Origin of the sequence: Congregibacter sp., assembly GCF_965662665.1 — a bacterium.
Lineage (GTDB): Bacteria > Pseudomonadota > Gammaproteobacteria > Pseudomonadales > Halieaceae > Congregibacter.
Genome location: NZ_CBFIIF010000001.1, coordinates 1 through 114,452 on the forward strand (window position 1 = coordinate 1; position 114,452 = coordinate 114,452).

At 55.8% G+C, this 114,452-nt stretch carries 107 protein-coding genes and 1 pseudogene (1 of these 108 running past the window's edge); 60 read left to right on the forward strand and 48 right to left on the reverse strand.

What is annotated here, in order from left to right; all coding sequences use genetic code 11:
• Positions 1-224: 224 nt before the first annotated feature.
• Entirely contained in the window at positions 225-2,351 is a 2,127-nt protein-coding gene (dinG, locus tag ACTG39_RS00005; protein WP_439105459.1) for an ATP-dependent DNA helicase DinG, read from the reverse strand.
• A complete protein-coding gene (locus tag ACTG39_RS00010; RefSeq protein ID WP_439105460.1) occupies positions 2,348-3,493 on the reverse strand; it encodes a 1-acyl-sn-glycerol-3-phosphate acyltransferase in 1,146 nt (381 codons plus the stop codon). The genes dinG and ACTG39_RS00010 overlap by 4 nt, the downstream gene beginning before the upstream one ends.
• A 135-nt stretch (positions 3,494-3,628) precedes the next feature.
• On the opposite strand from ACTG39_RS00010, the gene ACTG39_RS00015 reads away from it, so the two are divergent.
• Positions 3,629-3,853: a hypothetical protein gene (locus ACTG39_RS00015; protein WP_439105461.1), complete on the forward strand. Its 225-nt coding sequence runs from the start codon at positions 3,629-3,631 to the stop codon at positions 3,851-3,853.
• 29 nt (positions 3,854-3,882) lie between these two features.
• On the opposite strand, the gene ACTG39_RS00020 is transcribed toward ACTG39_RS00015, so the two are convergent.
• The gene (locus ACTG39_RS00020; protein ID WP_439105462.1) at positions 3,883-4,683 is read right to left on the reverse strand and encodes a tyrosine-protein phosphatase; all 801 of its coding nucleotides are present in this window, start codon (positions 4,681-4,683) and stop codon (positions 3,883-3,885) included.
• 152 nt (positions 4,684-4,835) lie between these two features.
• On the opposite strand from ACTG39_RS00020, the gene rpsT reads away from it, so the two are divergent.
• On the forward strand, positions 4,836-5,102 hold the full coding sequence (gene rpsT, locus ACTG39_RS00025; protein WP_439105463.1) for a 30S ribosomal protein S20: 267 nt from the start codon (positions 4,836-4,838) through the stop codon (positions 5,100-5,102).
• Positions 5,103-5,223: 121 nt separating this feature from the next.
• On the opposite strand, the gene ACTG39_RS00030 is transcribed toward rpsT, so the two are convergent.
• Together ACTG39_RS00030 and ACTG39_RS00035 are read right to left on the reverse strand one after the other, a co-directional pair.
• Entirely contained in the window at positions 5,224-5,763 is a 540-nt protein-coding gene (locus tag ACTG39_RS00030; protein ID WP_439105464.1) for a YSC84-related protein, read from the reverse strand.
• A gap of 134 nt (positions 5,764-5,897) precedes the next feature.
• A complete protein-coding gene (locus tag ACTG39_RS00035; RefSeq protein WP_439105465.1) occupies positions 5,898-7,124 on the reverse strand; it encodes a ferritin-like domain-containing protein in 1,227 nt (408 codons plus the stop codon).
• 111 nt (positions 7,125-7,235) lie between these two features.
• Between ACTG39_RS00035 and ACTG39_RS00040 the strand changes: the two genes are divergently transcribed.
• The 6 genes from ACTG39_RS00040 (at position 7,236) to ACTG39_RS00065 (ending at position 13,064) form a co-directional block, all read left to right on the forward strand.
• Positions 7,236-8,246, forward strand: coding sequence for an AraC family transcriptional regulator (locus ACTG39_RS00040; protein WP_439105466.1), 1,011 nt, complete (start codon positions 7,236-7,238; stop codon positions 8,244-8,246).
• Positions 8,243-9,307: a patatin-like phospholipase family protein gene (locus ACTG39_RS00045; protein WP_439105467.1), complete on the forward strand. Its 1,065-nt coding sequence runs from the start codon at positions 8,243-8,245 to the stop codon at positions 9,305-9,307. Before ACTG39_RS00040 ends, ACTG39_RS00045 begins: the two co-directional genes overlap by 4 nt.
• Before the next feature lie 204 nt (positions 9,308-9,511).
• The gene (locus ACTG39_RS00050; RefSeq protein ID WP_439105468.1) at positions 9,512-9,856 is read left to right on the forward strand and encodes a hypothetical protein; all 345 of its coding nucleotides are present in this window, start codon (positions 9,512-9,514) and stop codon (positions 9,854-9,856) included.
• 75 nt (positions 9,857-9,931) lie between these two features.
• Positions 9,932-10,918: an MFS transporter gene (locus ACTG39_RS00055; protein WP_439105469.1), complete on the forward strand. Its 987-nt coding sequence runs from the start codon at positions 9,932-9,934 to the stop codon at positions 10,916-10,918.
• A gap of 623 nt (positions 10,919-11,541) precedes the next feature.
• Positions 11,542-12,021 carry a hypothetical protein gene (locus ACTG39_RS00060; protein ID WP_439105470.1) on the forward strand — a complete coding sequence of 160 codons (480 nt, stop codon included), beginning with the start codon at positions 11,542-11,544 and terminating at the stop codon, positions 12,019-12,021.
• Positions 12,022-12,026: 5 nt separating this feature from the next.
• On the forward strand, positions 12,027-13,064 hold the full coding sequence (locus tag ACTG39_RS00065) for an NAD(P)H-dependent flavin oxidoreductase (protein WP_439105471.1): 1,038 nt from the start codon (positions 12,027-12,029) through the stop codon (positions 13,062-13,064).
• A gap of 2 nt (positions 13,065-13,066) precedes the next feature.
• On the opposite strand, the gene ACTG39_RS00070 is transcribed toward ACTG39_RS00065, so the two are convergent.
• Together ACTG39_RS00070 and ACTG39_RS00075 are read right to left on the reverse strand one after the other, a co-directional pair.
• Positions 13,067-13,342, reverse strand: coding sequence for a polyhydroxyalkanoic acid system family protein (locus ACTG39_RS00070; RefSeq protein ID WP_439105472.1), 276 nt, complete (start codon positions 13,340-13,342; stop codon positions 13,067-13,069).
• A 37-nt stretch (positions 13,343-13,379) separates the two neighbouring features.
• Positions 13,380-14,294, reverse strand: coding sequence for a DMT family transporter (locus ACTG39_RS00075; protein WP_439105473.1), 915 nt, complete (start codon positions 14,292-14,294; stop codon positions 13,380-13,382).
• Positions 14,295-14,344: 50 nt separating this feature from the next.
• Here ACTG39_RS00075 and hslO point away from each other — a divergent pair, with 50 nt between their 5' ends.
• The 7 genes from hslO to ACTG39_RS00110 all read left to right on the forward strand — a co-directional run bounded on the left by hslO (position 14,345) and on the right by ACTG39_RS00110 (position 21,007).
• Positions 14,345-15,244 carry an Hsp33 family molecular chaperone HslO gene (hslO, locus tag ACTG39_RS00080; protein ID WP_439105474.1) on the forward strand — a complete coding sequence of 300 codons (900 nt, stop codon included), beginning with the start codon at positions 14,345-14,347 and terminating at the stop codon, positions 15,242-15,244.
• A gap of 211 nt (positions 15,245-15,455) precedes the next feature.
• The gene (locus ACTG39_RS00085) at positions 15,456-17,018 is read left to right on the forward strand and encodes a phosphoenolpyruvate carboxykinase (protein WP_439105475.1); all 1,563 of its coding nucleotides are present in this window, start codon (positions 15,456-15,458) and stop codon (positions 17,016-17,018) included.
• A gap of 431 nt (positions 17,019-17,449) precedes the next feature.
• A complete protein-coding gene (locus ACTG39_RS00090; protein ID WP_439105476.1) occupies positions 17,450-17,902 on the forward strand; it encodes a hypothetical protein in 453 nt (150 codons plus the stop codon).
• 258 nt (positions 17,903-18,160) lie between these two features.
• Entirely contained in the window at positions 18,161-18,688 is a 528-nt protein-coding gene (locus ACTG39_RS00095; RefSeq protein ID WP_439105477.1) for a phasin family protein, read from the forward strand.
• Positions 18,689-18,734: 46 nt separating this feature from the next.
• On the forward strand, positions 18,735-19,367 hold the full coding sequence (locus tag ACTG39_RS00100; RefSeq protein ID WP_439105478.1) for a TetR/AcrR family transcriptional regulator: 633 nt from the start codon (positions 18,735-18,737) through the stop codon (positions 19,365-19,367).
• Positions 19,368-19,429: 62 nt separating this feature from the next.
• Positions 19,430-19,909, forward strand: a complete 480-nt coding sequence (locus tag ACTG39_RS00105) for a peroxiredoxin (protein ID WP_439105479.1) — start codon at positions 19,430-19,432, stop codon at positions 19,907-19,909.
• 6 nt (positions 19,910-19,915) lie between these two features.
• Entirely contained in the window at positions 19,916-21,007 is a 1,092-nt protein-coding gene (locus ACTG39_RS00110) for a DUF2855 family protein (RefSeq protein ID WP_439105480.1), read from the forward strand.
• Here the strand turns inward: ACTG39_RS00110 and ACTG39_RS00115 are convergent.
• Together ACTG39_RS00115 and ACTG39_RS00120 are read right to left on the reverse strand one after the other, a co-directional pair.
• Positions 21,004-21,669, reverse strand: a complete 666-nt coding sequence (locus tag ACTG39_RS00115) for a paraquat-inducible protein A (protein WP_439105481.1) — start codon at positions 21,667-21,669, stop codon at positions 21,004-21,006. The genes ACTG39_RS00110 and ACTG39_RS00115 overlap by 4 nt on opposite strands.
• Positions 21,666-23,093: an SLC13 family permease gene (locus ACTG39_RS00120; protein ID WP_439105482.1), complete on the reverse strand. Its 1,428-nt coding sequence runs from the start codon at positions 23,091-23,093 to the stop codon at positions 21,666-21,668. The genes ACTG39_RS00115 and ACTG39_RS00120 overlap by 4 nt, the downstream gene beginning before the upstream one ends.
• Positions 23,094-23,208: 115 nt before the next feature.
• On the opposite strand from ACTG39_RS00120, the gene moaA reads away from it, so the two are divergent.
• Genes moaA through ACTG39_RS00145 form a run of 5 tightly spaced genes read left to right on the forward strand, consistent with a single transcriptional unit; the run spans position 23,209 to position 29,351 of the window.
• Positions 23,209-24,219: a GTP 3',8-cyclase MoaA gene (gene moaA, locus ACTG39_RS00125; protein WP_439105483.1), complete on the forward strand. Its 1,011-nt coding sequence runs from the start codon at positions 23,209-23,211 to the stop codon at positions 24,217-24,219.
• Between the two features lie 38 nt (positions 24,220-24,257).
• On the forward strand, positions 24,258-25,205 hold the full coding sequence (locus tag ACTG39_RS00130) for an AAA family ATPase (RefSeq protein ID WP_439105484.1): 948 nt from the start codon (positions 24,258-24,260) through the stop codon (positions 25,203-25,205).
• Positions 25,206-26,666, forward strand: coding sequence for a VWA domain-containing protein (locus tag ACTG39_RS00135; protein ID WP_439105485.1), 1,461 nt, complete (start codon positions 25,206-25,208; stop codon positions 26,664-26,666). It abuts the gene before it with no gap.
• 25 nt (positions 26,667-26,691) lie between these two features.
• A complete protein-coding gene (locus ACTG39_RS00140; protein ID WP_439105486.1) occupies positions 26,692-28,974 on the forward strand; it encodes a DUF1631 family protein in 2,283 nt (760 codons plus the stop codon).
• Positions 28,974-29,351 carry a PilZ domain-containing protein gene (locus ACTG39_RS00145; protein ID WP_439105487.1) on the forward strand — a complete coding sequence of 126 codons (378 nt, stop codon included), beginning with the start codon at positions 28,974-28,976 and terminating at the stop codon, positions 29,349-29,351. The genes ACTG39_RS00140 and ACTG39_RS00145 overlap by 1 nt, the downstream gene beginning before the upstream one ends.
• Before the next feature lie 26 nt (positions 29,352-29,377).
• Here the strand turns inward: ACTG39_RS00145 and ACTG39_RS00150 are convergent, their stop codons facing one another.
• Together ACTG39_RS00150 and ACTG39_RS00155 are read right to left on the reverse strand one after the other, a co-directional pair.
• Positions 29,378-32,527: an efflux RND transporter permease subunit gene (locus ACTG39_RS00150; protein WP_439105488.1), complete on the reverse strand. Its 3,150-nt coding sequence runs from the start codon at positions 32,525-32,527 to the stop codon at positions 29,378-29,380.
• Positions 32,527-33,564: an efflux RND transporter periplasmic adaptor subunit gene (locus tag ACTG39_RS00155; protein ID WP_439105489.1), complete on the reverse strand. Its 1,038-nt coding sequence runs from the start codon at positions 33,562-33,564 to the stop codon at positions 32,527-32,529. Before ACTG39_RS00155 ends, ACTG39_RS00150 begins: the two co-directional genes overlap by 1 nt.
• A 256-nt stretch (positions 33,565-33,820) precedes the next feature.
• On the opposite strand from ACTG39_RS00155, the gene gshA reads away from it, so the two are divergent.
• Positions 33,821-35,416 carry a glutamate--cysteine ligase gene (gene gshA / locus ACTG39_RS00160; RefSeq protein ID WP_439105490.1) on the forward strand — a complete coding sequence of 532 codons (1,596 nt, stop codon included), beginning with the start codon at positions 33,821-33,823 and terminating at the stop codon, positions 35,414-35,416.
• A complete protein-coding gene (locus ACTG39_RS00165; protein ID WP_439105491.1) occupies positions 35,417-35,914 on the forward strand; it encodes a disulfide bond formation protein B in 498 nt (165 codons plus the stop codon).
• A gap of 329 nt (positions 35,915-36,243) precedes the next feature.
• Here the strand turns inward: ACTG39_RS00165 and ACTG39_RS00170 are convergent, their stop codons facing one another.
• Entirely contained in the window at positions 36,244-36,981 is a 738-nt protein-coding gene (locus tag ACTG39_RS00170) for an FKBP-type peptidyl-prolyl cis-trans isomerase (RefSeq protein WP_439105492.1), read from the reverse strand.
• A gap of 236 nt (positions 36,982-37,217) precedes the next feature.
• Between ACTG39_RS00170 and ACTG39_RS00175 the strand changes: the two genes are divergently transcribed.
• Entirely contained in the window at positions 37,218-39,050 is a 1,833-nt protein-coding gene (locus tag ACTG39_RS00175) for an ABC transporter ATP-binding protein (protein WP_439105493.1), read from the forward strand.
• Here ACTG39_RS00175 and ACTG39_RS00180 read toward each other — a convergent pair.
• On the reverse strand, positions 39,047-39,562 hold the full coding sequence (locus ACTG39_RS00180) for a TIGR02444 family protein (protein WP_439105494.1): 516 nt from the start codon (positions 39,560-39,562) through the stop codon (positions 39,047-39,049). The two genes, ACTG39_RS00175 and ACTG39_RS00180, sit on opposite strands and share 4 nt — an antisense overlap.
• A gap of 20 nt (positions 39,563-39,582) precedes the next feature.
• On the opposite strand from ACTG39_RS00180, the gene ACTG39_RS00185 reads away from it, so the two are divergent.
• Positions 39,583-41,496 carry an ABC-F family ATP-binding cassette domain-containing protein gene (locus tag ACTG39_RS00185; protein ID WP_439105495.1) on the forward strand — a complete coding sequence of 638 codons (1,914 nt, stop codon included), beginning with the start codon at positions 39,583-39,585 and terminating at the stop codon, positions 41,494-41,496.
• Here the strand turns inward: ACTG39_RS00185 and ACTG39_RS00190 are convergent.
• Positions 41,453-41,737, reverse strand: coding sequence for a GIY-YIG nuclease family protein (locus ACTG39_RS00190; RefSeq protein WP_439105496.1), 285 nt, complete (start codon positions 41,735-41,737; stop codon positions 41,453-41,455). The genes ACTG39_RS00185 and ACTG39_RS00190 overlap by 44 nt on opposite strands.
• 29 nt (positions 41,738-41,766) lie before the next feature.
• Complete coding sequence (locus ACTG39_RS00195) at positions 41,767-43,911, reverse strand: FAD-dependent oxidoreductase (protein ID WP_439105497.1); 2,145 nt, start codon at positions 43,909-43,911, stop codon at positions 41,767-41,769.
• A gap of 156 nt (positions 43,912-44,067) precedes the next feature.
• Between ACTG39_RS00195 and trxA the strand changes: the two genes are divergently transcribed.
• From trxA to ubiD, 3 genes are all read left to right on the forward strand, one after another.
• On the forward strand, positions 44,068-44,397 hold the full coding sequence (trxA, locus tag ACTG39_RS00200) for a thioredoxin TrxA (RefSeq protein WP_008293848.1): 330 nt from the start codon (positions 44,068-44,070) through the stop codon (positions 44,395-44,397).
• A 529-nt stretch (positions 44,398-44,926) separates the two neighbouring features.
• Positions 44,927-46,195, forward strand: a complete 1,269-nt coding sequence (rho, locus tag ACTG39_RS00205; RefSeq protein WP_405273305.1) for a transcription termination factor Rho — start codon at positions 44,927-44,929, stop codon at positions 46,193-46,195.
• Positions 46,196-46,239: 44 nt separating this feature from the next.
• Positions 46,240-47,751, forward strand: a complete 1,512-nt coding sequence (gene ubiD, locus ACTG39_RS00210) for a 4-hydroxy-3-polyprenylbenzoate decarboxylase (RefSeq protein ID WP_439105498.1) — start codon at positions 46,240-46,242, stop codon at positions 47,749-47,751.
• Positions 47,752-47,768: 17 nt separating this feature from the next.
• Here ubiD and ACTG39_RS00215 read toward each other — a convergent pair whose 3' ends face one another.
• Genes ACTG39_RS00215 through ACTG39_RS00240 form a run of 6 tightly spaced genes read right to left on the reverse strand, consistent with a single transcriptional unit; the run spans position 47,769 to position 53,901 of the window.
• Positions 47,769-49,028, reverse strand: coding sequence for a heme biosynthesis HemY N-terminal domain-containing protein (locus ACTG39_RS00215; RefSeq protein WP_439105499.1), 1,260 nt, complete (start codon positions 49,026-49,028; stop codon positions 47,769-47,771).
• A 2-nt stretch (positions 49,029-49,030) separates the two neighbouring features.
• Positions 49,031-50,365 carry a uroporphyrinogen-III C-methyltransferase gene (locus ACTG39_RS00220; RefSeq protein WP_439105500.1) on the reverse strand — a complete coding sequence of 445 codons (1,335 nt, stop codon included), beginning with the start codon at positions 50,363-50,365 and terminating at the stop codon, positions 49,031-49,033.
• Complete coding sequence (locus ACTG39_RS00225) at positions 50,362-51,147, reverse strand: uroporphyrinogen-III synthase (protein ID WP_439105501.1); 786 nt, start codon at positions 51,145-51,147, stop codon at positions 50,362-50,364. The genes ACTG39_RS00220 and ACTG39_RS00225 overlap by 4 nt, the downstream gene beginning before the upstream one ends.
• Positions 51,137-52,063 (reverse strand): hydroxymethylbilane synthase, encoded by a 927-nt coding sequence (hemC, locus tag ACTG39_RS00230; protein ID WP_439105502.1) that lies wholly within the window; start codon positions 52,061-52,063, stop codon positions 51,137-51,139. The genes ACTG39_RS00225 and hemC overlap by 11 nt, the downstream gene beginning before the upstream one ends.
• 24 nt (positions 52,064-52,087) lie before the next feature.
• Positions 52,088-52,834 (reverse strand): LytR/AlgR family response regulator transcription factor, encoded by a 747-nt coding sequence (locus ACTG39_RS00235; protein ID WP_439105503.1) that lies wholly within the window; start codon positions 52,832-52,834, stop codon positions 52,088-52,090.
• Positions 52,831-53,901, reverse strand: a complete 1,071-nt coding sequence (locus tag ACTG39_RS00240; protein ID WP_439105504.1) for a sensor histidine kinase — start codon at positions 53,899-53,901, stop codon at positions 52,831-52,833. Before ACTG39_RS00240 ends, ACTG39_RS00235 begins: the two co-directional genes overlap by 4 nt.
• Before the next feature lie 192 nt (positions 53,902-54,093).
• Between ACTG39_RS00240 and argH the strand changes: the two genes are divergently transcribed.
• The 7 genes from argH (at position 54,094) to ACTG39_RS00275 (ending at position 60,268) form a co-directional block, all read left to right on the forward strand.
• Complete coding sequence (gene argH, locus ACTG39_RS00245) at positions 54,094-55,491, forward strand: argininosuccinate lyase (RefSeq protein WP_439105505.1); 1,398 nt, start codon at positions 54,094-54,096, stop codon at positions 55,489-55,491.
• A 47-nt stretch (positions 55,492-55,538) separates the two neighbouring features.
• Positions 55,539-55,745, forward strand: a complete 207-nt coding sequence (gene lptM, locus ACTG39_RS00250; RefSeq protein WP_439105506.1) for an LPS translocon maturation chaperone LptM — start codon at positions 55,539-55,541, stop codon at positions 55,743-55,745.
• A 6-nt stretch (positions 55,746-55,751) separates the two neighbouring features.
• Complete coding sequence (lysA, locus tag ACTG39_RS00255; RefSeq protein ID WP_439105507.1) at positions 55,752-56,996, forward strand: diaminopimelate decarboxylase; 1,245 nt, start codon at positions 55,752-55,754, stop codon at positions 56,994-56,996.
• A 27-nt stretch (positions 56,997-57,023) separates the two neighbouring features.
• Positions 57,024-57,854: a diaminopimelate epimerase gene (gene dapF, locus ACTG39_RS00260; protein WP_439105508.1), complete on the forward strand. Its 831-nt coding sequence runs from the start codon at positions 57,024-57,026 to the stop codon at positions 57,852-57,854.
• 99 nt (positions 57,855-57,953) lie between these two features.
• Entirely contained in the window at positions 57,954-58,610 is a 657-nt protein-coding gene (locus ACTG39_RS00265; protein ID WP_439105509.1) for a DUF484 family protein, read from the forward strand.
• 3 nt (positions 58,611-58,613) lie between these two features.
• The gene (gene xerC / locus ACTG39_RS00270) at positions 58,614-59,540 is read left to right on the forward strand and encodes a tyrosine recombinase XerC (RefSeq protein ID WP_439105510.1); all 927 of its coding nucleotides are present in this window, start codon (positions 58,614-58,616) and stop codon (positions 59,538-59,540) included.
• On the forward strand, positions 59,537-60,268 hold the full coding sequence (locus ACTG39_RS00275; protein ID WP_439105511.1) for an HAD family hydrolase: 732 nt from the start codon (positions 59,537-59,539) through the stop codon (positions 60,266-60,268). The genes xerC and ACTG39_RS00275 overlap by 4 nt, the downstream gene beginning before the upstream one ends.
• A gap of 66 nt (positions 60,269-60,334) precedes the next feature.
• On the opposite strand, the gene ACTG39_RS00280 is transcribed toward ACTG39_RS00275, so the two are convergent.
• Positions 60,335-60,673, reverse strand: coding sequence for a P-II family nitrogen regulator (locus tag ACTG39_RS00280; protein WP_439105512.1), 339 nt, complete (start codon positions 60,671-60,673; stop codon positions 60,335-60,337).
• 253 nt (positions 60,674-60,926) lie between these two features.
• On the opposite strand from ACTG39_RS00280, the gene ACTG39_RS00285 reads away from it, so the two are divergent.
• On the forward strand, positions 60,927-63,089 hold the full coding sequence (locus ACTG39_RS00285; RefSeq protein ID WP_439105513.1) for a TonB-dependent receptor family protein: 2,163 nt from the start codon (positions 60,927-60,929) through the stop codon (positions 63,087-63,089).
• Positions 63,090-63,613: 524 nt separating this feature from the next.
• Here ACTG39_RS00285 and ACTG39_RS00290 read toward each other — a convergent pair.
• Entirely contained in the window at positions 63,614-64,855 is a 1,242-nt protein-coding gene (locus tag ACTG39_RS00290; RefSeq protein WP_439105514.1) for an ammonium transporter, read from the reverse strand.
• Between the two features lie 56 nt (positions 64,856-64,911).
• Positions 64,912-65,250, reverse strand: a complete 339-nt coding sequence (gene glnK, locus ACTG39_RS00295) for a P-II family nitrogen regulator (RefSeq protein WP_040809830.1) — start codon at positions 65,248-65,250, stop codon at positions 64,912-64,914.
• A gap of 309 nt (positions 65,251-65,559) precedes the next feature.
• Between glnK and ACTG39_RS00300 the strand changes: the two genes are divergently transcribed.
• Together ACTG39_RS00300 and ACTG39_RS00305 are read left to right on the forward strand one after the other, a co-directional pair.
• Positions 65,560-65,826 (forward strand): accessory factor UbiK family protein, encoded by a 267-nt coding sequence (locus ACTG39_RS00300; RefSeq protein WP_439105515.1) that lies wholly within the window; start codon positions 65,560-65,562, stop codon positions 65,824-65,826.
• Positions 65,827-65,983: 157 nt separating this feature from the next.
• The gene (locus ACTG39_RS00305) at positions 65,984-67,474 is read left to right on the forward strand and encodes a YifB family Mg chelatase-like AAA ATPase (protein ID WP_439105516.1); all 1,491 of its coding nucleotides are present in this window, start codon (positions 65,984-65,986) and stop codon (positions 67,472-67,474) included.
• A 107-nt stretch (positions 67,475-67,581) separates the two neighbouring features.
• On the opposite strand, the gene ACTG39_RS00310 is transcribed toward ACTG39_RS00305, so the two are convergent.
• Positions 67,582-68,025, reverse strand: coding sequence for a c-type cytochrome (locus tag ACTG39_RS00310; protein WP_439105517.1), 444 nt, complete (start codon positions 68,023-68,025; stop codon positions 67,582-67,584).
• A gap of 153 nt (positions 68,026-68,178) precedes the next feature.
• Between ACTG39_RS00310 and ACTG39_RS00315 the strand changes: the two genes are divergently transcribed.
• The 3 genes from ACTG39_RS00315 to ACTG39_RS00325 all read left to right on the forward strand — a co-directional run bounded on the left by ACTG39_RS00315 (position 68,179) and on the right by ACTG39_RS00325 (position 71,252).
• On the forward strand, positions 68,179-68,799 hold the full coding sequence (locus ACTG39_RS00315) for a glutathione S-transferase family protein (protein WP_439105518.1): 621 nt from the start codon (positions 68,179-68,181) through the stop codon (positions 68,797-68,799).
• A 37-nt stretch (positions 68,800-68,836) separates the two neighbouring features.
• Positions 68,837-69,877, forward strand: coding sequence for a DUF3080 family protein (locus ACTG39_RS00320; RefSeq protein ID WP_439105519.1), 1,041 nt, complete (start codon positions 68,837-68,839; stop codon positions 69,875-69,877).
• A 67-nt stretch (positions 69,878-69,944) separates the two neighbouring features.
• Positions 69,945-71,252 carry a DUF3422 family protein gene (locus ACTG39_RS00325; protein WP_439105520.1) on the forward strand — a complete coding sequence of 436 codons (1,308 nt, stop codon included), beginning with the start codon at positions 69,945-69,947 and terminating at the stop codon, positions 71,250-71,252.
• 26 nt (positions 71,253-71,278) lie between these two features.
• Here the strand turns inward: ACTG39_RS00325 and ACTG39_RS00330 are convergent, their stop codons facing one another.
• Positions 71,279-72,757, reverse strand: a complete 1,479-nt coding sequence (locus ACTG39_RS00330) for an SLC13 family permease (protein WP_439105521.1) — start codon at positions 72,755-72,757, stop codon at positions 71,279-71,281.
• A 153-nt stretch (positions 72,758-72,910) separates the two neighbouring features.
• Between ACTG39_RS00330 and ACTG39_RS00335 the strand changes: the two genes are divergently transcribed.
• Positions 72,911-73,723, forward strand: a complete 813-nt coding sequence (locus ACTG39_RS00335) for a VOC family protein (RefSeq protein ID WP_439105522.1) — start codon at positions 72,911-72,913, stop codon at positions 73,721-73,723.
• A 56-nt stretch (positions 73,724-73,779) separates the two neighbouring features.
• Here ACTG39_RS00335 and fusA read toward each other — a convergent pair whose 3' ends face one another.
• Positions 73,780-75,864, reverse strand: coding sequence for an elongation factor G (gene fusA / locus ACTG39_RS00340; protein WP_439105523.1), 2,085 nt, complete (start codon positions 75,862-75,864; stop codon positions 73,780-73,782).
• Between the two features lie 191 nt (positions 75,865-76,055).
• Here fusA and ACTG39_RS00345 point away from each other — a divergent pair, with 191 nt between their 5' ends.
• The 3 genes from ACTG39_RS00345 (at position 76,056) to ACTG39_RS00355 (ending at position 79,249) form a co-directional block, all read left to right on the forward strand.
• Complete coding sequence (locus tag ACTG39_RS00345) at positions 76,056-77,093, forward strand: cupin-like domain-containing protein (RefSeq protein WP_439105524.1); 1,038 nt, start codon at positions 76,056-76,058, stop codon at positions 77,091-77,093.
• A gap of 25 nt (positions 77,094-77,118) precedes the next feature.
• Positions 77,119-78,198, forward strand: coding sequence for an HDOD domain-containing protein (locus ACTG39_RS00350; RefSeq protein ID WP_439105525.1), 1,080 nt, complete (start codon positions 77,119-77,121; stop codon positions 78,196-78,198).
• Between the two features lie 169 nt (positions 78,199-78,367).
• A complete protein-coding gene (locus tag ACTG39_RS00355; RefSeq protein WP_439105526.1) occupies positions 78,368-79,249 on the forward strand; it encodes a hypothetical protein in 882 nt (293 codons plus the stop codon).
• 39 nt (positions 79,250-79,288) lie between these two features.
• On the opposite strand, the pseudogene ACTG39_RS00360 reads toward ACTG39_RS00355, so the two are convergent.
• Positions 79,289-80,965: pseudogene (locus tag ACTG39_RS00360) on the reverse strand (putative bifunctional diguanylate cyclase/phosphodiesterase).
• 421 nt (positions 80,966-81,386) lie between these two features.
• Between ACTG39_RS00360 and ACTG39_RS00365 the strand changes: the two are divergent.
• The gene (locus ACTG39_RS00365) at positions 81,387-81,779 is read left to right on the forward strand and encodes a nuclear transport factor 2 family protein (RefSeq protein WP_439105527.1); all 393 of its coding nucleotides are present in this window, start codon (positions 81,387-81,389) and stop codon (positions 81,777-81,779) included.
• A 35-nt stretch (positions 81,780-81,814) separates the two neighbouring features.
• On the opposite strand, the gene ACTG39_RS00370 is transcribed toward ACTG39_RS00365, so the two are convergent.
• Positions 81,815-82,336, reverse strand: a complete 522-nt coding sequence (locus ACTG39_RS00370) for a GNAT family N-acetyltransferase (protein ID WP_439105528.1) — start codon at positions 82,334-82,336, stop codon at positions 81,815-81,817.
• Between the two features lie 108 nt (positions 82,337-82,444).
• Here ACTG39_RS00370 and ACTG39_RS00375 point away from each other — a divergent pair, with 108 nt between their 5' ends.
• Positions 82,445-83,590 carry a diguanylate cyclase gene (locus tag ACTG39_RS00375; RefSeq protein ID WP_439105529.1) on the forward strand — a complete coding sequence of 382 codons (1,146 nt, stop codon included), beginning with the start codon at positions 82,445-82,447 and terminating at the stop codon, positions 83,588-83,590.
• On the opposite strand, the gene ACTG39_RS00380 is transcribed toward ACTG39_RS00375, so the two are convergent.
• The 4 genes from ACTG39_RS00380 to ACTG39_RS00395 form a co-directional block, all read right to left on the reverse strand.
• Positions 83,574-84,824, reverse strand: coding sequence for a TAXI family TRAP transporter solute-binding subunit (locus ACTG39_RS00380; protein WP_439105530.1), 1,251 nt, complete (start codon positions 84,822-84,824; stop codon positions 83,574-83,576). The genes ACTG39_RS00375 and ACTG39_RS00380 overlap by 17 nt on opposite strands.
• Entirely contained in the window at positions 84,821-85,312 is a 492-nt protein-coding gene (locus ACTG39_RS00385) for a hypothetical protein (protein WP_439105531.1), read from the reverse strand. The genes ACTG39_RS00380 and ACTG39_RS00385 overlap by 4 nt, the downstream gene beginning before the upstream one ends.
• 106 nt (positions 85,313-85,418) lie before the next feature.
• Positions 85,419-86,033: a DNA-3-methyladenine glycosylase family protein gene (locus ACTG39_RS00390; protein ID WP_439105532.1), complete on the reverse strand. Its 615-nt coding sequence runs from the start codon at positions 86,031-86,033 to the stop codon at positions 85,419-85,421.
• Positions 86,034-86,092: 59 nt separating this feature from the next.
• Positions 86,093-87,640 (reverse strand): long-chain-fatty-acid--CoA ligase, encoded by a 1,548-nt coding sequence (locus ACTG39_RS00395; RefSeq protein ID WP_439105533.1) that lies wholly within the window; start codon positions 87,638-87,640, stop codon positions 86,093-86,095.
• Between the two features lie 163 nt (positions 87,641-87,803).
• On the opposite strand from ACTG39_RS00395, the gene ACTG39_RS00400 reads away from it, so the two are divergent.
• Positions 87,804-88,388, forward strand: coding sequence for a DUF4136 domain-containing protein (locus tag ACTG39_RS00400; protein WP_439105534.1), 585 nt, complete (start codon positions 87,804-87,806; stop codon positions 88,386-88,388).
• A 22-nt stretch (positions 88,389-88,410) separates the two neighbouring features.
• On the opposite strand, the gene ACTG39_RS00405 is transcribed toward ACTG39_RS00400, so the two are convergent.
• From ACTG39_RS00405 to ACTG39_RS00420, 4 genes are read right to left on the reverse strand one after another with little or no spacing between them, the layout of a single operon-like run.
• Positions 88,411-88,869 carry a periplasmic heavy metal sensor gene (locus tag ACTG39_RS00405; protein ID WP_439105535.1) on the reverse strand — a complete coding sequence of 153 codons (459 nt, stop codon included), beginning with the start codon at positions 88,867-88,869 and terminating at the stop codon, positions 88,411-88,413.
• On the reverse strand, positions 88,862-89,281 hold the full coding sequence (locus tag ACTG39_RS00410; RefSeq protein ID WP_439105536.1) for a hypothetical protein: 420 nt from the start codon (positions 89,279-89,281) through the stop codon (positions 88,862-88,864). The genes ACTG39_RS00405 and ACTG39_RS00410 overlap by 8 nt, the downstream gene beginning before the upstream one ends.
• A complete protein-coding gene (locus ACTG39_RS00415) occupies positions 89,268-89,816 on the reverse strand; it encodes a sigma-70 family RNA polymerase sigma factor (protein WP_439105537.1) in 549 nt (182 codons plus the stop codon). Before ACTG39_RS00415 ends, ACTG39_RS00410 begins: the two co-directional genes overlap by 14 nt.
• A gap of 19 nt (positions 89,817-89,835) precedes the next feature.
• Positions 89,836-90,303: an EF-hand domain-containing protein gene (locus ACTG39_RS00420; protein WP_439105538.1), complete on the reverse strand. Its 468-nt coding sequence runs from the start codon at positions 90,301-90,303 to the stop codon at positions 89,836-89,838.
• A gap of 208 nt (positions 90,304-90,511) precedes the next feature.
• Here ACTG39_RS00420 and ACTG39_RS00425 point away from each other — a divergent pair, with 208 nt between their 5' ends.
• The 9 genes from ACTG39_RS00425 (at position 90,512) to ACTG39_RS00465 (ending at position 99,864) form a co-directional block, all read left to right on the forward strand.
• Positions 90,512-91,141, forward strand: coding sequence for a class D sortase (locus ACTG39_RS00425; RefSeq protein WP_439105539.1), 630 nt, complete (start codon positions 90,512-90,514; stop codon positions 91,139-91,141).
• A gap of 13 nt (positions 91,142-91,154) precedes the next feature.
• Complete coding sequence (locus ACTG39_RS00430) at positions 91,155-91,712, forward strand: hypothetical protein (protein ID WP_439105540.1); 558 nt, start codon at positions 91,155-91,157, stop codon at positions 91,710-91,712.
• Between the two features lie 99 nt (positions 91,713-91,811).
• Positions 91,812-92,315 carry a bactofilin family protein gene (locus ACTG39_RS00435; protein WP_439105541.1) on the forward strand — a complete coding sequence of 168 codons (504 nt, stop codon included), beginning with the start codon at positions 91,812-91,814 and terminating at the stop codon, positions 92,313-92,315.
• Positions 92,316-92,324: 9 nt separating this feature from the next.
• Positions 92,325-92,966, forward strand: coding sequence for a hypothetical protein (locus ACTG39_RS00440; RefSeq protein WP_439105542.1), 642 nt, complete (start codon positions 92,325-92,327; stop codon positions 92,964-92,966).
• 220 nt (positions 92,967-93,186) lie between these two features.
• Positions 93,187-94,794 carry a peptide ABC transporter substrate-binding protein gene (locus ACTG39_RS00445; protein ID WP_439105543.1) on the forward strand — a complete coding sequence of 536 codons (1,608 nt, stop codon included), beginning with the start codon at positions 93,187-93,189 and terminating at the stop codon, positions 94,792-94,794.
• Positions 94,794-96,452 carry a peptide ABC transporter substrate-binding protein gene (locus tag ACTG39_RS00450; RefSeq protein ID WP_439105544.1) on the forward strand — a complete coding sequence of 553 codons (1,659 nt, stop codon included), beginning with the start codon at positions 94,794-94,796 and terminating at the stop codon, positions 96,450-96,452. Before ACTG39_RS00445 ends, ACTG39_RS00450 begins: the two co-directional genes overlap by 1 nt.
• A 3-nt stretch (positions 96,453-96,455) precedes the next feature.
• Positions 96,456-97,391, forward strand: coding sequence for an ABC transporter permease (locus tag ACTG39_RS00455; protein WP_439105545.1), 936 nt, complete (start codon positions 96,456-96,458; stop codon positions 97,389-97,391).
• Positions 97,388-98,275 (forward strand): ABC transporter permease, encoded by an 888-nt coding sequence (locus ACTG39_RS00460; RefSeq protein WP_439105546.1) that lies wholly within the window; start codon positions 97,388-97,390, stop codon positions 98,273-98,275. The genes ACTG39_RS00455 and ACTG39_RS00460 overlap by 4 nt, the downstream gene beginning before the upstream one ends.
• A gap of 5 nt (positions 98,276-98,280) precedes the next feature.
• Positions 98,281-99,864, forward strand: a complete 1,584-nt coding sequence (locus ACTG39_RS00465) for an ABC transporter ATP-binding protein (protein WP_439105547.1) — start codon at positions 98,281-98,283, stop codon at positions 99,862-99,864.
• Positions 99,865-99,866: 2 nt separating this feature from the next.
• Here the strand turns inward: ACTG39_RS00465 and ACTG39_RS00470 are convergent, their stop codons facing one another.
• Positions 99,867-101,633, reverse strand: a complete 1,767-nt coding sequence (locus ACTG39_RS00470) for a DUF885 domain-containing protein (RefSeq protein ID WP_439105548.1) — start codon at positions 101,631-101,633, stop codon at positions 99,867-99,869.
• Positions 101,634-101,745: 112 nt separating this feature from the next.
• On the opposite strand from ACTG39_RS00470, the gene ACTG39_RS00475 reads away from it, so the two are divergent.
• The 3 genes from ACTG39_RS00475 (at position 101,746) to ACTG39_RS00485 (ending at position 104,376) form a co-directional block, all read left to right on the forward strand.
• On the forward strand, positions 101,746-102,597 hold the full coding sequence (locus ACTG39_RS00475; protein ID WP_439105549.1) for a class I SAM-dependent methyltransferase: 852 nt from the start codon (positions 101,746-101,748) through the stop codon (positions 102,595-102,597).
• A 26-nt stretch (positions 102,598-102,623) separates the two neighbouring features.
• A complete protein-coding gene (purT, locus tag ACTG39_RS00480) occupies positions 102,624-103,814 on the forward strand; it encodes a formate-dependent phosphoribosylglycinamide formyltransferase (RefSeq protein ID WP_439105550.1) in 1,191 nt (396 codons plus the stop codon).
• 106 nt (positions 103,815-103,920) lie between these two features.
• A complete protein-coding gene (locus ACTG39_RS00485; RefSeq protein ID WP_439105672.1) occupies positions 103,921-104,376 on the forward strand; it encodes an Hsp20 family protein in 456 nt (151 codons plus the stop codon).
• A 321-nt stretch (positions 104,377-104,697) separates the two neighbouring features.
• Here the strand turns inward: ACTG39_RS00485 and ACTG39_RS00490 are convergent, their stop codons facing one another.
• The 8 genes from ACTG39_RS00490 to iscR are packed head-to-tail and all read right to left on the reverse strand — an operon-like array spanning position 104,698 to position 111,368.
• The gene (locus tag ACTG39_RS00490) at positions 104,698-105,132 is read right to left on the reverse strand and encodes a SufE family protein (protein WP_439105551.1); all 435 of its coding nucleotides are present in this window, start codon (positions 105,130-105,132) and stop codon (positions 104,698-104,700) included.
• A gap of 7 nt (positions 105,133-105,139) precedes the next feature.
• The gene (gene sufT, locus ACTG39_RS00495; RefSeq protein WP_439105552.1) at positions 105,140-105,676 is read right to left on the reverse strand and encodes a putative Fe-S cluster assembly protein SufT; all 537 of its coding nucleotides are present in this window, start codon (positions 105,674-105,676) and stop codon (positions 105,140-105,142) included.
• Positions 105,677-105,678: 2 nt separating this feature from the next.
• Positions 105,679-106,032, reverse strand: coding sequence for a HesB/IscA family protein (locus ACTG39_RS00500; RefSeq protein WP_439105553.1), 354 nt, complete (start codon positions 106,030-106,032; stop codon positions 105,679-105,681).
• Between the two features lie 42 nt (positions 106,033-106,074).
• Positions 106,075-107,328: a cysteine desulfurase gene (locus ACTG39_RS00505; RefSeq protein ID WP_439105554.1), complete on the reverse strand. Its 1,254-nt coding sequence runs from the start codon at positions 107,326-107,328 to the stop codon at positions 106,075-106,077.
• A complete protein-coding gene (gene sufD, locus ACTG39_RS00510; RefSeq protein ID WP_439105555.1) occupies positions 107,325-108,629 on the reverse strand; it encodes a Fe-S cluster assembly protein SufD in 1,305 nt (434 codons plus the stop codon). The genes ACTG39_RS00505 and sufD overlap by 4 nt, the downstream gene beginning before the upstream one ends.
• Positions 108,629-109,378 carry a Fe-S cluster assembly ATPase SufC gene (gene sufC / locus ACTG39_RS00515; protein WP_439105556.1) on the reverse strand — a complete coding sequence of 250 codons (750 nt, stop codon included), beginning with the start codon at positions 109,376-109,378 and terminating at the stop codon, positions 108,629-108,631. The genes sufD and sufC overlap by 1 nt, the downstream gene beginning before the upstream one ends.
• A 39-nt stretch (positions 109,379-109,417) precedes the next feature.
• Positions 109,418-110,857 (reverse strand): Fe-S cluster assembly protein SufB, encoded by a 1,440-nt coding sequence (gene sufB / locus ACTG39_RS00520; RefSeq protein WP_405271141.1) that lies wholly within the window; start codon positions 110,855-110,857, stop codon positions 109,418-109,420.
• A 28-nt stretch (positions 110,858-110,885) separates the two neighbouring features.
• Positions 110,886-111,368: a Fe-S cluster assembly transcriptional regulator IscR gene (gene iscR, locus ACTG39_RS00525; protein ID WP_439105557.1), complete on the reverse strand. Its 483-nt coding sequence runs from the start codon at positions 111,366-111,368 to the stop codon at positions 110,886-110,888.
• A gap of 146 nt (positions 111,369-111,514) precedes the next feature.
• Between iscR and ACTG39_RS00530 the strand changes: the two genes are divergently transcribed.
• Positions 111,515-112,048 (forward strand): homospermidine synthase, encoded by a 534-nt coding sequence (locus ACTG39_RS00530; protein ID WP_439105558.1) that lies wholly within the window; start codon positions 111,515-111,517, stop codon positions 112,046-112,048.
• Between the two features lie 38 nt (positions 112,049-112,086).
• On the opposite strand, the gene ACTG39_RS00535 is transcribed toward ACTG39_RS00530, so the two are convergent.
• Entirely contained in the window at positions 112,087-114,090 is a 2,004-nt protein-coding gene (locus tag ACTG39_RS00535) for an acetyl/propionyl/methylcrotonyl-CoA carboxylase subunit alpha (protein ID WP_439105559.1), read from the reverse strand.
• On the reverse strand, positions 114,087-114,452 hold the 3' end of the coding sequence (locus tag ACTG39_RS00540; RefSeq protein ID WP_439105560.1) for an enoyl-CoA hydratase/isomerase family protein. The gene runs 471 nt beyond the window's last position; 366 of the gene's 837 nt are visible here — the last part of the coding sequence; its start codon lies beyond the right edge, outside the window; its stop codon occupies positions 114,087-114,089. The genes ACTG39_RS00535 and ACTG39_RS00540 overlap by 4 nt, the downstream gene beginning before the upstream one ends.

A 114,452-nucleotide genomic window follows, 5' to 3' on the forward strand; every position in this document is an offset into this window, starting at 1 on the left:
CCGCGCTGATAGATGCGGCTAGCAAAGTTTTTTGAAACACGGGCGAGATGCGCGTCATGGGGTGCCTCTTTTTAAATTTATGGGTTATTTTTTTGTGTGCACACCGGAGACCAAGGGCGTGCACTCGGGGTATTTTAATGAAAACACGAGCCTTTTTGTCAGTGATTTATTTACTACTTACGGGGCACTGAACGCGGTAGGCAATCTGCGGGTTTTTGTCTATCTCAGGTACTCAGCTCGCGCCGAAACGGTGGTAGCGATTCCAAGATAGCCCGCCCATAGCGACGCGTGAGCACCCGCCGATCCAGAAGCGTGACGCGTCCGGTATCAGTTTCCGTGCGCAGCAAACGACCACTCGCCTGGACCAGCTTTAAAGCAGCGTCAGGTACGCTGATTTCCATAAAGGCATTGCGCCCCTGGGCCTCCAGCCATTCGGCCAACGCTGCGTCTACAGGATTGTCGGGAACCGCAAAAGGGAGTTTGGCTATCACCACATGCTGACAGTAATTACCGGGCAGATCGACGCCTTCGGCAAAGCTGGCCAGCCCAAAAATGACCGCTCCTTCGCCCCCGTCAATCGTTTCGCGATGCCTGCGAAGTATTTCCTGCTTGCTGTAATCATCCTGCCTTAGAATCCGATCCCGCCACTCCCGCGGGAGGCCGTCGTACACATCGTTCATTTGCCTGCGCGACGAAAACAGCACAAGTGAGCCCTCCTTCGCGTTTAGCAGCTCGGGGAGTAAGTCAATTAGCTCCTCGGTATGGGCCGGCGCATCACTGGGTTCACTGCTCATGGCCGGCACATGCAGGGTAGCTTTTGCGTAATCGAAGGGACTGGTGACAATTTTGTAGCGACCATCCTCGGGAACGCCCGAGCGCGCCCGGAAGCGATCAAAACTCCCCAGTGCTGTCATGGTGGCGGAGGTCAGGATCACGCCCGCCGCCCTCTCCCACAATTGCTCATTGAGAATATCTGCCGCCAGAATATGGCTACAGTGAAAATCAATGGCTAGTTCTTCGTCATCAGCGCGACGCCGTAACCACCGCGCCCGGGGCGGGGATTCTTCAGCGCCATCTGCAGAAAAGTCTTTCCAAAGAGACAGGACACCCTCTGCCCGCACCAGCATGCCGCCAACCAGCATCTGCCAGGCTTCCAGCTCATCCCGCACCGAAGCAAAGGACTCATCCTCCAGAGCATCGTCAATACCTGCCTCGAGAGTAACAAGACGCCCACTAAGTCGCGCCCATTGACCCGCCAGAGAGGACGCCGCCTGCTGCAGCTCTGATGGAACAACGCCTCCTTCAAAACGCAATTGCTCTTCAAAGTCTCCAGCCGCCGCCATTAACAGGGCTGCCTGTTCCGCTATCTGCTGCACACGTAAATGCAGATCATCGAACAGCGCTGGCAGGGGCTCGAGTACCGCGCTTAATCCCGGGAGCGTTGAAAGCAGCGGTGAGCCCTTTGCCAAAGCTTTACGGCTCTCACCCAGCCAGGACAGCGTCGAGGGCAAGCGGCAAAAAGAGGCGAAGTGATTGAGCGCCTTATCGGGGAGGTGATGCCCCTCATCAAAAATATAGATACTGTCTTCAGGCGCGGGGAGAATCGCACCACCACCCAGCGCCAGATCAGATAGCACGAGATCATGATTAGTGACGACCACGTCGGCTTCCTGCAAGCCGTCCCGAGCGCGGTAGAAACTGCAGTTTCGTATGTTGGGACAGCGTCTGCCAGTGCACTGCCCCTGGTCAGCGGTCACGGGGAACCAATCGGCATCGTTAATCGGGGCTGACCAGTTGTCGCGGTCGCCATCCCAGTCTCCGCGTCCGAGAGCGTCCAGCATCAGACCGTAGCTTTCCAGTGCATCCCGGGCGAGCGCAGGTGTCACCTCATCCGGATAGAGACCCATGGTCTGGCCGCCTCCGGACTCCCGGGCCATTATTCGGTCAAGCTGACTAAGACAAAGGTATCGTCGGCGCCCCTTAGCGAGGACGAAGTTAAAATCGAGGCCACTTCCCGCTTTGATGTCGGGGAGATCCTTGTGCACCAGCTGTTCCTGTAAAGCGACGGTAGCCGTGGCGATGACCAATCGCTTGTTCAGCACGCGCGCCATCACCAGTGCGGGTATCACATAAGCAATGGTCTTGCCGGTGCCAGTACCCGCCTCGATGACTGCGATAGGAGATCCAAGGGCGTCCGGAGTGTCGATAGATGGCGATAGCAGCGCGAGCGTATTGGCCACTTCGGCAATCATCTGACGCTGTCCCCAGCGGGGTATCAGCCCTCGAGCGTCCGTAATGGCGGAATAAGCCTCACGGATTGCGTCCTTATCCGTCGGAGAAAGAACACTCACGAGGAGCTTTTGAGCTCCATTACACTGCGCAGCGCATTGGCGTAACTGGCCAGTGCAAAGGGCCTCTCCTCTGCACCCATTGCCTGTATACGCTGCTCAAACTCCTCATCTGAGCAGCTGCCCTCGGCAATATCGATGCCCTCGAGATCAGCAGCGCTCTCTAAGGCCTCGTAAGCCCAAAGATTTGCCGGACGGAGACGATAGCCGGTGACGATCTGAGCATCGATGGCCGCGGCAACGTCGGCAGGAGACTCAAAGTTGCTTCCCAGGGGCGTCCCGAAGTGCACGTGCACGCGACCCTTATTTCCAGCGATGCCCTGCCCGATAGAGGCAACATCTTCTTGATCTGACTTTTCATAGCTGCCGGTGCTCTCTCGCTCGCTTAGCTCCCTTGCTTTCATGGCATCACAGGGGTCAAGCTCGTAACTGATGGCGACCGGCACAATGCGCAAAGAGGCAATGTGATCACCGAAGCTTTCGCTGCGCTTATCCCGGCTCAGGGACAGCATTTTAATGACCGCGGCTTCGGTGCGATCCACACCGTCTTTGGCGCGACCCTCGCGCTGGGCGATCCATACGGGGGCATTGTCGTCCTGCACCGAGGTGCGAATGTACTGCGCGAGCAGCTTGGAGTTGGCGAGCAGCTCCCTTGGCCCACTGACCGAGCGGAGCACAACAAAGCTTTTATTTAGACGCATGAGATCCGCCACCCACTGCTCGGTGAGCAGGTTATCCCCAATCGCGATACGCAAGGTCTCGAAGCCTGCTCGGTTCAGCGCGTAGTTTGTGAGCGCGGGATCCATCGCAATGTCTCGATGGTTGCTGATAAACAAGTGGGCCCGCTTTGCATCGAGGTGCTCCAGGCCAGAAACCGTAAGACCTGCCGTGGTGTCATCGATCATGCGCTCCACATAAACTTTTATGCGCACCTGTAAGTCGTATACGTTGTTAACGTCAGACAATTGACGACGCAGATAGAACCGCGCCACAGGCCTTAAGAGCCAGGAAATAGGGAGAATCGAGCCACCGAAACGTAGCCGTAGCATCGCATTCAGGAAGTCCTTGGACCCTAACAAACGATCTATAGTTGGCCGCACCTCCTCATCGTTATAGGGCCTGATTGCAGCAAATGGGTCTGACACGGATAACTCCCGAAAAAACGCGACACACCTTAACCAAAAAGCCTCTGGGCGTCATCCAGCGAATGCATGCAAACGCTGACGAACGCGGTTGCTTCTGCTACTCTTGCGCGCGATTTAAATCGGGGGTGAACCACCATGGAAGCAACAAGCGCAACACTCATGACCTTTGGCCTTGCAACTTTGCTGGTCAGCTGGATTTTAATGCTCATCGCAGCGTGGAAGGACGACTATGCCTGGGGTATTTTTGCCGTATTACTGCCACCCCTCGCTTACATCTACGGCCTGTTCCGACTGGAAAAAGCCGGTCAAAGCCTGCTTGTGGCCTTCGCTGGCTTACTCATGATTTGGGCGGCGTTTTAGGGAGAAGCAACCCTCCCCCCGCTAGCTCACTACCCCAGAACAAAGCGGCGGCGCAATTCGCGCCGTTCCTGCTCCCCCAGTCCCAGACCGTCCCTCAAATAGTCCTCATGATCGCCATAGGATCGGGTCATCGCCTCAAGGGCGCTGTGCAAATAGGCCAACTCTGTCTGCATCATGGGCCGCAAATCTGCGTCCTTTAGATGATCAACCGGGTACTTTTGGCGCACTCGGGCGGTTTGCTGCTCCGGAAGATAATAGTGACGTGACAACAAATAGTCCGCCTCAATATCCTCAAGAGACACTCCAAGGGCCATTTGCAGCACCGCAACGGCAAAGCCCGTGCGATCCTTACCGGCCGAGCAATGAAACAGCACACGCTCAGCATCACTTGATAAAAGCTCGGCAAAAACATCCCGGTAGCTAGCCGTTTGCGAGTCCACGAATTCGCGATTGATATCACACATGAACTCGAACATGGCTTGAGCGCCACCTAACTGCGTGGAGTCCGCATAGATGGCACTCCCCTGACTCCCGGGGGTGATGTCAGCGCCGACAAGCGCAACGCCGTCGGGTAGCCAAGAGGGCTCCATTTGGCGCTCATCGGCCCGACGCAGGTCTATGACCATTTGTAGGTCAAGCGCGGACAATCGCGCCCGATCTTCCTCTGACAGGCTGGCCAGATGGCCGGAACGAAACACCTGCCTCCAGGCCATCGCGCCACCGTCGCAACTATAGCCGCCCGCATCACGAAAATTTGGTGAGCCTGCGAGGCCCAAGTGCCGTCTTGAGTCCCCAACCGCTGCGTCTGAAGTACTGTGATTACCTTCCATTACTGCCCGTCACCTCCTGATTTTGAGATTCAAACGACCCACTCGCGGATTTACGCCAGGCCCTGCGCCTATTGACAGCAGCCATGCCAATCGGCAGAATCCGCCCTCCAAAAATTTCTTTCCACCATTTTGATTATTTAGAGGAGTCCTAAGTGGCTAACTCCCCCCAAGCACGTAAGCGCGCTCGTCAATCTGAGAAGCGTCGCTCGCACAACGCAAGCCTGCGCTCACTCGTTCGCACCAACATCAAGAATGTATTGGCAGCGGTAAAGACAGGCGATGCTGAACAGGCTCGAGAAGCCTACACTAAAGCTGTGCCTGTTATTGATCGCATGGCCGACAAAGGCATCATCCACAAAAATAAGGCTGCACGACACAAGAGCCGTTTGAACGCCCAGGTCAAGGCACTCGCTGCCTAACACTGCATCTACCAACTTGCATTAAAGCAAGACAGTAGAACGAAAAAAGCCGGCTCTGGAGCCGGCTTTTTTTTGGGCGTTTGGAGGACTCTCGCCCTCCGTCACGTCATTGCGCTGAGGCTTACTCTGGCGTATCCACAGAGAACTTCTGGCCACCCACAGACGCTTCGTACATCAAACCACCTTTGGCGCGCGTAAAGATCGCTACACCTTTAGAGTAGTTCGCATCGGCAGATGCACCGACAGTTACGGCAACTGCCGAAGCCTGGGCGCCTAGTTCATAGTTGCCGCGCTTGAAGTCCTCTAAAGCACCCTCATCCTCGAAAAACAGGAACTCACTGTAGGCCTGGCCACCCCACTGGAAACCAATCGTCAATTGAGTCAGAGTAACGATTGCTGTCGGCTCGCCACCTTCATAGAGCAAACCCTTACCACGGGCACCGCCAATACCAAAACCGGCCTTACCTACTGTGGGAATAACCACATAAGCAGCGGCCGTATCGAAGAAAACCTGCATGCTGGGGTCATCGGCCAGAAGTTCGCCTTTGGCTTCCGCGGATTTTCCCTCTAGTTTGCTCACTTCCCGAGGATCCCAGGCCATGGCAGACACACTGATCACAAAAGCAGCCAAGGCTGCAGAAATCTTCATCGTTAATTTCATGGTGAATATCCTTTTAATGGATTTAGTTTTGCGGGCAAAAGAATGCAGCGGCAATATAAGCTGCATTGCATACTCAGGAAATAAAAAAGCCGACTTGCGCCGGCTTTTCAAGGAGCTTAGTTAGCTGGAGAGTCTCAGCAGCAACCTCCGGCTTGGGGGTTACTTCCGGCCTCAGCCACCTGCTGAGCCGGCTGCTCTGCCTCGGCTTCGAGCTTCTCGTGAAATGCAGCGAGCATGCTCTGCTCATGAGACTGCGCTTCTTCCGTATCCAGCGGCCGCTCCAGCGCACTCCAGTTGATGTCGCCGTCCGTAGCCAGATTCTCAAACTCTAAAATGCCCAATGCTTCGAACTTGGGGCGAATCTTATCGGTAAGTAAGCCGATGCGATTGAGGTTAGGAATAACGCGCTGAAACAACAGGTTACGGAAGGTAGACATAATAAAGCCATCGAGTACTTTCTTGCGTGCCTCCTCTACGTCCCAACCAAAGTGTCTGAATACGTCGGTAGCCACCAATCTCTCGCGGCTTACCACACAGGCCTCGTAAGCAAATTGTGCCCGCTCCTCGATTTCTTCCTGAGTTAAGGTCTTTATATGCTCTTCAAGATAGTTAACGCCAAAGGTCACATGTCGAGCCTCATCACGCGTTACCAGGTACACAACATCTTTAAGCACCGGGTCAGGCGTCGTCTCTCGCGTTGTATTAAATGCTGAGAGAGCCAGGCCTTCGATAACGATCTGCATGCCAATAAATTTAAGATCCCAGCGCGGATCCACGAGGATCTTGTCGATGATGCTCTTGAGATGCGTATTAATCGGATACATCACGCCGATGCGCTTCTGCAGGTATTTGTTAAACACTTCGACGTGACGGGCCTCGTCGAAGGTCTGTGACCCCGCGTACAACTTGGCACTGAGTGTCGGGGCACAGGAGCACAGCTGTGAGGCCACGAGTAAGGCACCCTGCTCCCCATGGAGAAACTGCGACAAACTCCAGGCATTCATGTGCAACCAAAACTCTTCCCGAGTTTTCTCGTCCATGGCCAGATAGGGCTCATAGTCGTGGAGGTTCATGAGCTCCGGCGACTGCACCTCCTCGGGCCAGGGGCGATCCCAGTCGATATCCATCTCCGGATCCCAGTTAAGCTGCTTACCCAGGTCGTAGAGCTTTTTGATGCGATCATCCTGCACTGTGTAGTCCCAGTTGTAGGAACCCGTCAGCGGCGTCTGAAAAATCTCCGCGATGTGATCGACCTGCTCGTTAGTTAACAAATCTTCCAGATCGGGGTTCTCCCGGGGATAATCCGCGCCGGGATAATGCTGGATCTTACGTGGAGCTTGCTCTTCCCACTTTATCTTCATGCCTGTCTTCTCTTAGGGTTGGACGATCGAGAACTTCAATATCCGCCAATGCACGAACGGCGACAAGGTAGCTTCTTGTCAAATTAGGGTCATTTGTGGCCAAATTGAGCCATGACTAGCAGTACACCCGCACCCTACGTCCTAATCCTCATCGATCTCGCTATGGAAGCTGGCGTATCGAGGGATGCGCTGCTGCGCGGCAGCTCTCTAGAAACGATAGATTTGAGCGCTATAGGTGCTCGCGTAAGCGATGACGACTTTCGTATTTTGGTTGAGAACACCCTGCAGCTCACCCAAGATACGACGCTGGGTCTGCGCTTGGGACGGCGACTCAACCTCAGTGCCCATGCGGTGCTTGGACAGGCATTTATGACCTGCCGCAATCTCGCAGAGGTGATTCAACTCTTTGAGCGCTACTATCATTTATTGGCGCCAGAGCTGGTACTCGAATTTCACTACGGGGCGGCGCGGACAGTGATTAGCTCCCCAAGTACCGAAGACTATCTTCCTCTGACGTTTGGCCTGGAGTGTATCGCCGCCGCCATGCGCAACACCCTGAATGGCCTGCTCGGTGGCAGCCATTTCCCTCTTCGCTTTGAATTTCCTTATGGCGAACCGGATTACGTCTCGGAATATCGTGAGATTCTGGGTGAAGACCTGCATTTTGACTGCGACCGGGCGGCGTGGAGCTTTCCTACGGAGTTGTTGCACGTTCCGCTGCCAAGCTCCAATCCAGCGCTGCGACAACTTTACGAAGCCGAGTGCGCCCGGCTCCTTGCGGACCTCAGCGACAACGCCAGTATTGGAGACCAAACCCGCAACTTGCTGCGTAAGCTCGAAGGTCAGTACCCCAAAATGCCGCAGGTCGCGACGATGCTCAACATGAGCCCTCGAACCTATCGCCGGCGCCTGACCGAAGAGGGCATAGGTTTTCAGGACCTGCTCGACAACGTCCGCGCGGAGCATGCCACCCGGCATCTCAAAGAGAATCGCTTGCCCATTGCCAGTATCGCCTACCAACTGGGGTTTAACGACCCATCGAATTTTCGACGTGCCTACCGACGCTGGACCGGCACTACACCTGGCGATGTGCGAAAAAACGTCAGCGCTTCAAATTTATGAGCAATCGCCCTCTGAGCATTTATCTGGGCCGCGGCGCGGCCAGGCGAATCGCCAAGGACGGCTGGTCCGGCAGAGACATCTCGCTCCTGCTGGGGGCCTCCGGTGGCCCCAAATGGTTGATCCTCGCTGCACTCGATCGTCTCCTGTTTGGGCAGTTCCTAATGGAAGACAGAGAAACCCCTCTTCAAGCTGTGGGCTCCTCTATCGGTTCCTGGCGCCATGCCTGCCTAGCGCAAACGGATCCCGTCGAGGCGCTGGATCGTTTTGAAGAGATCTACGTGAACTGGGACTACAGCGAGCGACCGGACCCGCAGGAGATAAGTGCCGCCAGTATCACCATGCTGGACCACATCTTTGGCGATATGGGTGCAGACGCACTCATTGACCACCCCCTGCTGCACAGCTACATCGTTACCGCTCGAGGTCGAGGCCTGAACTCCGCCAGCCACTCTCTCGGGCTCGCTGTGGGAATGGGTAGCGCCGCCATCGCAAACACCCTGCATCGTCAGCTTCTGGCATCCCAATTTCAGCGGGTGGTGTTTACCAGTACGGGGGCACCTAAGCTACCCTTTGACGATTTCGGCACCACGCAGGTTGCACTGCGGCCGGATACGGTCTGTCGCGCGCTCCATGCGAGCGGATCAATACCCTTCTTACTGGCTGGCGAGCGCAACATCACGGCGGCCCCTCCCGGGCACTATTGGGATGGCGGCATCATCGATTACCACTTTGATGTGGAAGCGGTCTCCGAACAACCGCTGATCCTTTACCCCCACTTTCGTTCGGACCTCACCACCGGTTGGTTCGACAAGTTCCTGCCCTGGCGCCGCCAGCGCTCACCGAGCGCCGACAACCTCATACTCCTCTGTCCCAGCGAAGCATTCATTGCCAGTCTCCCAGACCAGAAGATTCCTGATCGCAGCGACTTTACCCGTATGCCGCCCGCGGAGCGCATGCGCTACTGGCAAATCTGTATCGAACGTAGCAGGGAGTTGGCCGAAGATTTTCAGCGCCAGCTCGATAACCCAGACCCACTGGCAGGTACTGAGCTCCTCGGCTAAGACGAAATTCCGACACGACAAGCCTCTCGGAAGCGGCTACCCTTAAAAGGAGGCCGTGTAAATAGTTCGCATGGAAAATTTCTCAATGAAAGCTATATTTCACTTTAAGTAAAAGTTCGAACCTACTGCAAACGTTTGCAAAATGGTTTTGGTTGACCTTCGGAGCTCCTCAGTTTCCGGTGTCTACCGGCTGGGACGGAAACTATGCTCGACTATCTACAAAAACGAAATCAGCTCAACCGGAGCTCCTCTGGAGACCGGAGAACTGCCGAGCGGCGAACCGCCGAGCGCAGGGGTGAGGATCGTCGGCAGCAAGCGAATCGCAACTCGGACAACGATAGTGCCTATGAAGGTGAAGAGCGGCGTCAGCAAGATAGACGCCTCGTGTGCCGGCGATCCAATGAACGCCGCTCCCACGAACGCAGAGCCGAAGAGCGCCGCCCTGATCCATCCAGAGTAGAGAGCTTTCCTTCAGCCGATGGCGGCTTTCTCACCCGCGAGGAACGGGAGTTCCTGCACTCCATGGCGCGCCTGGCAGATGACGACTGATGCCCAGAGCGCAAACGTCTAACACCCGGAAATCAAACCCTAGCTGACTCCCAGCTACTGAGATAGAACCAAATCATGACGGCACTACTTACGCTGACATCGCTGATGCTGTCGGTTGTGTTTCTTTTGGTGGGCCATGGCATGCAACTCACCTTGCTGCCCCTCAGAGCGGCGCTTCTGGGCCACAGTGACCTACAGATTGCTCTGAGCGGGTCAGCTTACTTTTCGGGGTTTATTGTCGGCTGCCTTCTGGTACCTCGACTCATAGCGCGAGCGGGGCATATCAGAAGCTTCGCGGTACTTGCCAGCGCTTTGACCAGCGTTCTCCTTGTTCTTGGACTCTCGGAATCATGGATCGTATGGACTGTCCTGCGACTTGCTATCGGATTTTTTATCTGTGGGCTATACAGCGTCATTGAAAGCTGGCTCAACGATCAGACGACCGAAGAGAATCGCGGGCAAGTGCTGGGGGTGTACACCTTATTAGTTCTTATCTCCATGGCCGCCGGGCAGCAGCTGGTGAACGCCTCCCCGATCGCGAGCTCTACCCCATTTATGGTCCTTGCTGCGGTGATCGCCATATCGACCATTCCCGTGGGTATGACGCGCAGTCTTGCTCCAGCAGCGATAGAGTCCACGCGCACGCGAATTAGGCTGCTCGTCTCCCGGTCGCCCCTCGCGGTCACAGGGGCGCTCTTGTCAGGTGCAGTAACGGGAGCGTTTTGGACGCTAGGGGCGGTCTTCGCACGCCGAAGTTTCGATGATTTGTCAGACGTTACTTTGTTCATGTCGGCGGCTATCGTGGGCGGAGCGGTGTTTCAGTATCCTTTCGGCTTACTCTCGGATCGGATAGGGCGTTTGTGGCGTACGTCCCACATGAATTTAAGGGAGGCACTAATTGCTAGCGTGTACGCACCGATTATCAGTGCAGCCATGTCCCCGCGAGACTGTAAATCCCCCACCGCGCCGGAACTCATCGCATACGCCATGTCTTCAAAGGCAGCCGCACGACTGCTGATAACAACGAGTGACCACAGAGTGGAAATAGACATGAACAGGTAAAGAAAATTGACGATCGCGACTTGGCTACGAGTCATTTCCCGCCCAACCGCATAGGCAATAACCAGATAACCGCTAATCATGGTTATCAAGAGGGTGAGAGTCATGAGTGAAATCTCCCACGTTGTAAAAGCCACCGCTAAAAGGCCGTCGACAGTTTCCATGACTTGATAATCTCATTGACTAGAAGCGCAATGATAAGCCCAAGCAGCACATGTAGTGAGAACGGTCTTGCGCCGTCACGGCTTAAACGTGCGAGACAACTTTGCAGTAGGACCTGTTTGTCACCGATAGCGTACCTCCAACTCTGAATTCACGGATCAACGCTTCCAAGCAAAAGCGTACTTCAGCAATCCACTAAATTAGAGGAACCCCGTCCGCTTTATACAAAATGCGGTGCCAGCCCAATATCTGTGTATGCTCGCTAAATCGATAGCCTTTGATCGTGAGCAAGCAGAATGAAGACAGTTAGCGCATGGATGGATGTCGTTGCAAACATTGGAGTATTGGCCGGCATCATATTTTTGATCATTGAGATCTCGCAGCTTACGATCGCAACACAACGCAAAAGGAGGCTGTCTCTTGAAGATTACACTGCATGAGAACCACAAGGAGATAAAGGCTTCATGACTAAACTTGCCATACAAACGGTACTGGTCCTTTTAGCCGCTTGCGCCGGCCCCACACTGGCCGAACATCCCCCGGAATTCGATCCGGTGGTGAAGATTTTTTCGGGCCTTTCTTACTCAGATAAAGCACTGATCAAATCGGTTACGACGACTGACTTTCTGCTGTTGGAGATGGGCGAAGTTTGGGATCGCGATTTCCTGTTGCCATTGGTCAAAGCAGATGGCAGTGAGCGAAACAACTACTTCAGCGTAATCTCGGTGAGCAAGTTTGATGGCGTAGCGTTAATCAACTATTGGAACAAGGCTACGATCATCAAAGACGATACAGAATCTTACCGAGCATGGTTAGAAAGCGTTGTCGCTGTAGAGACGGAGGCAGGCTGGAAGTTAAAGCAAATGCATTCAACACGGATTGATCCAGAGCAGATTCCAGAAGACGTCGAGTTGGAATTAATGATGGTCGAAAGGGACAAGTAGCGCTGATGTCGGACATGGCGCTTCCTGGCCACCTGCCCATTATCCAAGCGCCCATGGCCGGAGTGCAGAACAGTGCGCTAACCATCGCGGTTTCGACCGCGGGCGGGGTCGGTTCCTTACCCTGCGCCATGTTGTCCAGTGAAATGCTGGCGCAGGAACTGGAGACCATCAAGGCTTCAGGGATCGCCGCCTACAACCTCAATTTTTTCAGCCATCAGTCGCCGCAACGCGATAAACGTCAGGACGCGCGCTGGCGGAATGCGCTAGCACGCTACTTCATGGAGTATGAACTCGATCCCACGAATATCCCACGTGGACCAACTCGTTCACCGTTCTCCGATGAAGCTCTCGAGCTGATTTCCGCTTACCAACCACCCATCGTGAGTTTTCACTTTGGCCTGCCAGCACGGGAGCATGTTGAGGCCATCAAGTCCTGGAATGGGCAGATTTGGTCTTCGGCAACTACCGTGGACGAGGCGCTGTGGTTAGTTGACCACGGTGTCGATGCAGTGATCGCCCAAGGAATAGAGGCCGGAGGCCATCGCGGCATGTTTCTCAGTAGAGACTTGTCGACGCAAAAAGAAACACTGGATCTTGTCGCTGCTGTACGAAACGCCGTGTCCGTCCCAGTCATCGCGTCGGGGGGTATCTCTACACCAGAGCAAGTTCGAACTGCTATGGACGCGGGAGCCCAGGCTGTTCAACTCGGCACCACCTACCTACTCTGTAAGGAAACCAAGGCAACTAGCATTCATCGCCGTATGCTGAAAAACCCCAAGGCCAGCAACACACAGCTCACAAACCTTTTCTCTGGAGGTATAGCGAGAGGGATTCCTAATCGTCTAATGGAGGAAATGGGTTGCATTAGCGATGTTGCTCCTGAGTTTCCTTTAGCAGCGAGCGCCCTTGCCCCGCTGAGAGCTGTCGCCGAAGCGCATGGCAAAGAAGATTTCTCACCGCTGTGGTGTGGGTCCGATGCTACGGGTTGTCGAGAGGTCAGTGCTGGTGAGCAGACATTGTGGCTCGCACAACAGCTGGAGTGAGCTTAGGACACATACTCATCAAGAAAGCGCTGCACTTCATTGCGCAGAGGCCCTTTGAACGCAGAGGCCATAAGACCCAGTTCAACACTGACCAGAACATCCGCATCCGAAAGCGTCAGCTTGCCGTCGACGCCAGCACCTTTAATCCGCACAGAGTCACCCTCCCAACGGGCGCGTACACCGTGAGTTCCCTCTAACTGCTTAGCCAAAGTTTCCGCAGCTTCCCGAAGCTCAGCTTTTTCCATGCTATGCGGTTTTCGAATCTGAAATCCTGCCACGCGCACCTACCTCGTTGTAGTTTTGAAGCAGTATAGGTCAGCTGCGCACACCGCGCATGGCCAGCCAATTCCCTGCCAACACCAAAGAGAGCCCGATCGCGGACCATAGCGTCCAGGCATAGCTTTCCAGAACACTGGACACTAAAAGCGCCACAATGGGAAACAGCAGCGTTGTGTATGCGGCGCGATCAGGCCCAATTCTGCCAATGAGTGAAACATAGGCCCAAAAGGCGAGCACCGTTGCAAAGAATGCCAGATACGCCAGCGAAGTCAGATACTCGCGACTCAGATCAACCCTAATCGGAATGTCTAAAACAAGCGCCGCGATATACAAAGTGCAGCTGCCATAAAACATGCCCCAGGTATTGCAGGTCAGCACCGGTAATCCCAGACGAATACTACCCGCGGCCACCAGGTTACCCGCAGAGGCGCAAACTGTGCCGAGAAAGCACAACAACAGCGCCTGCAATCGCGGATCGGACCAGCTCAGGGTTTCTAGTTCTGGATAAAACAAGGCAGCCATACCCAGCAACCCCAACAGACCGCCAACAACCACCGGGGCACGCAACGGCATATTTAGGAAAGTCGCCGCGCCGATGGCGTTAAGCGCCACCATCGTGGAAAAAACTACTGCTATGAGACCCGAGGACAGATCGCGGGTCGCGGCATAGATAAACAGGTAGTTGCAAGAAAAGAGGCATAGCCCCTGAAAGAAGATCCGCAAATGATTGCGCGCGCTTAGTCGCACAAACCCCGTAGTCATCAATGTGAGCAGCGCACAAAGGGCAGCGGCGAGCGCCATTCGATGGGCAATGGACACTAGCGGATCAACCGAGCCCAGCTGGAATTTGATCGCAAACCAGCTGGTACCCCAGATCACAACGGTTACGGCGTATAAAAGTAGGGTTTGCATTCGCAAAAGCAGAAAACAGCTGTAAGAACGGCGCAGCATGCTAGCACGGGATTTCTGTAGCACCCCACTATGCTTTTATACTGTGCCCTATGATTATTCCTACTGAAGTTTCGATCCTCCGCCACGCTGATGGCAAACGCCGCTTTCTCTTTGAGCAAATGGATTTGCGCGGCGAAATCGTGCATCTGGATCAGGTGATCACAGATGTCAGCGAAGTTCACAGCTATCCCCGGGGAGTCAGTCGACTTCTGGGCGAATTCATAGCGGCCGCCGTCCTTCTGGCCAGCACCCTTAAGTTCAAGGGCAGTCTCACAGTGCAGGCTCGCAGCGACCGCGAGATCCCGCTCATCATGGCCGAGTGCAGTAGCGAACTGACCGTACGTGCCATCGCCAGAGGTGCAGAAGCGGCGACCTCTGATAGCTTCGATGCTCTGCTGGGTGGCGGGCAGTTAGTACTCACCATTACGCCCGATCGGGGTAAGCGTTACCAGGGCATCGTGCCTCTTACGGGGGGCTCTCTCGCAGCCAGCCTTGACAGTTACTTCAGCCAGTCGGAGCAGCTCCAAACCCGACTGCAGTTAAGCAGTGACGGGACTCGAGCGGCCGGGCTGCTCCTTCAGCAACTGCCGCCGCAACTCGAGAGTAACGCCGCAAACCGAGAAGAGCAGTGGGATCGCGCCTGCATGCTCGCGGCAACCCTCAGCCCAGAGGAACTCATTCAGTTAGGTGACGCCACCCTTTTGCATCGCCTTTATCACGAAGAAGTCCTTCGCTTGTTTGATCTGGAACCGGTGCGCTTTCGCTGCAGCTGTAGCCAGGATCGCACCTTCGCAGCACTCGCCAGCATCGACGAAAAAGAGATCCGCGAGATACTCAAAGAGCAGGGAGCGGTCACTATGGACTGCGAGTTCTGTAACCAGCGTTATACGTTTCGCGAAGGCGATCTAAGGGGACTTCTTGGCTCCACCGACAGCGCGCCAATCCATTGAATGATAGTGAGAATTGACGCACGTTCATCCGGTTCACAATCACCCCGCTATTCGCCATAATACCGCCCCCCAATCTGAGCGGACCGGAATCCGCCCTGCGTGACATTTACTCTGCTTGCCGATCATCTTCATAAGGAGCTTGGATGAGAAGCCTTAAAAATCAGAGGTCCGTAGCGCAACGCTCCGACAAGACAACACAGGACTTCAGTGCATGAGCGCCAGCAACACCACCCCGCAGGAATACATAGACCTGCAACCTGCAGACTTTATCGAAGAGGCGCTGCGTCGAGGCGAAGGCACCCTCACCGATACTGGCGCCCTTCTCGTCACTACCGGCGCGCGCACAGGCCGCTCTCCCGGGGATCGTTTTATTGTCCGCGAACCCAGCTGTGAAGACGCCGTGGACTGGGGCAGCGTCAACCGCCCTTTTGATGAGGACAAGTTCGACGCCCTCTGGGAACGTGTAGAAAGCTATCTCAGTGAGCGCGACCGCTTTGTATCACACCTTCATGTAGGTGCCCACAGCGATCACTACCTGCCTCTGCAAGTCACCACGCAATGGGCGTGGCACGGACTCTTTGGCCGCAACATGTTTATCAAGCCCGACGAGTACAACCCCGGTCGAAAGCCCGAGTGGTCAGTCATGAATGCGCCGGAGTTCGCCTGTGAGCCCGAGCGTGACGGCACCAACTCTGAGGCTACAGTCATTGTGAATTTTGCCCAGCGGCGCATTCTTATTGCTGGCATGCGTTATGGCGGAGAGATGAAAAAGTCTGTCTTCTCCGTACAAAACTTTCTCTTGCCGGAGAAAGATGTCATGAGCATGCACTGCTCTGCCAATGTCGGTGACGATGGGGATACCACGCTATTTTTTGGCCTGTCAGGCACGGGTAAGACCACGCTGTCGGCGGATCCCGCCCGCTACCTTATCGGCGATGATGAGCATGGCTGGACACGCGGTGCCGTCTTTAACCTTGAAGGTGGCTGTTACGCCAAAACCATTAATCTAAGCCAGAAGAACGAGCCCATCATTTGGGACGCCATCAAGTTCGGCGCGATCGTCGAAAACGTCGTCGTGGACGAGCATCGACACGCCGACTATGACGACACGAGCCTCACAGAGAACGGGCGTTGCTGCTACCCACTGGTCCATGTGCCCAAGCGGGTTGTGGAGAACGCCGCGGGCGAGCCAAAGTGTGTGATCTTTCTTACCTGTGACGTTTCTGGCGTTTTGCCACCGATATCTATTTTGTCCAAAGAAGCCGCGGCCTTTCACTTCCTCAGCGGCTACACCGCACGCGTGGGCTCCACGGAAGTCGGTGCGGAAGCGGGTATCCACCCTACTTTCTCCACCTGTTTTGGCGCGCCTTTCATGCCCCGGCCTGCGAGTGATTATGCAGAACTGCTAATGAAGCGCATCGAAGAGTTCGATAGCCAGGTCTATCTGGTCAATACCGGTTGGACCGGTGGCTCGGGCGCGGCCGGAGGTTCAGGGTCTCGATTCCCTATACCCGTCACCCGCGCCGTGATCAGTGCTGCAGAAAGCGGCGCACTGTTGGACGCTCCCCGGGGACACCTCGACATCCTCAACCTGGATTTCCCAACGGAAATACCGGGCGTTGACGCACAGTTTGTGAATCCCCGCGATAATTGGGGCGACACAGCCGCCTACGACGAGCAGGCCAATAAGCTTGCGACGCTTTTTCAGAACAACATTGTCAAGTTTGAAGCTGGCACTTCTATCGTGGACGCAGGACCTAAGCCCCAGGGCTAATGTCCGCTATCTATCGCGTTTCCTCAAACGGGTGCTTCGGCACCCGTTTTGCTATCTACACCTTCTCTCCCCTACGCAGCTGCAGATAAATGTGACACAGGAGCAATTGTGCAGAAAGTCACAATTCGGTGGCTGAGATTAGTATGTTTGTTCTAATTTTTTCTCCTAAAGTGGCCCTCACTGGAGATGTGAGCAGTCAGCGCCACGCCAGATAGCAAGTCCAATAAGGCCGACACCGTCCAGCAGAGCAATGTCGCAATGCTGGCCAAACAGGAGAGAAATCATGATTCCAGTCATTCTCCCTGCTTCTGCCCCCGGATGGCGATGCAGGCGTAACAAGAAGTAGTTCGACGCACTAATGCGACGTCTACATCAGCAAAACTGATTGCACCATTTTGACAACAAATTTTTGAATACTAGGAGTGAATACCATGGCTGAAGCCAAGAAAGCAGCACCCAAGCGCAAGACTACTGCCAAAACCACTGCCAAGCGTAAGCCTGTTGCTCGTAAGGCAACTGCAGCTCGCAAGACTGCCGCAAAGAAGACCGTTAGCCTGCAGGGTCGTGTGACCGAAGCAAGCCGCAGCGCATTCCTTGCAAGCCTCGGTTTTTACGGCATGGCTTTTGACCAGGTTCAAGGCCAGATCAAAACTGTTGAGACTGAGCTGAACGCTCGTCGCAAGAAGGCTGACAAGCTGTACGCCGACATGGTCAAGCGTGGCCAAAAAGTTGAGAAGCAAGCTAAGACTGCTATCGATGATATCGATCTGCCCAAGCTTGAAGTTGCTGCTCTGGACCTTGCCAAGCTTGAAGCACAGCTGGAAAAAGCTCGCGCACGTTTCGCTGAGCTCAAAGGATCTGTTGGCTTTAAAGCCGCTGCGTAATTGCCCTAACGGGTTCACTGTCCCCGACCTGGGGATTATTTGGGGGTCACATTGTGGCCCCCTTTTTTTTGCCTTTTTTTGCTTGTTTTTTCGCCGCTCTGCCCCGCCCCCAAATATCTGTCTGCTAGACTAAAAGATCAGTTCCAGATAATGCCCATCACCAGCAATTGAGCCAGGACAAGTCTTTTGCTTCGAGGTAGCTTCGCGCTGATCGCGAGCATTGCTGGACCTAAGAGGCCATCACGCAGAGGAAACACGATGACAGACGATAAGAACAAAGTTACCGACAAAGCCGGCGAAATCGCAAAAAATATCTGGTTAGCGGGCGTCGGCGCTTACGGTCGAGCGGTAGATGAAGCTCAGGGACGTCTGGAAAAAGCGGGTGTCGAACCCCCGAAGCTGTTTCGCGAACTGGTCAAAGCAGGTGCCGCCCTTGAAGACGAAGCACGCGATGCGATCGAAGCAGGAACTTCAGCACGCCATTCGGTAGAAGATCGTATTAATCGAGTCCGGGAGAACTTTAACCTACAGCGCCCGGCGCGTGGAGAAGACTTACTCGCTCTTCACGAGAAGATCGATCGACTGGCCAACCGGGTAGACGCGCTCACCGACGCGCTGAATGCCAGTGGCTCCGTGAAGCCCCCTCGCAAAACGCCTGCGAAAAAGAAGAGAACGCCAACGCGCAGCAAAACGGCTGCAAAGGCACGCCCCTCGGCCAACAAAAAACCAGCGGCCAAAAAGCCTCAGGCCGCAAAAAAGATAGCCGTGCGCCGAAAGAGTCGTTAAGCGCATCCAGTAAGCACTGGTGAAAACCCGGGACCGCATTCTCGACATGAGCCTTCGTCTGTTTAACGACGAGGGCGAAGCACACGTGACAACTATTGATATCGCAGCAGAACTCGATATCAGCCCGGGCAATCTCTACTACCACTTTAAAGGTAAAGACCAGATTATCGCGGAACTGTTCGAGCAGTTTCAGCTGGCTCTGGGGCAGACGCTGGCAGCACCCGTGGAGCAACCCCTCCACGAACATAAGGGGCTTCTTGAGGATAACTGGTACTACTTATATGTAGTGCTCGAAGAGCTGTATCAGTACCGATTTTTCTACCACAATCTGGACGACCTCATGCGGCGCTATCCAAAGCTTGTCCGCGGTTTCCGCCGTATCATTGCGCAGAAGCGTGCAGCGCTCAACGCCATCATCGCCAGCCTTTTCGAGGATGCCGAAACCGCCCCGGGGCATGTGCAGCTGGATGCACTGGTAGAGAACATGACACTGCAGCTTACCTATTGGCTGAACTACGACCGACTCCTCCACGACCAAAGCGATGCCCAGCGCTGTATTCATCAGGGTGTGCTACAACTCCTAACAATGATTGCGCCCTACCTGGGTGAAGATCAGATGGATTTCTATCGCGAGTGTGAAGTGATCTTTGACGGCATGCTCACGGCAACGCAGCAGTAGACAGTAAGACAACTTCATAGGCAGAATCGGCCTCCACTTTATTGATATCAAGGACAGAAGCGATGAGTATTTCCGTTGGTGAAAAAATCCCCGCAGGCAAGCTACAGGTGATGGGTGAGAATGGTCCTACACCGGTAAGCACTGATGAGTTGTTTGCAGGTAAGAAAGTTGTGCTCTTCGCAGTGCCGGGCGCTTTTACCCCCGGTTGCTCCATGACTCATCTCCCGGGCTATGTCGTCAACGCCGATAAGATTCTGGCGGCCGGCGTGGACACCATCGCCTGTCTTTCGGTAAATGATGCCTTTGTGATGGATGCTTGGGGTAAAGCACAGAATGCAGAGCACATCATGATGCTCGCTGACGGCAATGGCGACTTTACCAAAGCACTGGATCTTGAATTGGATGGTCGCGGTTTTGGCATGGGGCTACGCAGCCAACGTTACGCCATGGTGGTCGAAGATGGCACAGTCACTGTGCTCAATGTCGAGCCCGGTGCTGGCGTCGATGTAAGCGCCGCCGAAACCATCATGGCGGCACTCTGATCAGCTATGGCTGCGCAACTGACACTGGAAACCCGCCGCGACGCCTTTGATCAACTGCGCGTTGTCGAGGATAGCTTGCCCGAAAGCCTGGACGAAGGTCAGGTTCTGTTGGAAGTCGATCGCTTTGCGCTAACAGCCAACAACATCAGCTATTGCTACGTGGGCGACTTGTTAGGCTACTGGCGCTTCTTCCCCACGAGTGATGAGGCCTGGGGCCGCGTACCCGCCATGGGGTATGCCACGGTGATCGGTAGTGCACACCCCGACGTTGAGATTGGCGAGCGCGTCTGGGGATTTTTCCCCATGTCGACGCACCTGCTCATCAACGCCGGCCAGGCCAATGACTATAACTTTTGCGATGTATCGGAACATCGAGAGGGACTCGCGCCCATCTATGCACAGTTCCAGCGCGCCTCCCACAACCCGATCTATGAGACGTCACGCGAAGAGCAGGATAGCCTCCTGCGGGGGCTATACCTCACGTCCTGGCTGTGCGAAGACGCATTGTTTGACAATGATTTTTACGGAGCAAAAGACTGCCTGATCACCAGCGCTTCAAGCAAAACATCGATCGCCCTTGCGCATGCTGTGCAGGCTCGAGGGGCTTTGCGCAGCGTGGGATTCACATCGGCACGCAACAAGGCTTTTTGTGAGCAACTGGGCTGTTATGACAGCGTAATCACCTATGACGACATCGGCAGTCTGCCAGTAGCACCCGCGGTGAGTGTGGATATGGCTGGCGACAAAACGGTCAATATGGCGCTGCATAGCCACTATGGCGATCAACTGCGCTACGCCTGCCTCATAGGAGCGACGCATCAGGATGGCCCCATGGGTGGCGGCGAAAAACTGCCGGGGCCAAAGCCGGAGCTCTTTTTTGCGCCCGCGCAGGCCGCCAAGCGGAGCAAGGAATGGGGCCCCAGCGAAATGGAGAAACGCATTGCAAAAAGCTTTGTTGGCTTTCGACACTTTGCCGACAGCTGGTTAGATATTCGTCACTTTGATGGCGATCCAGCCGCTCAAGAGGCGTTCCTCAAAGTGCTTCGGGGTGAGGCTTCTCCCGCTGAGGGATATACGGTATCGCTGCGATCAGGCTAGTCCGCCGGACTAGCCCGCACTGAATCAAGCGGTGACTGTCCCACAGCGTGGCGCCCCGCAACCAGGTTGAGCAGTCCGCCGGCGGCGATGGCAAAGAGGCAGTAGCCAAGAAAAAACCAAAAACCCTGCTCCAGCTGTGCATCCATAATCAATAACTCACCGACATGATTGGAGGCCCTGCCTGCCATAAAGGCAATGAGCATGGCCATCACAAACACATCCGCCATGGACCACTTCCCCAGCGCCCCATTGAGCTTTAGGAGTCGCAAGCCAAAGCTACCAGGCAACAACAGCGCGCAAGCCTGAAGCACCAACTTAAGCACCGGGATCACCACGCTAAAACTGACTATCATTACGGCAACCAGTAGATTTCCGTTCTCAGCCAGCTCTCGAGACATACCCAAAATAGAGCGTGTGCTGCGATAAGCTTCGACACGACCCTCTATTTCGTCCAGGCCCATCATGCGCGCCATGGCATTGAGCATGTCCCGAGTCTGGCTATTACCACCCTCACCCGCAATGAGATCAATACCAAAGTCAGCGAGTTCGGACTTTTCCAGCTCGCCACTCAACGTCAGCACCGGCTGCGTGATACCCGGATAAAGCAGCCCCATGGAAATCAGGATGAGACAAAGGCCCAGAATCCGCACACCTCTGGTCATCGCACCATTACTCCGTAACACACCAGCGTAATCACCCCCGCCGCAATAAAATTGAGTACAAGACCTTCGCGAGCCATTCGCGTCGTCGTAATCAGTCCCGATCCAAACACCACGGTGTTAGGCGCCGTCGCGACAGGCAGCATAAAGGCGCAGCTCGCACTCATGGCCGCAGGGACCATCATGAGCTCCGGGGGTAAAGCTGCTGCAAGTGCGGCAGCAGCCAGCACCGGCATCAGGAGAGTCGTGCTCGCCGTATTGCTCGTCGCCTCGGTCATAAAAGTCACAACCAGACAGACAACCAGAATTAACAGAATAGTCGGCATATTGGTTAAGGAAGCCAATGCCTGACCCAGTACATCGCTCAAACCCGAGGCAACAAAGCCCTTGGCCAGGCAAATGCCGCCGGCAAACAGTAAGAGTACGCCCCAGGGGATACGACTCGCTTGCTCCCAATCGAGCAAGCGTCCACCCCGGCCGTTGGGTACGATGCACATAAGTACCACTGCCAGTAAGGCGACAGATGCATCGTTTGCCTGCGGCAAGTCCAGCAGCGCCCTCCAGCCGCCAAAAGGCTCACTGCGCGTAACCCACGCCAGCGCCGTTAAACCAAACACGGCAAGCACCCGCCTCTCTTCCGAGCGCCAGGGGCCAACGACGGGCAGCTCCAGACTTGCGCTGCGCTCAATGCCCCGGGTAAGCGACCATGCCATAGCGGGCACGAGTAGGAGCACGACGGGCACACCCCAACTCATCCAGCGAGTGAAGGACATCTCATTGCCCGTGTACTCTTGGTAGATCTGCATGAAAATTAAATTTGGCGGTGTTCCGATAGGCGTTCCCACGCCACCAACACTGGCTGCATAAGCAAGCCCCAGCAGCAGGGGCACAGCTAGGCGCTCTCGATCGCTGGACCCCTCCAGCATTGCCAGAGCGACGGGCAAGAGCATCAAAGTCGTCGCGGTATTAGAAATCCACATGCTCAGTACAGCGGCGGCGGCCATGAATCCAAGCACCAAGCGCTGAGGACTCCGAGCGCCAAACAGATGAATCATTCCCAAGGCAATCCGCCGATGCGCGCCACTACTCTCCATAGCCTGAGAAAGGAGAAATCCTCCGAGAAGCAGCAAAATAAGCGGCGACCCATAGGCCTCCCCCACTTCCGCAGGGGTGAGAACGCCCATTAAGGGCAACACGGCCAAGGGGATTAAGGACGTGACAGGAATCGCAATGGGCTCAAAAATCCACCATACGATGCAAATAATCGCCACTCCCAGCACCACCGCCACGTCCTGCGATTGTCCAGCGTTCATAGCCAGCGCTGCCGCAAGAAGGGCCAAAACCGGTCCCGCGTATAGAGCGATAGTGCGCACTAGCGGATACGACGCTGCAAACAGCAGATAACGGGCGCCCAGGAAGGGGCGCATAAGGGACTGCGAGGGTTAGATAAACTCATAGACGCCCATCGTGTCCCAGGGAGTGCTAGCTGTAAAGCATCAGAGGTGCTTGGTCGCGAAGCCGCAGAGAAGTACACTGCGCGCCATGCACGAAAACACGCCACAAACGCTCATCGATCGCTTCGGTCGGCGCGTCGACTATCTGCGCTTATCAGTGACTGATCGCTGTGACTTTCGCTGTGTCTACTGCATGGCCGAAGACATGAAGTTTGTCCCCAAGAAAGAAGTACTCAGCCTTGAGGAGCTCGCTCTGGTTTCTCAGGCCTTCGTTAATCTTGGCGTCCGCAAAATCCGCCTCACGGGCGGCGAGCCTCTGGTTCGGCACAACGTCATGCAGCTGGTAGAGCAACTCGGAGCAATGCAGGGACTGGACGAACTGGTGATGACGACCAACGGTTCACAGCTGCAACGCCTGGCAAAACCCTTGAGCGATGCAGGTGTGAAGCGCCTCAACATCAGTCTGGACAGTTTGCAGCCCCGACGTTTTCGGCAGATAACCCGAGTGGGCCATCTCGAACAAGTAATTGCCGGTATCGACGCAGCCTGCGCTGCGGGTTTTGAGCGCCTCCGTATTAACGCGGTCATCATGCGCGGTGACAACGATGACGAGATTCTCGACCTGGTGGATTTTGTTCGCGAAAGGGACATCGATCTCGCGTTCATTGAAGAAATGCCCCTGGGCAGCATCGATAGTCATGATCGCTCTCTGACGCTCGCAGACAGCGATTGGCTGCGCGCTCAGATCGAAGAGCAACACAATCTCGTGGCCCTGGGAGACCCCAGTGGCAGTGAGGGTCCCGCTCGCATGTATTCCCTCGAAGGAAGTCGCAGTCAAATTGGCTTTATCTCGCCGCACAGCAACAACTTTTGCCACCTGTGCAATCGTGTCCGGGTGACTGTAGAAGGGCAACTTCTTCTTTGCCTGGGTAACGAGCACTCGGTAGACCTTCGGGAACTCCTGCGCAGCCCAGGCACCTCAATCCATGAACTACAGGAAACACTGCAGCGCGCCATGGATATCAAGCCAGAGCGCCACTATTTTGATAACAGCGAAGAGCCGCAGATTCTGCGCTTCATGAACGCGACGGGCGGCTAAGCCAGTCATCGCATCAGGTTACGGAGAGCCCCAGGGCCGTGGAAAAAAGAACAGAACTTGCTTCGATGGAGGCTATCGAAAAGGGCTTTGCGGAGCTTGGCTACATTTGCAGCCCAAGAATCGCGACCGCGGTGTTTCTCGCCGCGCAACTGCGCAAGCCGGTATTAGTCGAGGGCCCTCCCGGCGTCGGTAAAACCGAACTGGCAAAAACTGCGGCGACACTCCTGGGACTGCCATTGGTTCGTCTACAGTGCTACGAAGGATTGGACGAAGCCAAAGCGCTGTACGAATGGAAATACGGCAAGCAGCTGCTTTACACCCAGGTTCTCAAAGAGAAGCTGGGGGATTTGCTCAATGGTGCCGAAGGCCTCGCCGAGTCTGTGGAGCGCCTACACCAGTTTGGCGACGTGTTTTATTCCGAGGAGTTTCTCGAGCCGCGGCCCTTGTTACAGGCCATGGAACATCCCGAGGGCGCCGTGCTACTCATCGACGAGATAGACAAGTCCGATCATGAATTCGAGTCGCTGCTGTTGGAAATCCTATCGGATTATCAGGTTTCCATCCCAGAAATTGGCACCATAAAAGCAAAGTCGACGCCGCTGGTATTCCTCACCAGTAACAACACCCGGGATATATCCGATGCCCTAAAGCGTCGTTGCCTGCACCTACATATACCCTTCCCAAGCATTGACCTCGAGGAGCGCATCCTCGCCAGTCGAGTGCCCGAGGTGCAGGAGAGTCTTCGCAAGCAGCTCGTGGGCTTTGTGCACGCGGTACGGGAGTTGGATCTCAAAAAGCAGCCCGCGGTCTCTGAAACCATAGACTGGGCCCGCAGCCTTCTCCTGCTCCACGCCACAGAGCTGGAACCGGAACTGCTTCAGGAAACGCTCAACGTCCTACTCAAATTTGAACAGGATATTGAAACTACCGAAGCAGAACTGGGCGCCATTTTGCGCAATCTTGAGCAGGCGTCGGACAGCCTCTAAATGCAGTCCAGCCTGCTCCGTTTTATCGAGATACTGCGTAGCCATGCGTTGCCGGTATCCCCTGCGGAGACGCTGGACGCCGCTGCGGCTATGGAAGTCGTGGGGTATTCCGATCGAAATACATTACGTAACGCCCTCGCTCTAACGCTCGCCAAGAGTGATCGAGAAGAGCACACATTCTTTTACTGCTTTGACCAGTTTTTCGACCAGCAAGCCGCGGATTTCAGCACAGAGACCGAAGACGCCACTTCCGAGGCCGGAGACGCCGGCGGCGAAGCATCGGAGGCAGCAGCATACGATGGCCCCGATGCTGCCGGTAATGGCGCTGGGCAAGCCGCTGCAGGAGGCTCCGCTTCAGACGCTGCAGAACTTGCCGCGGCCGCTGATAGCTCCCCGTCGCTGCAGCAACTTCTGGATGGAGAGCTTCTCCCGGCGCTGCTTGAGAATGAGCGGGGAACCCTGAGCACCGCCATGCGCCGTGCGGGACAGGACGCCGGGTTGAGTAAAATTCGTTTGTTTACCCAGAAAGGCCAGTACACGCGCCGGATTCTCGATTCCTTGGGCGAGAACTTGATCCGCGATGCGGTGATTGAATTGGAGCGCGCAGACTCAGCAGCGATCGACACCCTGCGTCGCTATCGTGACGTTCTTCGGGAGCAGGTCCGGGACTTTGTGGAACAGCAGTACCTCATGAACGCCGAGGGCCATAACAGCGCCTTCATGGAAGACATTCTCAGCAAGACTCGGCTATCCAACATTGACCGACGCCACCGCGACCGGGTCCAGGAGCAGGTTCGTCGCATGGCTCGTCGTTTGGCCAGCCGACACAGTGCCCGCCGACGCCCCGTCAAGCGCGGCCAACTCAATATGGGGAAAACGCTGCGGGGAGGTATGGCCCATGACGGCATACTGTTTAAAACCCATTGGCGTTCTCGAAAGCGCGATAAAGCACAGCTGTTAGCCCTCTGTGATGTCAGCGGCTCCGTCGCTGCCTACGCCAGTTTTTTGCTGATGTTCTTGTACAGCCTGCAGGATGTCCTGCCACGCACACGAAGCTTCGCCTTCTCCAGCCATCTTGGAGAGATCAGCGATCTATTCAGGGACGAACCTCTGGAGCGAGCGATCGAGTTGGCTAACTGGCGCTATGGCGGTGCCACCGACTACGGCAGCAGTTTTAGGGATTTCTCCCAATTGGCTTTGGACGACATCAACCGCAACACATCGGTTATCATTCTGGGTGATGCGCGTAACAATCGAGGAAACCCTGAGCTGGAGATCATGCAGAGCATTTACCAGCGTAGCAAACAAGTGATTTGGCTGAATCCGGAGTCGCGGCGCGCTTGGGGCACCGGTGACTCAGAGATGCTGCGCTACCAAACTGCCTGCCACTACTGTGCACCCTGCAGCAACCTGCAACAGCTTGAGCGTGTCGTCGACCAGCTGCTCAAGAGTTTGCGTTAGGGTTCCGCCGGTTTAGCGGCGACACATGTCCCTTTCCCTCGAACACATCCCACTCCCCTGCTCCCTGAAAGATAAGGTCCAGGAGATCTTTGCTCCTCAAAATGCAGCGCTCAGTGCCAATGTGCTTCCGCGAGAAAAGTTGATTGCCTTTCTTGCCAAAAGTAAGGATACCGACAGTTCGCCGCTGGCCACGATTAAACGTCGCGCTGCAAAACAGGGCCTCAACCCCGACCTCGGACCAGAAGATCACGCCACTCTCGTTTGGATCTGCGAAGCCTTTGATGAATGGGAAGACCACTACCCATTGGAACAACCTCTTCGGGACCACATTCGCAGACTATTGCCGTTAGCTATATCGGTAGCACTCAAAGAGGAATCGTTTTACACACCGGGATCCCACGACCTCCATCGTTTGCTTGACGCCCTACAAAACGGCGCGGTGGGCTGGCAGGTTCGTCTGGACCGCGCAGGACAAATGCTCGAGCAGCGCGTGCAGCGGGCTGTTGAAAAAGCACTGGAGTGGTTCAATAACGACAGGCTCGATATTGCTGCTATCACTCACGAGCTGATCGCCGCCAACGAACGAGATGCTGCAAGAGCACAGCGCATGGTGCAGCGCTTGGCTGAGACCGAGGAGGCGCGCCTCAAGACACTCTCGGCTCGCCGCGACGCGGCCATGGACATTAACGTGGGGCTCGAGAAATACGAGCTACCCGCCGCCATCGGTGAATTTCTCAAGGGACCCTGGTATGACAGTGCGCAGTTGGTGCTGGTCAAACATGGTGCAAAGTCCCGGGAATGGGAGCAAATGAGCCGAGCGACCCTCCACCTCATGGAGTCAGTTCAGGCACCCCCGGATCGAGATGATGCAGGCCGTGATCGGCAAGAACAAATTCTTCGGTACCTTCCGAGCGAGCTTCGTCGCTGGCTTCTAAGCCTGGAACACGATAGTGATGCCACAGACAGTGCCATTGGTCTGGTGGAGTACGCGCACCTGCGCATACAGCACGGCCAAAAACTCCAACTCATCAAAATCCCGACTATTGATGTGGAGGCTGAGCCGCCCGAACAAGAACAGTCCGGAGATGAGGGTCTGGCCAATGGAGACTGGTATCAATTTGAAGATGATGACGGGGAGCTAAGGGCCCAACTGGTACTCCAGCTGGAAAACAGCCACCACCTGTTGTTCACCAACTTTGTGGGCCTCAAGGCACTGGATCTCTCCGTTCAGGCGTTTAGCCAACGAGTTAGAGACGGCTTTTCTGTACGACTACCTAACCGCGAAACATTTAGCCTGAGTCTCGCCGCCGCGGCAGGTATCGACAGCGACGACCGATTGCGCCAATTCATTGACCCCAGTTACCAGGCCCAGGAGAGCGACCCGGATCCCGTCGCGACCGACTACTCCGACAGCCATGCGGAGCATGAGTCCGATGATGAACGACGCACTTATGCTGATCGACGCACGCACGACGAAGACCGTCGAACCCACGATGAAGATCGGCGGAGTCATGATGACGTCGCTGAGCCTGAGGCAGACGAGGCACTGAACATTGAGGACGTGCCTGATACGAGCAATATTGTTGCCAGCGCAGAAGCCGAGAACTGGTCCGACGAACTACCTGATCTAAGTGATGCTGGTGACTGGGATCCTGTTTTGGAGCCCCCGGAGGGAGCCGAACTAGAGCTCACGCTCGAAGAGGAGGAGCCGCTCACCCCCATAAGCGACACTCCCGCCCCACTCCCTGAATATGCAGCACCGCCGCCATCGACAACAGAGCAAGCTACGCCAGCTCAGGGTGGCTTCGCCTCTCCAACTCCACCAAAACAAGACGGCTTTCAAGCAGCGACCCCGGCACCCTCAACTGCGGCTCCTGTATCGCCGCCAGCTGCTGCAGTTCCGCCCCAGGCACCGGCGCATAATCCACCGCCAGCTGCTCCCGCTCCTGCACCGCCTCCCCCGGAACCGGAACCGCAACCGGCAGCTGTGCCGCCCACCGCATCCGCGCCGCCTCCCGAGCCGTCACCGCAGGCACCGAGTCCGCCTGCTAGCACAACAACGCGGGAAGTCGATGTGCCGATGGGAGCCTGGCTTGGTTTTCATGACGGAGAAACCCCCATCATGGCAAAGCTCGCTGTCTTTGACCCCCGGCGCGACAATTATATCTTCGTGAATCGCAAAGGTATTGCCCTGCGAGAACTCAGCCGCTCAGAGCTGGTCGCGCTTATGGATCAAGGGCTGGTCGATATCCTCGAAACTCGCTCCTATTTCCGAGACGAAGTTGAAAAAGCGCGGGAGGAAAGATAATGGCCGGCAATGACAAACGACGCTTTTTCCGTTTACCTATCTCTTCGCGGGTATTTATTGAAATCGAATCACCACCTCCCGGCAGCATTGGTCCGGGAAAAGTCGCGCGCTGCGACACGCTAGATGTCTCCCACAGTGGTTTAAGGGTGCGACTGGCGGAGTCGGTAACCGTGGGAGCCATTCTACAAATTGGTGTAGAGCTTCCTGGTGAGACCGAGCCCTTCTATCTAGTGGGTCAGGTCCGCTGGCGAATGCGCGACAAAGAGAATCCCGGCAGTTGGATTGCCGGGTTTGAAGTTCTCAACGCGCAGGGTTCTGATGTTGAACACTGGGAAGCAGCGCTCATGGAAATGGACGAGAAAACCCCCGCCCCTTAAAGCTATCGCTACAACGCGAGGGAACTCTAACTCGCCTCCTGGCCTGCAGCTATTGCTGCTTTCGCCTCAGCCTTGCTTGCTTCAAAGGACTCCATCTCAGCATCAAGCTGGCGACTCACAAGCTCTGGTGAACCCGTACCCCGCGCCAGCAAACTGTAGGCCATGGGTACCAGGAACAAGGTGACGAGGGTCGCCAGTGCAACGCCTCCCATGACCACAACGCCAATAACGCTGCGCACCTCATGCCCGGGGCCTGTGGAAAGCACCAAAGGCAAAGCACCCATCACGGTGGTAAAGGCGGTCATAACGATGGGGCGGAGTCGCTTACTCGCACCCTCGATAACCGACTGCTCATACTCAAAGCCGGCATCTCGCATCTGGTTGATGAACTCTACGATGAGAATGCCGTTCTTTGCGGCCAAACCCACCAGCATAATCAGGCCTACCTGGCTGTAGATGTTCAAGGTCGCACCCACGAGCTGGAGACCCCAGAGCCCGCCTAGCAACGCCACGGGCACCGTGAACAATATAATCGCGGGGTGCACAAAAGACTCAAACTGCGCGGCCATGACCAGATAAACGATGAGGAGCGCCAGCAGGAAGGTTAGGTAAACACTGCCGCTGGCCCGGTAATACTCCAGAGACTCACCCTTGAAGTCGAAACTCGCGGTTTCGGGTAGCTCCGTGCGCACGACTTCCTGCAGGTAATCGAGGGCCTCGCCCAGCTTGTAGTCATCTGCTAAAGACGCGGAGAGTGTGAAGGAGCGAACACGGTTGTACCGATTCAGGCTTCCGGCACCGGCCTCTTCCCGCAGCGTGACAATATTTGAGAGCGGTATCAGTCGGTCGGTCGTCGTGGAACGAACGTAGATGTTATCCAGGTCTGACAGCGTTCGGGACTCCTCGCGGTCTCCTTCGATGATCACGTCATACTCGCGACCGCCCATAATAAAGGTCGTGACACGACGGGAGCCCAGGAGAGTCTCAAGAGTCCGTCCGATGTCCGCAAGACTAATCCCCAGATCTCCCGCACGATTCCGATCCACCGATACGCGCAGCTGGGGCTTGGTCGGCTTGAGATCGGTGTCCACGCGGAGCAGGCCCGGATTCTCCGAAACTGCCTTGAGCATGATGTCTTGCCACTCCGCCAGATTTTCGTAGCTATCACCCCCCACCACAAACTGCACCGGATCGGCGTTACCGCCACCGAAAGAACGCGGCGCTCGTACAAACACCCGGGCACCCGCTACATCTTTTACCCTTGCCTGCGCATCGGCTGCGATTTCCTGTGACGTGCGGTCACGCTCTTCCCAGGGAGCAAGAGCCATGATCGTGAAAGCCTGATTGAAGGACTCACCACCCCCCCAACCCGGCGCACGAATCAACAGCCGGCGAACCTCACCGCTCTCAACCAGCGGCATCAGCAGCTGCTCTACTTCCAGAACCTGATCTACGGTGTACTCAAATGAGGACCCCTCTGGCGTGGCGGCGATCATGTACAACACACCGCGATCTTCCGTGGGAGAGAACTCTTGGGGAACGCTACGACTCAACTGCCAGGCCGCGAAAACACACAAGAGCAATACGGGGATGAACAACCAGGACCGCTCTACAAAGGGTTTCAACACCTTTCGATAACGCAGCTCCATAGCCTCACTGAGCGCTTCTACTTTATCCGCCAGACGGTTTGAGACTTTTTCTTTGTTCAGAAGCTTAGAACAAATCACGGGCCCCAAAGTTAAGGCCACAAAGCTGGAGAAGATCACCGCGATCGCCATGGCTACGGCAAACTCCGCGAACAAACGCCCCACATTGCCCTCCAGAAACGTAATGGGGATAAACACCGCGACAAGCACCAGAGTCGTCGCAATAACAGCGAAAGCCACCTGCCGTGAACCACGGTAAGAAGCAACCAGCGCAGACTCGCCACGAACCAGCCGGCGATGAATATTCTCGAGCACTACGATGCTGTCATCCACTACCAGACCGATGGCCAACACCAAAGCCAACAGGGTCAACAAGTTGATGCTGTACCCCAAAGCCCAGAGCATGCTGAAACTACCAATGAGTGAAATAGGTACGGTGAGCGCGGGTACCAGAACACTCCGGGGATCACCCAGAAACATAAAAATGACGATAACCACCAACACGCCGGCGATGAACAGTGTCGAAAACACCTCATCAATCGCGGCATCGACAAACACCGAGCGGTCAAAACCTACCACCAGTTCCATTCCGTCTGGCAGCTGCTGGTTTACTCGTATGATTTCTTCCTGCACTGCCCGGCCGACGCTGAGGGCGTTGGCCTTGCTCTGCTTCACAATCCCAACTCCGACCATGGACTCCGTGTTACCACGGAACAAACTTCGGGACTCTGCGCTGGCAAGCTCTACTCGGGCGACGTCCGCCAACCGAACAAGATACCCATCGTCACCGCGGGCTAAAACCAACTCTCTAAAGTCCTCGGCGAGCTGATAGCTGCGATCAATACGCACAACAAAGTCCCGCTGCGACGACTTAATGGTTCCCGCGGGCAACTCCACGTTTTGACTGCGCAGCGCGGACTCTACATCGGTCACGGTTAAGCCCCGTGCTACCAGCGCGTTGCGATCGAGCCAGATACGCATGGAGTAGATTTGACCGCCGCCGATGCGGACGCGCGCCACCCCATCGAGCACCGCAAAGCGATCCTCAAGATAGCGCCGGGCATAGTCCGTTAACTCCAGCGCGGACATATTCTCGCCCACAAGGTGTGACCAAAAAATCACCTGCTCATCGCTGTTGCTCTTGCGGGTCTCCGGAGGAAGGGCCTCTTCGGGGAGATTGTCCAGAACGCCAGACACACGATCACGCACGTCATTGGCCGCTGAGTCGATATCCCGATCTAGATTGAACTCGATCGTTACCGTCGACTCACCGTCATAGCTGGCAGAGCTCAGGGTCTTGATACCCTCAATACCTGACAGGCGATTCTCAATCAGCTCGGTGATTTTGTTCTCAACGACTGCGGCGGACGCACCGGGGTAGGAGGTCTGAACCGTCACTATCGGTGAATCAATATCCGGGTATTCCCGCAAGGGGAGTCGATCGAAGGCCAGCAAACCAAAGGCAACGATCAACGCGCTACCCACGAGAGCCATCACTGGCCGTCGAACTGCGATATCAGAAAGTAACATTAGCTTTGCACCACGCGAACGGGCATCGCATTCCCCGAAAGGCGGATCACGCCATCTCGGACAACCTGCTCGCCTTCGCTCACACCATCCAGAATAACGACCCAGCCCGGGATACGGGCTCCAATTTGAACTTCGCTGCGCAGCGCCTGCTCTCCGTCAACTTTCCAGACAAAGTGGCGTGCCGCTCTGCTTTGAATACTCTCTTCGGGCACCATTAAGACGTTGTTTGACTCGCCCGTGACTTCAATTTCCATTAGCAGACCCGCACGGAGCAGGCCTTCATCGTTTGGCACAACTGCCCGCGCGGTAATCGCCCGTGCAACGGGATCTACGCGACTGCCCACCGCGGACAGAGTCCCAACAAAGTCTTCAGCAAAAGCTGCACTTTTGGCAACAATCTGCATCCCAGGCTGCAAAACGCCGAGATAGCGCGCGGGCACCGTGAACTGCAGGCGCATGCGGCTCACATCATCCAGCGTGGTAAGTCGCTGTCCAAACGACACCAGGGCTCCTTCACTAACCTCCCTCAGCCCTAAAACTCCTGAGAAGGGTGCCACGATGGTCAGATCGGCGATGCGTGCTTCCAGCTCGCTGATCTGGTGCCCCAATACTTCAACTTCGGTTGTCGCTGTGTCCAGATCCGTTTGCGCCACCTGATTCTTCCGCGCCAGATCAGCGAGTCGCTTAACTTCTCGCCGGGCATCGGCGAGTCGCGCGCTCAGTTCGCGAAGAGACGCCTGCTCAGACTCCTGGCGGAGCGTAGCCAGTACCTGGCCTTTCTCTACGATCTGTCCGTCTTCAAAATTTAGGTTGGTGATACGCTGAGCAACAGGGGCCGTGATGTCTACGGACTCCCACGCCTGCAGAGTACCCAGGGCGGGAATCCTGTCTCGAAAGCTTCTCGATTCGACTTCGACTACGGTAACTGGAGCAGCGGGGCGCTCGCGCCCACCACCTGCGTCATTCTGTCCGCCAAATTGAAGCCAGGCAAAAACGCCGGCAACTGCCAGACCAACAACAATGACCAAGGGTTTCATAGTTACCGCGTAACTCCTTCTCTGCAGGGTAAGGGGGGAATAAGATGCCGCGGCATTCTATCATTTACAGCCGTGGCATAAGCGGTGAGCTATACGTGGCCACGGGCGCTTCGGATTGCAGGCCTCTGCGCTAACGGATTGTGGGCCGTAAGGTGTATCATCGCAGCCCACACGGGCGTCGCTTTTTTGCGCCGAATTTCATCTAAAGGCTTAGACCTGACGCGTCGTCGCGACAAATCGCGGCGAGGAGATATTTTTGAATTCGCAATGGCACCAACAACTCGCGAAACTCTCAGTAACGCAGCCAGAGCTCCTGCGTGGCATATGCCGCGGGATCGAAAAAGAAAGCCTTAGAGTTGCCGGTGATGGTGTATTAGCGCAAACGCCTCACCCTGAGGTGCTGGGTTCTGCATTGACTCACGGCAGTATCACCACGGACTACTCCGAATCACTCATGGAGTTTATTACTCCGGTTTCCAGCAGTATCGAAGACACGCTTAAGACCCTCGAGGACGTGCACAGCTTTGTGTACAAACATATAGGCAGCGAGCGTCTGTGGAGTGCGAGCATGCCCTGTATCGTCGCCGGCGACGCGGGAATACCTGTAGCGCGCTACGGCAGCTCAAACGTGGGTCGTATGAAGACGGTGTACCGCTACGGTCTCGGTAAGCGCTACGGCAGACTCATGCAGGCCATCGCCGGGGTGCACTACAATTTTTCTATGCCTGAGTCCTACTGGCCCGAAGCACAGAAAGCCGATGGCGATGAAGGACCGCTTCAGGACTACATCACAGGCCGGTATCTTGGCCTGATTCGAAACTTTCATCGATGGTCCTGGCTGCTGATCTATCTCTTTGGCGCGTCCCCTGCCGTATGCGCGAGTTTTATGCGCGGCCGCGGAGAGCATCATCTGGAACCCTTTGACGCCGAGGGCAATTCTCTCCACCTTCCCTACGCCACGGCGCTGCGTATGGGTGACCTGGGATATAACAGCTCCGCTCAAAAGTCCCTGCGGGCCTGTTACAACTCGCTGGATAATTATATCGCTACGCTGACTCAGGCGATTCTTAGCCCCCATGCTGACTACGCCGCGTTTAATGGCAAGGAAGACGGCGAGTACATGCAACTCAATGACAGCTTGCTGCAGATAGAGAACGAGTTTTACAGCACGATCCGACCAAAGCGCCCGGGAAGCAGCGGAGAAACACCACTCCATGCGCTGCATGAGCGTGGGATCGAGTACGTAGAGGTCCGCTGCATTGACGTGAGCCCTTTCCACCCGTTGGGCATAGATAGCAGTCAGATTCGACTGCTGGACAGCTTTCTTTTGTATTGTCTCACGCAACCCAGCCCCGCCTGTGACGAGGCCCAGCAAGATCGGCAGACGGCAAACCTCAGCGCCGTGGTGAATCGCGGGCGCGAACCGGGCCTCATGCTAGCTACAGAGTCCGGACCCCGAGCATTGAGCACCTGGGCTGCAGAGCTTCTCGAGGAGATAAGCGCGAGTGCCGAACTTCTGGACACCGTGCATCAGAGCTCAAGTTATGCCGAAGCCCTCGCTGAGCAACAGGCAAAAGTACGCGGCGACCTGGAGTTACCCTCGGCACGGGTGCTCAGGGAAATGAGCGAAAAGGGAATGCCGTATTACCGTTTCGCCATGGGCTACAGCAATCGCTGGGCAGAACACTTCAAGGACTGGGAACTGGATTCCGAGGCAGAAAAGTCGCTGACAGACGAGAGTACCTCCTCTCTCGCACGCCAAGCAGACATCGAAGCGGCAGACACCATGAGTTTTGAAGAGTACATCGCCGCCTACTTCGATCAGTATAAAGTTCTGAATCACGGAGACTAAATGAACGCGCTGCTACAAATCCGCCCCGTATTCTTTGGGCTATTCCTACTCACTATCGTCTCCATGGCCTTCGCGCTCTTCTATCTGGAAAGAACGTTGGGGCTGCCCCCCTGTCCTCTGTGCATCACACAGCGTTTGTTTGTAGTGCTGGTCGGCTTTTTTGCGCTTCTGGCCGCGCTGCACAACCCCAAAGGCTGGGGCAGGCAAGTCTATGCACTCCTCTGTCTCATCAGTGCGTCCGTTGGCGGCGCCGTGGCGATGAGACACATTTGGCTGCAAAACCTGCCGGAAGAACTCGCTCCCGCCTGCGGTCCCAGCCTCGAGTACATGCTGGAAACCCTGCCTTTCTCAGAGACCTTTTCAGTCGTGATGATGGGCGATGGCAACTGCGCTGAGACAGTCTGGACCTTCATGGGGCTCAGCATTCCCGAGCAAACTCTCGCGCTCTTCGTCGTCCTCGCCGCAGTATCGCTATTTCAGATGTTTCGTAAGCAATAACGCTTCGCCAGTCGATAGCTCGCAGCCCTAACACAGCTTTCCTCGATGCGAGGTGCCAGAGCACGGATATCGGGCAAGCGAGTCTCATTCGCTACGTGCGCTGGGAGGGGGGGGACGCTTACTTTGCAAATAAGCCTCACTTACCCTTGCGCAGTACCAGTCGATAGCACGCAGGGCTGCGTGCGTTGATTACGGAGCGAGCGTCACCCAACTTAAGCGAGTGCAGTGATCGGCGCTCGCAGCCCACCCCACTAATAAACTGAAGAGCCAAAAAAAAGGGCCTCAATCGAAACTGAGACCCTCTTCTTCAAGCATTGAGTGTTACATGCTTAGCCTTCTTCACCGGCTTGCGTAGGAATACTAAGCAGCTCGACTTCAAAAACCAATGCGGCATTAGGGCCGATTCGCTCCCCTGCACCGCCTGCACCGTAGGCAAGCTCCGAGGGAATGAACAGCTTGTACTTGGAACCAACCTGCATTAGCTGCAGCGCTTCGGTCCAACCACTGATGACCTGGCCGACACCAAAGGTAACAGGCTCGCCACGGGCATAAGAAGAATCAAACTCTGTGCCGTCAATGAGCGTGCCACGGTAATGAACTTCTACGCTGTCTTCCGCGGTAGGTGTTGCACCGTCGCCCGCTTCAATCACTTCATACTGCAAACCCGACTCAGTGGTCATCACGCCTTCGCGTGTGCTGTTCTCGAGCAGAAAGGCAGTCGCTGCAGCCGCATTGGCTTCAGCCATTGCGGAAGCCATGGACTCACGCTCGGCGTTTACGCGCTCTTGAAAGGCCATCATTTCAGCCTGGATTTCTTCGTCGGTCAGACGCTGAGGCGCGCTAGTCATAGCATCACGCAAACCAGCGGCGAAAGCATCGACATCAACGGTCATGCCGTCGTTCGCCATGTTTCGGCCAAGACCCAGCGCTACGCCGTAGCTCAAACGCTGATTAGGGGTTTCTAGCTGTAGTTCAGCCACGGCAGTTTCTCCTGAGTTCTGTTGCTGACATGCACTCAGCGCAATCACGGCGCAAAGCGCTACCGCGGGCTTCATAAATGTATTCATGGGTACTTCCTGTGAATTGATATGGTTCGATAGATACCGTGCCTTCGGTCAGATAACGCCCCCCCGCTGAGGTGCGTCAAAAAAAGGCCGACGTATTTCGAGGGCGCAAGTGTAAACGCTGTATGGCCCATCTGCCACCCTCCATGCTGTGCCGCTTTTGCAGACACGCTACACTGCGCGCGCTTCCTGACGCCAGGAACAGAAACTTCGGATCCCGACGACAGCTGGAACACATCATGGCTTTTCGGTTTTTTGAACAACTTGTACAGCCTTTTCCGAAGGCACAGCCCGGTCGAGCGCCCTCCTCCGTGTTTCGCTTCTGTCGTCATCATTCCAGGGGGCTTGAGCCATGGCTGATCTTGATGTCGCTCCTGAGCACGTTTATAGCCATCGTTGAAGTTTCCCTCTTTGAAGTGCTGGGTCAGGGTGTAGACCTGCTATCCACGACGACGCCGGACACGATTGCAAGCGAAGGCGGCCGCTCACTCTTGTGGTTATCGCTGGGATTGCTGGCGGCATTCCCGATCATGGTCGCCTTGCAGTCACTGCTTCTCCATCAAACGCTCATGGGTAATTTCCCCATGATCGTGCGCTGGATGGCCCACCGCTATCTCCTGCGTCAGAGCCTGGGGTTTTTTCAGGACGAGTTTTCCGGGCGAGTCGCCACTCGCGTGATGCAAACCGCCCTGGCCGTACGATCTGTAGTACTCATCACGCTGGATATTCTGGTCTACGTCGTCGTGTACTTCCTTTCCGTGCTGTTTTTGCTTGGCAGCATCGACCCCAGACTCGCGATACCCCTGTTTGTCTGGCTGTTGATCTACATCTTCATTTTAAAAACGGTTCTCCCCCGCATGCAGAGCGTATCGGAGACGCAGGCCGACGCGCGCTCCATGATGACCGGTCGCATTGCGGACAGTTACACCAACATCAGCACGGTGAAGCTTTTTTCCCACGCTCAGCGGGAATCCAACTATGCCCGTGAGGGTATGGAGGAGTTCCTGGGTACCGTGCATCCGCAGATGCGTCTCGTCACGTGGATGGAAACTTCCATAACGGCAAACAACACCCTCATGCTTCTCACCGTGAGTGGAACAGCACTGTACCTATGGTTTGAGGCTGCGATCTCTCCAGGATCCATCGCTGCGGCCTTGGCGCTTTGCCTGCGTATCAATGGCATCAGCGAGTGGATCATGTGGGAGGTATCCGCCCTTTTCGAAAACGTCGGCACCGTTCGCGACGGCATCAGCACGCTTTCCCGGGACATCGAAGTCGAAGATCATCACGAGGCGAAGGTGTTGCAGGTGCAGGCTGGGCAGGTAAGTTTTAAAAATGTTGCCTTCGCTTACACGCCCCAAAAGCCTGTCTTTGACGGACTCAATCTCAACATAGCACCAGGAGAGAAAATCGGTCTCATTGGTCGCTCCGGAGCCGGTAAGTCCACGCTCGTTAACTTGCTTCTGCGATTTTCGGATCTTCAGAGTGGGAGTATCACAATCGACGGGCAGAACGTCCGCGAGGTCAGCCAGGAAAGCCTTCGCGCCCACATTGGCATGGTCACCCAGGATACATCTCTCCTCCACCGCACTGTCCGGGAGAACATTCTCTATGGGCGAGAGTCTGCCAGCGAAGAGGAGCTGCTCACTGCGGTCCATCGCGCCCGCGCCGATGAGTTTATCGACAACCTTGAGGACCACAGCGGAGCCCGGGGTCTTGATGCCCAGGTAGGTGAACGTGGCGTTAAACTCAGCGGTGGGCAACGTCAACGCATTGCCATTGCCCGGGTAATGCTTAAGGACGCACCCATCCTGGTATTGGATGAAGCCACATCGGCGCTGGATTCCGAGGTGGAAGTCGCGATTCAGGAAAGCCTCTATGAGCTGATGAAAGGCAAAACGGTACTCGCCATTGCTCATCGCCTATCTACCATCGCCGCGCTGGATCGACTGGTGGTACTGGATGGCGGGACTATCGTCGAGACCGGCAGTCACGCTGAGCTCATTGCCAAAGATGGAATCTATAAGAGACTCTGGGACTACCAGTCCGGTGGATTTTTGGCTGCGGACTAAGGGGCTTCAAGTATCCTCTGAAACTCAGTGAAAGCCTCATCATCGAGCTCATAGTGTCTGGCCAGCGTGCGCAACTGCTCCTCGAGCAGCAGTGGCGGTGCCGACGCATCCACTGAGCCGGTAGTCGAGTCCGCCGCGTAAATCTCGGCAAGAAAACCCAACTGCGTCCGCTCTGCCTGGATCTCCAAAGTCTTTATCGCAGCATACTCGGCTGCGCACTGCGGCTGTCCCTGCCAGCGCTTACGCTGCTGCCGAAGCGGCAAAATGACCTCATCACGCCAGGACTTACAACGGGCCTCGGCAAGATAGAGGTCTTCGGCGTTGAGGCGCCGACCCTGGGTAGTGCACCAGCAGGTATAGAGCATCAAGTTGACGTCGACGCCCCACTGCTCTTGTGCGTGGAGACATAGCTCTGCCACATGGGGGCGCGCATAGACGTCCACAGCGAAGTGCCACAAACGCGAAGCCGCGCTTGAATCTTCCTGCTTGTTTGTCTGTTCCCTTGCGTCCACGCCCAGTAAACTCCCCGCCCGTGATCATCTTACGCGACCTAAGCCTCCGCCGGGCAGACCGCCTCCTCTTTGAGGAGGCTAATGCGAGCCTGCTTCCCGGGCAAAAAATCGCCCTTACAGGCGCTAATGGCTGTGGCAAATCCAGCTTGTTTGCCATGCTTCTGGGCGACCTTCAGGCAGACCGTGGAGATATAGAAGGTCTGCAAGGACAACGCATTGCTCACATGGCTCAGGATGTAGCCGCCAGTGACGTGCCCGCGGGTGATTTTGTACTGCAAGGCGATGCGGCGGTAGCGGAACTGCTATCAAGCCTCAAAGCAGCAGAAGCCAAAGACGACTATGCCGCCGCGGCGAGCGTCCACACACAGCTCGAAGCCTGTGACGGATACGCAGCGGAACGCCGCGCCCTACAACTGATGCTGGGGCTTGGATTCGAAGATAGTGATGCCCGGCGCAGGGTATCTGAGTTCTCGGGAGGTTGGCGTGTCCGCCTGGCACTCGCCCGAGCCCTCATGATGCCCTCGGACTTACTCCTTCTGGATGAGCCCACCAACCACCTCGATCTGGACACCACCTTGTGGCTCCAGGACTTTCTCAAAGCCTACCGGGGAACGCTGTTACTCATCTCTCACGATCGGGATTTCATTGATGCCAGTTGCTCTGCAGTCCTGCATATCGAGCAGCAACGCCTTAACAGTTACAAAGGCGGCTACAGCGACTTCGAGCGACAGCGCGCTTTGCGTCTCGCGGAGCAACGCGCCAGCGCTGAAAAGCATGCCCGGCGACGCGCCGAGATAGAAGACTTTGTGCGCCGTTTTCGCGCCAAGGCCACCAAAGCAAAGCAGGCCCAAAGTCGTCTCAAGGAGCTTGCCCGTATGGGCGAGATGGCACTGGCTCACGAAGACAGCCCCTTTGAGTTTCGGTTTCCCGAGCCCCCCCGGGGGCGTGATCCGCTCATTGAGCTGCGCGGCGCCCGGATAGGCTATGGCGATAAGGCTCTGATCAGCGGCGCCGATTTCAGCTTGCGAAACGGCGATCGTATGGCCTTACTTGGCCGCAACGGATCAGGGAAAACGACGTTCCTGCGCAGTCTCTGCGGCGACCTGGCCCTGCTAGGAGGTGAACGGCATAACAGTGAAGGTTGCCGCATCGCCTATTTTGACCAGCAGCAGGTAGACACCCTTGATTTGGACAGCTCTGCACTGCTGCATTTACAACGACTCACACCAGACGCCCGAGAGCAAACTCTACGAGACTTTTTGGGTGGCTTTGACTTCCGGGGCAAGCGTGCAGACGCCATTTTGCGACCCTTTTCCGGCGGCGAAAAAGCGCGCCTGGCCCTTGCCATACTCGCCTGGCAGCGCCCTAACGTATTGGTGCTGGACGAACCAACAAACCACCTGGACCTCGAAATGCGCCGAGCATTGGAGATCGCACTGCTGGAGTTTTCAGGTGCGGTAATTGTGGTGAGCCACGACCGTCACCTGCTGCGCAGCACAGCGGACACACTCTACCGCATTGCGGATGGTCGCCTGGGGCAGTTTGATGGCGACCTCGACGCCTATGAAGCTCTTATTCTTCGTGGCGCCGATATCTCCACGGACACCGGTCCTGCCAAAGCCGAAGGATCCGACAAGAACCGCGGCACTGTGGATCGCCGCGATCAACGGCGAGCAGCCGCGGCCACCCGAGCCCAACGTCGCCCGCTTGAGCAGGCCATCAAGAAGCTGGAGCGACGCATGGAGTCCATTGGAGAGAAGCTGGCCAATATAGAAAGTGCCTTGGCAGACCCTTCAATCTACGAACAGGAAGCCAAAGATAAGCTCACAGAGCTGCTACGGGATCAGGGAGCTCAGCGCTCCGAACTCGAGGACGTAGAGAGCGAATGGCTTAGTCAGCAGGAATCGCTTGAGGCGATGATCGAACAAGACTGAGTTTGTCTCGCCGCGACAAACGCTTTATCTCGGCCTCTCGCACCTGCGCAGATGAGCGATCGTCACACTCCTCAAACCATATTGCGACAACCGGTCTGCGCGCCCGGGTGTAGTTTGCGCCTCCCACAAGCTCGCCATTGTGTTGCCTGAGCCGACGCCCAAGATCCCTCGTGACGCCTGTGTAAAGAGTCTCATCAGCGCAGCGCAGGATATACACCAACCACTGAAGCTCAACACTCATGGCAAGTACGCCGCTAACTCAATAGTGCCCTAGCCGCGCCGCCAGGTTTGGTAACGCTCGAGCCAGGCGAGCAGTTTTTCGGGCTTGCGTGCCTTACGCCACTCACTGGCAAGAAAGCGATTCGCCTCGCTCATGGTGGGATAGATGTGGATAGTTCCAAGAATTTTGTTCAATCCGAGACCGTGTTTCATGGCCAGAACAAATTCGGGTATCAGATCTCCCGCGTGAGCGCTGACAATCGTCGCCCCGAGAATGCGGTCGCGACCGGGTACAGTGAGAACCTTCACAAAGCCCTCGTCTTCGCTGTCTGCAATGGCACGGTCAAGGTCATCGATTCCGTAACGCGTGACCTCGTAGGGTACGCCCTGCGCCTTCGCCTCGTCTTCGCTTAAGCCGACGCGGGCGACTTCCGGGCTGGTAAACGTCGCCCAAGGAATCACGGAGTAGTCCACGCGGAATCGCTTTAGGTGCCCCAGGAGTGCGTTCACCGTGGCGAACCACGCCTGGTGACTGGCGGTGTGGGTAAACTGATAAGGCCCCACAATATCTCCGCAGGCAAAGATTGTTGGAATGTCGGTCTGCAGATAATCATCGACCTCAATGGTGCCCCGTCCCGTAGTGCGAATACCCAGCTCCTCAAGTCCCATGCCTTCGATGTTTGGCGTGCGACCTACGGCCAGTAACAGCCGATCAAACTCCAGAGTCACGGCTTCACTGTCTTGCAGGCATTGTGAGGATTGGGTGTCCCCGTTTTTAGCAAATGACTGCGGCTCACAACGGGTAAGTATCCGGACGCCCTTTTTCTCCAGGCGCGCGTGCACCAGCGTCGACGCGTCTTCGTCCTCTCTCGGCATAATCCGCGACGCGTGCGTTACCAGAGTCACTTCGGAGCCAAGGCTTGCCATTGCCTGCGCGAGCTCACAGCCAATGGGGCCGGCGCCCAGCACCATCAATCGTTTGGGTTGCTCGCGAATCTCCCACAGCGTGTCTGATGTGAGGTAATCAAGATCTTCAAGACCGGGTAGCTCCGGTACGCGTGCTCGGGCACCACTGGCGATAATGATGTGCCGTGCGGAAATACGCTCTCCGTTCACCTCAACTTCCCAGGGAGAAACAATTTTTGCATCGCCTGAGACACAATCAACGCCCAGAGAGGTAAAACGTTCTACGGAATCGTGAGGCTCAATAGCCTCAATCTTCGCCTGCACGCGTTCCATTACCGCCGGAAAATCAACGGACACCTCCACCGGCGCGAGCCCGAACTCCGGCGCCCGGCGCATCTCTTCGGCCACGTGTGCGCTGCGAAGAATTGCCTTACTGGGCACACAACCGGTATTCAGGCAGTCACCGCCCATTTTGTGTCGCTCAATGAGCGTTACCTTGGCTTTGAGCGTCGCAGCGATGAGTGATGCAACCAGTCCGGCAGAGCCGGCACCGATCACGACAAGGTTGGTGTCAAACTTTTTGGGCTTGGTGAATCGCGCCAACTGACGCCGGGACTTGAGTCGGCCAAGTAAGCTGCGGGCGATAAAAGGAAAGACAGCCAGTAAGACAAAGGAACCCAGTAGTGCCGGAGACAGGATGCCAGACAGGCTCTCGAGCTGGCCTAGTTGGGTTCCCGCGTTCACAAACACCGCCGTCGCCGGCAGCATGCCTAACTGGGACACCCAGTAGAAACGCGGCGTACTGATAGGTAACAGACCGGATATCAGATTAATCACGAAAAACGGAAACACCGGCACCAGACGGAGGGAGAACAGATAAAACGCGCCGTCCTTTGCGAAACCTTCGTTAAGTGCCTTCAACTGCCGTCCAAATCGCGTCTGAACCCAGTCCCGAAGCAGCGAGCGGGAGACCAGAAACGCCAGAGTGGCCCCTACAGAGCTTGCGAAGGACACCAGTAACAGGGCGGTCCAAAACCCAAAGATTGCTCCACCGGCCAGCGTCATAATCGCAGCGCCCGGCAAAGACAGCCCGGTGACGGCCACGTAGAGGCCAAAAAAGATCATTGCGATCATCAGCGGATTGGCATCGCGCAGGGCCTGCAGATCATCACTGCGCCCGCGCAGCTCCTCGAAACTGAGCAACGACTGTAAGTCGAAGTGCCAGAAGGCAAAAAAGCCCGCCAGAACCAAAGTCACTATGACTATCTTTACCGGTTTTCCTGCTGCCATCTCCACTAATTCCTTTATCTTGGTGTCGGGAAAATGCCCGAAATACGCCAGATCACAAAAAAGATCGCCCGCGCAAAGCTTGAATATTTGCCTATTACCCCAATCTCCAAGATAGAATCACACGTATACGTTCAAATTACTGTATGGAGAGACAACATGAGTGACGCTATTGTGCACGTCAGCGACGCAAGCTTCGAGCAAGATGTGCTGAGCAGCGACGTACCCGTTCTGGTGGACTTTTGGGCAGAGTGGTGCGGCCCCTGCAAAATGATCGCCCCGGTGCTGGATGAACTTGCCGGCGAATTCGCAGGTAAGTTAAAAGTCTGCAAGGTAGACGTCGACGCCAACCCCGAAGTTCCCGGTAAATTTGGTATCCGCGGTATCCCCACATTGATACTTTTCAAAGACGGCAACGCAGAAGCCACCAAGGTAGGTGCCCTATCCAAGTCGCAACTCGTTGAATTCGTGAACGAAAGCATTGCCTGATTTCCCGGCCCCGCCATCCCTGGCGGGGCCTTAATTGACATAATCTTTAAGAGAAAAAGCCCTAGACCTCCATTCTGGAGCGTGCTACTTTCTTTTTGTCAGCGCGGCCCCGCGCGACCATAATAACTCCGCCACCCCTCTGTCTCTTCCGCCTAGCAGCGCTTCAGGCAAGCCAAAGAAGCGTTCTCAAAGCTAAGAGCCCAGGTACCGGCGAACCCACTAACCCTTTCTCTCTGGTTCATCTACCTTGTCAAGCACACCGCAAATCGAAACCGAAACACAAAATTTCTCTGAGACTCCGTCGCAAACTGATGCGCCTGCACCCGCAGCCGCGCCAGCAGAAGCGCCGGGAGCATCAGAAGCTGCGTCTGACGCCTCCGCGGACGCAAGCCCTGCAGCTGCCAAAAATCCGCAGGGCCAGGGCGACGCACCCAGCAGGCCGCCCCGCAACCGGTCTCAGGGCCGTGGAAAGCGCAACAACAGCAAACAACAGCAGCCGCTGCCAGAAGGTTTACGTTCCTCGGAGCCCATGAACCTCACCGATTTGAAGACCAAGTCAACGCAGGAACTCATCGATATCGCGGCCACCATTGGTCTTGATAACCTCGCGCGATCTCGCAAGCAGGATATTATCTTCTCGATCCTGAAGCGCCACGCGAAGAGCGGTGAAGATATTTACGGTGATGGCGTACTGGAGATTCTGCAGGACGGCTTTGGCTTCTTGCGCTCCGCAGACAGCTCGTACCTTGCGGGTCCGGACGATATTTACGTGTCTCCCAGCCAGATTCGTCGTTTCAATCTTCGCACCGGTGACACTATTACCGGAAAGATTCGACCGCCCAAAGATAGCGAGCGTTACTTTGCGCTGCTCAAGATTGGCGAAGTTAACTTCAGCCGACCCGAAAACTCCAAGAGCAAGATTCTTTTTGAAAACCTGACGCCGCTGTTCCCGGACGAGCGCCTGACTCTGGAAAAGGGTAATGGCAGCACCGAGGACCTAACCGGTCGAATCATTGACCTGGTCGCGCCCATTGGTAAGGGACAACGAGGCTTGTTGGTCGCTCCGCCAAAGGCGGGTAAGACCATCATGATGCAGAACATCGCTCAGGCCATTCTCACTAACAACCCTGAAACTTACATGATTGTTCTCCTCATCGACGAGCGTCCTGAGGAAGTGACAGAGATGCAGCGCTCCGTAGGTATCCGTGGTGCCGAGGTCGTAGCATCGACCTTTGATGAGCCACCTTCCCGCCACGTGCAGGTTGCGGATATGGTCATCGAAAAGGCCAAGCGCCTGGTTGAGCATAAACGGGATGTCGTGATTCTTCTGGATTCCATCACGCGACTCGCACGAGCCTACAACACCGTGATACCAAGCTCGGGCAAAGTACTGACCGGTGGTGTCGATGCGCACGCATTAGAGCGCCCCAAGCGCTTCTTTGGTGCTGCCCGAAACATCGAAGAAGGTGGCAGCCTGTCCATTATCGCAACGGCACTGGTAGACACTGGCTCCAAGATGGACGAGGTCATCTACGAGGAGTTCAAGGGCACCGGCAACATGGAACTGCACCTTGACCGAAAGATCGCTGAAAAACGCATCTACCCCGCGATCAACATCCGCAGATCCGGTACCCGCCGCGAGGAGAAGCTCACGGGTGAAGAAGAGCTGCAGCGTATGTGGATCTTGCGCAAGCTGCTCCACGGCATGGAAGATCTGCCCGCGGTGGAATTCCTTTTGGACCGGCTCAAGGACACCAAGACCAACGAAGAGTTCTTTATGTCTATGAAGCGCAAGTAGCGCCTCACTGAACCGGACTGAACACCGAGCCCTGATGTAACGCTATGGCAGCACGCTACAGTGATCTGCGCGACTTTATCGCCGAGCTTGAGGCTCGGGGTGAGCTCAAGCGCATCACGCGGGAAGTCGACCCCAATCTGGAAATGACCGAGATCGCGGACCGTACCCTTCGCGCCCGAGGTCCCGCTCTGCTGTTTGAAAACCCGAAAGGCCACTCCATTCCAGTGCTTGCTAACCTGTTTGGCACTGAAGAACGCGTAGCTTTAGGTATGGGGGCGGACAGCATCTCTGCACTACGAGAAATTGGCGAGCTCCTCGCTTACCTCAAGCAACCGGACCCTCCTAAAGGAATGAAGGAGCTCTGGGAGAAAGCGCCGATACTGCGCAAAGTCCTGGATATGGGACCCAAGCTGGTTCGCAATGCTCCCTGTCGTACGCACCTTCGAGAGGGAGACGACGTCAACCTCTACGATCTACCCATCCAAACATGCTGGCCCGGCGATGCCGGACCTCTGGTTACCTGGCCTCTGGTCATTACGCGAGGCCCCAACAAGACCCGCCAGAATTTGGGCATCTACCGCATGCAGCTCATCGGTCGCAATAAGCTGATCATGCGCTGGCTGTCGCATCGCGGTGGGGCTCTTGATTATCGCGACTGGCAGATAAAACGTCCGGGAAAGCGCTATCCTGTGGCGCTGGCATTAGGAGCCGATCCGGCCACGACCCTTGGCGCGGTTACCCCGGTGCCTGACTCTCTATCGGAATACGCTTTCGCGGGACTGCTACGCGGCGCTAAGACTGAGTTATCAGAATGCATCACGCCTCTTTGCAAAGACAATGACCTGCAAGTGCCGGCAACTGCTGAGTTCATTTTGGAAGGCTATCTGGAACCCGGAGAAGAGGCTGACGAAGGCCCCTTCGGCGATCATACGGGCTACTACAACGAGGTAGAAAAGTTTCCCGTATTTACGGTCACAGCCATCAGCAGTCGCGAAGCGCCGATCTACCACAGCACCTACACGGGTCGCCCACCAGACGAGCCTGCAATCCTCGGCGTAGCACTCAACGAAGTTTTTGTGCCGCTGTTGATCAAGCAGTTTCCTGAGATCGTAGATTTCTATCTGCCCCCAGAGGGCTGCTCCTATCGCATGGCCGTGGTGAGCATGCGTAAAGAGTATCCGGGACACGCAAAACGCGTCATGTTGGGGATCTGGAGTTTTCTCCGTCAGTTTATGTACACCAAGTTCATCGTTGTCACGGATGACGATGTGGATGTGCGCAACTGGCAGGATGTTATCTGGGCCATGACCACCCGCATGGACCCGCGGCGCGATAGCGTCTTTGTGGACAACACCCCCATCGACTATCTGGACTTTGCATCGCCCGTGGCTGGCTTGGGATCCAAGGTGGGCTTCGACGCGACCAACAAGTGGGAAGGCGAAACAGACCGCGAATGGGGTGAACCCATTAGCATGGACGAGGCCGTAAGCGAACGCGTTGAAGCTATGTGGGATGAGCTCGGTATCGGCGTTGATCCCGCACCCCGGCGGCGCTAGTAAAGCACAGCTAAGCCCTAGGGACTCTCTATTCGATGCGTTTCAGGCAGACTGTCGGCAACCACATCGTCGGGCTGCGGCAGCTCGGGCAAGGGGTTAGTGCGTAAGCCCGTACCCACGCGAAACACCTCAGCCGCGGTCGAGTGATCACCTACTGCTGTCAACAATCTGCCTAACTCCAGACAGGCCTCTTCGCTGGGTAGCGCTGCGTGACTCCGTTCCAGATAGTCACGAGCCTTAGCCCACTGCCTCTCCACCATGGCCAGACGACCAAGACAAAGCAATAGTTCAGGATCATTGGCGTGTTGTTTCAACCAGGATTCTGCGGTGGCCAGCTGCTTGGGTGCACTCTCTCGAGGGATGCGTCCGTAGAGGCTCACCAGCGCAGCTTTCCAGCTCTTCTTTAAGCGCTTTTCTATCTCTCGCTCCAACGTCGAAACTTCGTCGCAGACCAACAAAGACGACAGATAGTGCAGCTGCACAGACTCATCATCGAGAAGCCGCGCAGGGTACTTTTTCCAGCGTGCTTTCAGGAGCGCTGCGTCACCGGTCACCGCTGCCTGCTCCAGAAGATCGTGATGAATGCGCGCCTCAAGGTCATCCAGCTCCAAAGCCCCGCCAATGCGGTACTTACGAAGCGCAGGCAGGAGGGTCAACATCGCTTCAATATCGCCAAGGCCATCGTAGGCTTTGCAAAGAAGACTCAAAACCTGCGGATGCTTGTTCGGGTTTTTCTTGGCCGCCTCAAGAGTCCTCAAGGCTTTCTCGTACTGACGATCATTCAGCTGCAGCTCAGCCTGCGTCAGATCCACAGCAATAATTGCCTCAAGATCACTTTCCGCTGCCTTTACCAGATGCTGGCGCATGGCCTCCGGCTCCTGAAGGCGGTAGCTCGCCCGGGCAGCCATTAAATAATTGAGCAGTGGAGACTCGCTGTAGCGCGCACCGCGGAGCATCTGCTTTCGGGATTTCGCCCAACTCCCCTCTATGAAATTAATAATTCCGCGACTGGTGAGACGCGCCGATTGACGTAATCGCCGCTCGCCGGCCCAGTTCAGAACATTCGCCGGACTGGTAATCAGACGATGTAAAAATCGCAGCGAGGCGTACAGCAGCAATACGACGGTCGCTATCAGCAGAATCCCCACCCAAAAACTGGTCTCGACGGTATAGCCACCGTAGGCAATGAGCAGGTAACCGGGCTCTGTCTCGATAAGCGCGACGATGCCCACGCCGGCCACCAGGGCCAGCAATGCGATGATAAATAAGCCGCCCATATCTAGTTTTCGCTGCGGGCGAGGCGCGCCTGCATCACGGTATCCAGCGCGTTTAGAGAAGTGCTGAGATCTGGCAGAGTGACGGAGACACGTTCGTCGCTAATGCGCCGCAGTTCTTCCGCCATGGCTACCGCCGATTGCTCATCGGCTTTGAAGAACTGCGTCACCCAGCCTTCTGCCCGCTCCAGACTCTGTCGGAACAACAGCTCATTGCCCGAGAGCATCGCCACCTGAGCCTGCTCAAGGAGCATACGCATATTCTGCCGCACCAATCCCTCGTACTGAGGATCCATGAGGGTCTCCACAGGCACGTCGCGACGACTCACAACGATGTACTCGGACAATTTGTTAAGGGCCATCTCATACCCCTGAGAAAGCCGCGTTTGCCAGTCTTCTGCGGCAACAGGCTCTATCTCCACCCGTTGATCCGGTATTTCGAATAACACCAAGGCATCAGTCTGGCGTATGAGGGCGTCGAGGCGTAGATAAAGGCCCTGCACATCCAGCTTGGGCACCGCTTGCAGTGCGGCCACATCAGACGCTACAGCGGAGCGTAAGTCGTGGAAATTAGCGTCATCCAGGCCGCGTAAGATATTGTCGGCGCTGCGCAGGAGCGCTTCTGCCGACACATTGTCGCCCGTCATAATCAGACGCTGGTTCGCGAGTCGGAGGAGGTACTGCACCTCGGCGATCTGCCAGCTCTCCCGGTCCTCGACCGTGAGATCACTAATCAGCTGTTGCTGTTCAAGAACGGACCGCTCGAGATTCCCTAACTGCTCCTCAACAACGCGCCTCACGCGACCGGCAGCATCATTCGCAGTGGATTCCAGGCGACTCACCTGACTTTGTTGTGCTTCGAGGGTCTGCTGCTGCACTTCCAGCGCTCGCCGAAGATCCTCCTCGGCGCGCTGCTGGCTGGCCTGCATTCCTTCGATTTCAAGTTCGATCTTGCGCTGGAGGTTATCGCGCATCTGATCAAAAGTAGTTACATCCTGACCTGACACCGACTCCAGGCCCTGTACCCGCTGTAACAGTAAGCCCTCACGGCGCTGCATATCTGTGATGAGAAAGAACACACCCGCAGCCTCCACCAGAACAAGCACTAAGGCCAACCAGGCGATAGGCGCGGAGCCGGAACGGCTCGGCACGGTCTCTGCAGCCGCGGGTACCGGCGCTACCGTGGGTGCAGGCTGGGGCTTAGGCGGTGGGACAGCAGCAGTCTCGGCGACGTCCGGACCTGTATCCTGGGGTTTGGCGGGCGCTTGTGCTTCATGGACCTCAGTGACAGCAGCTTCGCCAGCGTCATCCTGATTGTCCTGTTTTTTTTCATCGCTCAATGCTTGGTCTCCCCCAGTTGCGCTTTGCGCCAGCTCGCTGCGGCCGTCAGCATGGCCGCATCAGAAGCATTCTCGGCCCGCTCGACGTTTCTCCACCCGAGCTCCCGCGCCTGGCCTTCTACGCGCTGCGACGGTACCAACAAGGTAGTCATCGCTAAGTTAGTGTGTTCCAGAGGCTGAAGCAAACCTGTCAGTCTCTCCAAACCCTCACCGCTGCTGATCAGGATAAGGGCCAGACCTTGCCCCGTCAGCAGCCTCTGGCAGTCCTGGGCATCGTGGGCAGCGTAGCCACGCCGGTAGCACTCCAGAGAGTCTACCTTGGCTCCACGGGCCTCCAGTTCCTGCTCAAGAAATCTGCGACCTCCCTCACCTTTTACGATCAGCACTCGCTGGGACGTCAGGTCCGCCAAACCATCCATGGCCAGCAAGCCCTCACTGCTCATATCACTCTGAGGCCTGGCAACCTCGAGACCCTCTGCCTCGAGGTTCAATGCCGTGCTCTCTCCTACCGCCCAATAGGTCTGACCGAGGGGCAGCTGTGGCCAGTAATCCTGTAGGCAGGCCATGCCGATGCGCGCAGCATTGGCACTCACAAAAATCACGTGCTCGAAACGATCCAGGTCCAAGAGGAGCTGCCGTTGAGCGCCGGGTAGAGGATCTATGGGCTCTATGGTCAGCATGGGCAGATGTAGCGGCGTGAAACCGGCATTCCCGAGGGCGCTCATCAAGCTATCCGCCTGCCCCACAGGCCGGGTAACCAGTACCCGCTGCTCAGCGGTCATAGACCTCGGCGAGTATCTCTGCCGCGCCGGCCTCAAGGAGCGCCTCAGCCACACTAACGCCCAGCTCCTCGGGGTTTTTGCAGCTGCCGCGGGCATCCGCTCGGAGTGTGTTGCTACCATCAGGCCGACCCACAAGGCCTCTTAACCATAGCTGATCACCTTCGTGTACCGCGTAGGAAGCAATGGGTACCTCGCAGCCGCCCTGCAGATGTCGATTTAATGCCCGCTCAGCCAACACCCGCTCGGCGGTAGGACCGTGATGAAGCGGCGCCAGAAGTTGCCGGGTAGCCTGGTCATCGCTGCGGATTTCAATACCGACAGCGCCTTGCCCTCCGGCGGGCAGTGATTCCATAACCGGGATGCGCGCGCGAATACGTTCTCCCATTTCCAGCCGAAGAAGCCCCGCACAGGCCAAAATAATTGCGTCGTACTCACCTTCGTCGAGCTTGCGAAGCCGGGTATTTACATTGCCTCGAAGAAACCGCACCTCGAGATCCGGGCGATTTGCACGAAGCTGGCACTCTCGACGCAGACTCGAGGTTCCCACTACGGCTCCTGAAGGCAGCGCATCCAGATTCTCAAAATTATTGCTCACAAAGGCATCGGCGGGCTCCTCTCGCTCGCAGATCACCGCAAGCTCCAAACCTTCGGGAAACTCCATGGGTACATCTTTCATGGAGTGCACGGCGATATGTGCCCTACCGTCCAACAGTGCGGTCTCCAGTTCTTTGACAAACAGCCCTTTACCGCCCACTTTCGCGAGGGGAACATCGAGGATCTGATCCCCCCGACTGGTCATTCCCAAAAGCTCCACACTGATACCAGGGTGGGTCTCAAGAAGAGTGTCGCGAACGAAATGGGCCTGCCACAGGGCCAGGGGGCTTTCTCGGGTGGCAATAACGACGTCAGCAGGCATGAATACTCAGTTCAGAAAAAAAGATTAATCATAGCATTGGGACGCGCAGACTGACCCTGTCATTACGGCCTTGATGTCGCGCAGGTGTCGACGGCTCACCTGGGGCTGCTCTGCCACGTCGGTGAGTTCCAGCAGCCAGCCATCTTCGGCGCGCACCAGTCGTGAAATATGTGCTCTTGCGACCAGTGCATTGCGGTGAACCCGAAGAAAACGACCCTTGAATTCCTCTTCCAAATCCTTCAGGGATTCACTCAGGAGGATCTCTCCGCCCGGTGAACAGGCGCGTACGTATTTGTCTTCGGCCAAAAAGCATCGCACATCGGCTACTGCCATAGTTTCGATACCTCGGTGGCCTGCACTGACCACCTCCTCTCGACCGACCCCCGCCACTCCCAGGGAGTCCAGTTGCGCGCGATTCACCCGTACCGCTGCCTGAAGCGCTCCCTCAAGCTCCCGCTCGCGAACAGGCTTGAGCAAATACGCAATGGCATGATGCCTCAGTGCCTCCAGCGCGTATTCATCATAAGCCGTGCAAAAAATAACCGCGGGCGCCGCCGGTTCATCGAGCAGATGTCCCGCCACTTCTACACCGTCTATTTCGGGCATGCGAATATCTAACAGCAAAATTTGCGGCTGTTCGACCCGCACCACAGCGAGGGCCTCGACTCCATTAGCAGCTTCATAGCACTCAGCATCAGGCCGTAGCTTATGGAGCAAGCGCAACAAGCGTTGTCGGGCCAGTGCTTCGTCATCAACGACGAGAATCTTCACAAACGAGACCCACTATCCAACGGCAGACTAATTCGCGCGCAATATCGGTTGTCCTCAGCGCCTACAGACAAGGACCCGGAAGTGCCATATTGCGCGTCTAAACGCTGCCTGATGTTGTCCAACGCCATGCGATTACCCCCGGGACGAGTAACGACTCGCTTGGGAAGAGGGTTTTGCACTTCAACGCGCAAAGACGAAAATTCACGCCAGGCACGTATCTCCACCGTGCCACCCTCGGGAAGTTGCGAGATGCCGTGATACACCGCATTTTCCACCAGCGGCTGAAGCAGCAGGGCCGGCAAAACAACGTCCTTTAAGTCCTCATCAATATCCCAGTTGACCGTGAGCCGATCGCCCAAACGTAACTTCTCTATTTCCAAATAGAGTTCGCAAAGCCGGCACTCCTCCCCCAGGCTGCTATCGCGATCTCCACCGGCTAAGGCCGCACGAAAAAGCTCCGACACATCTTCGATAGCCTGCTCAGCACGATCTGGCTGAACGGCAATGAGGCTCGCAATGCTATTGAGCGTGTTAAACAGAAAGTGTGGTCGAATCCTTGCGCGCAGCGCATCCAGTCTGAGCTGTAATTCACTGCGCTGCTGCAGCGCCACCCGTTGCTGTAAATAGGCGTAACGTAAAACGATCGCCGCGAGAATCAATGCCAGCAGCGCATTGCGGAGCACCCAGTCGCCAAGTGCGCCGCTCTGTGGACCTAACAAGGGATAGAATCGAAACACCAAAACACTCGACGCCGCTGTCACCGCAAGCACCAGTCCCAGACAGCTTAAGGCGGCAATTGCTGGTGTAACGTGCAGTAGCCGGAGCCGCAAGCGGCAGATTAAGGCGATGCACAGCAGTGCATTCCACTGCACAAATAAGGAACCTGTTCCCAAAGCTCGCCATTCGAACGCAGCCAATGGTCCCAGCGCCAGCACATGCAGCAGCACCACAAGCTCTGCCAGCAGTACAGCCAGGAACACCGCTTGGGGAGCGCAAAGATCCGGGATAAAAAATCCATCACCGGGTGACGCAGCGTTATCGGGCGCTGAAGGCCGCGGGTGCTGCATGCAAGACCTCCTCGTTGTGATAAATCAGAGCCACAGTAATAATCAGCGAAACACACCCAGCGAAGGATCGTGCTTTCTTACGCCCAGCGAATCACAGATTCACAGTCCTGTGCGCTGATATACTTGCATGCCTTCCAGGCCGGAACAAGAAGCGTCCCGGCAAGATTTTTGATTGAAAGGAATACTCACAGTATGTCGGATCAAAGCGACAATCCTAGTCTTTGGGGTGGCCGTTTCACCGAAGCTACCGACAGCTTCGTGCAGCGTTTTACCGCCTCCGTCAGCTTCGACCAACGCATGGCCGAACAGGACATTCGCGGCTCTCTGGCCCATGCCCGGATGCTCAACGATGCGGGCATCCTCAGCGAGGAAGAACTCAAGGCTATAGAAGATGGTCTGGCAAGCGTACAAAACGAAATCAACAATGGTGACTTCCCCTGGTCCATAGAGCGGGAAGACGTGCATATGAATATCGAGGCTCGACTCACTGCTCTCATTGGAGAGGCGGGGAAAAAGCTTCACACGGGGCGATCGCGGAACGATCAGGTCGCAACGGATATTCGCCTGTATCTGCGTGATGCGATAGACGCCATTAGCCAGGAACTTACGCGGCTTCAAAAGGGGCTGGTGGGTCTCGCCGAGACCCACGCCGCAACGATAATGCCGGGCTTTACGCATCTTCAGGGAGCGCAGCCGGTGACCTTTGGACACCACATGCTCGCCTGGAACGAGATGCTGGAGCGAGACTACGGTCGTCTCGTCGATTGTAGGACGCGCTTGAATCAATGCCCTCTAGGCGCAGCGGCGTTGGCGGGCACCACCTTTCCGATAAATCGCGCACAGACGGCCGCGGCTCTGGGATTCGACTTTCCCACACGCAACTCTCTAGACTCAGTATCTGATCGCGACTTTGCCATCGAGTTTACTGCGGCCGCCGCACTCATACTTACGCATTTGTCGCGCATGAGCGAAGAGTTGATCCTCTGGACGTCGGCACAATTTCAGTTTGTCGAACTTCCCGATCGTTTCTGCACCGGCTCATCCATCATGCCGCAAAAGAAGAATCCGGATGTTCCAGAGCTGGTTCGTGGCAAGACCGGCAGGGTCAACGGCCACTTGATAGCGCTGCTCACACTAATGAAGGGTCAGCCTCTGGCCTACAACAAAGACAATCAGGAAGACAAAGAACCGCTCTTTGATTGCGTTGACACCGTGCTGGATTGCCTGCGCGCTTTTGCCGACATGGTGCCGCATGTCACGCCACAGAAAGAACGGCTGCGAGAAGCTGCCAAGGCGGGCTTTGCCACAGCCACAGATCTCGCGGACTACCTGGTCGGCAAAGGCCTAGCTTTTCGAGATGCGCATGAGGTAGTTGGAAAAGCAGTCGCCGAGGGGGTCAAGCAGAAGCTGGATCTGTCCGACATGCCCCTGGCAACCTTGCAGGGCTTTAGCCCGCTGATCGAGTCGGACGTGTTTGAAGTGCTCACAGTAGAAGGCTCTGTCGCATCCCGGGACCATCTGGGCGGCACAGCTCCCGCACAGGTACAACTTGCTGCTAACAACGCAGGCAAAGCATTGGAGATTCGCTAGCCGGGGTCCGGGACGTTTATACTCCCGTCCTTTTGCGCAGCAGTCATATGAAGTATTCATTCAATCTTCTTTCCGTAGTCATGGACCGTGCCCCGGCAACGTCGGTTCTGCGGTCCTGCAGCCTGGCGCTGACCCTGGCACTCGTCGGCTGCGGCCAGATGGGGCCCTTGTATCAGCCGATACCAGAGGCGCCGCAAGCGGAAGACAGCGCCACAGAGCCTGCGAGTACCGACGCGCCTGGACGCAGTGAGTAAGCGGCTATGGGATTTTCTTATCGCAAGCAACACCTTTTTGCCGAAGAGCTTGAATGCGAGGCTATTGCCAAAGAGTACGGTACGCCTTGTTATGTCTACTCCCGCGCGGCCATGGAAGCGGCGCTGGCTGAGTACCACGAGGCATTAGCGGGCTGCGAACACCTGGTGTGTTATGCCGTAAAAGCCAACTCAAACCTCGCCGTACTCGACATCCTCGCCCGCCGCGGTGCGGGCTTTGATATCGTATCTGTGGGCGAGCTGGAGCGGGTACTTGCCGCTGGCGGCGATCCGGCCAAGGTGGTGTTCTCCGGCGTAGTAAAACGCCGCGATGAAATGCGCCGCGCTCTCGAAGTCGGTATTCATTGCTTCAACATTGAGTCCGAAGCAGAGCTCGAAGTGCTGCAATCCGTCGCCGCCGATCTCAAGCTGCGAGCGCCCGTATCTGTGCGAGTGAATCCCGATGTCGATGCCCGAACCCACCCCTATATCTCCACGGGCCTGCGAGAGAACAAATTTGGCGTTGCCACCGACGCCGCGATGGCTCTGCTGCGACGCGCCAGCACACTTCCCAATATTGAGGTGGCGGGCCTGGACTGCCATATCGGATCCCAGCTTGTAGACATGTCACCTCTTCTGGAGGCGCTTCAACAATTGCTGCTTATGGTCGATCAGCTCGAGTCAGAGGGCATCTCTATTCGGCACTTGGACCTTGGCGGCGGTATCGGGGTCCGTTACCAGGACGAAGAGCCTCCCGCGGTGTCTGACTACATTGCCGCGGTGCGCGACGCTCTGGGTGACCGCGATCTGTGCCTCGTTTTTGAACCCGGTCGCTCCATAGTGGCTAATGCGGGCGTTCTTCTCACCGAGGTTCGCTATACCAAAGAGACTGATGCACATAGCTTTGCGCTGGTTGACGCTGCCATGAACGACTTTATACGCCCGGCGCTGTATCAGGCTTGGGTGAATATTCAGGCTGTGGCGCCCTGCAAGGCTGAACCAAGGGTCTGGGACATCGTGGGACCGGTGTGTGAGACTGGCGACTTTCTGGGTAAGGACAGGGAATTGGCCCTGGACTCTGGCACGCTCCTGGCGATACATGGTGCGGGCGCCTACGGCTTTGTCATGAGTTCAAACTACAACACTCGACCCCGAGCCGCTGAGGTGATGATTGACGGCATGAGCTCTCACCTCATTCGGGAGCGGGAAAATATCGAGGATCTGTTAAGAGGTGAACACCGCCTGCCGGAGTAGCGCGCCGAGCGGAGCAACTAAAATCATATGCCAGTTAAATTCACAAAAATGCATGGTGCGGGCAACGACTTTGTCATGATCGACACCATCAGCCAACGCATCAAGCTGCGACCGAGAGACATCCGGTCCATCGCGGATCGCAGGCGAGGCGTGGGCTGTGATCAGGTGTTGCTGGTTGAACCCCCGGGACAGCCCGAGGCAGATTTCCGCTATCGCATCTTCAACGCGGATGGCAGCGAGGCGGGGCAATGCGGCAATGGCGCCCGCTGCTTTGCGCGTTTTGTGCGCCATCGGCGACTCACGCATTTACAAAAAATGGTGGTAGAGACCGGTAACAGCTTAATGACGCTGACCCTGCGGGATAATCACCAGGTAGAAGTCGATATGGGGCCTCCTGTTTTTGCCCCAAGGGACATTCCCCTGCGCCGGGATCAGGAAGCACAAGAATACGATCTTTTAGCCGCAGGAGAGCAACTGCGTGTGGGTGCGCTGTCCATGGGCAATCCCCACGCTGTGTTGCGCGTGAACTCCGTGAACGATGGCAGTCTCGAAAGGCTGGGTGAAGCAATACGCGGTCATGACGACTTTCCCGACGGCACTAACGCGGGTTTTATGGAAGTGGTGGACCGGCAAAATGTGCGACTGCGCGTATTTGAACGAGGCGTTGGTGAAACCGAAGCCTGCGGTTCCGGCGCTTGTGCCGCTGTGGTCTACGGACAGCGCATGGGTTGGCTGGATGAGCAAGTGACAGTCGAATTGACCGGGGGTAAGCTGACTATCCAATGGCAGGGCGCTAATAGTTCAGTGTTTATGACCGGCCCCACGGCTATCAGCTTCGAAGGCACTATCAGGCTTTAACTGCTGGCCCCTGGGGTTTCGGTTTTGAGTGGCTCGAAAAGGTTTCAACGCGGGAAGATGGCCCGCGCTTCTACTGAATCATAAGAAGGATACAGACGCGTGGACGAAGACGACATTCGAGATTTTCTGGTTCAAAACCCCGATTATTTTCAGAAGAATCCCGAGCTTCTGGGCCTAATACAAATCCCCCACTCCACCGGCGCGGCAGTATCGCTGGTCGAGCGGCAGGTCAGCGTACTTCGCGACCGCAACGTCGATCTCCGCCATCGTCTGAGAGATCTGGGAAGCACGGCAAAAGACAACGACCAGATGTTCGCTGATACCCGGGAGCTGGTGCTGGGCCTGCTCCCTGCAAAAACTCTGGATGAGCTTCATGACGCGCTCATCAAGGTACTTCGCGATGTCTTCGACATCGAGTATGCAAGCCTCACACTTTTTAATGATAGCGATGAGGCGCCAGACTCCGTCCGGCGAGTGCCCGAGTCCCAACTCAAAGGAAAGCTGGGCTCGCTCCTGGTCCACGGCACAGCGGGTTGCGGCGCGCTTCGCGCCGAGGACTTCGAGTTTTTGTTCCCCGGCGCGCGCATTGTGGGCTCCGCTGCCATCGCTGTTATCGAAAGTGATGGAAAAGCGCTGGGCGCCCTTGCCGTGGGTAGCTCAAATGCCAGCCACTATGATGGCGACATGGGCACCCTGTTTTTGGAGTTTGCCGCCGAAGTCATCGCGGGGCTGTTAGTGCGGATCGACGGTTCCTAGGCTGTGCCGTCACCGGCGAGCCTCGAACAGCGTATAGCCGCCTTTCTGGAGTACCTGCGCAGTGTGCGCAGGTACTCCCCGCATACCGTCTCCGCCTATCGACGGGACCTGGATAGCTTTGAGAGTTTTTGTGCCCACCAAGACTTACAAAGCTGCAAAGCGGTTCAGGAGAGCCACGTGCGCCAGTGGCTCGCTCAAGGACATAGAACAGGTCTGGCACCCAACAGCTTGCAACGACGCCTCTCTGCCCTGCGGGCCTATTTTGAATGGGAAAGCAGCGATACAGGACAGCGCCGCAACCCGGCATTGGCGGTACAAGCACCGCGAAAGCGCCGCAAGCTGCCCGGCACTCTGGAGGCAGATCAGGTAGGCGCATACCTGCGCGCAGACGCCAATGATCCTCTCCAGCTTCGAGACTTAGCCATGGCGGAGCTGTTCTATTCGTCAGGTCTGCGCCTCGCAGAACTGCGGGCGGTCGATGTGCATGACATCGACCGCAGCCAGAGTCTGATCTCCGTGACCGGTAAGGGCAGTAAAACGCGCACAGTGCCTGTCGGTCGGGCGGCCATCGCGGCAATTGATGCTTATCTTCCGCACCGCGTAACGCCTTCAAGTTCTGCAGACGAAAATGCACTGTTTGTCAGCGGCCGAGGCCGGCGAATCAGCGAGCGCTCTATTCAATCACGCGTTCAGTTACTGGCTGAGCGCAATGGGCTGGGTCGTGATGTCCACCCCCATATGCTGCGACACTCCTTCGCGAGTCACCTCTTGGAGTCCAGCGGAGATCTCCGCGCCGTGCAGGAGCTGCTCGGGCACAGCGACATTTCCACCACCCAGATCTACACCCACCTTGATTTCCAGCATCTGGCCAAAGTCTATGATGGCGCCCATCCCCGAGCCCGCAAACAAAAGGATGACGACAGCGAATGACTATCAAAGTGCTGACATTTGACCTGGATAACACGCTCTGGGACGTGGAGCCCGCGCTGTTGCGAGCGGAAGAAGCGCAGCGTCAGTGGCTGCTGTCGCACCGCCCCGGAACCATGGAAAACATAGGCCATGATGAGCTATGGAATCTAAAAAAGCGGGTCTGGAAAGCGCACCCGGAGCTGGCGCACAACGTCACCGAGATGCGCCAGCGCTTTCTCAAGGAGCTGCAACTGAGCGCCGGCTTCGATGAGGATTCTGCCAGCGAAGGGGCCCGTCTGGCTTTTGGAGCCTTTTTACGGGAACGGCAGAAAGTCGAACTCTACAGCGACGCACTGCAGGTTCTGGAGACATTGGCCGGACGGTTTCGTCTGGGTGCATTAACCAACGGTAACGCCGATGTGTATAAAACCGATGCGGGTGAATACTTTGATTTCGCCTTCCTTGCGGAAGATATTGGTGCCAGCAAACCGGCGCCGGATATGTTCCACGCAGCGCTACACACTACGGGCGTCCAAGCCCATGAAGTTTTGCATGTTGGAGACAATCCAGAGCACGACATTCTCGGCGCCCTGCGGGTAGGCATGCACGCGATCTGGCTCAACGCGGAGGCACAACCCTGGGCTGAGACGGATAGCGACCACAGGCCGCACGGAATCATAGGCAGCATCGGCGAGCTACCCGCTGCAGTCAGCGAACTCGAACAGCAACTGGCTGCTGAAAGGGTTTAATCGCATTGCCCTCGTGAGGGTAGGTCAGCCGGAAGCCCAGCCGGGTACTGGAGAAGGACAGCTGACTTAGATGGCATCCTCGCCGGTTTCCCGCGTCCGGATGCGAATGACCTGCTCAAGGCTTGAGACAAAAATCTTGCCGTCTCCAATCTTTCCGGTGTCTGCCGCAGCCACAATCGCTTCTACAGCGCTATCGAGTTGCTCGTCGCCGACCGCGACCTCAACTTTAACCTTGGGCAAGAAGTCCACCACATACTCCGCGCCCCGGTACAACTCTGTGTGCCCTTTTTGACGACCAAAGCCTTTCACTTCAGTCACCGTAATACCCTGAACACCGACCTCGGCGAGCGCGGATCGGACATCGTCGAGTTTGAACGGCTTGATGATCGCGGTGATGAGTTTCATGGCTGCACAGCTCTGATAGCGAAGTGGCCCCCGATAATAGGGACTTGAGGCGCTCTGCTGCAAGCGCTTAAGACGGCTTTGGCGTTCAGCCCGCTTCAGCGCGCAGGAATTTCGGGGCGTTACTAAAGAGGAACGCCTTGAAACCGTGAATCTTAACGAGAATGATTCTTATTACTTGTCAGTTTAGTATTTCATAGCTACTATCTCCTACATCGCATCGCACTTAACTCCCGAACACTGCTTGGAGAGCTCAATGAACAACAGGCACCACCGCTTTCGCCTCAAACCTTTGGCGATAGCGCTGACCACATCGCTGGTGGCAACGGCGCAGGCCGCAGATCCTGGTTCGGTGGCTGACAGTCGAGCAACCGTTGAAGAAGTTTTTATCTTTGCCGATGCGGATGAGGTACGCACACTTCCCGGCTCCGCAGCCCTGGTGACTGAAGAGCAGTTCCAAATCGAATTCGCCAATGACATCAATCAGCTACTGAAAACCGTACCCGGCACCTATATTCGTGAAGAAGACGGCTACGGTCTCCGTCCAAACATCGGCATTCGAGGCGCGACTTCCGAGCGCTCCTCCAAAATCACGCTTATGGAAGACGGCGTAATGATTGCGCCGGCACCCTACTCTAATCCGGCCGCCTATTACTTTCCCACCGCTATGCGCATGCACAGTGCCGAAGTTCTCAAAGGGGCGCCCTTGTTGCGTTACGGTCCGCAAACTACCGGCGGTGCAATCAACATGGTGTCGACACCTATCCCGGATGCCTTACAGGGCAACCTCGATTTACGCGTTGGGGAAAATGGCGAGCAGGATTTACTGGCCAATGTTGGCGGGCAGTATGGTGACTTTGGCTTCCTGGTGGAAACCGCCCAGCGACGCAGCGACGGGTTTAAAGAGATTGATCGCGGTGACGACAGCGGCTACGACATTGAGGACTATTTAGTAAAGCTGGCCTGGACGGGAGAGCGTCAGTCCCTACTCTTTAAGGCTCAGTATTCCAATGAAATTTCCGACGAGACCTATCTTGGCCTCACAGATGCTGATTTTGCAAACAACGAAGATCGCCGCTACGGGCTCTCCTCGATCGATGAGATGAACAACTATCACGCCGGTATCAATCTTCGCTACGGCTTGCAGCTAAGCGATGATCTTGCGCTGTCGGTAACCGCCTACCAGAATAGTTTTTCACGCGACTGGTTCAAACTTGCGGGTGGCAATTCATTCGTAAGAGCGGCCAATGCCGGGGACTTAACGGCTCAGGCCATACTCGATGGCGACGCCGACGCCTTTGGTCTCCGATACAAGCACAACAACCGGGACTATGAATCCCGAGGCATTGAATTCAATCTTGATCAAAACATGGGTAACCACAGCCTGAGTTACGGCCTGCGCCTTCATGAAGACGAGATGGATCGCTACCAGCCTGTGGAAGTTTACGACCAGATTGATGGTGAGCTGATCCTCGTGGGCCGGGTCGAGCCAACGGGCGGTGACAATCGACTGGAAGACGCAGAAGCGCTTTCAGCATGGTTTGTCGACAGCTGGCAGCTCTCGGATACGCTAAATCTCAACCTGGCTCTGCGTTACGAGGACGTTGATAGCAGCCGCCGTCAGTTTTCAGATCCGGATCGTGAGACCGACCCTAGCCGTCGCTCAAACAACTCCCAGGAGTGGTTACCCGGGGCGTCCTTTAGCTATGACCTCTCGGAAAATTGGCAAGCCCTTGCCGGCGTTCACCGCGGCTTTTCGCCATTAGGTGGCGGCGCACAGGATTTTGAGGAACCGGAAACCAGCGTGAACTGGGAGGCTGGGGTTCGCTATCGCGGCAGCTGGTTCCTGGAAGCCATCGCGTTCTACAGCGACTTTGATAACAAGACGGAGAACTGCTCCAACGCCAATCCCTGTAGCAATGGTGCGACCTCCGGCGCTTTCACCACTGGCCAAGCAGTTATCCAGGGTCTCGAACTCCAGGCAAGCACGGTTCTGAATTTTGGCGATCTGAACGCGCCCATTGACCTCGCTTACACTTATAGCGATGCAGTAATCAGTCGCGATAACGAAGCAGAAGGCTTCGAAGATGGCGATACGCTGGCGGCGGTTCCCGAGAACACGCTCAGCCTTCGCCTGGGCCTTGAGACAGCCATGAACTGGGATAGCTACGCGGTGATTAAGTACATCGATGAAACCTGCGTCACCATCGGCTGCAACACTGACAATAATCAGTTCAATCGCACTGAGGATCTTCTGGTCACGGACCTTATCAGCCGTTACGCGATCACCGACGATGCAGTGGTGTTCGTCAAAGTCGAGAACATCTTTGACGAAAGGTCCATCGTGTCACGACAGCCCGAAGGCGCGCGACCTAACAAGCCGCGTACAGCATCTGTTGGACTGCAGTACCAGTTTTAAATCTACACAGGTAATTGCACTAAGCCGACGTCATTGCGTCGGCTTTTTTGTATCTCATGAAAACCTAAGCAACGGTGGATCGTAAGCTAGAGGCAACAGTGGGCGTCTTTTGTTTCACCCCGTAACGAACTCGGGCTGGGAACCTTAACTACTTCACTCGCTGAGTTAGGGTACGCTCGCTTCGTAGACAAGCTCCGCAGCCCTCTGTGCGATTGAAACGGCCACTGAGGCGTAGAAAGTACGTGGAGCCGATGAGAAAAGGCTAGCTTGCGCGATCTACGGAGCGTAGCGTCCCCCCACTAAGCGAGTGCAGTGGATCGTGCCAGCTAGCCTGACCACCTGGACTGCCGCCTGAAGTCTGGGCTAGCTGGTGTGATCTGCGGAGCTTAGCGTCCTTCCACTCAGCGAGTGCAGTGGATCGTGTCGGCTAGCCCGACTTATAGATTCAAGGACAAGGCAAAAAAAGGGGGCCCAAAGGGCCCCCAAAAAAACGCATTGAACTAATGCGCCCGCAAGATTGTTACTTACTTGGCAGAGACGAACTCCGGATAGGCCTCAAGGCCACACTCGGACAAGTCCACACCCTCGTATTCCTCTTCTTCGGTAACCCGGATTCCCATGACTGCCTTGATCGCGAAGAAAGCGATGAAGCTGGTGATGAAGACCCAACCAAAGATGGTGGCCGCACCGATGAGCTGTCCGCTGAAGCTGGAGCCATCGTTAGTAACAGGCACCAAGAGCAGACCCAGCAGACCTACGACACCGTGCACCGAGATGGCGCCCACAGGGTCATCGATCTTTAGTTTGTCCAGAGTAATGATTGAGAAGACCACCAGGATGCCGCCCACTGCGCCAAACATTGTTGCCATGAGCGGAGTCGGTGTCGATGGCTCAGCAGTAATCGCTACGAGTCCAGCCAACGCGCCGTTGAGCGCCATGGTGAGATCGGCTTTACCGAAGAGCATGCGTGCAGTCAGCAGCGCCGCAACAAGACCACCACAAGCGGCGGCGTTAGTGTTCATAAAGACCACAGCAACGGCGTTGGCGTTTTCGACAGACGCCGTAGCCAGTACGGAGCCACCGTTAAAGCCAAACCAACCCATCCACAGGATAAACGTACCCAGGGTAGCCATTGGTAGATTTGCACCGGGGATCGCAACAACGGAGCCATCGGCGCGGTATTTGCCCTTACGAGCTCCGAGAAGGAGCACACCAGCAAGAGCAGCAGCCGCACCAGCCATGTGCACGATGCCTGAGCCTGCAAAGTCAGAGAAGCCGAGGTCACCCAGAGTGTACATACCAAACACGGGATCGCCGCCCCAGGTCCAGTTGCCTTCCATTGGGTAGATAAAGCCGGTCATAACCACCGCAAAAATCAGGAACGACCAGAGCTTCATGCGCTCCGCAACCGCGCCGGATACAATCGACATCGCTGTGGCCACGAACACCACCTGGAAGAAGAAGTCCGCGGAAGGCGCGTAGGTCGCCGCCTCTTCGGCACCGGTAACACCATCACCGGTGATGCCCGCGAGCAGGCTTGCTCCCAGTGAGGGATACATAATTGAATAACCGACGACCATGTACATGGTGCAGGCAATCGCAAACAGCGCGACGTTCTTGGTTAGAATTTCAGTGGTGTTCTTGGATCTCACCAGGCCAGCTTCAAGCATGGCAAAGCCGGCGGCCATCCACATAACTAAGGCACCACACACGAGGAAGTAAAACGTGTCCAGTGCATAGCTCAGTTCAAAAATTTGGTTTTCCATGAAAGGTTCTCTCGTGCTGAATTCAGGGACTAGTTATCGCGCTTCAAAAGACGCTGTTAGATGGCTTCTTCACCGGTCTCGCCGGTGCGAATACGGATCACCTGCTCCAGGCTTGAAACAAATACTTTGCCGTCACCGATTTTCCCGGTGTTCGCCGACTTGGTGATCGCTTCGATTGTTTGATCAACCATGCCTTCGGCAACTGCTACTTCGATTTTCACTTTAGGAAGAAAATCCACAACGTATTCAGCGCCGCGATACAGTTCGGTGTGACCCTTTTGTCGCCCGAATCCTTTGACCTCTGTGACTGTGATGCCCTGCACGCCGATCTCTGACAGTGACTCACGCACGTCATCGAGCTTGAATGGCTTCACAATGGCCGTTATTAACTTCATGTAGTTCTCCTAACTGAACAAGGCGCGGATCTCGCGCCAATCGGCTCGCCGTTTAATCATCTTATTTGCGCCTTTTCATGGGCGCTACGGTTCGGCATTGACTTGAGCAATGGATATGCCACTCACCACTTTCACTTAAAAATCAGTGCTTTAAGCAATTTATGGCGGAAAAAACCCCCAAACGTGGGATGGAATGACTCCTATTTATGCACCAAAATGGTGCCAAGATCATTTTTGGTGCACTGTCATGAGCTGTGAACTGAGGCCACCATCCTCTAAACTTCGCCAAGTCCAGCAGGAGAACTTTCTATGGCGCTCAAACCGCCCCCAATCAGTGAAGTGATGCAACAGGTCAATGAGTTGGTCGGACCCTCGGGTCTGGTTGACGAAGTCGATAAAAACGCTCGGCAGCTCATCCAGTCCGCCTTGAAAAAGCTGGACTTCGTCAGTCGTGAGGAGTTTGACGCCCAAACCGCAATTCTTGATCGTACCCGAGGCAAGGTCGCTGCCCTGGAGTCCGAGCTCGCATCGATGAGCGAGCTTGTGGACAAACTCGAAAAAAACGCCGCGACATAAATCGCAGTTAGAAAGTCGCGGAGTCGTAACGCAGACCGGTCGCTTTAGGGCGCGAAAACACTAACCACGCAGGGCAAGGAAGCCCGGGCGTTTACTCATGGAAGAGTGATGAAAAGTTGGTTTTCAACGTTTCGCCGGTCGACAGGCTGAGCGAGCAATGAACTACGCTGTGGTTCTCTCTCGAGCCAATCAGGGGCTGGATGCACCGCTGGTCCGCGTGGAAGTGCACCTATCAAATGGACTCCCTGCGTTCACCGTAGTGGGGATGCCCGAAACGGCCGTCCGCGAAAGCAAAGATCGGGTGCGAAGTGCCCTCCTGAATTCACACTTTGAGTTTCCCGATCGCCGTATCACGGTAAACCTCGCCCCTGCCGATCTACCCAAAGGCGGCGGACGCTTCGATCTACCCATCGCGTTAGGGATTCTCTGCGCATCGGGACAGTTGCCACCGGAGACCCTGCTGGGTAGCGAGTGTGTTGGAGAGCTCGCGTTGGACGGCACCCTTCGTTCCGTGCGCGGTACCGTCGCAGCAGCGATGGCAGCGCGCCAGAGCAATCGGAAGATGCTTCTAGCTCAGGATTCCGCTGGCGCCTGCTTAGCGATACCGGGCATAAAGCTGGTTTACGCAACTGACTTACTGTCCCTCTGTGCGATTTTGCGTGGACGAGCAGATCTTTGTGAGCTTCCGGCAACGCCAGAAACTCCCAATCATTCCTGGACCGACATTGCTGATGTGACCGGGCAGCTTGTCCCAAAACGCGCCCTCGAAGTTGCCGCCAGTGGCGGGCATAACCTGCTGCTGACCGGGCCGCCGGGAACCGGCAAGAGCCTCCTCGCCAATTGCCTGCCGGGCATTTTGCCACCGCCTGACGACCGCGAGTGGCTTACCGTTTGCGCACTTTACGACTTACAGGGACAAACGCAGCAGAGTCTGCGCCGTGCCTTTCGCGCCCCCCACCACAGCGCCAGCGCTGCAGCGCTTGTAGGCGGAGGATCTGTTCCGTCACCAGGAGAAATTTCACTGGCTCATGGGGGCGTGTTATTTCTTGATGAGTTGCCAGAATTCTCCAGGCACACCCTCGATATGCTTCGCGAACCACTCGAAACCGGCGAAATCCGTTTGGCCCGAGCGGCCTGCAGTATCCGCTATCCCGCCCGCTTTCAGCTGATTGCAGCGATGAACCCCTGCCCTTGTGGGTATGCCGGTGACACGCAAAAAAACTGCAGGTGTAGCGCTGCGCAGCGGCTTAGTTACAGCGCGCGGGTCTCCGGCCCGCTGCTGGACCGCATAGACTTGCAGATTCGTGTAGAGCGAGAAGACCCAGCGGATTTGTTTTCCACCCAAGCTGCTGAGGACTCTGCGGCAGTCCGCAAACGAGTCATGCGTTCACTGAGAAAGCAGCATGAACGTCAAGGAGAGTGCAATGCAAGACTGACCGGATCCGCACTGATGGATGCCTGTGCTTTGGAGGCAAGAGAGCAGCAGCTCATTCAGCGAAGCGCCAAACAGCTGACCCTGTCAGCCAGGGCAGTCCACAGATTACTGCGGGTAGCGAGAAGTATTGCCGACCTCAATGGCGAGGAGCGAATTAGCAGCAGGGCAGTGAAAGAAGCCCTCGCCTATCGAACAACGCTTAGTGACAACTGACGCTCCGATTGGCAGAACAGAAACTTTGCGGGCATAAAAAAGCCGCGGCGGATTCATGCCACGGCTATCTGAGCAGGCTCACTTTCGCAAGCCCGCATAACTCTAACTTACTGGCTGTTTTCGACCATGAAGTCTACAGCCGCGATAACAGCCTCATCAGACAAATCCGCCCGACCGCCTTTGGCCATCATGCCCGTTCCCGCGAGACCATTGATACCGCTGTTGTAGAGCTCATCAATGCCCTTGGCAATTCGTGGGGCCCAGGAGCCTACGTCTCCGACAATGGGAGCGCCCGCTGCACCAGAGGCATGGCAAGCCAGGCACGCGGTGTTGTAGGTGCCTTCACCATCAATCACGGCAACTGCACCTGTACCGCCCATAGCACCCATGGCAGCAGGTACGCCACCACAGCTCTCGCCCTGCAGGCAGACTTCGCCGACCGGCGCGATACGCGCCTCAATGGCTGCACGCTGCTCATCGGTAAGTTCTACGGCTTGCGCCGCCGCTATCAGACCCAATGACAGACCCAACATTACAATTCGCGTCAACACGATTAACCCTCCGTTTCGTGGGCGCGCATTATAGCCGCACGAGTACCTGCTTCAAAGCACGAACTGCAACTCACTGTGACGGCAAAAGTTCCGCTTCTGCTACCATTTGGCTCCGCAAGAGCGCTACTTCCATTCCATAAAGAGAATCCATAAATGCACTTATACACCTATGACTCCGCTCCCAACCCTCGCCGTCTGGGGCTGTTTCTGGCTTACAAAGGTATTGAGCTGCCGACTACCCAGATTGATATGCGCGAAAACAAGCATCGGGATGCAGAGTTTCTGGCCATCAACCCGCTGGGAACTCTCCCGGCACTGGTGACGGATGAAGGCGTGCTGCTCACAGAAGTCGTCGCTATCTGTGACTATTTGGAGTCCCTAAATCCCCAAAAGCCTCTCATGGGACGAACCGCGCTTGAACGCGCGCTGGTAATCAGCTGGGATCATCGTATTTTTGTTTCGATTTTCGAAGCTTTCGCAGAAATGTTACGCAACCGAAGTCCTGCATTTGAAAATAGGGCTCTTCCGGGACCCCTGGACGTAGAGCAAATACCCGAGCTAGAGACGCGCGGCCGTAAACGCTTTCGAGGTAGCCTGGAACTCTTCGATGCCGAATTGGGAGACAAGCCATTCCTTTGCGGCGACGTGATCACCTTTGCAGATCTCGATCTACTGGTGGGCGTCGAGACGGCCCGCTGGGTCAAGGAGTCGATACCCGAGGGCTGTGGCAACCTCGAGGCATGGCTAGAACGCAGCCGCGCTGCGCTGGCCTAAAACAGTAAAGCTACGCACCGCGGACTCGGCGCAGGCCTTGCACCTCAAAGCTATAGCGCTCCTGGCTGTGGCGTTATCGTCTCTGCTCATTGCCTGTAGCGGCGGAGGGCAGACCGCGGAACTGGCGAACTATCTCGAGCGTCTGGCGCGGCCACTGAATTTAACGGTCGGCCCGGTCCAAGTTCCCAGTGCGCCAGCGCCGCCCCGCGCTGAGTCGCTACGCATTGCATTAGAAGGGAGCAAGCTCGATGGTCTTGATTTTTTGCGTCTGCGCGGCTGCGCCCTGCAACAGACCGTTGCTCGCAGAAACAGCAGCCTTGGCCGAGTAGCTCCCCCGTCCCAACGCCTGCTTCTGGAGCTCGCATTTCTGCGAGACGCACCGAGCTGTGTCGACGTACTGCTGTCGGAGGATCGCACTGCTTTGGCGACGGTGATTCAAGAGAGCATCGCACTCAAGGAGTCTCAGCTTCCCGCGCTTATATTTAATGCCACCCTGGGTAACCGGGAATATCGTGACCTATGGCGGGCGAGAACGGCAGCCAAAGACTATCCAGCGCAAACCAGCAGCCAAGTCATTACCGCGCTGGAGCAATTGGCTAACGATGCACAGCGCTGGATGAGCGGTGACTATGAAGCCGATGATGTTCGTGTTGAGCTGGCGCTGTCCGAGATTGCCCGCGGCGACGGTGGCGAACTCCTCCATGCGCTGTCGCGACAGGCCGCGCATCTGACCGCCGCAAACGCGCTGATACAGCAAAGCCTCGCAGCGGGTCCGTTATGCACCGAAAACACCACTGCGTCGGCAGCGCCGATACTCCGCGCGGTCGTCAGTAAGTTTTTTATTCAGCAGGTCCAAGCGCGGGCGGCGGATATCAATCAGCGCTACTACACGCTCACAGCGCCCATAGCTGAGCTAGAATCTCTACTATCCGAAGACCTGCCCAAAGACTATCAGCTTTGGCAAAAGTCTCGGGATGCGAGCCTGGACATCGGAGTTCACTCAGCTTCGGGGCATGTCGCTCAGCTGCAGTCACTGCTCGGGGTTTGCTACGCTGAGTTTGCAAGCGATGACAATTAGCTTCACGAGCAAGCGCTGCCCCAAATTGATGCGCCCCGGCTAACCGCACAGACCGAGAAGAGCACCTATGAAAGATTTCATGCCGAGTACCGACATCCCAATAAGTACGCTGCGAGAGCGCATTGCACTGAGCAACGAATGGCATGCCCGCCCCCTGCTGGCGCTACCATCACCTCTGCGCTGCTCCCACGTGGTATGTCTCCGCGGCGAGGAAAATCTGGAGGAACGCAGACAACAGTTTGCTGATTTCTGTCAGGCTCAGGGTCAAAGTGGGCCCAGCAAAGACAGCCGCCACCATGCGGTCAAGGTAGGTAACTGTCTGCTCAAGTGGGAGGGCCACACCGAAGCAGACTCCTACACCTTACTGGTCAGCGGCAATGCAGAACCCCCGTTTGCAGCACCCGCTTTGTCGTTTTTGGACGCTGGCATGCGAGCACAGCTTCTGGAGCGGCTCTTTCTGGGGGTGCACATCGAAGTGATTTCCTGCGCAGAGAGTCCAGAAGACAAACGCCTTGAGCGAATACGCTCGCTCCTCGGTAGTAGAGAAGTCTACGGCGGCTCGGTGTCCGACGGAAAAGGTGAGATATGGTCCAGCTTTCGCCTTGATGACGAAGGCTTTTCCCGGGTCGTGATTATGGACTGCGCCCTCAGCGAGGCCCGCATGTCTCGCCACGTGCAGCGTATTCTCGAAGTAGAGACCTACCGCATGCTGGCGATGCTGGGACTGCCCGCAGCTCGGGATGTTATGGGCACTCTCGGCGAACTCGAGCCGGCGCTTGACGAGGTCATCGAGCAGATTGCTCATCGAGACGCTGATCCCGCACTGGAAAGGTCCCTGGAGCGCATCACGCGTATCGCGGCGAAAGTTGAGCACGTGGCCGCTGCTCACGCTTACCGGTTTGCCGCAGCCCGAGCCTATAACGGAATAGTGGAGCGGCGTCTGGCTGAGCTCTCCGAAGAACAGAAAGGCAGCGCACCGAGATACACCACCTTCCTGCAAAAAACCCTCATGCCCGCTATGCGGACCTGCGAAGCCGCCGAGCGGCGCACCCAGGAACTGGCACAGCGCGTAACCCGGGCAACGCAGTTGCTGGACTCCATGGTGGATATGGACCAGAAAAAACAAAACCAGGCGATACTCGAGAGCCTGGCAGAACGAGCCAACCTCCAGCTTCGACTGCAGCAATCCGTCGAGGGATTTTCGATCTTTGCCATCACCTATTACGCGGTGGGCTTGCTCGGTTATTTGTTTAAATCCGGCAAATCCCTGGGCATGCCGGTGAACCCCGATTTACTGACGGGAATCACAGCGCCGGCGGTTTTGCTCGTCGTTTGGCTGGCGGTAAGGAGTATCAAAAACCGGCTTAAGCGCTAGTGCGCTGGATCTACGCGAACCCTTACTTAGATCAGCACTGCAGGTACCAACCACACCGCAACAATCGTCAGCAGGCCCAGGGCTACCAAATTCATAATAAATCCGGCGCGCACCATATCCGGAATACGCAGTACGCCTGAAGAGTACACAATCGCATTGGGCGGGGTTGCGACGGGCAGCATAAACGCGCAACTCGCAGCCAGTGTCACGGGCACGCACAGCACCAGTGGATCAATGCCTGACTGCAGAGCGATCGCCGCCACTACCGGCAAAAATGTAGCGGCAGTAGCGAGATTACTGGTTAGCTCCGTGAGGAACACCACCAGTCCCGCCGAGGCCAGAACGATGACGATGAGGCCCATGGACCCCAATAGTGATAAGCCTTCGCCCAACCACAAAGCCAGCCCCGATCCCGATACCTGTGCCGCGAGGCTTAGGCCGCCGCCAAACAGAATCAGCACGCCCCAGGGAAGGCGGCTCACATCTGGCCAGCTCAGCAAAGGCCCCCCGCCGGGGCTGCCACTGGGAATGAGAAACAGCAGCAGCGCCGCTGCCATCACAATGCCACTGTCACTTAGGCCGCCAAGGCCAGGAAGTGCAGATAGCGCAGAGCGCGACATCCACATGAAAATTACACAGAGAAACAGCAGCCCCACGCGTTTCTCCGGTGCTGACATGACGCCAATGTCTCGTTGCATTTGAGTAATAAGACTCTGCGTCTCCTCGCTTGCAGGGATATTTATGCGGTAAACCACTGACGTCAGTATCCACCAACCCAGAGGCAACAAAGCCACTGACAAGGGAACCCCGATCATCATCCAATCCGCAAAGGCGATGCTGATGCCGTAGGTGTCCTCCAGAAACCCCGCCAAAAAAACATTTGGCGGTGTACCTACCAGCGTCGACAAGCCGCCGATAGTGGTTGAATACGCAAGTGCAAGCATCAGGGCAATCTGGAACTCCCGCACCTCAGACTCACTGTTGTGGGACGCCTGCTCGGCAATTAGCGCGCCCACGGACGCCGCGATGGGTAGCAGCATCATGGTCGTAGAGGTGTTGGTCATCCACATGGACAGCAAAGCACCCACCAACATAAATCCCAACATCAGGCGTTTTCCATCGGTGCCCGTTCGCGCAAGAATCCAGAGCGCAATGCGCCGGTGCAGGGACCACTTCTCTACTGCAATGGCAAGCATGAACGCACCGAGGAACAGGTAAATTATGGGATGCGCATAGCTTTCAGCTACCTCCCGCATAGGTGCGATACCCAGCAGATCAAAGGTCACCAGGGGCAAGAACGCGGTGACGGCTACCGGCACGACTTCCGTGGCCCACCAGATCGCCATCCAGATCGCTATGGCCGACACTTTCCATGCGGCATCGGGCATTGCAGTTTGCCCCGCCCCAAAGACCAGCATGCCTACGCAGATGGCAGGCCCCAAAAAAAGACCCACGCGTTGATAGAGGGCCAGGCTATGGCCCGTAGTCACTATTGATTCATTCATTGGGTCACTTTAACCGTGCTCGGACGCATTACCAAAAGAATCGTGCCTACGATCCATTAGGGCGCCTCATCGAAGTTGCTGAATCCTATAAACGCGTTTCGAAATTTGTGTGAAAATCAGCGCCAGAGGACAGAGTCCCAAACGGAGTGACCAATGACATCCCCCATTCTGGCTATAGACCATGTGACCATCAGCGTCGCCGATCTGGATAGGGAGACGGCTAACTACGCCGCACTCCTCGACATTCCGCCGGTGCAGCAAGTCAGCCAGGGCGGCAGGCATTCATCGATATTTCGCACCCCTAACGTCGCAGTTCATCTTGTAGCGTCAGAGCAAGCCAAGGGCCTGGAGGCAGTCTGCTTCGCGGTTGATAGTCTCTCGCGGCTCCATCGGCGCCTGGATCGGGTAGGCATTACGTCCATGGAGAATGCCTTAGACACGAAAAATTCCTCCGATACGCAGCCGCTGCGAAGAGCTGACGAGGCGGATACCAGAGGTATTCAGATAGCATTTTTGGAACAGCCAAAAGAATCCGCAACGACTGCTCCAGAACCGCCGGGAGGACTCGATCATATCGTCATCGCCTCTGCGCAATCCGAGGGCACCGCTTTTTTACTCGGCTCCCAACTGGGTTTAGATCTGCGCATGGATATGAGCCGTCAAGAGTGGAACGCTCGACTCATGTTCTTTCGCTGTGGGGACCTGATAGTGGAGGTCTTTGAACAGCTAAAGCAGGAGACCCCCGCGCAGCTAGGTGATCAGACCGAAAGCCGTGCTCTTGCTGACAGCTTCTACGGGCTAACCTGGCGGGTGGAGGACGCCGACGCAAGCCGCTCCCGCCTAAGTAACGCCGGTTTTAACGTATCGGACGTCCGCAAGGGACGAAAACCCGGGTCGCGAGTGCTGACTGTGAGAGATAAGACCGCGGGCGTTGCTACGCTACTCATTGAGCTTCCGAAGAGCTAAAAAAAGACAAAAAAAAGCCGGCAACTTGTGCCGGCATTTCTTCGATCGCTGGGCGTTTAGGCGTTCGCCTTACGCTCTTTCACTTCGGCAATCACCGTCTCTGCCACGTTTGCAGGACATGGCAGGTAGTGCGAGAACTCCATGGAGAACTGACCACGACCAGAGGTCATTGTGCGCAGCGTACCGATGTAGCCAAACATCTCTGAGAGAGGCACTTCAGCCTTTATACGAACACCTGTTGCACCGGCATCCTGATCCTTGATCATGCCACGACGACGGTTGAGGTCACCGATGACGTCACCTACGTGATCGTCTGGAGTGAACACATCAACCTTCATGATGGGCTCGATCAACTGAGCGCCGGCCTTGGGCATAGACTGACGGAACGCGCCGCGGGCCGCCAATTCAAAGGCGATCGCCGAGGAGTCAACGGCGTGGAAACCGCCGTCGTAAACTTCAACTTCGACGTCGAGTACCGGGAAGCCCGCTACCGTACCTTCGCCCATGAGGCTCTTGAAGCCTTTCTCAATCGCAGGGAAGAATTCCTTGGGAACGTTACCGCCCACGACAGATGTAGAGAACGCAAAACCTGAGCCAGGCTCGCCCGGACGGATGCGGTAATCGATCTTACCGAACTGGCCTGAACCACCAGACTGCTTCTTGTGCGTGTAGGAGTCGTCGATCTCCATGGTAATAGTCTCGCGGTACGCGACCTGCGGCTTACCAACATCAAGCTCAACAGCATAGGTTCGCTTGAGAATATCGACCTTCACATCCAGGTGCAGCTCGCCCATTCCCTTGAGAATGGTTTCACCAGAGTCTTCATCAGTCTCAACACGGAAAGAAGGATCCTCGGCGACCATCTTGCCGATAGCGATAGCCATCTTCTCGGCACCGGCCTTGTCCTTCGGCGCAACTGCGATAGAGATCACAGGCTCCGGGAACACCATCGCTTCCAGCGTACAAGGGTGCTTGGGATCACACAGCGTGTGACCTGTCTGAACGTTCTTCATACCCACGATGGCGATAATGTCGCCAGCTTGCGCTCGCTCCAGTTCGTTTCGATCGTTGGCATGCATCTCAACCATACGGCCGATACGCTCGGTTTTGCCGGTAAAAGAGTTGAGGATCGTGTCGCCACGATTCAGAACACCAGAGTACAGGCGTACGAAGGTAAGGGCGCCAAAACGGTCATCCATAATCTTAAAGGCCAGTGCGCGCAGAGGCTCTTCGGTCGAGACCAGGGCCTTCTCTCCTGTGGCGTCACCCAGCTCGTCGGTAAGATCTTGCGGATCGACTTCTGTTGGGTCGGGCAGGTAGTCGACAACCGCATCCAGAATCAACTGAACACCCTTATCCTTGAACGCCGAGCCACAATAAGTTGGGAAGAAGTCCAGCTTGCGGGTACCGCTGCGGATGCAACGCTTAATATCGTCCATAGAAGGCTCATTGCCCTCCAGGTACGCTTCCATAAGATCATCGTCCTGCTCTACCGCAGTCTCGATAAGCTTTTCGCGCCACTCTTCCACTTCGTCGACCATATCTTCGGGGACGTCAGTGATATCGAACTTCTCTGGATTGCCCGGATCCGGCCAAACGTGCGCCTTGCGAGTCAGGAGGTCGACAACACCGATAAAGTCATCTTCGCGACCAATAGGCAGGACCATAACCAGTGGGTTTGCACCCAGCACGTTCTCTACCTGATCAACAACACGCAGAAAGTCTGCGCCAATACGATCAAGCTTGTTCACAAAAATGATACGCGCGACTTCTGACTCATTGGCATAACGCCAGTTTGTCTCTGACTGGGGCTCTACGCCGCCAGAACCACAAAATACGCCCACGCCACCATCGAGTACTTTTAATGAACGGTAAACTTCGACGGTGAAGTCAACGTGTCCCGGAGTATCAATGATGTTCAGACGATGGTCTTTCCAGAAACAGGTCGTCGCAGCGGACTGAATCGTAATACCCCGCTCCTGCTCCTGTTCCATGAAATCCGTCGTGGCGGCACCGTCGTGCACTTCACCGGTCTTGTGAATTTTACCGGTGAGCTTAAGAATACGCTCGGTGGTCGTGGTTTTGCCGGCATCTACGTGCGCGAAAATGCCGATATTTCTGTAAAGCGATAAGTCAGCCATGATGGTTCTCAAGGGTTTAAATTTGGGGGGCAAAAATTAGCTGGCGAAGGGTACAGGAAAACGGCCCGCATTGGGAGAGCCAATAGGCGGGTATTTAGGCAGGCAAATCTGGGGGCCGACAGACGATACCAATGCACTTTCGCCCCCGGTATCTCAGGCATCCCCAGACCGTGAACCGAGTGGTTCCAAACATGTACACTTCGAGCGTGCGCACTCAAACCCACACAAATATTCCTGAACCCCCGGCATGGAAAGATGTGACCCGCGCCGAATTCGAGGCGGAGGTTGTGCCCCTTTATAAACCGGCGGTGTTTCGGGGACTGGTGCGTGACTGGCCTGCCGTTAGCTGTAACAGGGAGTCGCCAGCCGCGCTGCTGGATTACCTGGTGGCGCGTGATAGCGGAAAGCCCGTCTATACCATCGTCGGCGACCCGAGAATAAGTGGACGCTTTTTTTACGATGAACAATTTCGGGGCGTCAACTTTGGCAACGTGGCTTCTGGTTTGCGTTCCACCGTGGAGCACCTCCTTCGCGCATGCGATTTGTCGGCCCCGCCGGCAATTGCCGTTCAAGCAGCCGACGTCGAGGAGACACTGCCGGGCTTCACGCAGGAGAACACCCTAGAGCTATTAGATCATGAGACTAAGCCCACCTTTTGGCTGGGCAACCGTGCGGTTGTAGCGCCGCATTTTGACGTCAAAGACAATATCGCCTGCGTTGTGAGCGGTCGTCGTCGATTTACGCTCTTTCCACCAGAGCAAATCCATAATTTATATCTGGGCCCCATTCTCGGTGCGCCGGGAGGTGTGCCCATCAGTACGGTCGATATTCGTGCTCCGGACCTAGACCGCTTTCCACGCTATGCCGAGGCGCTTGATAGCGCTATGCAAGTGGTGCTGGAGCCTGGCGATGCGATCTATATTCCCGCTCCCTGGTGGCACGCCGTCGAATCATTGGAAAACATTAACTTACTAGTGAACTACTGGTTCTCCGGGGTACCCGCAAGCGGGGTCTCACCAAAAGACAGTTTGCTTCACAGTATTATGGGACTTCGCGGCCTGCCCGACGCACAACGCAGTGCATGGGGGCATTTCTTCAATTACTATCTCTTTGATGATCGCGATGTCACCGAGCACTGGCCGCCGGGAGTTCATGACGTTGTGTCAGGTATGAGTCAGGAACAAAAAACATCTCTGATGGCTTTTTTACGCGACTCACTTAAGAGCTGAAATTTCGCGATATTGGGAGTCAGAAATGAACTGGTTTAAGCGGAGCAACAAAAAAGACAGCCCCGCGCCCTCCACAAAATCGAGTGTAGAGATCCCGAGTCCTGCCGCAACAATTGCCGTAGAAGCTCCCAGCGCCGACGAGCAGGCCCTGAATGCTTTGGCGGACAGAAAAACCCCGGACAGCCTCGCAGATCTCTTCCTGGTCATGGAAGAGCATCTTAATGAGCTGGAACTCGAGGACATTCAGCAACTGGTCGAGAACCTCCGACAGCCACCTCCTTTAGTGGATCGCCTGACCAGTGGCCTTGATGATCCGGAGGAACTTCGAGAAGCTATCCTCTCAAGCCCCACACTCTCCGCTGACGTACTTCGGGTAGTCAACTCCGCCGCCTTCGCCCTAAGTAGCCCAATATCCAGCATTGAGCACGCCGTCGCTTACCTTGGCACCACTATGGTGCGAGGCCTGGTCTTACAGAGCACCGTTGGGCAAGTCATGAAGTTTGAAACCGACGTGCAAAAAGCGGCTTACATGCGTATCTGGCGCTCAAGCTACGTAGCCAGTGCTACGGCCCAGGCCTACGCCACCGCTCTGGGTCTGGAGCACCCATCGGTGCACGCCACACGAGCCCTATTGGTGAACATTGGTGATCTTGCGCTGATTTCCGCACGTCCGGACCTGTCGGTGATCTACGCCCCCAAAACCGGCCTTCTGGGTCGCGTCGAAACCCAGCAACGCGATGTGATGGCGAACTCTGCGGTGCTCAGTTCAATGCTGGTGCGACAGTGGGGCCTTCCCGATGACCTCTGCGACGCGCTGCGTCACTCACTGACGCCACTGACTTGGGCGCCCGCTGACAATGAACGGGAGACAAAGAACCAGCGTGAGGACCTCATCCTTTACATTGCCTGTCGCGTTGGTGATGAAGTTGCTTATGGCGGACTCAAAGACCTTGAGGACTTTAACCTCCTTGCTCAGGATACTCCGGACTTCTTTTACCTTCCCGACTATCTGCGCCGCCTTGAACTCGGCGGACTCTTGCACGTCCTGTCCGATCGCACTCACGGCCGTCGTGTGCAGCAAATCGTCGACAACTTTAGTGGCTAGCTTCGGGCCCGAAGAGTAGTTAGCGCCAGCGCTGCCTAAACCACCTGTTTCAACCCTTTACCCCTGAATCGCCCAAAGCCGGGGGTCCGGCTTTCCCGCGCGCACATATACATACATCGAAATTTATATTAGTGTATTTGTATAATTTAATACTAAAAGAGCATCCCTCATGTCCAAGCTGTCGCGAGTTCTCATCACCCTCTTTGTTTGCATTGCGCCCATAGCCTCTGCCGACGACCCTCTTCGTCCTTACCAACTTATAGAGTCGATGCAAGGACCGCTCAGCGAAGCCGTCGAAACTACCCGCGCGGTACTGGAAACGAGCGACTTTGAAGTCGTAGGAGAGTACAGCCCATACCCGGGAGCGACTGTCATCGCCATCACCCATCCCGCGCTTCTTGAAGCCGCGTCTTCGCGGGAATTTGGCGGTTACGCTGCCGTGCTCAGAGTTGGAATGACTCAGGTCGATGACATTGTGCAGCGCAGCTACGCCACTCCTGCATACTGGGGAACAGCGCTGCAAGTGGGGTCTCTTGATACGGTGAGTGCAGCTCTGCGTGAGTTGCTCGGTGACAGCGAGGCATTTGGTTCAAAGAAAGGGCTCTCCGAGAAAAAGCTTTCCTCCTATCGTTACATGATGATGATGCCCAAGTTCAAAGATCACGACCAACTGGGCAGCTTTCCCAGTCACGAGGCTGCATTAGTCGCCATTCGACAGAACCTGGCAAACAATAAGGACAAACTGACCGCTGTGTTTGAGGTCGCGATTCCCAACCGCGAAGAAGTCCTCTTCGGCGTGGGTATTGGCAGTGGCGACGGCAACGATAGGGACGTCATGGCAACGACGGACACCGACGTTCTCAGGCATACAGCCCACCTACCCTATGCGCTGCTTGTATCCGGCAGCGATGTTTATGCGCTGGCTGGAAAATTTCGTATCGCCCTGGCCTTCCCTGATTTGGGTATGGGCACATTCATGAAGATTTCAGGAGCGCCCGGCGCGATTCGAGACAGCCTTGGTAGTCTCACAGCCGCCGAAGTACCCGACTGATCTCAACCAGTTTTAGTGCATCAACTGGGCTCGGTAGCCCTAAACAATTATCCGCTCTCGCTCTTCCTCAAGCAGCTTTAGGAAATCTTCGAAGGGAATGGGGCGAGAATAAAGATAGCCCTGAAAGCGCAGACAGTTCGCGCTAATGAGGAAGTCCCTGACGGCCTGTGTTTCGACACCCTCAGCAATCACCTCCAGCTCAAGGGTGCGGGCCATAGAGACAATCGCTCGAACAATGCTCGCATCTCCCGAGTCCGTGAGTACGTCGCGAACAAAGGACTGGTCGATCTTTAACTTATCCAGAGGCAATGACTTCAGGTAGCGCAGGGATGAGTACCCCGTTCCAAAGTCATCAATAGAGAAACGCACCCCGCTCGTGCGCAAGGACAGCCTCTTGGAGATCGTATCGTCCACGTCTTCGATTAAGAGACCTTCGGTTAGCTCGAGTTCGATAAGCCCTCGGGTTAACTGGTGATTATCGATGGCCTGCAGCACTTTTTCGGAAAAACTCTTTTAGCTGAACTGTCGCGGGCTTACATTTATGGCCAGGGAAAACTCTCGATCACGAAGTTCATTCTGAAGACGGGCACCGATACGGCAGGCACTCTCAAGGACCCAATCACCTAATTGATAGATAAGCCCGGAGTCTTCTGCGACCGGGATAAACACATCCGGCGGCACGAACGTGCCGTTGTGATTCCACCGGAGTAATAACTCAGCACCACAAATCACCTCTTGATCTGTGTACTGAGGTTGCAAATACAGCTCAAGACCCTCGTTGGCATCCAAAGCACCGCGCAACTCTCGCTCCATATCCATGCGCTCGGCCAGTGAGGCCTGCATTTCCGGCACGAAGAAACGCAGGGTGTTTCTACCGTCGTCCTTCGCGCGATACATCGCGGTGTCAGCGTGTTTCAACAGGTCATCAACATCATTGGTGTCATCAGGTAAAAGACTGACACCAATACTCACGGTGATATGTACCTGGTGCCCCTGAACGTCGATGGGGGCTTCGATGGCACGCCGCAGGGCCTCACCCCGACGACGAACTATGGACACCACATGTTCAGTGCCACCTTCAATATCAGCGAGTAAGGCGACGAACTCATCCCCACCCAGACGCGCCGCAGTGTCAGCATCGCGCAGGAAATTGCTTAAGCGCCGACCCACCTCCACAAGCAGCTGATCACCCGCACTGTGACCCAGGGAATCATTCACCCGTTTAAAGAAATCCAGATCGAGAAAAAGCAGCGCTGCCTGGGTATTGCTGCGTCGCGCTCTGGCGAGCGCCTGGCCAAGACGATCTTGCAGCAAGCGACGGTTCGGCAAACCGGTGAGGTCATCAAAAAGTGCCGGTCGCTGAATAGTTTCCTCTGCCTGTGAGCGAAGATAGGTCATCTCCAGGCCGCCAATAACTGTCAGATTCACTCGCCTGGCAAAGGCCGTCATCATAATGAGGTAGAGCACAGCCATGAATGCCATGGCCTGATTTTCGGAGGACCCTTCTACCAATAAACGCACGATGAACGGCAAGAGAGAAGTCGCTAGAAAGGCAGCACTTGCCTCAATAAAGGCTGACAGACTGACAATAATCCCCGCGCACATACCCGCAATGACGAAGGCCAGCAGCGATTGATTCAGCATGTTTTGGGGGTCATACAACAGAAAGCCCGCCGCGCCCCAGGCCAGTCCTGACAGCAGTACACCCAGCATCATTTCTCGATACCAGCGCGTTGAGGAACGTTCTCGCTCCGCTACAGAGCTTTTCCGGTATCGAAGCGTGCAGCTTATTCGATAAACGGCAATGGTAAGAGTGACGACACACCAACTCAGCACTGAGATGCTGTTCTCCGGCGTCCAAAGCAGGTAACCCAACAAAAGGTATTCAGAACCACCGCGAATACCGAGACGGACAGGCTCTCGTAGAAGATATTCAAGCGCTCGAGGAACACTCGATGCCGCAATTCGTCTGGGGCCAAGTCTGTTTCTGTCACGCGCACCACTGTCTCTGCTTATCGTGTTGTCGGACTTGAAGGACACTCTTTTACTGAATACGTTGTTCGCTATACAGTGACAGACAAGCCATACGGGTACCGCATACCCTGAACTCTACACGCTGAAGCGCAGGATTACTCCTATGAATGTTTTGCAACGCTGGCATGACATGGTGCTCAACCAGAACCATAAGGGCTTAGCCGATCTACTGACGGAGGACTGCGTTTTCTTGTCACCGGTAGTACACACTCCGCAGAGGGGGCGCGACATCACTGTGCTCTACTTAACCGGCGCAATGAATGTGTTTAACGAGAGCTTTCACTACACCAAAGAGCTCGTCAGCGACGCCCACGCAGTACTGGAATTTGAATGTACGGTGGATGGCATACTCATCAACGGCGTAGACATTATTAGCTTTGCCGAAGATGGTCGTATCTGTGAATTTCGCGTGATGGTTCGGCCACTGCAAGCCATGCAAATGCTGCATGGAAAAATGGCCGAAATGCTAGGTCAGCTCAAGTCTGCGTCAGCTTAGAGCAACAGAAAGTTAGTCGACCTGCGCTTGTTCAATCACGGGCTTTGTTGGCGAAAATAGACTGCGGTTTTTTCTTCGCCAAACAGCGTATCGAGAACATAGCGGTAGCCGAGCTTTTCCGCCACTTTCACTGATCGCGGATTGTCTGCAGAAATAATGCAGAAACTCCGCCCGTGCAGAGTCTGTTGATCAAGCCAGGCGCAGGCGGCCTGCATGCCCTCTGTTGCGTAGCCTTTACCGGCGGCGTCCGGGTGAAGTGCCCAACCGGCTTCCGGGTAATGCCCATCAAAACCCACAAGGCCCCGTTTAAAATCAGCAAAGCCCAATTGGCCGATGTACTTCCCCGTCGCCCGCTCCTCTACCGCCCAGTAGCCGTAGCCCAGCATGTCCCAAAGCCCTCCGTAGCGGAGTAGGCGCATCCAAACGTCCTGAGAACTCAGCGGGGACCCGGTAATAAAGTTATAGACCTCGGGATGCTGCCAGATAGATGTTGCCGCAGGATGGTCACTTTCAACATGCCCACGCAAATAGAGACGATCGGTGTATAACTGAGGCACAGTCGACAATTCCTGTCTCCTATTCAATAAAAATCCGCGCTATTATCCGCGTCAACCGACCAGAGACAATGCTCTCCCATGGTGCTTGACCCTTATTTTACGTTTCTCATGAGCACTGTGCTCATTTGCGCATTGCTGGCGATCGCGAGCGTTATGCTGGCCGTAGGTAGCGCGAGCTTTGTTGCTGCCAGGGTATTTGCCGTTGCTTTTGGTGCCACTGCGATAACCTGGTTGTTGGCAGCTTTTCTTCCCCAAGACAATGCAGAAGCAGACCTCAGTCTACTGCTACTTAATGGTATTGGCGCTGTAGGTATCCTGGCTCTGTGGTGGGGCCTATGCTTGCGCGCGGGCTACGATGTCAATCGCTGGTTCATGGCAGGCCTCTTCGCGCTGTGGATAGTGCCCGTATTGGGTGTTCTTCTACTGGGCTTCCATCGCGGGGCGCATGTGCCCTTTGCCGCTGCATCTATCACCGTAGGCGCCGTGTTCAGCGCCTGGCGCATCTACCATAAGCGCGGGCAGAAAAATGCTGGCGACTATGCGCTGATCGTCTGGATTGCGCTTATTCTGCCGATCTCCGTTGCCAGCATGTTGGTCGGTATGAGCAGTGCCAGGAGTGACCCCAACGCGATCTGGGTTTTTTATCTGAGCTTTTTGCCCACCGCTTTCGCCGGTATTGGCCTTTTCGCTCTGGTCAGCGTGGCCCTTGACGCTCTGCGCGATTCCAATCAGCTGGCACGCACCGATGGATTAACCGGGATACTCAATCGACGGGCCTTCGATGCTGAACTGGCGATTGCTGTTGCACGATCTGAACGCTACCAGCGAGAACTCTCCCTTGTCGTCCTGGACATAGACGAATTCAAGGCGCTCAACGATAACTACGGGCATCCCGTAGGCGATGCCGTGCTGCGTTCTGCTGCGCGGGTGATGACCGAAACCGCCCGGCGTATTGATGTCGTCGCCGGCACGGGCGGTGAGGAGTTTGCAGTTATTCTCCCGGACACACCCGCTTCTGCAGCGCTGCGCCTCGCTGAACGCCTGCGTCAGGCGATTGGAAACTCAGGAGCCGATAGTGTTCCAATTTCGGCGAGTTTTGGGGTGGCGAGTGTGCAGGACACCGGGCATGACACAAAATCCTTACTTGAATCTGCGGATCATGGCCTCTATGCGGCAAAAAGCGCAGGGCATAACTGTGTGCGCTATGCTCAGCAAACCGACATCGAACCCGCCGAGCTTATTGGTCTGGTGTAGAAGAACGACGGTCTGCGAGATTCGCCTTTAGCTCCACTCGCAGCCCTTCCGCAAGCTCCGTAAATATCCTGAAGCTGTCATCGGCAGCCAGTCGCTCATTAATCAGCCCCGTAAAAGCGTCGTCTTCAATCTGCTCGAGCTCAGTCAACATCTGCCGGGGATCCTCGAATCCAGCGCCGCGGCGCAGATTCAATACGCGAAGATAAAACCCGTCTATGCGATCTTTACGTCGTCGGGCTCGCCAGCGGCCAAAGGCTAAGGCGCCGGTGAAGAGCAGCACCACCAGGTAAACCAGAAAGTTCAGTGACTCTGCGTAGCGTTCCAGGAAACCTGGCTCATCGCGCTCGAAGTACTGCCGTGCGCCGCGGTGCAAAGGATAGGTAAGATCCCTCGCGTTAAAGTCACTCCCCATCCAGCGGAAAAGTGTAGGTTCCACAGCAGCGAAGCGTTGTTTCTGCTCCATCAGCACCCGAGTGAGCTGATAAATGGCTGTCTCGTCGGCGGATTTGTGCGCTACCAGCACCATGTCAACCGCCAGCGCATCGATACCCACCTCATTACCTGGCAGCGAGTAAGTCAGTGCTGGAATCCGTGTCGAGCTCAACTGCGGGACGAGGAAACTGATGCCATCGATATAAAACTCTGCACCGGCAGCATCAAACCTTGATAGGGGCACGAGCGTAAATCCATCGGGAAACCAGGCCGTGTTACGGGGGTTAATGGGACCGACGTAAAACAGGACGTCCGGGGCGCCTGCATCGCCAGGCTCCCAGAGTTCATAGCGCTCGGGAAGCTCTTCCGCTCGCTCAAAGAGAAGGCGAAGCACGATGCGGGCTGTATGCGAGTTATCTACTATCTGTAAGCTGAGCGTTTTACCCGAAGCATCGAACTCGTCTATACGCAGGTCTTTGCGCACAGCCAGGTGCACTACGCTTTGATAAAGGGGCAAGATACTGCGCAATCCCGCCTCGAAGCCACGGGTATTCTCCACAATCGCTAACTGTGCAGAACCATCAAGAAGCGACTCTACGGGATCATCTCCCTTAACGTCACTCGAATCAGGCTGCAGGCTAACCCCGCTCTCTTCCGTAGCAATGGCGGATAGAGCCGCGAAATTCAGCTGCTGGCTGTCCGGTGGATGCAAGCGGAGCACCGTTGCCGACACTGCGATAGACGACAGCATGCACAAGAGCAATGCTGTGATAGGTCGCCATTGTTTTGAGAAACTGCTCACTGTGGCAAGGCCTGCTTCTTGGCGCTAAATCTCGGCCGCCATACTGCGAGAACTACATTGGCGATGGCAACCCCGAGGATAACCAGTGTGGATTTCCACTCCGAAACCGCGGTTAAACCCAATAGAGCCGGATCAAGTTCTCCGGCTAAAGCCTGTGCTGCCCGTGCGGCCTCTCGCGTGGCAGGGCCCTGCACCGCAATTAGTGTGCCTTCAAAAACAGAGACTCCCAAGGCTAACTTCATCCATGCCCAGCCCTGACTGTGGAAGGCGTCTGTCCAGGCCATAGAAAGCAGTCCGCTTACCAAAACGATGGCCAGCGAAGGAAACAAAATCCACTGTGAGATTAAACCCATTTGTCCACGAGCCGTTGCATAGGCAAGTAGCGAATCTACGGGGGGCATGTTTTGTAACATCAGCAGTTGCACAACCAGCGCCCCGGTGAGCCCAATACCGCCGATGGTATGTAAAAATTTCAGTGCTTTACGCATAGCCGCGAACCGTCAAACCTTCAGAGTGCATCATAGCCAGCACATTTATGGATCACCAAGTGATGGACTGGCGGCCCTAAAGCCAATCATGGCTCAAAGTGTATCCTCAACTGTGTAAGTAGTGTCGCCAGAATATTCCCGTGGCAACACTGCGATAGGGACGATAACGCTCCCCCAAGCTCTCCAGCCAGCCCGGGTCAGGCTTTTCCGAAATCTGTTTGACCGCGACGGCCGCCTTGACCAAAGCCAGGTCACCAACGGGCCATAAGTCGGGCCTGCGCAGTGCCAGCATAAGATAAACATCGGCGGTCCAGTTACCAATACCCGTCACCGCCGTGAGTAATTCACGAACCTCTGCATCGTCTCTGCGACCCAGAGTTTGAATGGGCAAATCCCCTGCAATTATCGCCTCGGCTACTAATCGGGTATAGCGAATTTTCTGACGACTGACGCCCGCTGACCTCAGCGCGACATCAGACAGGGCAAGATAGTTTTCTTCTCTGAACTCAGGGAGTAACAAGGAGACTTTATCAAAAGTGGCCTTGGCGGAAGCCAGCGACACCTGCTGTTCAAAAATTATGTAAACCAGCGTCGCAAAACCGGTCGGGCGAGAAAGGAGTTTCGGCGCGCCGTGACGATGAACGATCTGTGCAAGATCCGCATCGTCAAGAATAAGTTTCTCAACTGCCTCGGCATAGCTGCGCTGGGTCAGTCGCAGCATGGTTTGACTGAGCGCAAAGCTAGTTCCCGTTGTTTACAAACTTCCAGTGCGGGCGCAGCCTAATTCGCACCCTCTGCCAAAAACTCGTCGCGAAGTAATCTCTTAAGGATCTTGCCACTGGGATTTCGGGGAATACTGTCTACAAATCGCACTGCGGTGGGCTGTTTAAATCGCGCCAACTTGCCCTGGCAAAAAGCCATCACCGAGCTTTCTTCCAGAGCAGCATTTCCGGGGACAATAATTGCGAGGGGGCTTTCCCCCCACTTTTCGCTGGGCAAACCGATCACCGCTGCGTCCGCAACATCATCGTGCTGCATGAGGACATTCTCGATTTCAGCGGGATAGACGTTTTCGCCACCGGAAATAATCATGTCCTTCTTGCGATCGCAAATCGTGACAAAACCTTCCGCATCCATGGTGGCGATGTCGCCGGTATGCAGCCAGCCGTCACGCAGCGTTTCCGCGGTGGCATCCGGACGATTCCAGTATTCCTTCATGATGTGACGAGCGCGAAGCAGAATCTCGCCCGTTTCACCCGCCGCTACTGTATCGCCATGCCCATCAACAACTTTTGCCTCGGTATGAAAAAACGCGCGTCCCGCAGAACCCACACGACTCAGGGAGTCTTCGCCGACGATCAAACAGCCGGGGCCGCCACTCTCGGTTAAGCCATACACCTGATGAATCTCTATACCCAGGTCTGTGAACGCGTTGATAGTCGCTACGGGCACCGGCGCAGCGCCACAAATAATATTTCTTACGCTGGAGTGGTCGTACTTTTCTCGCCCGGGTACCTGCAGCATAAAGTTCAGCATGGCGGGAACCGCGAGACTGGTATCAATGCGCTCGGACTCAAACAACTGCCAGACTTTCAGGGGATCAAAGTCACGCAATATGACCATGGTGTTTCCGCGGTAAACCGCGCCGATCATGGGAGTGAGAGCGCCTACGTGGAAAAGCGGTAGTAACAATAGGTAGCGATCCGTACCGCGAAGATCACCCGTATTAACCACGCTAATAATGGCCCAAAATACGGTTTCATGGGTATGCACCACTCCCTTTGGCAGCCCTGTGGTACCCGAGGTGTACATGATAAAGAGGTTGTTCTCAGCCACCGCTAGCTCTGCAGGCTCGTCAACCGGCTGCTGCGCCAGCAAGCGCTCGTAGTGCCTGGCAAAATCCGGAGCCTCGGAACCAATGGCAACCCAGTGCTCAACATCGCTACCTACCACGCCCCTGGAATGCAGATCTTCTGCTAGCCCCACAAAGTCCGTATCAAAAATTAGCGCCTTAGCGCCGCCGTCTTTGAGAATAAACGCCAGCTCATCGGCCGTGAGGCGCCAATTCAAAGGCATGATTACCAGTCCGACTTTTGCGGGCCCAAAAAAACTCTCGATAAACTGATGCCCGTTATAGGCAAGCACAGCAACCCGGTCGCCAGGCTCCAGCCCCATGCCAGTCAGGGCATGACACAGTTGATTGGCCCGCGCGTTCTCTTCCTGAAAACTGACACGGCGCTCCGCCTTCACGTCGTAGAGCATTTCCTGTTGCGGATTCAATCTCGCCCGGGTTGCGAGAAACTGACCGATGTTCATATCCGAATTCATAGCGCCTATCCGTTGTTTTTAATTTTGACGGGGTTCGGGGACAAGCGTAGACCAGACTTACACACTTGGAAACACAAGCTTCCGCATTTTAGTCAGCAACGTCGCGTGATATTGTGTGGCCACTTTGTAGTTTCCGCACTTCTAACAATCAGAGCCCCCTATCATGACAAGAACTTTCCTAGCGATTTTTGTCGTTTTGGCCATCGCCGGCTGCAGCTCCAACCCCCCAGTGATTGATTACGACAGCAGCATCGACTTCTCCGGCTATAGAACCTATGCCTTTATCAGCGATCATCCCTTGATGCGCGCCGAGGGCGCACCTCCTATCTCTCCTCTTCTTGAGGGTCGCTTAATGCGTATTACTGAGGACAGCCTGAATGCCAAAGGGTTTCGGATAGTCGCTAATCCTGAAGAGGCCGACTTTGCCATCGGCTATACCTCAGGATCTCGCGATAAAATCAAAGTGAACAGCTATCCCGAACCCTACAGACCTTACTATGGTGGCTGGGGCTGGGGCGGCTCCTATTACGGGGGCGCTTACGGCGGTGGGTCCAATGTTGACGTTCAGCAATATACCGAAGGCACACTGGCTATCGATATTTATGATGTCACCGAGCACAAACCCGCGTGGCACGGGGTCGCCACAAAGCGCATCACTGATGACATGCGTCGCAATCCTGGCGAAGCACTCACGGAAATTGTGAATGAAATACTCGCGGGATTCCCCCCGGGCTCAATGGCTCAGTAGACCACTATCGAGGCCGACCCAATCATCGGATGCTTTCTGGTGAGCGTGGCGGCCGCTTTTCGTTTTGAGCCCTTTGCAGCGCCACTCTGGCTAGGGCCATACGCTGCTCTCTCGGCAACTCTTTAGAGACGGTCACCAAATTCTTGTGCATCAGGGCCTGATACTTTGCGCTGACTTCGCGGGACTGCTGTAAGGCCAGCTCCAAGGCCTGAGGATCGTAATCCTCGGCAGAAACTGCTTTACGAACCGCGAGCTGCGCCTTTCGCATATCTTCACGCAAGGGGCGCACCTCTTCCTGCTGCCCTCGCATCTGCCCCCGAATCCTTCGTTGGGTTTCTGGTGAAATGTGTTCTGTCATCCAGGCCATGGGCGGCGCCCCTCGGGGCGAACCGCGCATTTTCCCGATCACAAATCCAGCGATGAGCAGGTTCACAGCCAGAGAAATCAGCAAAGCGACCAGTATCATGTTGTTTCTATTCATACCAACTCTCTTCCGTCGCGGACAGCAGCAAGTTCCGTTCCTGTAGCTCCCAGTCGGTTGCCGAAGCCATATCCTGAGACTCCAAACCAATCGCCAAGCCCAGTACCAGGGGCAAGGTTGCTGCCACGACAGGACGCCACCACAACTGGGGCACATCGGGTAACAACCATTGCAAAAATCTGTCTGCAAAAGATCTGGGTAATGCCGCAAAAATTCGCTGCTCCATATCCGCGGTAGCAGGCACGTAGTTATCCAGCATCACGTCAAGCTCTCGCGCCGTAAAGAGTTGACTGCGCAACTCGGGAAAGGCCTCCAAGCAGGCCCGCATCCCCTCACGCTGATCCTCAGGCCAGCGCTCTTCACGGCTGCCATAAATATCCAACAGTTCCTGAAGTCGTTCAGGGGTCATCATGAGTTAGCAGCTCCTCTCTCAAGCGACGGCGTGCTCTGGCCAATAGAGATTCCAGCGCATCCACCGATACATCCAAAATGTTTGCCGCATCCCGGTTGGACAATCCCTGGTAGTGACACATCAACAGCGCACCGCGCTGACGTTCCGGAAGCCGCTGGAGCGCGCTGCGCACCCGATCGGCCTTTTCTTTGGTCTCCAGATCGGAATCGGGACCCGATTCTTGCTGCTCCAGCTGCGAATCATCGTCCGTAAACGACATCCGCGCATTACGCCTAAAGCTGTCCACACATAAATTATGAGCAATATTGTGCAGCCAGGTCGTGAGCCGTGCGCTCGCACTGTTGAAGCTGCCCGCGCGCGTCCATAAACGAACGAAGGCTTCCTGGACAATGTCGTCTGCTGCGCTGGTATCAGACAGCATTCGTCTGGCGTAACGAGCAAGGGGCTGCTGATGCGCCTCGACCAGCACACTGAACGCCGCCCGATCACCTTTGGCGACGCGCGCCACAAGCAGTGCCTCTTGCTCCCGATTCATGCAAGCCTGAACTCAGCGATCAGTCCTGGGACTGGCTACGCTCCCCATCACCCTGGCGATGCCGTCGTCCGCCACGCTTGTCATGCATGCTCTTCGCTTCGGCTTCACTCACGAACCCATCACCATCACTATCCAATCGCTGAAAGGCGTGATCCTGCGCTTCCCCACGGCTGACTACGCCGTTGCCGTCCGTATCCATTTGATCGAACATTTGCGGAAGCTGCTTTCGCATGTTCTTGTGACGTTCGTCAGAGGTATCCAGAGCTGACAGCATTTCGTCGCGAGTAATTTCTCCATCACCATCGACATCCGCCCGCTTGAAGATTCTTGGCCCGCCGCGATCACCCCGGGGCTGAAACTCTTCCCGACTGACTTGCCCATCGCCGTCGGCGTCCAGCTTCAGCATGCCGCCCTCAGCTTGAGCCATGGCCGTAATTGACGACAGTAGCGTCACGGTACCTGTCCAAAAAAGCAGTTTTTTCTTCATCTTGCTACTCCAAATCGTTGAGAGTGTTGACTGTCACTCAGTCATACGCGGCTTCAACAAAAACCCGTCGCGATGCGGAGGGTTCATTTACGACTTGAGATTCCCGTCTCTCGGGTCTAACGTAGGGGCAGGAGACACACAATTAAGTGCGCAGTTACCAGTACTGCGGCTAATCTCCTCGCTTACAGAAATCGTTAACGTGTCGGCTATGAATATAGACAATCAGTCTCACAAAGCGTCGCCCCTTTCGTTCCTTGAGATCGCCTGCTATCTCACAGGGGCGGTGCTACTGGCGTTGGTTGCCACGGTATTCCTGCGTAGTGAAGTGAGAGCTGCCCAGTCGCTCGAGGCCATTCCCGACATGCAGCTTTGGTCCGACATTCGCAAAGAGGCTTATCTTCGGGCTATCGACGCGGAAGACGCCCCAGTATTAGCCGTCCTTCGAGCACCCACACTGGGCTTGACTGTTCCTGTATACAACAGCGCCAGCGACCTGAACATGGATCGCGGGGCTGGCGTCATAGACGGCATGGCCTACCCTCATGAACCGGGACATATCGGCATAGCGGGACATCGCGATGGGTATTTTCGAATACTTAAGGATGTCGCTGTCGGCGATACTCTGGTTCTGGATACTCTCAATGGGGAACGACATTTTGTTGTAGAGGACTTGCGTGTTATCGAGCCCGACGAGCTGGAGTATCTTCAAGAGACGCAGGACCCTCGCCTTACCATTGTTACCTGTTACCCGTTCTATTACGCGGGAAATGCCCCTCAGCGATTCCTCGTCCGCGCCGCACCGGTGCTGGCACCCTCGACCGCTGGGCAGTCTTCCTGATAGGAGCTACATTATGAAAAAACATGTTATCGGCGCAGCCATCGCCCTCGCACTCAGCGGTCAGGTGTTAGCACAGGCTCCAGCCCCCACTTGTGACGACCTTGTGTGGTCAGCCCAAGTGCTGGCGGAAAATCCTGATATGGCACTGTCCTGCCAAGGGGTCTACGCCCGCAATGATGAGCTCTACGCCAAAGTCACCATTGAGCTAACACGCGTGCGAGGCAACCGACTAACCTTCCGCCCTAAGCACACAGACGGCTCTAAGGGAGCGCAACGCAGCATTACCGTAGACAACAGCTGGCGGGCCAATATTGAAGGCCGTACCTACAGCGCGGGTGAACTACTTCCGGGGCAGGAACTCAATGTTTACATCCCTGAAGATCGCTTTGCATTGGCAGTAGACGACGCCTTCGACGGCGATGAAGAATTGGTCAGCATTGAGGCCGCGACTGTAGTCTCCATGCCCACAACCGCATCGCCTCTCTACGCGGCATTAGGCGCTGGCTTGGGGCTGTTGGGCCTTGGCTTTTTGATGACAACACAGCGTCGCTTGCGACGCGCAAAAGCCTGAACCAAGATAATCCACTCGTATATCGATAACGGATGCCAGTCCCCCAGCCAGACCGATGAACTGCAGGACTGGCAGCTGTCTTAACAAAAGAGTGAAATGATGTTTGAACGTAAAAGCAACAAACCGCAGGCGCCGGACCCGAATCCCGCCGCCACTAACTCGCCGGAAAAATCCGTCGTGAATAAATCCACTACAACGGCAAAGCGCCCACAGGGAGTACTCGCAGTGATCGGATCCAAGGTTAAAGTGAACGGCGATATTATTAGCAGCGAAGACCTGCTGGTCGAAGGCGAAGTAACAGGCACTATTACCCTGTCAGAGAATGAGCTGATAGTGGGCACATCCGGTCGCGTGCAGGCCAACATCAGCGCCAAGTCCGTTCGCATCGAAGGCGAAGTCAAAGGTGATATCGATGGGAATGAACGTGTCGTCATCTGTGCTTCTGGAAACGTTCAGGGCAATGTAAGTTCTCCGCGGGTCATGCTTGAAGATGGCGGACGATTTAAAGGCAGTATCGATATGGGAGGCAGTAAGCCCGCTGTTGCGGCAAAACCTGCACCCAGTGCTTCGCCCGAGGTACACAGTATCGACAAGGCGGGATAAGCAATCCTCGTGGTCGGCCTGCCCGGTAAAAAGTCCGATCGCAACGGGGTCCCGACGACCATAGCGAGTCGACTGCTGCCCGTGATGCTAGACGAAAAGCGTCTTGCGTCGCTGCGCACACTCAATATTCTCGACTTTGGTCGAGCCCACAGCGGCAGCCTGGAATTCTTCAATCAGTTTTCCTGCCGGCTCTGTGTGTTAGATGCGGCCGACAGTCTTCTGGAATGGTCCGCAGGCCTCGAAGCCCGTATGGAAGACCCACCGTCAAACCAGCAAATGCAGCTGGAGCTCAGTGGTTTATTGTCATCCATGGGGGCCCTTCGCTATGACCTCGTGTTTTTTTGGGACACTCTGAATCATCTTCACGAGCACGCTCTTCCTGCATTTTCCGGTTTGTTGCGACGCTATCTCACTGCAGACTGCAGAGGTCACGGATTTATGCTGCATAAACGCGGCACTGAGCAGCAGCTCCGGCATATGGGTATGGCCGGTGACAATCAGGTTGCGGTACATAGCCAGTCACCCTGGCCCTTGTATCCGCACAATCGCAAAGTGATCAACGATGCCATGGGTAGCGATCTGCGCATTGATCAGGGCGTGCTCCACGGTGACGGACGACTCGAATTTCTCTCGGTCAGCGACACCGCATAGGCCGGAATCCTACCGTTAAAGTGATTTGCGCCAAGCGTTAGTCAGCTCCCCGCGCTTTGCGTATACTCGGTTTACGATTGACAGTTACCGGTAGTGACTCTTGTTTAGACTCTTGTTTAGACGCTTCCCAGGCGCATGCCCCGTGCACCGCACTTCCAGTGCCTCTTCAACCTTCTCTTCGTCGATTATTCCATGGTTTTTGCTTCTTCCATTCTCGTTAATGCTATTTCTAAGCGCCTGCGGAAGTGGCGAGTCCAATGTTGTGCAAGGCAATCGCGAGGGCGTGCTTCACTACGGTAACGGCAGTGAACCTCAGGGCCTGGACCCCCACGTTGTCACGGGCGTCCCCGAAAACATCTTGATCCGCTCACTGTTCGAGGGACTGGCCGTCAAGAACCCGAAGACTTTAGAGCCTGAGCCAGGCGTCGCCGAGAGTTGGGACTTTAGCGAAGACCGCCGTCAAATCACCTTTCACATTAATCCTGAGGCTCGCTGGTCCAACGGCGATCCGATTACCGCCGACGATTACGTCTGGAGCTGGATGCGGGCGCTGCACCCCGATATGGGCAACCTCTACGCCTACATGCTGTTCCCTGTAAAGAATGCGGAAGCGTTCTTTAGCAAAGAGATCTCGGATTTTTCTGAAGTAGGAGTAAAAGCTCCGGATCCCCTGACTCTGGTGGTCACACTGACGGAACCCACGCCCTACTTCCTCCAATTGATGGATCACTACAGCTCATTTGCGGTGCACCGCCCCACCATAGAGAAGTACGGCAAGTTCACTGATCGTTTCACCAAGTGGACCCGTGAAGGGAACATGGTGAGCAATGGTCCTTTTGAGCTCGAAGAGTGGAAGCTCAATCGTCGTATTACTGTACGCAAGAGCGATAGCTATTGGGGTCGGGATCGTGTGCGTCTCAACAAGGTGATCTTTTACCCCACGGAAAATGCCGTTTCAGAAGAGCGCGGATTCCGCTCTGGACAGTTACACGTAACCGCAACGCTACCGCTGGATAAAATCCCCGTCTATCAGGCTCAAGCGAACTCTCCCTATCGTCAAGACCCCTATCTTGGCACCTACTTCTATCTCATCAACACGGAGCGTCCTCCCATGGATGACGCACGCGTACGCCGGGCGCTGTCCATGAGTGTTAACAGGGACGTGCTTATTCGCTCGGTGCTACAAAACTCCGCGGTACCCGCTTATAGCATTACGCCACCGGGAGCTCTGGGATACGAACCACCCAAAACTTTCGACTTTGATTTGGAGAAGGCGCGCGAGTTACTGGCCGCGGCGGGTTATCCCAACGGTGAAGGCTGGCCCGGGATGGAGATTGTCTACAACACCCAAGAGGCTCACCGCAAAATTGCTGTGGCGGTGCAGCAAATGTGGAAGGATGCACTGAACATCGATGTGACCATCGCCAATCAGGAGTGGAAGGTTTATCTCGACTCTGTCACCAACATGGATTTTGATCTCGCTCGCCGGGGCTGGATTGGAGACTTCGTGGATCCACAGAACTTCCTTGACCTTTATCTCACGGAGGGCGGTAATAACAACACGGGTTACGCCAACCCGCAGTACGATGAATTCATTCGGCTTAAAGCGCCTCAGGCAAAGACCCGTGAAGAGCGATTTGCGGTTTTTTACGAAGCAGAAAAACTCCTCATGGAAGAAATGCCGATTATTCCGATATACACCTACACGAGTAAGCATCTGGTCCATCCCAGCGTTTGCGGACTCTCGCCAAACCTTATGGACTCTTTGAATCTCCGTTACGTCTGGCTCGATCCCGATCGCACAAGTTCATCGGAGCCCTGCGAGTAATGCGATTTTGCGCACCTCTGCCAGGCGCGCTGCTCATCGCGACACTTGTCGTCACAAGTATGGGATGCTCTCCGGGTGAGTCTCGCGTCGTCCAGGGTAATCGAGACGGGATACTGTATCTGGGCAATGGTACCGAACCGCAAACCATTGACCCCCATGTGCTGTCGGGTTCACCCGAAGCCAATGTTGCAGGCGCAATCTTTGAACCCCTGCTCACACGCAATCCTTCCGACGAATCCATCTCACCCGGAGTCGCCCAAAGCTGGGTTGTTAGCGATGACGCATTGTCCATTGAATTCCACCTCAATCCTGAAGCACGGTGGTCAAATGGCGAGCCGATAACAACAGAAGACTTTTACTGGTCCTGGGAGCGCGCTCTAAATCCACTCCTTGGCAACCAGTTGGCAAACGTATTCTTCGTGATTCGCAATGCGGAGGCTTACCACCTTGGGGAGATCGACGACTTTAACGAAGTCGGTATCGAAATCGTCGATGCGCATACCCTGCGCGTGGAACTGGCCTACCCCAATCCCTTTGCGCTCATCAACTTCACCTATATCTACATGGCGCCCTTGCATCGCGCCACCGTCGAAGCCCATGGCGGCACACGTCTCCGTTATTCGGCCTGGACGCGCCCGGAAAACATTGTCAGCAACGGGCCTTTTAGGCTCACGGAGTGGAAGCTTCAGCGATACGTTCGCGTGGAGCGCAATCCACACTACTGGGACGCTGAGGTGGTTCGTTTGAACGGTATCGTTTTTGTCCCCATCGAGGGCGCGACCACCGAAGAGAAGATGTTTCGAAGTGGCCAGCTTCATGCCACTAATATGGTGCCAAACAGTAAGACCCCGGGATATCGCAATCAGCCTGACTCACCACTCATTCAAATGCCTCAAATGGCGAGCTACTTCTACGTTTTTAACACCAAAGTACCGCCAATGGATGATCGAAGAGTACGTCGTGCGCTTTCGCTGACGGTAGATCGACAAATGCTTGCGAGCAATGTGCTCAACGATACGGTCATTGCCTGGGGCGGTTATGTACCCTTTGGCATGCCCGACTATGAGCCCCCAAAAGTTCCCACTTTTGATCCAGAGGAGGCCAAGCGCTTGCTCGCGGAGGCGGGTTTTCGCAACGGCGAAGGGTTTCCTGAGATATCACTCCTCTACAACACCAGCGAAGATCACCGCACCATCGCTGTCGCCGTGCAACAGATGTGGAAGAAACACCTGAATATCGACATTACCCTGGAAAACCAGGAGTGGCAGGTCTATCTGACGGCAGTGCGCGAAGGCAATTTTGAGATTGCACGAAGAGGCTGGAATGGCGATGTCACGCCAAATAGCTTCCTCGACTACATGATCAGCGATTCGCCCATCAACGCTACAGGCTTTGCGAGTGAAGCCTACGATGATTTGGTACTTAATCAGGCAAAGAGCACCGCTGATCTGTCAGAGATTATGAGTCTGTATAGCAAGGCCGAAGAACTACTCCTTAGCGAAGCGCCTTTACTCCCCGTTGCCACCTATACCGAAAAGCGCTTGGTGCAGCCTAGCGTCAAGGGTCTCCATGGGCGGATAGTCACGGGCTACATTTACAAATACGTGGAGCTCGACCCCGACGCCCCCGCGTGGACATGGCAATCACCGGAAACCTAACTTATGTGGCGATTCATCAGCGTTCGACTCTTGCAGGCCATACCGGTTTTGCTAGCCGTGATCACGGTGACCTTCTTTTTGGTGAGAGTTGCTCCAGGGGGGCCCTTCGACAGCGAGAAGGCTGTGATCCCCGAAGTGAAAGCCGCACTGGAAAAACAGTACCGGCTGGACCTGCCGCTCTTTCAGCAGTACACCGCTTACCTTGGAGACCTGGCCTCCGGGGAGTTTGGTCCATCGTTTAAATACCCGGGGCGCAGCGTCAACGAACTCATCGGTGCCGGCCTCCCCGTCACAGCGGAGCTGGGCTTTTATGCGTTGCTGGTCGCGGTGCTTATTGGGGGGCTAGCGGGTGTTATCGCCTCCCTCAGGCCAAACACGGCGCAGGACTACATTCCCATGAGTTTGGCGATGATCGGGATTTGCATGCCCTCATTCCTGCTCGGACCTTTGCTGGTACTGCTGTTTGGCATAGAACTGGAATGGCTTCCGGTATCTGGATGGGGCGATATCCCGGGAGACAAAATCCTCCCCAGTATCACCCTCGGTGCGGGCTACGCGGCGTACATTGCGCGCCTCTCTCGAGCCGGCATGCTCGAAGTTCTCTCGCAGGACTATATTCGCACGGCCCGCGCCAAGGGCCTGCCCGAATGGCAAGTGGTTACCAAACACGCTTTACGGGGAGGATTAATGCCGGTGGTCGCCTTTTTGGGCCCCGCCTTTGCAGGATTGCTGGCGGGTTCCTTCGTAGTAGAGACCATTTTTCAGATTCCCGGTCTTGGTCGCTTCTATGTTCAGGCCGCTTTTAATCGCGACTACACCATGATTCTGGGAACAACCGTGTTTCTATCGACACTTATCGTTTTCTTCAATCTGCTGTCGGACATCATGGCCGCCTGGATGAATCCCAGACTGCGTCACCAGTTGGGAGGTGCATCATGAATACGGACGTGCTCACCGACATTGCCGCCGCTGAAGAAGGCACCTCACTGTGGAAAGACGCCTGGCTACGGCTGCGTAAAAATCGTCTTGCCATTATCGGTCTTTGCATACTGTTGGTTTGCATAGTGCTCGCGCTGCTCACTCCTCTTATCGCACCTTACGCCTACGATGCGCAGGATCTTGATCTGGGAGCCACGCCCCCCTCTGCCGCACACTGGTTGGGCACGGATATCTTTGGTCGCGATATGCTCACCCAGATTTTGTATGGCGGGCGTATTTCCCTCGCCGTAGGTTTTATCGCCACTGCCGTCGCTTTAGTCATTGGCATTAGCTGGGGCGCGATCGCCGGCTATGCAGGTGGCCGGGTCGATGCCGTGATGATGCGCCTCGTCGATATCCTCTACGCCCTGCCCTTTATGATTTTCATCATCCTGCTGATGGTGGTCTTTGGCCGGAATTTACTGCTGCTATTTTTGGCGATTGGGGCTGTGGAATGGCTCACCATGGCGCGAATCATGCGCGGGCAGGTGCAGTCTCTACGCCAGCAGGAGTTTGTTGAGGCGGCCATATCCCTGGGGCTTTCTCCCGCCACAATCATTCGCCGTCACCTGATACCCAATGCCCTGGGACCCATCATCGTGTACACCACGCTGACAATTCCGAGCGTGATGCTTCTCGAGGCCTTCCTCAGCTTTTTGGGATTGGGCGTACAGCCACCGCAGACCTCATGGGGACTGCTTATCTCTTATGGTGCTGAGACCATGGAGGAATATCCCTGGCTCCTCATTTTTCCCGGACTGGCACTCACTATCACTCTCTTCTCGCTGAACTTCCTCGGCGACGGACTGCGCGATGCGCTGGACGTCCGCGGATCAAAGGACTAAACGCTATGGCCTTACTCGAAGTTAAGAATCTCGCGGTTAGTTTTGTCACCCGCAATGGAGTCAACAAGGCGGTAGATGACATCTCCTTTACCGTGGAGTCAGGCAAGATCACGGCAATCATTGGAGAATCCGGTTCCGGAAAATCTGTGGCCTGTTACAGCATGCTGGGACTCATTCCCATGCCCCCTGGCCGCATCGATAGCGGCCAGGCTCTGTTTGACGGCAAGGACCTTCTCCAGTGCTCTGAGAGGCAGCTGCGCAAAACTCGTGGACGGGACATCGCAATGATCTTTCAGGATCCCATGACCTGCCTGAACCCTTATATGACCATCGGCAAGCAAATGGTTGAGCCCATCGTGTATCACAAGGGCGTGAGCAAGTCCGAAGCACGAGCACGGGCTATCGAGCTGTTGGGTGAAGTCGGTATTCGCAATCCAGAAAGTACCGTGGATAGTTTTCCCCACGAGTTTTCCGGCGGCATGCGTCAGCGCGTCATGATCGCCATGGCGCTGATCAACGAACCCAAACTGTTGATCGCTGACGAACCTACTACGGCCCTGGATGTCACGATCCAGGCGCAGATTCTCCAGCTCATCGCCGACCTTCAGCGTACCCGGGATATCGGTGTCATTTTCATCAGCCACGATCTGGCAGTAGTCGCCGATATCGCTGACGATATCTGCGTCATGCAGCAGGGGAAGATTGTAGAGACCGGTGATCGGGAGGCGATTTTCAGCAATGCTGAGCACCCCTATACCAAGAAGCTATTGTCGGCGATTCCCGCGGGTACCAAGGTCGCTCAGGCGCAGGAAGCCGAGCCACTCATCAGCGTCCGCAATCTAAAGACCTGGTTCGAAGTTGCCGGCGGTGAAACCGTTAAAGCGGTAGACGACGTGAGCTTTGATATTCACAAAGGTGAGATTTTGGGCCTGGTGGGGGAGTCTGGCTCGGGCAAGTCAACCATCGGACGTTCCCTGCTACGTCTGGTACCGGTAAGTGACGGTCAGGTCACCTTCGATGGTACCGACGTTACCGCATTGGATGGACCCGCTCTCAAGTCCATGCGCCGGCGAATGCAGATGATCTTTCAGGACCCCTTCGCCTCGCTGAACCCACGTATGACAGTCTTCGATACCCTGGCTGAACCCCTCTTGCTCCACGGCATAGAAGATCGTCGCAGCGTAGCTGACGGGGTGCTCAAGCTGATGGACGATGTCGGCCTCGCTCGGGCCTTTGTGCGGAAATACCCCCACGAGTTCTCTGGCGGTCAGCGACAGCGCATCGCCATTGGCCGTGCCTTGGCAACGCGTCCGGCGTTCATCGTTGCCGATGAACCCGTGTCAGCGCTCGATGTAACCATTCAGGCGCAAATACTCGATCTGATGCTGGAACTGGGGAAAGAGTACGGACTCACAATGCTGTTTGTGTCTCACGACCTCGCGGTGGTGAAGCATCTCGCCGATCGCATTATCGTTCTCTACCAAGGCAAGATCGTCGAAGAGGGCACGGGCGAAACACTCTTTAACGCACCCCAAGAGGCCTACACACAGCAGCTTTTACAGGCGATCCCCGGGCGAGCCCTGCTGTAACGCTACTGATCAATGTCTGGATAAGGGTTCGGACCGCCCGCATCTATCCAGGCATCGAGTTCCGAAGCCAAGACCGTAAGGGGCACCGAGCGTAGTCCCAAAATAGTGTCGTGGTAGTAGCGTTGGTCAAAGTCAGCGCCGAGCACGTTCTCGGCCCGGGTGCGCTTCTCCCGAATTAGCATTTCTCCCAGCTTGTAAGCCAAGGCCTGTGCCGGCCAGGATATGTAACGATCTACTTCCGTAGTGATCTCATGTTCTGACATGGCCGCGTTGTCGCGAAGATAGGCGATCGCCTGCTCACGACTCCAGCCGTACTGATGCAGACCCGTATCAATCACCAGACGGCAAGCGCGCCACATTTCGTAAGTGAGTTGTCCAAAACGTTCGTACGGCGTGCGATAGATACCGATCTCACCACCCAGCCATTCGGTGTACAAACCCCAACCCTCGCCATAACCCGAGAAGTAGTTTTGCGCACGGAACTCCGGTATTTCACCCGGTGCTTCAAGAGAGATAGCCGCTTGCAGCGCGTGGCCCGGCGCGCACTCGTGCAGGGTCAGAGCAGGCAATGTGTACAGGGGCCGCGCCGGTAGATTGTAGGTATTCATAAGGCAGGCATTCAGGCCTCCACGACCACCGGTGTAAATCGGCGCAATTGCCGCCGGTACAGGGTTGATCGCAAAACGTCGCCGGGGTAAAAAGCCCAACACTTCGGAAAGTTTCCCGTCCATGCGTTTGGCCACGTAGGCGGAATAGCCCATCAGTTCATCGGGAGTTTTGGCGTAGAACTGTGGATCTGTGCGCAGGAACTGAAAGAACGCTGCCATATCACCGTCGTAGTCCAACTCCGCCAGGATCAACTCCATCTCGGCGCGAATCCGCTCCACCTCACGAAGTCCCGTGTTGTGGATCTGCTCCGCAGTAAGGTCCAGCGTTGTAAACCCATGAATTTGAGATTGATAGAAGGCTTCGCCATCGGGCAAGTCCCGCGCCGCAAGGCTGGTTCGGGCCGCTGGTAGATACTCTTCACGCATGAATTGCAGCAGCGCTGTATAGGCAGGAACCACCTGCGTTGCGATCACCTCCCGTGCTTCAGCCCGAAGACGGGTCTGCTGCGCCTCATCCATCATCGCAGGAAAGGACTCAAAGGGAATCCAGAACGGGTTGTCGCTGCCAGGCAGAAGGTAGGACTCGATCGACTGTTCGCGACCCTTGAGGCTTACAGCGGGCACGGTATAGCCTCGAGCTACGCCCGCACGCATGTTGGCGCTGTGTTGGGCAAAGAATCGCGGGAGATCCTTCAAACGTCCGAGGTAGCGCCGGTAACTGTCCGCATCGGAAAACCCTCCATTCTGGGGGTGCAAGCCCGCCCAGAAAAAGCTGTCGGAGTTTAAGGGCGCTTCGTAGGTCTTATAGCGGACGTTGTTTGCAAGGGTCTCAATAATCTGACGAAAAACCGCAGCGTTGATCGCTTCCTCACTGCTGAGCGCGGTGGCGTCAATGCGATCAAGCTCGCCCAGCGCGGCCTCCCAATAGTCGAGGCGCCGCTGCTGAGCGGCATAGCCAACGTCAGGCAAGCTCGCTTTCTTAATCCACTTGCCCTGCTCATTGCGCTCCTTTCCGAACTCGTTCTGTCGCCATGCCCACTCCCGTTCATACAATGCCGACAATTGCGCGTCAGCGTTGGAGGTCGAGGTCGAATCCTCACTCGTGGTGGTACTGCAGGCGGACAGCACGAACAGAACAATCAAAGCAGCGGTTATTCTCATGGAAAGGAGATCTCTGATAGCAATTATTCTCTTCACGATACGTCAGGGACCTCAGGTTCTCAATTCCCCCTTTGTTCGGTTTACACTTAGGCCCCGACTATGAGGTGCCCTGATGAATAACGAAGAACAGATTGCTTACTGGAATGGTGATGCAGGTCGGAAATGGGCCCAGCGTGACGCCATGATGTCCCGAATGCTGGCTCCCGTGGCCGAGGCGCTCATGGATCACGCCCAAGTCGAAACAGCGAAAGCCGTTTTGGATGTGGGTTGTGGTGGTGGCAGCGAAACACTGATGCTCGCCAAACGTCTGGGGCCCGAGGCCTGCGTGCTTGGCGTCGATGTTTCGGCCCCCTTACTTGAAGTTGCCCGCGGCGAGCTCGCGAGTCTGGGTGATGCGGGTAAGGGCGTAGGTTTTGTCGAAGGGGACGCTTCGAGCCACGATTTTGGGGAAAATCAATTTGACCTGTTGTTTTCACGCTTTGGCGTCATGTTCTTCGAAGATGCCACCGCGGCCTTTGCTCATCTTCGCGGCGCCATGCAGCCGGGCGGTCGTCTGGCCTTTGCCTGCTGGCAAGCTTTAGCGAACAACCCTTGGACAGCATTGCCACTGAAGGCCGCCTTGTCTGTGCTACCGCCGCCGCCTAAGCCTCAACCGCGCAGTCCCGGGCCTTTTGCCTTCGCTGAACCCGAGTACATCGAAGAGCTGCTGGGCAATGCCGGCTGGCAGGATGTCGTCGTAACACCTCACACAATCAGCATGGACTGGGAGGGTAGTGGCGGCTTTGATGCCACCGCGCGCGAGTTGGTCAACACAGGACCGGTGGGCCGACTGTTAATTGATGTCGACGACGAAACACGGGAGGCCGTGCACGCTGCCACCGCAGAGGCTCTGGCCCCCTACTACCAAAATATGCAGCTGTCCTTACCCGGCGCCGTGTGGTTGGTGACAGCGAAAAACACCTAATCAAATAAAGAGCGAGACAAAGCAACATGCCAACAATTGGAACTCCCTTCGCAGCCTCTGCAACGCGGGCACTTCTCTGTGGTGCCGGCGAACTCGGTAAGGAAGTCGCTATCGAGCTTCAGCGTCTGGGCATAGAGGTCATCGCCTGCGATCGCTACGCCAATGCGCCGGCGATGCAGATCGCAGACCGCAACTATGTCTTTCCCATGCTTGACGGGGAGCGTCTGCGCGCAGTGATAGAGATGGAAAAACCAGACTTTATTGTCCCAGAAATCGAAGCCATCGATACGGGCACCCTCGCGCAGCTTGAGGACGAGGGCTTTAATGTTGTGCCCTCCGCCCGCGCGGCTCAGCTCACCATGAATCGCGAAGGAATTCGACGGCTGGTGGCGGAGTCTCTGGATATTCTCACATCACCTTATCGCTTTGCAGACACACAAGAGGCATTCGCAAAAGCGATCGACGAAATTGGCATGCCCTGCGTGGTAAAGCCCATTATGAGTTCTTCGGGAAAAGGCCAGAGCGTGGTTCGCAGCGCGGAAGATATTCTGGCTTCCTGGGAGATCGGCCAGGAAGGCGGGCGAGCGGGTGCAGGGCGTCTCATCGTCGAGGGCTTTGTGGACTTTGACTACGAAATCACTTTATTGACGGTACAGCACATCTCGGGGGTCAGTTTTTGTGCACCCATTGGTCACCGTCAGGAGGACGGCGATTATCGTGAGTCCTGGCAACCGCACCCCATGGACCCCGATGTTCTCAAGCAATGCGAAGATATTGCGGCGCGTGTTACCGGAGCCCTGGGTGGCAAGGGTTTATTTGGGGTCGAGTTCTTCATCAGTGGTAAAGATGTTTACTTTAGTGAAGTATCTCCTCGCCCTCACGACACCGGGATGGTGACACTCATATCGCAGGATCTGTCAGAGTTCGCTCTGCACGTCAGGGCGTTTTTGGGACTACCCATACCGGGCATCAACCTCTTCGGCCCCTCGGCGTCGGCGGTGATCCTCCCCGAGGGCGATTCGGACAACATCGAGTACGGCAATCTCGCCGCGGCATTGGGTCAGCCCCACACGGATCTGCGCCTTTTTGGCAAACCCAGCCTTGCCGGGCGAAGACGCATGGGCGTTACCCTAGCGCGGGATGAAGATACCGATAGTGCGCGGCGCAAAGCGCGCACCGCGGCCGCTGCAGTGAAGGTCAGCCTCCTAACATCGTGATCCCGCATCGCTCTTGAAAAAACTTTAAGCGTCCCCAGATAAGAAACACGGGTGCTCAATTGGGAGGCCCGTTTAAACAATATTGCTTCTTCTGGAGAATATGAATATGCGAAACACCATTGATCTTTCACCCCTGTATCACTCAGCTATCGGCTTTGATCGCATGGCATCCCTGTTGGATTCTGTTGCGCGAGACAGCAAGCCCAGCTACCCGCCCTACAACATAGAGCAGGTCGAAGAGAACCAGTACCGTATTACCATGGCAGTCGCCGGTTTCACCGAAAGTGAACTAGAGATTACCAGCGAACAAAACAGTCTCGTCATCAGCGGGCGCCAACAGGCAGAGGGCGAGAGCCGGAACTACCTGCACCGAGGTATTGCTACACGCGATTTTGAGCGCAGGTTTCAGCTTGCCGAGCACGTGAAAGTGGTCGCAGCGAAACTTGAAAATGGCCTCCTGCATGTTGCCTTGGAGCGAGAAATACCCGAGGCCATGAAGCCGCGGAAAATCACCATCGAAGCCATGGATAACAGCAGCCTACTTGAGAAAAACGCTGCTTAAGATCTGTCATAGAGCGCACACGCGCTCGAACCTCTCAAAGAGCCGGGCATTACTGCCCGGTTTTTTTATTTATATGTTTCTCTCTTGGTCCGCATCTAAGCTAAAAACGAGAAATACTGTTGTCAGAACGATCTCATCTATCTGCTGCCTCACCTCTTACTCCAAACGCCTGCGACAGATCTTCGGAGCATTACCGCAGAAATCGGCATCTTACCGCCCTTGGCAGTTTGTCATGGTATAGGGAGGTAAACGGGGCACCATTACCCTGGCGCTGGGCGCCGGAACGGCGGGTCAGCAACCGAGAATCCTAACCCGGTGATCTTACTGTCGTTTGCCAGCCTCATCGCGAATTCTCGCGACCATAGCCTGAAGACCGTTACCCCGGGTAGGCGACAGGTGCCGCATCAAACCAAGCTCTTCAAAGTAAGCATTGATGTCGAACTTGAGAATGTCCGCAGGTGACTTATTGTTAAAAGCCGCTAGCACCACTGCGAGAAGCCCTTTAACGATAAAAGCATCACTATCAACGCTAAGCTGTAAACGGTGGTCAGCTTCGAAAACATCAATCCACACCTGGCTCTGGCAACCGCGTACCAAGCGCTCTTCGCTGCGCAGGGACGCCTCCATCGCAGGAAGCTCTCGACCAAGATCGATAATGTAGCGGTAGCGATCTTCCCAGCTATCAAAAAAGCCAAGGTTCTCGACGATATCATCGGCGGTGATCGACGTACCAAAGGGGTTATCCGCAGCGCTCATAATAGTCTCAGTAGAACATGCCCGTTTCGAGCTGGGCCTCTTCGGACATCATGTCGCGACTCCAGGGGGGATCGAAAATCAGCTCCACATTGACGTCTTTGACAAATGGCACCATGCGAAGTCGATGCTCAACGTCGCCCACAAGAACAGGACCCATACCGCAGCCCGGCGCCGTCAACGTCATCTCAACGGTTACACTGCCTTGATCAATCGCAACGCTATAAATCAGACCGAGATTTACCAGGTCTACGGGGATTTCGGGATCGTATACCGTGTGCAAGGCTTCCCAAACCTGCGCCTCACTGATTTGGCCATCGCTGGGCGGATCAAAGCTGAGAGTTAGGCCTTCGAGCCCCAGAGCGTCAGCATCCGTACCATCGATGCGCACCATGTTGCCGTTGTGAACAATAGTGTAGTTGCCGCCCAGAGACTGGGTGAGCGTAACAAAGCTGTCTGCGGGTACAGTGACTGGATCACCGACGGGCACTAGCCGGCCCTGCACTTCCCGCCGCACGGTGAGCAGCGTTCTTTCCTGAGAAGACATGACTAGGCTACGCTGAAGCTTTCGCCGCAGCCGCACTCAGCCACAACATTAGGGTTATTAAACTTCAATACCTTGTTAATGCCTTCGCGACTCAGATCAATCTCGGTGCCGCGAAGAAACTCCAGCGCATCGGCGGCAACAAAGACCTGTACGCCATTATCCAGGGCCACATGGGCATCATCGGATTCGCCGCTATCGACCTCTTCCATCACGTATTTAAATCCCGTGCAGCCACTTTCCTGCACGCTGATACGTACGGCAGTCTTACCCGCGGATGTCAGACTACTGCGAAAGTGCTCCGAGGCTGCCTCGGTAAAGCGCAGCGGCCCTTCTATTTCAAACGTTTCAACAGTCACTGTGTATTACTCCTGTGTTCGCCAGGCCTGGCAACGGCCGTCCTAGCGGGGACCGAAGAGGGACTGCGCCTTCTTCAATCCTGCAATCAATCTATCCACATCGTCTTGATTGTTATACATCGAAAACGAGGCGCGAACCGTGCCCGGCAACTCGAAGTGGTTCATGAGCGGCTGTGTGCAATGGTGGCCTGTACGCACCGCAATGCCCTGCTCGTCCAGGAGCATGCCCACGTCCGAAGGATGGCAACCATCCATCAGGAAACTAAAAATACCTACGCTCTGCCGCGGCGCACCGATGCGTCGCAGGCCGGGAATTTCCCGGGCGGCCTCGAGGGTGGCTGCAAGAAGCGCATTTTCATGCTCGGCCGCGGCGCTTCGTTCGATGGTACACAAATAATCTATCGCCGCTCCAAGACCTACTGCTCCCGCAATATTTGGGGTGCCCGCTTCAAATTTAAAGGGCAAGGTATTGAAGGTTGTTCCGTCGAAGCTGACCGTGTCGATCATTTCACCGCCCCCCAAAAAAGGTGGCATAGCCTCAAGCAAATCTTCGCGTCCCCACAGCACGCCAACCCCCGTGGGAGCAAAAAGCTTGTGACCCGAGAAGCAGTAAAAGTCACAGCCCAGGGCCTGCACATCCACATCCCAATGGCCCACTGCCTGAGCGCCGTCTATCAACGTGAGTGCGCCTATGGCCCGTGCTCTCGCGCAGATATCCTCTACGGGGTTAATAGTCCCCATGGCATTGGATACGTGATTAACCGCTACCAGCTTGACGCGCTCATCAAGCAAGGCGTCAAAAGCATCTAAGTCAATTTCTGCATCAGGGGTAACGGGAATGGGTACGACGTCTGCACCCACTCGCTCCGCAGCGAGCTGCCAGGGAACAATATCCGAATGATGCTCGAGCCAGGATACCAATACCCGATCACCGGCTTTGAGATTATTCATACCCCAGCTATAGGCGACCAGATTGATCGCCTCGGTGGTGCCGCGCGTCCATATAACTTGGCGACTCGAAGGGCTGTTCAAAAAACCGGAGACCTTCTCCCGAGCATCTTCAAAGTGCCGCGTAGCGCGATCAGAGAGTGTATGGACGCCCCGATGAACGTTCGCATTGTCGTGCCGATAGTAGTTAGCAATGGCATCGATAACCGCGTCGGGCTTTTGCGTCGTCGCCGCATTATCCAGATACACCAACGGCTGACCGTTAATCATCTCTTTGAGGATCGGAAAATCGGCACGTACCCGCGCCACATCAAAGCCGGGCGTTGTAACCGCTTTAAGCGTACTCACAGTAAGTGCCTCGAAAGTTCTGAGTTGCGAGCAAAGCGCGACGCCAGCACCGGGCGGAGATAGTTTCGCAAGGACTCCAGGCCCAGACCTTCAATGAGTTCATTGATAAATCCAAAGCTGAGCATCACCTCGGCCTCGGCATGCGACACGCCCCGGGTTCGAAGATAGTGCATCGCAGACTCATCAAGCTGCGCGACGGTCGTGCCATGGGCGCACTGCACATCGTCGGCGTAAATTTCCAGCTCAGGCTTACTGTTTATCTGGGCCTCTGCACTGGTTAACAGATTGCGATTAGATAACTCGGCGCGGGTCTTTTGGGCATTTGGATGAATATGAATGCGACCGTTGAACACCGCTGTCGCCTTGTCCGCAATGATGCCTCGGAACACTTCATCGGAACTGCAATGAGGTACGGCGTGCTCAATAGTGCTGTGATAGTCGATATGCTCATCGCCGCGGGGCAGATATACACCATTGAGTGATGCATAAGCGCCGGGGCCGGCGTGGTTCACAACAAGGTCAAAACGCTTGAGAACACTGCCCAGAGCCAGGTGAAAACTCTCCAATTGAGCATCTCTATCCAAGCGTGCGTGGACGCCGCCAATGTGCACGGCATTGCCCGATTCCTCGTGGATGCGATAGTGCGCAAGCCTGGCATTGGGCGCCACGATCAATTCCGTCAGACCGTTACAAAAGCTGTCATTCGCGCCTTCGAGGGACACAAAGTGCTCGACAATCGTCGCGTTCGACCCAGATTCTGCGAGCACCAGTAAACGCTGATTGATCGCGGTGGGCGCGGTCGCAGCGCTGATCAGCCACAAAAATTCAATAGGCGCTGTGGCGTTCACCTTAGCGCCTATCTCTACGAACACCCCGTCGCGAAGCGTCGCAGTGTTCAGGGCCGCAAACAAGTGATCCTCGACGTCAAGACAGCTATTTAAATGCTCCGCAATCTTGTCAGCCTGCTGCTCAGTCGCTTCCTCAAATCGACACACGGCGACACCGTCAGCGGAGGAGGTCTGAGAGAGAATGGGCTGGTAGACCCCATCAACAAATACCAGTCGTGACCCGCCAAAACCTTCGCCAAGCTTTGCAGGCAGCGCATCCAGAGTGATTCCTGAATCGGCGAGCTCATAATCATCACGCAGTGCGCTCAGACCGGTATATTTCCAGTTCTCGGTGCGCCGGGTGGGCATAGCCGCGCCGTCCCAAAGAGACAGACCCCGGGACTGCAGCGACTGCAACCAGTGCGGCACGCGCCGGCTAGCCTCGGCTAGCGGCTGTTGCATAAAGCTGGACATCAGGCGACCTCATCCTCAAGCCAGGCATAACCTTTGTCTTCTAACTGGAGCGCCAGCTCCTTATCACCGGAACGCACAATACGTCCCTCGGCGAGCACATGTACGTGATCAGGCTCCACAAAATCCAGCAAGCGCTGATAGTGAGTCACCAGCACAAAAGCGCGGTCCTCGCTGCGCATCGCGTTGACACCCTGGGCAACCACCTGAAGGGCGTCGATATCCAGGCCGCTGTCCGTCTCATCCAGAAGACATAAGCTGGGCTCCAGCAGCATCATCTGAATAAGCTCATTGCGCTTTTTCTCACCGCCAGAGAAACCTTCATTGACGCCCCGCTTCAAAAAGTCCGCCGGAAGATTGGCTGCTTTACTCGCTTCCCGAGCGCGCTTCATAAAGCTAACGGCGTCGAGGGCTTCAAGACCACGGTGCTCACGCACCGCATCCACGGAGGCTTTTAAAAACTCCATATTGCTGACCCCGGGAATCTCTACAGGGTACTGAAAGGCGAGAAACAAGCCTGCCCGTGAGCGCTCTTCGGTATCCATCTCCAGCAGGTTCTCACCATTGAACGTCACGCTGCCCTCGGTGACTTCATAACCGGGACGCCCCGCGAGTACATGGCCGAGGGTACTTTTACCCGACCCGTTAGGTCCCATGATGGCGTGTACTTCCCCTGCAGCGACTTCAAGACTCAGGCCCCGGAGGATATCCTTGCCTTCGACCCGTGCGTGCAGATTGTCTATCTTCAACATGCTTTTACCACTCCTGATGCGACACTCGCTGATGTCACCTTATCCAACCGAGCCTTCCAGGCTCACTTCCAGCAACTTTCCGGCTTCAACGGCAAACTCCATAGGCAGTTCCCGAAACACTTCCTTACAAAAGCCATTAACGATCATCGACACGGCTTTCTCCGCATCCAGACCGCGCTGCTGACATAAATACATTTGGTCATCACTGACCTTTGAGGTAGTCGCTTCGTGCTCTACCACCGCACTGGGATTGCGACTTTCGATATACGGGAAGGTATGCGCCGCGCAGCGATCGCCAATGAGCAATGAGTCGCACTGCGTGTAATTTCGAGCACCTTCTGCGCGAGGACTCATGCGAACCAGACCGCGATAGGCATTGGAGCTCTTACCGGCAGATATTCCTTTTGAAATGATCGTGGAGCGGGTGTTCTTACCAAGATGAATCATCTTGGTGCCCGTGTCGGCCTGTTGCATATTGTTAGTGAGCGCCACGGAGTAAAACTCGCCAACACTGTTATCACCGCGCAGAATGCAACTGGGATACTTCCAGGTCACTGCCGAACCCGTCTCAACCTGCGTCCAGGAAATCTTGCTATTGGTGTGAGCAACGCCACGTTTGGTGACGAAGTTGTAGATACCGCCCTTACCTTCGGCATCACCGGGATACCAGTTCTGTACCGTCGAGTACTTGATCTCTGCATCATCTAAGGCAACGAGCTCAACCACCGCTGCATGGAGCTGGTTTTCGTCACGCATGGGAGCGGTGCAACCTTCAAGGTAGCTCACATGGCTCGCCTCGTCGGCGATAATCAGTGTTCGCTCAAATTGACCCGTTTTAGCTTCGTTGATCCGAAAGTAGGTAGAAAGCTCCATAGGACAGCGCACACCCTTGGGGATGTACACAAAGGAGCCGTCGCTAAAGACCGCGCTGTTCAGCGCTGCATAAAAGTTATCGCGCCGGGGTACCACGCTACCCAGGTACTTACGCACAAGCTCCGGGTACTCATGAACCGCTTCGGAGATCGGACAAAAGATCACACCCGCTTCAGCGAGCTTGCTGCGAAAAGTTGTCGCCACCGACACAGAATCAAAAACTGCATCCACGGCGACACCTGCAAGCATCTCCTGCTCATGCAAGGGGATTCCGAGCTTGTTGTAAATTTCCAGAAGCTCCGGGTCTACCTCATCCAGACTCTGGGGACCGTCTTCCATACTCTTGGGCGCGGAGTAATAGGACAGCGCATTAAAGTCGACGCGCGGATAATGAACATGAGCCCACTCCGGCGTTTCCATTTCCAGCCAGTCGCGGTAGGCCTCAAGGCGCCATTCCAGCAGCCACTCGGGTTCGCCCTTTTTATTTGAGATGAAGCGGATAACATCTTCATCAAGGCCGGGAGCCAGCGTATCGGACTCGATGTCGCTGACGAATCCCGCCGAGTACTCTTTGTCGATACGGCTGTCTATAACTTCCTGAGACATGTTGTGTTCCTTAACTGCTACGCCTGAGTCAGGCTGTACGCACTAGAATCCCGGCAAGTTCATCTGTACCCTGATTCCGCTTTACCTGCTTGTCGGAAATATCCTGAATCTCTCGACGGGCAACCAGGTCCGCCAAACTGATATCGGAGAGAAAATCCTTAATGCGGTCAGACAAATCCATCCACAAGTGATGCGTCAGGCAGGTATCCCCTTCCTGACAATCGCCCTTCCCGCCGCATCGGGTCGCATCGGTATCTTCGTTCACTGCCGAGATCACCTCTGCAACACTAATCGCATCTGCACCACGCTTGAGCCGATAACCGCCTCCGGGGCCGCGCACGCTGCGCACCAGCTGCTGGCGCCTAAGATGCGCAAATAGTTGCTCGAGATAAGACAGCGAGATGCCCTGTCGCTCAGAAATCGCCGCAAGGCGGATAGGGCCCCGCGTTTCATTTAGCGCAAGGTCTAGCATCGCCGTAACGGCATAACGTCCTTTAGTTGTCAGGCGCATAGATAGATTCTCGGGGACAGATCGAGGGCCGCGAAGTGTTTCATTCCCTACTATTTTAGTCAAGTATAAGACCCTTTGCATTGCTGGGTTTTATAGGCCCTTTCTTGGTCTATACTTTTAGTTCGTTGTTGTTAAGGGGCTGCCGCATGAGTGCAGGCAACGACGCAGCTAATAACGCAAATAAACAGTTGCGCCGCATACTAATCATCGCCTATGGACGAAACTCGAAAGCAGATTCGCGCATCGCCGCTGCGCTGCTTGCGAGGCTTCGCGAGAGGTCCATTGCCGAGAGCTGGTGGCTGACACTTATTGAAGATGATGCGTTGCGGGTCGAGCACGCGCTGGATTTACGGCCCAATGACCTGGCCATCTTTATCGACACGCACTTGCACGGCAAAGCGCCCTTTGAGTTCACCGAAGTACTCAGCGATGGAGAGGCACCCATACTCCCCATGGGCGACCTGGTCTTTCCCGCAGACCTGCTGCACGCACTGGCCACTATCGGACGCCAGGGAGTTTTTCCGACAAGTTTTAGACTAACGCTGCCACTCACGGGCGACACACCCACCGAGGACATCACGCCAAGTGCCGATGCCAGCATCACCGCAGCCGTGGACTTTTTGGAAAAGCTCCTGGGTAATCCGACAAACGAGCATTGGCGCTCCGAGATCAGTAGCTAAGACTGCTGGCTAAAGCCCGGCTGGAGGCATCGAGATCTTTAGCCCTGGTCTGCGTCGGACGCGATTTCCAGCACAACAGCACCTGCGGCCATTTGCTCACCCTCTACGCCATAGACCGCAGTAATCACCCCGTCGATCTGTGCCAACAAACGATGCTCCATCTTCATCGCTTCCATCACCGCCAACTCATCTCCGCGGGAGACCGAATCACCTACTGCCACTCGCAAAGCCAGAAGATTGCCGTGCATGGGGGCAGCTACTGTGCGGGAACCCTCTGCATCGCGGTCTCCTGCTGACCGCGCGTATTGGTTTTCCAGAACAAACGCTCGGCCACGGCACTGCATTGCCACCGTGGCCTGATCCACAAAGGAGTAAGCGACGTCGACCTGTATTCCATCCACGGCGACACGCAAAGAGCCCTCTGCGGATGCATCGACCAGCTCAAGCTGCCGCTGGGTTTCACCCACTGCCACCGCGAAACATTCACGCCCCTGAGACAGTACGCTCACGGATGCCCGATCGTCGTCGACGCCATAGGCAAAGTTAGTGTCTATAGCACGGGCGCCGGTGCTCCCTGACAGCATCGCATCGTTACAGATTCGCTCAGCCAAAGAGCTCTCCTCGCCTTGAAGAAATTGCAGCACGGCGGCAATACTCAAGTCGACTTCTGTTGGCTGTGCCTCAACAACCCCATCGGGAAACTCCTCTGCGATAAACGCCGTTGTCGCTTTACCCGCGGCAAAGCTTTCGCGCTCCAGTACATCGATAAGAAATTCCCGGTTACTTGCAATGCCAAAGAGCACAGTGCCGCGAAGCGCTCTCAACAAACGTCTTCGAGCCGTCTCGCGATCTTCACCGTAGGCAATGATCTTCGCGACCATGGGATCGTAGAACGGCGAAATCATTTGCCCCGGTAACAAGCCGTGATCGACACGAATACCCTTGCCGCTGGGAGGCTCCCAAGCCGTAGCCAGTCCGCTGGCAGGGAGAAAGTCATTCACCGTATCCTCGGCGTACAGACGCACTTCAATGGCGTGCCCCTTGAGATCCACTGCCTCCTGAGAACAGGGAAGTGCGCCGCCCTGGGCCACCTGTAACTGTAAATCCACCAGATCAAGACCCGTGACTAACTCGGTCACCGGATGCTCCACCTGTAAGCGGGTGTTCATCTCAAGGAAGTAAAACTGCCCGTCTGCATCCAGCAAAAACTCCACGGTACCCGCGCCGACGTAGTTGATGCTCCGGGCCGCAGCGACCGCCGCTTCTCCCATAGCGGCGCGGAGCTCGGGGTTCATCACCGGACAGGGCGCTTCCTCCACCACCTTTTGATGGCGTCGCTGCACGGAGCAGTCCCGCTCGCCGAGATGCACAACGTTGCCATGCTCGTCGCCAAAGACCTGCAGCTCTACATGTCGAGGCTGCATGACGGCCTTCTCCAAAATCAACTCGCCGCTGCCAAAAGCGTTTTCTGCTTCGGATCGCGCGGCTTCCAAAGCCGGTACAAAGTCCTCCATGTGGGAAACCAGGCGCATACCCCGCCCCCCGCCCCCGGCGGCAGCTTTGACCATGATGGGGACACCAATCTGTGCCGCCGCGTCCAGCAGCGCCGCATCCGACTGATCTTCGGATTGATAGCCGGGAATGCAGGGCACTGCCGCATCCAGCATGCGACGCTTGGCCGCTGCTTTGTTACCCATAAGTTCAATGGCCTCAGCCGATGGGCCGATAAACACTATTCCCGCGTCGGCGCAGGCTTGGGCAAAGGCCGCGTTCTCCGACAAAAAGCCATAGCCTGGATGAATCGCCTGGGCGCCGGTCCGCGCCGCGGCATCCAGAATTCGATGAGGATCCAGATAGGATTCCTTTACGGGTGCCGGACCAATGAGCACGGCCTCATCGGCGAGGGCGACATGGGCTGCGTCAACATCTACCTCAGAGTAAACCGCGATGGTGCGATAGCCTGCCGCCTGCGCGCTGCGGATAACGCGCACTGCGATCTCGCCGCGATTTGCTATCAATACGCTGTCGAAACGCCGACTCATGAGCTCATCCTGCTATCGTTACCTTGTTCAATTTTTTCCGCCGACGACCAATGCGCCTTTCGTTTCTCGGCAAAGGCCTGCATGCCTTCCCGCGCCTCGTCACTCAACATTGCGTCGGCAAAACGTTCCGCCGCAAACTTAACGAGATCAGCTCCCTCCAGCTGCTCGCTGGCTGAGATAATTTGTTTGGTAAGCGCAATAGCTCCCGGCGCTCCCCTATGGGCATCGCTCAACACGGATAACAATCGCGACTCCAGCGCCTCAAGATCCGGCTCTACAAAATGGGCAAAACCCAGCCGATGGGCCTCTACGCCATCAAAGCGCTGCGCGGTCAATAACAGTCGCCGCGCCTGAGATGCACC

What these genes read in the sequence shown, in the direction of transcription:
- ACTG39_RS00345 (WP_439105524.1), top strand. Translation starts at nt 76,056, where the DNA reads ATGTACACTTCGAGCGTGCGCACTCAAACCCACACAAATATTCCTGAA.
- ACTG39_RS00140 (WP_439105486.1), top strand. Translation starts at nt 26,692, where the DNA reads ATGTCCCTTTCCCTCGAACACATCCCACTCCCCTGCTCCCTGAAAGAT.
- ACTG39_RS00225 (WP_439105501.1), bottom strand. Translation starts at nt 51,147, where the DNA reads ATGACCGCTGAGCAGCGGGTACTGGTTACCCGGCCTGTGGGGCAGGCG.
- ACTG39_RS00435 (WP_439105541.1), top strand. Translation starts at nt 91,812, where the DNA reads ATGTTTGAACGTAAAAGCAACAAACCGCAGGCGCCGGACCCGAATCCC.
- hemC (WP_439105502.1), bottom strand. Translation starts at nt 52,063, where the DNA reads ATGCCTGCTGACGTCGTTATTGCCACCCGAGAAAGCCCCCTGGCCCTG.
- ACTG39_RS00325 (WP_439105520.1), top strand. Translation starts at nt 69,945, where the DNA reads ATGAAAGATTTCATGCCGAGTACCGACATCCCAATAAGTACGCTGCGA.
- ACTG39_RS00475 (WP_439105549.1), top strand. Translation starts at nt 101,746, where the DNA reads ATGAATAACGAAGAACAGATTGCTTACTGGAATGGTGATGCAGGTCGG.
- ACTG39_RS00150 (WP_439105488.1), bottom strand. Translation starts at nt 32,527, where the DNA reads ATGTTACTTTCTGATATCGCAGTTCGACGGCCAGTGATGGCTCTCGTG.
- ACTG39_RS00165 (WP_439105491.1), top strand. Translation starts at nt 35,417, where the DNA reads ATGAACGCGCTGCTACAAATCCGCCCCGTATTCTTTGGGCTATTCCTA.
- ACTG39_RS00350 (WP_439105525.1), top strand. Translation starts at nt 77,119, where the DNA reads ATGAACTGGTTTAAGCGGAGCAACAAAAAAGACAGCCCCGCGCCCTCC.
- ACTG39_RS00390 (WP_439105532.1), bottom strand. Translation starts at nt 86,033, where the DNA reads ATGCTGCGACTGACCCAGCGCAGCTATGCCGAGGCAGTTGAGAAACTT.
- ACTG39_RS00115 (WP_439105481.1), bottom strand. Translation starts at nt 21,669, where the DNA reads ATGACCAGAGGTGTGCGGATTCTGGGCCTTTGTCTCATCCTGATTTCC.
- ACTG39_RS00485 (WP_439105672.1), top strand. Translation starts at nt 103,921, where the DNA reads ATGCGAAACACCATTGATCTTTCACCCCTGTATCACTCAGCTATCGGC.
- ACTG39_RS00170 (WP_439105492.1), bottom strand. Translation starts at nt 36,981, where the DNA reads ATGAATACATTTATGAAGCCCGCGGTAGCGCTTTGCGCCGTGATTGCG.
- ACTG39_RS00215 (WP_439105499.1), bottom strand. Translation starts at nt 49,028, where the DNA reads ATGGGCGGCTTATTTATCATCGCATTGCTGGCCCTGGTGGCCGGCGTG.
- ACTG39_RS00120 (WP_439105482.1), bottom strand. Translation starts at nt 23,093, where the DNA reads ATGCGCCCCTTCCTGGGCGCCCGTTATCTGCTGTTTGCAGCGTCGTAT.
- ACTG39_RS00055 (WP_439105469.1), top strand. Translation starts at nt 9,932, where the DNA reads ATGACGGCACTACTTACGCTGACATCGCTGATGCTGTCGGTTGTGTTT.
- lysA (WP_439105507.1), top strand. Translation starts at nt 55,752, where the DNA reads ATGGGATTTTCTTATCGCAAGCAACACCTTTTTGCCGAAGAGCTTGAA.
- ACTG39_RS00175 (WP_439105493.1), top strand. Translation starts at nt 37,218, where the DNA reads ATGGCTTTTCGGTTTTTTGAACAACTTGTACAGCCTTTTCCGAAGGCA.
- ACTG39_RS00415 (WP_439105537.1), bottom strand. Translation starts at nt 89,816, where the DNA reads ATGAATCGGGAGCAAGAGGCACTGCTTGTGGCGCGCGTCGCCAAAGGT.
- ACTG39_RS00490 (WP_439105551.1), bottom strand. Translation starts at nt 105,132, where the DNA reads ATGAGCGCTGCGGATAACCCCTTTGGTACGTCGATCACCGCCGATGAT.
- ACTG39_RS00375 (WP_439105529.1), top strand. Translation starts at nt 82,445, where the DNA reads ATGAGCACTGTGCTCATTTGCGCATTGCTGGCGATCGCGAGCGTTATG.
- ACTG39_RS00530 (WP_439105558.1), top strand. Translation starts at nt 111,515, where the DNA reads ATGAGTGCAGGCAACGACGCAGCTAATAACGCAAATAAACAGTTGCGC.
- ubiD (WP_439105498.1), top strand. Translation starts at nt 46,240, where the DNA reads ATGGCAGCACGCTACAGTGATCTGCGCGACTTTATCGCCGAGCTTGAG.
- ACTG39_RS00425 (WP_439105539.1), top strand. Translation starts at nt 90,512, where the DNA reads ATGAATATAGACAATCAGTCTCACAAAGCGTCGCCCCTTTCGTTCCTT.
- ACTG39_RS00465 (WP_439105547.1), top strand. Translation starts at nt 98,281, where the DNA reads ATGGCCTTACTCGAAGTTAAGAATCTCGCGGTTAGTTTTGTCACCCGC.
- ACTG39_RS00275 (WP_439105511.1), top strand. Translation starts at nt 59,537, where the DNA reads ATGACTATCAAAGTGCTGACATTTGACCTGGATAACACGCTCTGGGAC.
- ACTG39_RS00330 (WP_439105521.1), bottom strand. Translation starts at nt 72,757, where the DNA reads ATGAATGAATCAATAGTGACTACGGGCCATAGCCTGGCCCTCTATCAA.
- ACTG39_RS00460 (WP_439105546.1), top strand. Translation starts at nt 97,388, where the DNA reads ATGAATACGGACGTGCTCACCGACATTGCCGCCGCTGAAGAAGGCACC.
- ACTG39_RS00455 (WP_439105545.1), top strand. Translation starts at nt 96,456, where the DNA reads ATGTGGCGATTCATCAGCGTTCGACTCTTGCAGGCCATACCGGTTTTG.
- lptM (WP_439105506.1), top strand. Translation starts at nt 55,539, where the DNA reads ATGAAGTATTCATTCAATCTTCTTTCCGTAGTCATGGACCGTGCCCCG.
- ACTG39_RS00335 (WP_439105522.1), top strand. Translation starts at nt 72,911, where the DNA reads ATGACATCCCCCATTCTGGCTATAGACCATGTGACCATCAGCGTCGCC.
- ACTG39_RS00470 (WP_439105548.1), bottom strand. Translation starts at nt 101,633, where the DNA reads ATGAGAATAACCGCTGCTTTGATTGTTCTGTTCGTGCTGTCCGCCTGC.
- ACTG39_RS00305 (WP_439105516.1), top strand. Translation starts at nt 65,984, where the DNA reads ATGAACTACGCTGTGGTTCTCTCTCGAGCCAATCAGGGGCTGGATGCA.
- ACTG39_RS00195 (WP_439105497.1), bottom strand. Translation starts at nt 43,911, where the DNA reads ATGGCAGCAGGAAAACCGGTAAAGATAGTCATAGTGACTTTGGTTCTG.
- dapF (WP_439105508.1), top strand. Translation starts at nt 57,024, where the DNA reads ATGCCAGTTAAATTCACAAAAATGCATGGTGCGGGCAACGACTTTGTC.
- ACTG39_RS00420 (WP_439105538.1), bottom strand. Translation starts at nt 90,303, where the DNA reads ATGAAGAAAAAACTGCTTTTTTGGACAGGTACCGTGACGCTACTGTCG.
- ACTG39_RS00450 (WP_439105544.1), top strand. Translation starts at nt 94,794, where the DNA reads ATGCGATTTTGCGCACCTCTGCCAGGCGCGCTGCTCATCGCGACACTT.
- sufD (WP_439105555.1), bottom strand. Translation starts at nt 108,629, where the DNA reads ATGTCCAGCTTTATGCAACAGCCGCTAGCCGAGGCTAGCCGGCGCGTG.
- ACTG39_RS00385 (WP_439105531.1), bottom strand. Translation starts at nt 85,312, where the DNA reads ATGCGTAAAGCACTGAAATTTTTACATACCATCGGCGGTATTGGGCTC.
- ACTG39_RS00405 (WP_439105535.1), bottom strand. Translation starts at nt 88,869, where the DNA reads ATGAATAGAAACAACATGATACTGGTCGCTTTGCTGATTTCTCTGGCT.
- ACTG39_RS00095 (WP_439105477.1), top strand. Translation starts at nt 18,161, where the DNA reads ATGACAGACGATAAGAACAAAGTTACCGACAAAGCCGGCGAAATCGCA.
- ACTG39_RS00045 (WP_439105467.1), top strand. Translation starts at nt 8,243, where the DNA reads ATGAGCAATCGCCCTCTGAGCATTTATCTGGGCCGCGGCGCGGCCAGG.
- ACTG39_RS00365 (WP_439105527.1), top strand. Translation starts at nt 81,387, where the DNA reads ATGAATGTTTTGCAACGCTGGCATGACATGGTGCTCAACCAGAACCAT.
- ACTG39_RS00155 (WP_439105489.1), bottom strand. Translation starts at nt 33,564, where the DNA reads ATGAAACCCTTGGTCATTGTTGTTGGTCTGGCAGTTGCCGGCGTTTTT.
- ACTG39_RS00300 (WP_439105515.1), top strand. Translation starts at nt 65,560, where the DNA reads ATGGCGCTCAAACCGCCCCCAATCAGTGAAGTGATGCAACAGGTCAAT.
- rho (WP_405273305.1), top strand. Translation starts at nt 44,927, where the DNA reads ATGAACCTCACCGATTTGAAGACCAAGTCAACGCAGGAACTCATCGAT.
- ACTG39_RS00110 (WP_439105480.1), top strand. Translation starts at nt 19,916, where the DNA reads ATGGCTGCGCAACTGACACTGGAAACCCGCCGCGACGCCTTTGATCAA.
- iscR (WP_439105557.1), bottom strand. Translation starts at nt 111,368, where the DNA reads ATGCGCCTGACAACTAAAGGACGTTATGCCGTTACGGCGATGCTAGAC.
- ACTG39_RS00085 (WP_439105475.1), top strand. Translation starts at nt 15,456, where the DNA reads ATGAGCGCCAGCAACACCACCCCGCAGGAATACATAGACCTGCAACCT.
- hslO (WP_439105474.1), top strand. Translation starts at nt 14,345, where the DNA reads ATGATTATTCCTACTGAAGTTTCGATCCTCCGCCACGCTGATGGCAAA.
- ACTG39_RS00315 (WP_439105518.1), top strand. Translation starts at nt 68,179, where the DNA reads ATGCACTTATACACCTATGACTCCGCTCCCAACCCTCGCCGTCTGGGG.
- sufC (WP_439105556.1), bottom strand. Translation starts at nt 109,378, where the DNA reads ATGTTGAAGATAGACAATCTGCACGCACGGGTCGAAGGCAAGGATATC.
- ACTG39_RS00240 (WP_439105504.1), bottom strand. Translation starts at nt 53,901, where the DNA reads ATGCAGCACCCGCGGCCTTCAGCGCCCGATAACGCTGCGTCACCCGGT.
- ACTG39_RS00280 (WP_439105512.1), bottom strand. Translation starts at nt 60,673, where the DNA reads ATGAAACTCATCACCGCGATCATCAAGCCGTTCAAACTCGACGATGTC.
- ACTG39_RS00445 (WP_439105543.1), top strand. Translation starts at nt 93,187, where the DNA reads ATGCTATTTCTAAGCGCCTGCGGAAGTGGCGAGTCCAATGTTGTGCAA.
- fusA (WP_439105523.1), bottom strand. Translation starts at nt 75,864, where the DNA reads ATGGCTGACTTATCGCTTTACAGAAATATCGGCATTTTCGCGCACGTA.
- ACTG39_RS00400 (WP_439105534.1), top strand. Translation starts at nt 87,804, where the DNA reads ATGACAAGAACTTTCCTAGCGATTTTTGTCGTTTTGGCCATCGCCGGC.
- sufB (WP_405271141.1), bottom strand. Translation starts at nt 110,857, where the DNA reads ATGTCTCAGGAAGTTATAGACAGCCGTATCGACAAAGAGTACTCGGCG.
- ACTG39_RS00075 (WP_439105473.1), bottom strand. Translation starts at nt 14,294, where the DNA reads ATGCTGCGCCGTTCTTACAGCTGTTTTCTGCTTTTGCGAATGCAAACC.
- purT (WP_439105550.1), top strand. Translation starts at nt 102,624, where the DNA reads ATGCCAACAATTGGAACTCCCTTCGCAGCCTCTGCAACGCGGGCACTT.
- ACTG39_RS00190 (WP_439105496.1), bottom strand. Translation starts at nt 41,737, where the DNA reads ATGAGTGTTGAGCTTCAGTGGTTGGTGTATATCCTGCGCTGCGCTGAT.
- ACTG39_RS00285 (WP_439105513.1), top strand. Translation starts at nt 60,927, where the DNA reads ATGAACAACAGGCACCACCGCTTTCGCCTCAAACCTTTGGCGATAGCG.
- ACTG39_RS00355 (WP_439105526.1), top strand. Translation starts at nt 78,368, where the DNA reads ATGTCCAAGCTGTCGCGAGTTCTCATCACCCTCTTTGTTTGCATTGCG.
- ACTG39_RS00395 (WP_439105533.1), bottom strand. Translation starts at nt 87,640, where the DNA reads ATGAATTCGGATATGAACATCGGTCAGTTTCTCGCAACCCGGGCGAGA.
- ACTG39_RS00290 (WP_439105514.1), bottom strand. Translation starts at nt 64,855, where the DNA reads ATGGAAAACCAAATTTTTGAACTGAGCTATGCACTGGACACGTTTTAC.
- glnK (WP_040809830.1), bottom strand. Translation starts at nt 65,250, where the DNA reads ATGAAGTTAATAACGGCCATTGTGAAGCCATTCAAGCTCGATGACGTG.
- trxA (WP_008293848.1), top strand. Translation starts at nt 44,068, where the DNA reads ATGAGTGACGCTATTGTGCACGTCAGCGACGCAAGCTTCGAGCAAGAT.
- ACTG39_RS00065 (WP_439105471.1), top strand. Translation starts at nt 12,027, where the DNA reads ATGTCGGACATGGCGCTTCCTGGCCACCTGCCCATTATCCAAGCGCCC.
- sufT (WP_439105552.1), bottom strand. Translation starts at nt 105,676, where the DNA reads ATGTCTTCTCAGGAAAGAACGCTGCTCACCGTGCGGCGGGAAGTGCAG.
- ACTG39_RS00145 (WP_439105487.1), top strand. Translation starts at nt 28,974, where the DNA reads ATGGCCGGCAATGACAAACGACGCTTTTTCCGTTTACCTATCTCTTCG.
- ACTG39_RS00090 (WP_439105476.1), top strand. Translation starts at nt 17,450, where the DNA reads ATGGCTGAAGCCAAGAAAGCAGCACCCAAGCGCAAGACTACTGCCAAA.
- ACTG39_RS00430 (WP_439105540.1), top strand. Translation starts at nt 91,155, where the DNA reads ATGAAAAAACATGTTATCGGCGCAGCCATCGCCCTCGCACTCAGCGGT.
- ACTG39_RS00410 (WP_439105536.1), bottom strand. Translation starts at nt 89,281, where the DNA reads ATGATGACCCCTGAACGACTTCAGGAACTGTTGGATATTTATGGCAGC.
- ACTG39_RS00135 (WP_439105485.1), top strand. Translation starts at nt 25,206, where the DNA reads ATGCAGTCCAGCCTGCTCCGTTTTATCGAGATACTGCGTAGCCATGCG.
- moaA (WP_439105483.1), top strand. Translation starts at nt 23,209, where the DNA reads ATGCACGAAAACACGCCACAAACGCTCATCGATCGCTTCGGTCGGCGC.
- ACTG39_RS00030 (WP_439105464.1), bottom strand. Translation starts at nt 5,763, where the DNA reads ATGAAATTAACGATGAAGATTTCTGCAGCCTTGGCTGCTTTTGTGATC.
- ACTG39_RS00040 (WP_439105466.1), top strand. Translation starts at nt 7,236, where the DNA reads ATGACTAGCAGTACACCCGCACCCTACGTCCTAATCCTCATCGATCTC.
- ACTG39_RS00015 (WP_439105461.1), top strand. Translation starts at nt 3,629, where the DNA reads ATGGAAGCAACAAGCGCAACACTCATGACCTTTGGCCTTGCAACTTTG.
- argH (WP_439105505.1), top strand. Translation starts at nt 54,094, where the DNA reads ATGTCGGATCAAAGCGACAATCCTAGTCTTTGGGGTGGCCGTTTCACC.
- ACTG39_RS00035 (WP_439105465.1), bottom strand. Translation starts at nt 7,124, where the DNA reads ATGAAGATAAAGTGGGAAGAGCAAGCTCCACGTAAGATCCAGCATTAT.
- ACTG39_RS00050 (WP_439105468.1), top strand. Translation starts at nt 9,512, where the DNA reads ATGCTCGACTATCTACAAAAACGAAATCAGCTCAACCGGAGCTCCTCT.
- ACTG39_RS00020 (WP_439105462.1), bottom strand. Translation starts at nt 4,683, where the DNA reads ATGGAAGGTAATCACAGTACTTCAGACGCAGCGGTTGGGGACTCAAGA.
- ACTG39_RS00100 (WP_439105478.1), top strand. Translation starts at nt 18,735, where the DNA reads ATGAGCCTTCGTCTGTTTAACGACGAGGGCGAAGCACACGTGACAACT.
- ACTG39_RS00105 (WP_439105479.1), top strand. Translation starts at nt 19,430, where the DNA reads ATGAGTATTTCCGTTGGTGAAAAAATCCCCGCAGGCAAGCTACAGGTG.
- ACTG39_RS00535 (WP_439105559.1), bottom strand. Translation starts at nt 114,090, where the DNA reads ATGAGTCGGCGTTTCGACAGCGTATTGATAGCAAATCGCGGCGAGATC.
- ACTG39_RS00060 (WP_439105470.1), top strand. Translation starts at nt 11,542, where the DNA reads ATGACTAAACTTGCCATACAAACGGTACTGGTCCTTTTAGCCGCTTGC.